We start from the raw sequence: 114,363 nt of genomic DNA, 5'->3' as shown, positions 1-114,363 counted from the left end.
GTCGTTCCCGGCGCCCCTGACCCCGCAGTGGCCGGTGTGGCCGCCGGCGGTACCGGGGCACCCGAGACGGGGACGGACGACGACGGCCACGGCCACGGCGGTGGCCGGCACGCCTGAGCTGCGCCGAGACCCGGCGGACGCCGGTACACGTGCCCCGGTCCCTCTCGTCGAGGGTTCCGGGGCACGTCGTCGTCCGGGCCGGGCAGCGGCTCAGTCCGCGTCCGCGTACGGGAGGTCGTCCGTCTCCTCGCCCTCGGCCGCGAGGGCGTCCCGGACGAGCTCGAACGCGAGGCCCGGCGGGTAGCCCTTGCGGGCCAGCGAGCCGACGGCCCGGCGGACGCGCACGTCGCGGTCCTTGCCACGGGTCCGGGCCACCAGCTTCTCCGCAAGGCGTGCCCCGGCCGCACGCTCGTCGTCCGGGTCGATCCGGTCGAGCGCCTCGGTGGCGGTCTCCTCGTCGATCCCCCGGCGCCGCAGCTCGGCCGAGATCGCGCGGCGGGCGAGCCCTCGCTCCTCCTGCCGGGTGCGGACGATCGTGCCCGCGTAGGAGGCGTCGTCCACGAGGCCGACCTCGTCGAAACGGTCCAGGAGGGGCGTCACCACCGACTCCGGGTACCCCTTGCGGGCCAGAGCCTGCTCCAGCTCGCGGCGAGACTTCTGGGAGGCCGTCAGGATGCGGAGCACGGTCTCGCGACCCGCGACCAGGGCTTCCTCGTGGGTGAGCTCGCCGTCCTCGAGGCGCTCCGAGACGGGCTTCCGTGGTGCCCGGCTCCGACGCTTCCCCACGCCGGAACCGGGCCTCTCACCACGGTACTGCACCGTCAGAACGGCGCCTTCGCGGCGGCGGCCTCGGCGGTCTTGGCAGTCTCGGCGGACTCTGCGCCGTCCGACGCCTTGGCCTTCGTGCTCCGGCTGCGCGTCGACCTGGCGGCCGTCGTCTTCGACCCGGACTTGGCGGCCGGCTTCGTGCCGGTCTTGGCCGTGGCCGTCGTGCCGCCCGGGGTGGACGCCGCGGCGACCGCCCCGGACTCGCTCACGCCGCCTGACGCGGCACCGCCCGGCGCGGCGTCGGCGCCCTCGGCGGGCGCGTCGGCCTTCGGGCCGATCCCGAGCTTTTCCTTGATTCGCCTCTCCAGCTCGGCCGCGAGGTCCGGGTTGTCGCGCAGGAACGTGCGCGCGTTCTCCTTGCCCTGGCCCAGCTGGTCGCCCTCGTAGGTGAACCACGAGCCGGACTTGCGCACGAACCCGTTGTCGACGCCCATGTCGATCAGCCCGCCCTCGCGGGAGATCCCGACGCCGTACAGGATGTCGAACTCGGCCTGCTTGAACGGCGGGGCCATCTTGTTCTTGACGACCTTCACGCGCGTGCGGTTGCCGACAGGTTCGGTGCCCTCCTTGAGGGTCTCGATCCGGCGGATGTCCAGGCGGACCGAGGCGTAGAACTTCAGCGCCTTGCCACCGGTGGTCGTCTCGGGCGAGCCGAAGAACACACCGATCTTCTCGCGGAGCTGGTTGATGAAGATCGCCGTCGTCCCCGACGAGTTGAGCGCGCCCGTGATCTTGCGCAGGGCCTGTGACATGAGGCGGGCCTGGAGGCCGACGTGGCTGTCGCCCATCTCGCCCTCGATCTCGGCCTTCGGGGTCAGCGCCGCGACGGAGTCCACGACGATGATGTCGAGCGCTCCGGAGCGGATCAGCATGTCCGTGATCTCCAGCGCCTGCTCGCCGGTGTCCGGCTGCGAGACGAGGAGTGCGTCCGTGTCGACGCCGAGCTTCTGCGCGTAGGCGGGGTCCAGGGCGTGCTCGGCGTCGACGAACGCCGCGATGCCCCCGGCCCGCTGCGCGTTGGCGACGGCGTGGAGCGCGACGGTCGTCTTGCCCGACGACTCCGGCCCGTACACCTCGACGACGCGGCCACGGGGCAGGCCGCCGATACCGAGCGCCACGTCCAGCGCCGTGGATCCGGTGGGAATGACTTCGACGGGCGCCCGGGTGTCTTCCCCGAGGCGCATGACCGAGCCCTTGCCGAAGCTGCGGTCGATCTGGGCGAGAGCTGCCTCCAGGGCCTTCTCGCGGTCTGCCGGTGCTGGCATCTGTCCACCTTCTGATCTCGGGGCGCCGTGTGCGCCGATCCGGATGGGTCCTCCGGGCTGTACCCGGGACGTCATGAGCGACGCTACGCGGACCCACTGACACGGACGCCTTCTCCGGCCCCCGCCTGTCGACAGAGTTCCGGAATCCGTGCCTGTGGTCAGAGTCTAGACGAACATCTGTTCGATGCAACGCGGACACACCGGGGCACGGCGGAAGGGATCACGAACGCTCACCGCGAGGGCGGAGCCTGCCGGTGCCGGTCGGTCCCCCAGCGCTCGGGCTCGGGCACGTCGAGCGCGTCGCACAGCGCGTGCCACACGTCACGCGGCTCGAACCCCTCGTCGAGCGCGTCCTCGCCCGTCCGGTTCCCCAGCTTCGGGAGCACCTGCTCCCGGACCAGGACACGCCCGTACGCCCGGCCGAAGACCTCGTCCACCAACCGCTGGAAATCACTGTGCCGCACCGGACCACCCTACGTTCTGCGCCGCCCCCGTCGTGAGTGTCAGTGTCCCGGCCCACAATGGCCGCATGACCGATCCACTCGCCGTGTTCGGGCCCGCCACCCGGGCATGGTTCGCCGGCGCCTTCGAGCAGCCCACCGCCGCCCAGGCGGGCGCGTGGGACGCCGTCGCGCGCGGGGAGCACGCGCTCGTCGTCGCGCCGACCGGGTCGGGCAAGACGCTCGCCGCGTTCCTCTGGGCGATCGACCGCCTCATGACGTCGGTCCCGCCCGGGGACCCGGCCCGCCGCTGCCGCGTCCTGTACGTCTCACCGCTCAAGGCACTCGCGGCGGACGTGCAGCGCAACCTGCGCTCGCCCCTCGCCGGCATCCGGCAGGCGGCGGTCCGCGAGCGCCTGGACGTGAACGACGTGGCGGTCGGGATGCGCACCGGGGACACCCCGCAGGCGGAGCGCCGGGCGTTCGCGACGCGCCCGCCCGACGTCCTGATCACGACGCCGGAGTCGTTGTTCCTGGTGCTCACGTCCCAGGCACGGGCGGGTCTCGCGGGGGTGGAGACGGTGATCGTGGACGAGATCCACGCGGTGGCGGGGACGAAGCGCGGGGCGCACCTCGCCCTGAGCCTGGAGCGGCTGGACGAGCTCCTGGAGCGGCCGGCGCAGCGGATCGGACTGTCGGCGACGGTGCGTCCGGTGGACTCGGTGGCCCGGTTCCTGGCGGGCGGACGGGACGACGACGGCGCCCGGAAGGTCAGCGTGGTGCAGCCCGTGGCGGTCAAGCGGTGGGACATCGACGTCGTGGTCCCGGTGCCGGACCTGGCCGACCTCGCCGAGGTCGGGACGCCGGACCTGGACGCCGCCCACGCCGCGGACGGGAGCGGTGGGTCCGGCACGACTCCGGACGACGGCGGTCCGCCGGGCGTGCCACCGGGACCGGGCGAGGGCGACGTCGATCTCACCGGGGCGGCCGTGCGGCCGCTGCGGCGGGCCTCGGTGTGGCCGCACGTGGAGGAACGGGTGGTGGACCTCGTCGCCGACCACACGTCGACCCTGGTGTTCACGAACTCGCGCCGGGGCGCCGAGCGCCTCACGGCACGCATGAACGAGGTCTGGGGGCAGCGCCAGGGGTTCGGTCTCGACGACCCGTCGGAGACCTGGGCCGCGCTCGTCCCGGGCCAGTCGGGGACGGCGGCGGGGGTGACGGGTCCTCCTGCGCGCGGGCACCTGGACGGGGCCGGGAGCGAGCACGCGCCCGGACGGGACGGGGTGCCGCGACGCGCCGTCGGGCCGCACGGGCCCGCCGAGCCGGACGGGAGCCCCCCGGGCCGGGGTATCCCCGAGGCCGCGCCGGGTGCGCCTGCCGGGTCGTCGGTGATCGCGCGGGCGCACCACGGTTCGATGAGCCGGAACGAGCGCACGCAGACGGAGTCGGAGCTGAAGGCGGGGCTGCTGCCCGCGGTGGTGGCGACGAGCTCGCTGGAGCTCGGCATCGACATGGGTGCGGTCGACCTGGTGGTGCAGGTCGGTTCGCCGCCGTCGGTGGCGAGCGGGCTGCAGCGGATCGGCCGGGCCGGTCACCAGGTCGGCGCCGTGTCCAAGGGCGTGATCTTCCCGATGTTCCGCGGCGACCTGGTGCCGTCCACGGTGATCGCGCAGCGCATGCGGGCGGGCGAGATCGAGCACCTCCACGTGCCGTCCACCCCGCTGGACGTGCTGGCGCAGCAGGTCGTGGCCATGCTCGCGGTGGACGAATGGTATGCCGAGGACCTGCTCGCCGTCGTACGCCGCGCCTCCCCGTACACGACGCTGGGTGACGCGACGTGGCGGGCCGTGCTCGACATGCTCGCGGGACGGTATCCGAGCGAGGACTTCGCCGAGCTGCGTGCCCGCATCACCTGGGACCGTGCGACCGGCCTGCTGCGGGGGCGGCCCGGCGCGCTGCGCCTCGCGGCGACCAGCGGCGGGACCATCCCGGACCGCGGCCACTACGGTGTCTTCCTCGCCACCGGCGACGGCGACGGCGCGGCCGACGGCGCACCGCGCGGCGGCAAGCGCGTGGGCGAGCTCGACGAGGAGATGGTGTACGAGTCGCGGGTCGGTGACACGTTCACACTCGGATCCAGCACGTGGCGCATCGAGGACATCACGCCGGACCGCGTGCTCGTGTCCCCCGCTCCCGGGCTGCCCGGCCGCCTCCCGTTCTGGAAGGGTGACGCCCCGGGCCGTCCGGCCGAGCTGGGCCGCGCGGTCGGTGCGTTCGTCCGCGGAGCCGATGCCGCGCTGGCCGCCGATCCCGCCGGTGGCCGCGCGCTCCTGCGGGACGCCGGGCTCGACCCGTGGGCCGCCGACAACCTCGCCACCTACCTGGTCCAGCAGCGCGACGCCACGGGCCGGGTGCCGGACGACCGGACGATCGTGATCGAGCGCTTCCGCGACGAGCTCGGCGACTGGCGGGTGGTGATCCACTCCCCGTTCGGCGCGCGGGTGCACGCCCCGTGGTCGCTCGTGGTCGCCGCGCGGCTGCGCGCCCGGTTCGGCGTCGACGTGGCGGCGATGCACTCCGACGACGGCATCGTGCTGCGCCTGCCGGACGACGGCAGCTCCTGGGAGGACTCCCTGGACGCCTCCGCACGGCACAGGCACGACGCGGGCGTGTCCCTCGAGGACCTGCTGATCGACCCCGACGAGGTGTTCGGCGCCGTGCGGGACCAGCTCGGCTCCTCGGTGATGTTCGCCGCCCGCTTCCGCGAGGCCGCGGCCCGCGCGCTGCTCCTCCCCCGGCGCCGGCCCGGCAAGCGGCAGCCGCTCTGGCAGCAGCGGCAGCGGTCGGCCCAGCTGCTCCAGGTCGCCTCGGAGTTCCCCGAGTTCCCGGTGGTGCTGGAGGCCGCGCGCGAGTGCCTGCAGGACGACTTCGACGTCGCCGCCCTGACCGACCTGATGCGCGACACCACCGGCGGGCGGATCCGCGTCGTGGAGACGGTCACCGAGTCGCCGTCGCCGTTCGCGCAGGCGCTGCTGGTCGGCTACACCGCCCAGTTCCTGTACGACGGCGACGCCCCGCTCGCCGAGCGTCGCGCCGCCGCCCTCTCGCTCGACCCGGACCTCCTCACCGAGCTGCTCGGCGACCGGTCCGCGGACCTCGCCGACCTGCTCGACCCCGACGCGGTCCGGCGGACCGAGGCCGAGCTGCAGGGCCTCGCCCCCGACCGGCGCGCGCGGGACGCCGAGGAGCTGTGGGACCTGCTGCGGCGCACGGGACCGCACCCGCTCGGCGCGTTGGCGGCGCGCACCACGGAGGACCAGCGCGACGACCTGCCGGGATGGCTGTCCGGCCTGGAGCGCGCACGCCGCGTGATCCGCGTCCGCCTCTCCGGCCGAGCCTCCCTCCCCGGCCCGTCCGACGGATCCGACGGGACCGACGGGACCGGCACGTCCGAAGCCGAGCAGTGGGCGGTCGTCGAGGACTCCGCCCGGCTGCGCGACGCGCTCGGTGTCGCGCTGCCGGTCGGTATCCCGGAGACGTTCACCGAACCGGTCGCCGACCCCCTCGGCGACCTGGTGCGGCGGCACGCACGCACCCACGGGCCGTTCACCGCCCTGGAGGTCGCCTCCCGTCTCGGCCTCGGGGCCGCCGTGGCGGCCGAGACGCTGGCGCGACTCGCAGCGGCGGGGCACGTGGTCCGGGGCAGGCTGCTGCCCGACACGCTCGGCGGCACCGGCGACGAGTGGTGCGACCCGGGCGTGCTCCGCGTGCTGCGCCGGCGGTCCCTCGCGGCCCTGCGCGCGGAGGTCGAGCCCGTGGTGCAGGAAGGGCTCGGCGTGTTCCTGCCCCGGTGGCAGGGTGTCGGCTCCGGGAACCTGCGCGGCACGGACGGGCTGCTGCAGGTGGTCGAGCAGCTCGCGGGCGCGGCGGTGCCGGCGTCGGCCCTCGAGACGCTCGTGCTGCCGTCCCGCGTCCAGGACTACAGCCCCGCGCTGCTCGACGAGCTCACCGCCGCCGGGGAGGTGCTGTGGTGCGGGCACGGCCGGCTGCCCGGTTCGGGCGGCGGGGACGGGCTCGTCTCCCTGCACCTGGCCGACGGCGCGCCGCTCACCCTCCCGGAAGCCGGACCCGTCGAGCCGGACGGGCCGCTCGACACGGACCTGCACCGCGTCGTGCTCGATCTCCTGACCGGATCCGGTGGCTACTTCCTGCCCCGGATCGCCGAGCTCGCCGACGCCGAGCCCGCCGCCGTCCTGGAGTCCCTCTGGGACCTGGCCTGGGCGGGCCTGGTGACGAACGACGGGCTCGGCGCCCTGCGCGAGCGCCTCGGCGGAGTCGGGGGCGCGCACCGGGCACCCCGCGGGCCGGGACGCGCCCGCCCGGTCCGCCGACCACGCTTCGCGCTGCCCGCCGCCGGGATCTCGCCGGGGCGCCCTGCCTCCGCGCTCGCCGCGGCGCGGGCGCCCCGCGGCGGCGGGGGCCGATGGGCGGCCCTCCCGCCGCGGGAGCAGGATCCGACGCTGCGCGCCCACGCCGTGGCGCAGGTCCTGCTGGACCGGCACGGCGTGCTGACCCGGCCCGCCGCGGCGGCCGAGGGGGTCACGGGGGGCTACCGGGACGTGTACCGGGTGCTGTCCGAGATGGAGGAGCGCGGTGCGACACGGCGGGGGTACTTCGTGGAGCATCTCGGCGGCTCGCAGTTCGCGCTCCCCGGCGCGGTGGACGGGCTGCGGCACGATGCCCAGGACCGTGCGCGCCGCGTCGAGAGGGCCGAGGCCGGGAACGCCCTCGTGCTCGCGGCGACCGACCCGGCCAACCCGTACGGCGCCGCGCTCGCGTGGCCACCCCCGCCGTCGGCGGACGAGGGTTCGCACCGGCCCGGCCGGAAGGCGGGCTCGCTGGTCGTGCTGGTGGACGGGGGCCTCGTGCTGTACGTCGAGCGGGGCGGGCGGAGCATGCTGTCGTTCGACCGGGAGCCCGGCCGTCTCGCCGCGGCGGCCGCCGCGCTCGCCCGGTCGGCGTCGTCGGGCACGCTGGGCAGGCTGGTGGTGCAACGGGTGGACGGTGCCGGCGCACTCCAGGCGGCGGCGTCGGAGAGTCGGGTGGCCGGGGCACTGACGGCCGCCGGGTTCGCGGTCACGCCGCGCGGGCTGCGGGTGGCACGTGCCCGAGGGTGATGTCCTGCGCCTGACCGCGGAACGCCTGGACGCCGCCCTGGCGGGTCAGGTCCTGGTCCGCGCCGAGCTGCGGTGGCCGAGCGTCGCCGCGGCGCGGCTGGTCGGTGCCACGGTGGTCGGCACGGGCACCTACGGCAAGCACCTGCTCACCCGGCTCGGCGACGGCCGCACGCTGCACACGCACCTGCGCATGGAGGGGCAGTGGCGCGTGGACCGCACCGGTTCCCGGGGAGCGGCCGCCCGCGGCCCGGCGGTCCGCGCCGTCCTGGCCACACGGCACTGGACGTGCACGGGGCTGCGGCTCGGCATGCTGGACCTGCTCGCCACGCGCGACGAGCCGCGTCTCCTGACCGGGCTCGGCCCGGACCTCCTCGCCGCGGACTTCGCGCCCGGCGTCGCCGGCTCGCGGCTGCCCGACGGCGTCGCCCGGCTCGCGCGCGACCCGGCCCGCCCCCTGTGCGACGTCCTGCTCGATCAGCGCACCGTCGCCGGGCTGGGAACGATCTGGATGGCGGAGTCCCTCTTCGCCCGGCGGCTGCACCCGTGGACCCCGGCTGGCGACCTCGACGAGCGGGACGCCGCGGCGCTCCTGCTGAGAGCCCGGGACCTCCTGTGGCGCAGCATCCGGATCGCGCGGGTCGACGGGCTGGGCGCCGTCGAGAGCTTCGTGCACGGCCGCGCGGGACGACCGTGCCGGCGGTGCCGCACTCCGATCGCCGTCGGCACCGCCAACGAGCAGCCGTTCGAGCGCCCGGTCTTCTGGTGCCCGGCCTGCCAACGATGACCGGCAGGGGTGACCGACGCGGGATGCGGGCACGACGACGGGCGCCCCACCCGGAGGAGGAGCGCCCGTCGTGAATCGTTGGTGACCGGGGCGGTCAGCCGACCGTTGCCAGGTCCTCGCGTGCGACGTCCCGCTTCGTTGCGGAACGGTCGCCTCGGGCCAGCAGCCCCTGCATGAAGTCCGCGGGGATGGTGTCGGGAATCTGGGGGAGGATTCCTTCTGCGACCGCCACGCGGTCGCTCACCTCACGCAGGATGCGGGACATCGGCACGTCCAGCGCATCGCAGATGGACGCGAGTAGCTCGGACGACGCCTCCTTCTGACCGCGTTCGACCTCGCTGAGGTAGCCGAGGGACACTCGTGCCGCAGAGGACACCTCTCGCAGGGTGCGCCCCTGGAGCTGACGCACATCTCTCAGCACGTCACCGATCTCTTGCCGCATTACTACCATCTCGCGCCCCCTTCCCGTGCCTGTCTCGTTCCCGGATGCGTCCGTCCCCGTGGCGCGGGAGACAAGCGCACGTGCCTTGCGCGACGGCTCGCCTCCTCCAGGGTTCGTCCTACGGTACCCCGTCCTCGGTGAGCCATGACGCCGGGTCCGGCCGGTCGGCTTGTTCGCGATCACGCCCGATCCAACGTCACTGATCCGACTCTTGTTCCCGAAGGCCGTCCCCGTCAAGTGTTTTGCAAGAATTGACCAAGAAGTTTCACCCTTAGGCAACGGGTCACGACAAGTCGGAGATGAGCACGAGGGCCAGCTCCAGTGCTCCGGAGACCGCTCCGGCGATCACGTCCGGCCGGGAACCGGCCAGGTCGAGGCGCCGCACCAGGTCGGCGCCGGACGCGCTCGCCGCCACGAAGACGACGCCGGGCGCGTGCCCGTCCTGCGGGTCCGGACCGGCCACCCCGGTCGTCGCGAGCCCGACGCCGGCGCCGGTCGCCCGACGCACTCCTCTGGCCATCTGCGACGCCACGTCGGGGTCGACCGCGCCCCGTGCGGCCAGCAGCTCGTCGTCGACCCCCAGGAGGCTGGACTTGAGGTCCGTCGCGTACGCGACGATCCCGCCACGCAGCACCGTGGAGGCCCCCGGCACCGAGACCAGCGTGGAGATCACGCCGCCGCCGGTGAGCGACTCGGCGACGCCGAGCGTGAGACCACGATCGCTCAGCGCCCCGAGGAGGATCGGAGCCAGGTCTGCGGCGCCCCGGACCGCGGCACCGCCGGGTCCGGCCGTCCCGCCCGGCGGCGGGCCCCCGTACGGGACGCTCACACCGGCGCGGAGGCCGGCCTGGCCGCCCGCCGGATCCTCCACCCCTGGTAGACGTAGTCGAGGCCGGTCACCACGGTGACGAGGATCGCGGCCACCATGACGATCCAGGCGATCACCGTGAGCCACGGCAGGTCGGCACGCGGCAGGAGGAACGCGGTGATCGCGACGGCCTGCAGCACGGTCTTGACCTTGCCGCCGCGGGAGGCGGGCATCACCGCGTACCTCAGCATCCCCATGCGCATCAGCGTGATGCCGAGCTCCCGCACCAGGATCACCATCGGGACCCACCACGGCAGCTCGTCCAGCGGCCACCACAGCAGGACCAGGGCTGCGCCGACGAGCAGCTTGTCGGCGATCGGGTCGAGGAGCTTGCCGAGGTCGGTGATCAGCCCGCGGGAGCGGGCCAGGTAGCCGTCCACCTTGTCCGACAGGGCGGCGACGACGAAGATGATCGTCGCCGCGATGCGCCAGGTGAAGGACTCGCCGTCGTCGACCAGCAGCGCCCCGGCGAAGACCGGGACCATCGCGATGCGGACCATCGTGACGTAGTTCGCCACGTTCCAGGGCGACGGTGCGTCGTTGACCATTGCTCCACCCTATCCGCCGGAGGAGCCACCCCACGACGCGTCCGGCTCAGCGGGCCTCGCCCTCGGCCATCGCCGATCCGGCATCCTCGCGCTCGGGCTCGGCACCGGCCGTGCCGTCGTCCGCGTCGGCCTCCTCCTGGTCGTAGAAGAGCCGCGAGGGCTCGCCGCGGATGAGCGCGAGCGCCGCGGGCAGGTCGTCGGCGGCGACGAGCACGTCGCGCGCCTTGGACCCCTCGGACGGTCCGACGATCTCCCGCGACTCCAGCAGGTCCATGAGACGGCCCGCCTTGGCGAAGCCGACGCGCAGCTTGCGCTGCAGCATCGACGTCGAGCCGAACTGCGTGGTCACCACGAGCTCGGCGGCCTGGAGCAGGAGGTCGAGGTCGTCGCCGATGTCCTCGTCGATCTGCTTCCTCGCCGCGGCCGGGGCGGCGACGTCCTCCCGGTAGATGGGCTTGAGCTGCGCCTTGACGTGCTCGGTGACGGCCTCCACCTCGGACTCGGTGACCCACGCACCTTGCACGCGCATCGGCTTGGCCGCACCCATGGGCAGGAAGAGCGCGTCCCCCTGCCCGATGAGCTTCTCGGCGCCGGGCTGGTCGAGCACGACGCGGGAGTCCGCGAGCGACGACGTCGCGAACGCCAGCCGGGACGGCACGTTCGCCTTGATCAGGCCGGTGACGACGTCGACCGACGGGCGCTGCGTGGCCAGCACCAGGTGGATGCCCGCGGCTCGCGCGAGCTGCGTGATCCGCTGGATGGAGGCCTCGACGTCGCGCGGGGCGACCATCATGAGGTCCGCCAGCTCGTCGACCACGACCAGCAGGTACGGGTACGGCGCGATCTTGCGCTCGGAACCCGGGAGCGGCTTGACCTTGCCGGACCGCACCGCGGCGTTGAAGTCGTCGATGTGCTTGTACCCGAACTCCGCGAGGTCGTCGTAACGGGTGTCCATCTCCCGGACCACCCACTCGAGGGCCTCCGCGGCCTTCTTCGGGCTGGTGATGATCGGCGTGATGAGGTGCGGGATGCCCTCGTAGACGGTCAGCTCCACGCGCTTCGGGTCGACGAGCACCATCCGCACCTGCTCGGGCGTGGCCCGCATGAGCACGGACGTGATCATCGAGTTGATGAAGCTCGACTTGCCCGCGCCCGTCGCGCCCGCGACGAGGATGTGCGGCATCTTCGCGAGGTTCGCCACGACGTAGCCGCCCTCGACGTCCTTGCCCACGCCCATCACCATCGCGTGCTCGGTGCGGCGCGCGGCCGTGGAACGCAGCACGTCGCCGAGCACAACCGTCTCGCGGTCGGCGTTCGGGATCTCGATGCCGATCGCGGACTTGCCCGGGATCGGCGACAGGATCCGCACGTCCGCGCTGGCCACGGCGTAGGCGATGTTGTTCGAGAGGGACGTGATCCGCTCGACCTTGGTCTTGGGCCCGACCTCGACCTCGTACCGGGTGACGGTCGGCCCGCGGGTGAAGCCCGTGACCTTCGCGTCGACGCCGAACTGGTCGAACACGCCGGTGAGCGACTCGACCACCCGGTCGTTCGCGGCCGACCGGGTCTTGTGCGGCGGGCCCTCCACGAGCAGGCCCTCCTCCGGCAGGAGGTAGACGGTGTCACCGTCGAACATGGGCTGCTCGCCCCGCGGCATCGGGGCGGGGGCCGCGGGCGGCTTCGGCGTCTTCTTCCGGGCCGGGGGGTCCGGCTCGCCGTCGAGCAGGCCCGGGCCGATCGCCGGCGCGCCAGGGGCGCCCTTGCGCTCGCCGGTCGGGATGCGCTGGGTGGTGAGCTTGCCGGACGCGGCCGACGCCTCGCCGTCGGCGGGCTCGAGGTAGGCCGCCTTCTCGAAGGCCTCGTCCCCCACGTAGCCCTTGGCGCCCTTGCGCCGGTGGCGCCTGCCGAACTGCGACCTCGTGCCCGGCGAGCCGTCGGCGCCGGTCTCGGTGCCGTCCGCGCCCTCGGGGCCACGCTCGCCCGTGAGACGGTCGTAGACGCCGAGCAGCCGGGCCGGGATGCGGTGCACCGGCGTGGCCGTGACGATCAGCAGCCCGAAGAAGGTGGCGAGCACGTAGAGGGGCACCGCGAACCACTGGGTCAGCCCGGTCACGACGGGCGCCGCGAACAGATACCCGAGCACGCCTCCGGCCTTCTGCACGGCCCCGAAGCCGTCGGCGGGCGACGGCACCCCCGCGGAGACGTGGACCAGGGCGCACACCGACACGACGATGAAGCTCAGGCCGATCGTCACGCGGCCGTTGGCCCGCGCCCGCCCGGGGTGCCGCATGAGCCGCAGCGCGATCCAGAGCAGCAGGACCGGCAGGGCGACGCCGGCGAGGCCGAACGTCCCCGCGACGACCGCGTGCACGCCGTCGCCGAACGAGCCCTCGATCCCCCACCACTCGCGGGCGGCGACCACGACCGCGAGCGCGAGCAGGAAGAAGCCGACGCCGTCGGCCCCGTGGTCGGGTTCCGGGTTCGCGTCCGCCTTCGCCGCCGTGTCCCGCGACGTCCCCTTCGCCGCCGTGCTCCTGGTCGCCTTGCCCACCTCGTCCTCTCCGTCGCCGGGCTCCGTGCCGCTGTCGCGCGGCCCGACCGCCCGCGTCGCGCCGCCGACGGCGTGCGCCACCCCCATCCAGGTGCCACGCGCGGCGCGGACCGGCCAGGACTGCGCGACGCCGGCCGACGCGGAGCCGCCGCGGGCCGAGCCCGCGCCCTTGGCCTTGCGGGGCGCGGCACTCCTGCGTGGAGCCGGCTTCCGGGACTTGCCGCTGCGGCCGCCGCCCTTGGTCGTTCGGGTCGCCATGATGCTGCCCACGGTAACGAGGCACACGGGTGTGCCCACGCACCCGCGCCGGTGTGTCCGGTTCCCGAGCGGTCAGGACGTGAGGAGTCCCACCGCGAGCGTGGCCACTCCCGCACCCAGGAAGGTCGCGCCGGCCGGGAACAGGATCTTGAAGCCGTTCGGCGCGGTGCGGCCCGCGCCCATGGCGCTGAAGAAGAACCCGCCCGGCAGGAGGATCGCCGCGACGAGCACGCCGGTGGCGCCGAGCCAGTGCCAGAAGCCGGGCAGCGTCGTCGCCTCGGCGAGCACGACGCACAGCAGGCCGAGAGTCACCAGCACCCCCGCGTGCGCGTGGCCGGCCCGGTAGAAGGCCTTCTGGAAGTCCGTGGCCGGTACACCTCCTCCGAGGACCTTGAGCAGGAAGAACCCGCCGGACTCGATCCCCACCACGGTCAGCAGGACGATCCCGGCGGTGATGCGCGCGCCGTCGGACAGGTCGAGCATGGCAGTTCCCCTCACGTGTGCGTCAGATGCGCCGACAGACCGTCCTCGATCGCCGGACCGTTTGGTAACACCGTTATAAAACACTGTTCGCCAACGCGCGTCAAGGGTTCTACACTCACGGGATGGCACGTCCCCGCACGCACGACGACGCCCTGCGCGGGCGCCTGCTGGAGGTCACCTCCCGGACGGTCTCCGAGCGCGGCGAGGCCGGGGTCACGGTGCGCTCGGTCGCCACCGACGCGGGCACGAGCCCGTCCGCCGTCTACGCGCTGTTCGGGTCGCGCGAGAAGCTCCTCGCCGCCGTGACCGCCGAGGGCTTCCGCCGCTTCGCCGAGCATCTCGCCGCCGTGCCGCACACCGGGGCCCCGGCCGAGGACCTGCGCGCCCTCGGCCTGGCCTACCGCACGTCGGCGCTGGAAGACCCGCACTTCTACCGAGTCATGTTCGACCGCGGCGTCGAGGCCGGGCACGACGGCGGGGACGCACCAGCGTCCGCCGACGTCGCCACCGGGAAGACGGGCGTCACGCCCGCCACGAGACGCGACACGTTCGGCGTCCTGCGCGACGCCGTCGCGCGCACCCTCCCTAGCGCCTCCGGCGAGCAGGTCGAGACCGTGGCGCTCGGCCTGTGGGGGCTCACCCACGGGCTCGTCTCCCTGGAGCTCGCGGGCCGGCTCGACGGCGACCCGGAGACCCGCGCCCGTCGCTACGCGGAGACGCTGGGCGCCCTGGGGCCGCTGCTCACCACGGGCTGATCGCCGGCGTGGCCGCCGCCGGGACGACCACGCCACGTGCTGCGCGCCGTCAGGCCGGAGCCGGCCGGCCGAGGTTCGGCTGCGTGGGAGCCGCCCAGGCGCGCTGCGCGGCGGTCAGCTCCCGCACGTACCGGATCCACGACCCGCCCGCCACGGTCGTCAGCAGGGCGGTCACCGTCTCGAGGACGGGCACGGCCGCGACGGCGGGCGTGAGTTCGCCGGTGCCCAGCAGCCCGCCGGTGAGCCCGTTGACGGCGTTGTCGATGAAGTTCGGGATCAGCCAGCAGGCCCACCACAGGCCCATGCCTCCGGTCATCGCGGCGCCGAGCGTCGCACGACGGACGTCCCGGACCACCTGGTAGGGAAACCAGAAGGTGACGATCGGTACCCACCAGCCCAGCCACACCCAGACGGCACTGCGTTCGTGCCTGACCTGCGGAGCGACCGCCAGGGAGAAGCGGCGGCCCTGCTGCAGCCAGAGACAGGCGACGACGTACGCCGCGACCGACACGGGTAGGTGGAGGACCACCATGCTGTCATAGAGCAGGTACGGCGTCTCGTTGTAGGTCAGCCCGAGCTCACCGGCGGTCTTCAGGTCGTCCGACGCGAGCCAGGCGGACGCCGCGGTGGCGACGCGCCCCGCGATGAGCGCCGCGGCCAGGATGATCACGGCCACGGCCAGCCCTGCGGGCACGGGTGGCAGCGGGCCGACGGGCGCCGCCGCCTGCGCGGAGGACACGTGCGGGGCGAAGAGGCCCGGCTCCGCGAACGACGGGCCGGGCGCGACGGGCCGCGCCCGCGGCAGCCCGGCGCGACCGGCCGCGGCCGGCTGCATCCCGGCGGGAGGTGCGAACTCCGGCTGAGCGCTCGGAGGGTGCGGCCCGGACGCATCGGGTGCGTGGTGGTCGGGCGGCAGGGCCTGTGACTCTGGCATGGCGGCTTTCGGTGCGATCTGGCAAGACCGCAGTACCGTAGCGACCAGGCGTGCCCGGAAATCACTGACTCCGGGTGAAATACGGTCACATTCCAGCCACGGACGACCGCGGACGGCCGGTCTGTCGGCGGGCCCGGCAGCAAAGGCTGTCGACACCGCCGGCAGACCGGCCGTCCGCGGTCGATCGCACGCTACGCGATCACGCCTCGACGACCACCGGAACGATCATCGGCTTGCGACGCAGGCGCGTGGACACGAAGCGGCCCACCGTGCGGCGGATGATCTGCTGCAGCTGGTGGGTGTCGGTCGCGCCCCCGGCGATCGCCGTCTCGAGCGCCTCGGTGATCTCCGGCAGGACCTTGTCGAACACGCCGAGGTCCTCCGCCATGCCGCGTGCCAGGATCTGGGGCCCGGCCAGCACCTTGCCGGTGGCCGTGTCCACCGCGGCGTACACGGAGACGAAGCCCTCCTCGCTGAGGATCCGGCGGTCCTTGAGCTCGGCGTCGCCGATCTCGCCGACCGAGGAGCCGTCCACGAACACGTACCCGCACGGCACCGCGCCCACGACGGACGCCTTGCCGTCCACGAGGTCGACGACGACGCCGTCCTCCGCGAGCACCACGCGGTCCGCCGGGACACCGGTCTTGACCGCGATGGAGCCGTTCGCCACGAGGTGCCGCACCTCACCGTGCACCGGCATGACGTTGCGCGGCCGCAGGATGTTGTAGCAGTACATGAGCTCGCCGGCGCTGGCGTGCCCGGACACGTGCACCTTGGCGTTCGCCGAGTGCACGACGCGGGCGCCGAGGCGGGTGAGTCCGTTGATGACGCGGAACACCGCGTTCTCGTTGCCCGGGATCAGGGACGACGCGAGGATCACCGTGTCGCCGTTCTCGACCTGGACGCGGTGATCGCCGTTCGCCATGCGGCTCAGGGCCGCCATCGGCTCGCCCTGCGAGCCCGTCGACATGTAGACGATCTTGTCGTCCGGCAGGCTGTCCGCCTTCTTCATGTCGATCAGCACGCCGGGCGGCACGTCGAGATAGCCGAGGTCCTCGGCGATGCCCATGTTGCGCACCATCGAGCGGCCCACGAACGCGACCCGGCGCTTGTGCGCGTGCGCAGCGTTCAGCACCTGCTGCACGCGGTGCACGTGCGAGGAGAACGACGCCACGATGATCCGCTTGTCCGCCCGGCCGAACACGCCGTCGAGCACGGGCCCGATCTCGACCTCGGGGGTGACGAAACCTGGTACCTCGGCGTTCGTGGAGTCGACCATGAACAGGTCGACGCCCTTCTCCCCCAGGCGCGCGAACGCGCGCAGGTCGGTGACGCGCCCGTCCAGCGGGATCTGGTCCATCTTGAAGTCGCCGGTGTGCAGCACCGTCCCGGCACCCGTGGTCACGGCGACCGCGAGCGCGTCCGGGATCGAGTGGTTCACCGCGACGAACTCGCAGCCGAAGACGCCCAGCTGCGCGACGTCGCCCTCCTTCACCTCACGGGTGACGGGCTTGATGCGGTGCTCCTTGAGCTTGGCCTCGATGAAACCGAGCGTCAGGCGCGATCCCACCAGGGGGATGTCGCGGCGCAGCCGCAGCAGGTAGGGCACGGCACCGATGTGGTCCTCGTGCCCGTGGGTCAGCACGATCGCCTCGATGTCGTCGAGCCGGTCGGCGATGTACTCGAAGTCCGGCAGGATCAGGTCCACGCCGGGCTGGTTGTCCTCGGGGAAGAGGACGCCGCAGTCGATGACGAGCAGGCGCCCGTCGTACTCGAGAACGGCCATGTTGCGGCCCACCTCTCCGAGCCCGCCGAGGGCGACGACACGAAGTCCGCCCTTCGGCAGCTCGGGGGGCATGGGCAGCTCAGGATGTGGGTGACTCAAAGGGCCTCCTGGCCTCGTTCTGACAGGTTCTGAAGTCTCAGTGGGGGACGACTATCGCGGGGTGCCCGACGATGGCCGTGGCCTCGTCCGGCAGCTCCGGCGGCGACATCGGGGTCGCGCTCTGCGGGAGCAGGCCCGCGGCGACGAGGACGGCGCGCAGCGTCGCGACCTCGTGGTCGCTCGCGGCGACGTTCGGCAGCCGCAGCGTGCGGTGCTCCAGGACGCCCTGGGCCTGCAGCGCGGCCTTGGCCATCACGGCCTGCGCACCCGCGCCGTTGAGCGCGTTGACGACTGTCAGGACGCCGCGGAAGGCGGTCAGCGCCCCGGCGTGGTCCCCGGCGTCCCACCGGCGCACCACCTCGGCGTACTGCGCGCTCACCACGTGCGCCGACACGGACACGATGCCCGCGCCGCCGATGCTGAGGAACGGCAGGAGCAGACCGTCGTCGCCCGAGTACCAGGCGAGGCCCGTGGCCTCGATCAGCTGTGCTGCCGACCAGACGTCACCGGTGGCGTCCTTGTTGGCGACGATGCGCGGGTGCCGGGCGATGCGCACGAACGTCTCGGGCGCGATGCGGACCCCCGCCCGCCCGGGGATGTCGTAGAGCATCACCGGCAGCTCCGTGGCGTCGGCCACAGCGGTGAAGTGCTGGAACAGGCCCTCCTGCGACGGGCGCGAGTAGTACGGCGAGACGATCAGCAGGCCGTCCGCCCCCGCGTCGGCGGCCTGCTCCGCCATCCGGATCGCGTGCGCCGTGTCGTTCGACCCGGCTCCGGCCAGGATCGCGGCACGGTCCCCGACCGCCTCCACGACGGCCGCCACGAGCTCCGCCTTCTCGGGGGCGTGCGTCACCGGCGACTCGCCGGTGGTGCCGGACAGGACCAGGCCGTCGCTGCCGTCGTCCACCAGTTTCTTCGCCAGCTTCGCCGCAGCCCTCAGGTCGATCGCGCCGTCCGGCGTCATCGGGGTGACCATCGCGGTGAGGAGGGCGCCGAACGGGCGCGCCTCGTTGCTGGGAAGAACCATGAGGACACCGTACCGTCCCAGGGGCTGGAAGTTCCCGCCGCGACGGCCCCTCGTCAGCGTTCCACGAGCACCCCGTCGGGGTCCGCCCACACGGTCGCGCCCGGCCGGAAGACGACGCCGCCGATCTCCACCGGCTCGTCCGTGACGCCGGCGCCCGTCTTGGCGGACTTGCGCGGGTTGGTACCGAGCGCCTTGACGCCCAGCCCCAGGCCGCCGATCGCCACGGAGTCCCGGATCGCGCCGTGGATGATCGCCCCCGCCCAGCCGTGCTCGACGGCCGACGCCGCGATGAGGTCCCCCATGAGGGCCGAGCGCAGCGAGCCGCCGCCGTCGACGACGAGGACCCCTCCCGCGCCGGGCGTCGCACACACGGCTTTGACCAGGGCGTTGTCCTCGAAGCACCGGACAGTGCGCACCGGTCCGGAGAACTCGGCGACGCCGCCGAGGTCCCGCAGCTGGATCCCGAGCGAGGCGAGGCCCTCGCCGCGCTCGTCGTACAGGTCTGCCGTCGCCACCATCGATCCTCCGTCTCACGATTCCGCCGCGCGACACGATACTCAGGCTCGCGAGCAGCGCGTGACATAGGGTTTCGGGCATGGCCCTGTTCCGCGACCTCGCCGACGTCTCCGTCCGGCCCGCCGTGCCGGGGGACGAGACGGCGGTGACCGCTGTCCAGCTCGGAGCCTGGCGGGCCACGCACGACGCCACCCTGGGTGACGGCGTGATGGACCGCCTCGACACCGGCGTCATGCAGGAGCGCTGGAAGGCCGCGATCGAGACGGCCCCCGGTCCCGGGTTCGCCGTCCTCGTCGCGCTCGACGGACCCGACCTCGTCGGGTTCGCGGCCGTCGCACCGGGGCAGGTCCTGTCGCTGGAGGTGGAGCCCGACCACCGCCGTGCCGGGCACGGCTCGCGCCTGCTCGCCGCCGCCGTGGACCGGCTGCGGACCGACGGCGCGCAGGAGGTCACCGCCTGGGTGCTCGAGGGCGACACCGCACGCGAGCAGTTCCTCGCGGACTGCGGGCTCGGCCCCGACGGGACCGAGCGCACCCTCGCTACCGGCCCCCGGACCGTCGTCGAACGCCGGTGGAGCGCCTCGATCTGAGCGTGCGCGCACCGCGAACCCGAAGGTTCACAGGTACGTGACACCCTCGTGACATCCGCTTGTCACCATCACGCACATGGGGATCGTGACGGAATACTTCGCCGCGGAGACCGACGAGGTCGCGGCCACGGCGCTGCTCTTCCGCGGCGGCCCGTCGGCCCCCGACGACGCGGACCTGCCGCACTTCGACGCCGTGGTGCTGCCGTCCGTCGAGCCGTTCATCATGCTCGCCGGGCTGGCGCAGGCGCTGTCGGGACGCCCCTACGGCGAGATCACCGCGCACCCGCGGCACGGCGCGCTGGTCGGCAGCAGCGGGGACGAGGGTCCGTGGATCGTGTCGGTCACGGACGACCTCGCGAAGGACCTCGCGTCCGCGTCGCCCGAGCGCCTCGCGCGCGTGACCCGGAAATGGGTGCGCGAGTCGGAGCCGCCGGTGCCCCCGCACCGGCTCACACCCGCGGTGCTGCTGCTCGCGGAGCTCGCCGCGCGCGCCGTCGCGGACGGCCGCGCGATCTACTGCTGGACCTCGCTGGGAACCACCGGCAGGCCATAGCCGGCCCTATCGCGGCGAGTAGAGGCTCGAGGCCTTGCGCAGGGCCTCCCGGGCACGACGACGGTCACCCGCGGCGTCGTAGGCGAAGGCCAGGTGATACCAGGCGCGCCAGTCCGCGGGCCGCGCCTCGACGCCGGCGCGGTGCTGGGCGAAGGCTCCGTCGGCCGCCTCGCGGTCGATCCGGCCGCCGGCCGAGCGCGGCAGGTCGTCCACGGGTAGCTCGCCGGCGGCGGCCAGCACGTCGGCCATCGCCTGCACGCGCGCGGCCAGCCAGAACTCCCGCACGATGAACCCGAGCACCAGCAGCGGAAGCACGAGGACCGCCAGGCCGATCCCGACGAGCACCGGCTCGGCGGTGCCGATCATCGCGATCCCGCGCCCGGCCACCGCCCACACGTACAGCGCGAACAGCGCGGTGACGGCGAGCGCACCGAACAGCCCGCGCGGCGGCCTGCGCCGGGGCGCCCCGGCGGGGCGTGGGCCGTCCGACGCCGCGCTCCGGCCGGTGCCGCTCACGACAGGTCCAGCACGTGCTCGAGGCCCACGGTCAGTCCGGGACGGTCCACCACGGCCCGCACGGCAACGAGCACGCCCGGCATGAACGACGACCGGTCGAACGAGTCCTGCCGCACGACCAGCTGTTCGCCGGGGTTCCCGAGCAGGATCTCCTCGTGCGCCACGAGGCCGCGCAGGCGCACGGCGTGCACGCGGACACCGTCGACGTCGGCGCCGCGCGCCTCCCAGCCGGTCTCGGTGGCGTCCGGGGACGGGGCCAGGCCCGCGTCGGCACGGGCCGCCGAGATCGCCGAGGCCGTGTGCCGCGCCGTACCCGACGGGGCGTCCACCTTGTCCGGGTGGTGCAGCTCGATGACCTCGGCCGACTCGAAGTAGCGGGCGGCCTTCGCGGCGAACGTCATGGCCAGCACTGCCGACAGCCCGAAGTTCGGGGCGATGAGGACACCCAGCCCCGCGTCGTCGGCCCGGTCGGCGTTGAGCCGGTCGAGGTGCTCGACGACGCGTCCGCGCGACACGTCGTCCCAGCCCGTCGTCCCGACGACGGCGTGCGCCCCGGCGTCGAGCACGGCGTGCACGTTCGCCTCGGCGGCGGCCGGCACCGTGAAGTCGACGACGACGTCGGCCCCGGCCAGCGCGCCGGTGGTGATCGCGTCGTCCTTGTCGAGCCGCGCGACGAGCGTCAGCCCGCCGGCCGCCTCGACGGCCGCGCAGGTCTGCGTGCCCATCCGCCCGGCCGCACCCAGCACGGCCACCTTGATCTCGGCCATCTCCTCGCCTTTCTCCTCAACGGTCGCCTCGTCCGAGCCCGACCACATCATCGTGCCTGGTGGGACGTGGCCACCAGGCACGACGACCCCGGTCGGCATCGGACGAGGCCGAGTCACGCGTCGAACGGTCCCACGCGGATCACCGAGCGCGGGCGGGACGCCAGCTCCTGGGCCAGGGTCCGGACGTTCTCGCGCGTGACCGCGCGGATCCGGTCCAGGCTCTCCTCCAGCGAGTACAGCTCCCCGTGCACCAGCTCGGCCCGCCCCAGCCGGCTCATCCGGGACCCGGAGTCCTCCAGCCCCAGCACGAGCGACCCGCGCAGCTGGCCCACCGACCGGGTCAGCTCCGCCTCGGTGATGCCACCGTCGGCCAGCCGCTCCAGCTCGGCGACCAGCAGCTCCTCCACCTGCTCGGCCTTCGCCGGGGCGCAGCCCGCGTACAGGCCGAACGTCCCGAGCCCGCCGTGCCCGGCGGCGAACGAGTACGTCGTGTAGGCGAGGCCGCGCTTCTCGCGGATCTCCTGGAACAGCCGCGACGACATGCCGCCGCCGAGGGTCGCGTTCAGCACCGAGAGCGCGAACCGGCGGTCGTCCGTCGCGGCGAGGCCGGTACCTCCCACGATGATGTTCGCCTGCTCCACGGACCGGTTGATCGTCCGCGACGCACCGCTGGTCGGGATGCCGACGGTCTGCGGGGTGGAGTCGCGCCTCGACCCCGGCGCGATCGCCTCCTCGAGCCGCCAGCCGCCCTCGGTCAGCGCGTGCACGACCAGGTCGCAGAGCTGGTCGTGGTCGACGCCACCCGCGGCGGCCACCACCAGCGTGGCGGGCTCGTAGTGGGTGCGGTAGTGGTTCCAGACCGCGTCGCGCGGCACCGCGCCGATCGTGTCGGCGGTACCGCCGATCGGCCGCCCGAGCGGGTGCGACCCGAGCACGGCCGCCGAGAACTCCTCGTGCACCACGTCCGCGGGGTCGTCCTCGGTCATGGCGAGCTCCTCGAGGATCACGCCACGCTCGGTCTCCAGCTCCTCGGCGTCGAGCCGGGCACTGGTCACCATGTCCCCGATGACCTCCACCGCCATCGGCAGGTCGGCGTCGAGCACCCGCGCGTAGTAGCAGGTGAACTCCTTGCCGGTGGCGGCGTTGGCCTCCCCGCCGACGGCGTCGAACGCCTCCGCGATGTCCAGCGCGCTGCGCCGGTCGGTCCCCTTGAACAGCAGGTGCTCCAGGAAGTGCGTCGACCCGAAGTGCCCGTCGGTCTCGTCCCGGGAGCCGACGCCGACCCACGCGCCCACCGTCACCGAGCGCAGGCCCGGCATGTGCTCGGTGATGACGCGAACGCCGCCGGGCAGGACGGTGCGACGAATGGTCGCGCCGTCCTGCCCGGCGATCAGGTCGGCACCGGGCTCACCCGCGGCTGCGAGTGGCAGGTGCCACGGCATCTCAGGCTTCCGCGCCGGCTGCTGCCGCCTCGGATGCCTCGGCGTCGCCCGACGCCTCGTCCTCCTCGGTCACGGCGACCAGCGACAGCTTGCCGCGCGGGTCGATCTCGCCGATCTCGACCTGGACCTTCTGGCCGATGGAGAGCACGTCGTCGACGTTCTCGATCCGCTTGCCACCCACGAGCTTGCGGATCTGGCTGATGTGCAGCAGACCGTCCTTGCCCGGCGACAGCGAGATGAACGCACCGAACGACGTCGTCTTGACCACCGTGCCGACGAACCGCTCGCCCACCTCGGGGACGTGCGGGTTGGCGATCGCGTTGATCGCCGCGCGGGCGGCCTCGGCCGAGGGGCCGTCGACCGCACCGATGTAGACGGTGCCGTCGTCCTCGATCGAGATGTCGGCGCCCGTCTCCTCCTGGATCTGGTTGATCATCTTGCCCTTGGGCCCGATGACCTCACCGATCTTGTCGACCGGGACCGTCACCGCGATGACGCGCGGCGCGTTCGGGGACATCTCGTCCGGCGTGTCGATGGCCTCGGCGATGACGTCGAGGATCGTGAAGCGGGCGTCGCGCGCCTGCCCCAGGGCCGCGGCGAGCACGGAGGCCGGGATGCCGTCCAGCTTGGTGTCGAGCTGGATGGCCGTGACGAACTCGCGCGTGCCGGCGACCTTGAAGTCCATGTCGCCGAACGCGTCCTCGGCACCCAGGATGTCGGTCATCGCCGCGTACCGGGTCTCGCCGTCGACCGTGTCGGACACGAGGCCCATCGCGATGCCGGCGACCGGCGCCTTCAGCGGGACACCGGCGTTGAGCAGCGAGAGCGTGCTCGCGCACACCGAGCCCATCGACGTCGAACCGTTGGACCCGAGCGCCTCGGAGACCTGGCGGATGGCGTACGGGAACTCCTCGCGGCTCGGCAGCACCGGCACGAGCGCACGCTCGGCGAGCGCGCCGTGGCCGATCTCGCGGCGCTTCGGGCTGCCCACGCGGCCGGTCTCACCGGTCGAGTACGGCGGGAAGTTGTAGTTGTGCATGTAACGCTTGCGCGTGACCGGACCGAGCGAGTCGATCTGCTGCTCCAGGCGGAGCATGTTCAGCGTGGTGACGCCCAGGATCTGGGTCTCGCCGCGCTCGAACAGGGCGGAGCCGTGCACGCGCGGCAGCACCTCGACCTCGGCCGACAGGGTACGGATGTCCGCGAGCCCGCGCCCGTCGATGCGGACGCCGTCGGTCAGCACGCGCTGGCGCACGAGCGCCTTCTGCAGCGACCGGTACGCGGCCGACAGCTCCTTGTCACGGCCCTCGAAGGCAGCGCCCTCGGCCGCGAGGTCGGCGACGGGGCCGGCCTTGAGCTCGTCGAGGCGGTTCTCGCGGTCCTGCTTGTCCCCGATGGTGAGCGCCTCGGCCAGCGGCCCGGCGACCGCGGCCTCGACGGCGGCGTACGCGTCGTCCTGGTAGTCCGGGAAGAGCGGGAACTCCCGCGTCTCCTTCGCGGACTGCGCGGCGAGCGCCGACTGCGCGTCGCACAGCGCCTTGATGAACGGCTTGGCCGCCTCGATGCCCTCGGCCACGACCTCTTCGGTCGGCACGGGGGCGCCCTCGTTCTTGATGAGCTTCCACGCGTCGTCGGTGGCCTCGGCCTCGATCATGGCGATCGCGACGTCGTCACCGACCGCGCGGCCGGCCACGACCATGTCGAAGACCGCGCGCTCCTTGTCGGAGTACTTGGGGAACGCGACCCACTGCCCGTCGATCAGCGAGACGCGCACCGCACCTGCCGGGCCGGAGAACGGCAGGCCGGACAGCTGCGTCGAGGCCGACGCCGCGTTCATGGCGAGCACGTCGTACGCGTCGTCCGGGTGCAGCGCCATGACGGTGATGACGATCTGCACCTCGTTGCGCAGCCCCTTGACGAACAGGGGGCGCAGCGGGCGGTCGGTGAGGCGGCAGGTCAGGATCGCCTCGGTCGACGGGCGGCCCTCCCGGCGGAAGAACGAGCCGGGGATACGGCCCGCGGCGTACATCCGCTCCTCGACGTCCACCGTCAGCGGGAAGAAGTCGAACTGGTCCTTGGGGTGCTTCCCGACCGCGGTGGTCGACAGGAGCATCGTCTCGTCGTCGAGGTACGCGGCGACGGATCCGGCGGCCTGCTTGGCCAGCCTGCCCGTCTCGAAGCGGATGGTGCGTGTGCCGAAGCGGCCGTTGTCGATGACGGCCTCGGCGAACTGGATCTCGGGACCCTCCACGGGTTCCCTCCCTTTCTCGAGGTGCGCCGCGTGCCCCCGACGGTCTTCGATCGAGGCCCACCGAATCGCATGTTCGGGGAGCCACTACCGAGGACCGGACGACGAGCCGTCGGCGCGTGTTCTGGTACTTACATCTCACCAGACCAGCCCGGCCCCTGCGAGAGGGACCGGGCTGGTCTCGGAAGCTGGTTCAGCGGCGCAGGCCGAGACGCTCGATGAGCGCCCGGTAGCGGTTCACGTCGATCCGCTGGAGGTAGCCCAGCAGGCGACGACGCTGGCCCACGAGGAGCAGCAGACCACGACGGCTGTGGTGGTCCTGCTTGTGGGACTTGAGGTGTTCGGTGAGGTCCTTGATGCGCTGCGTCAGCAGAGCGATCTGGACCTCCGGGGAGCCGGTGTCGGTCGGCGTCTTCCCGTACTCGGCGACGATCTGCTGCTTCGTGGCGGTGTCGAGCGGCATGGCTCTCCTTCGTGTCGTTGCGCGGTGCTCCCGGACTGATTCACGGGGCGCTCTGGATCCGCGGCCGATCAGACGGCCTTCCTACCTTACCTGCTCTCCGGCCACGGTCGTGGTGCCGTGGGCTGTGACGTTGCTCTTGGTCACCGGGCGGCCGGGCCTGGCGCGCGAGCGGCGCGTTCGGGCACGGAGCCGGCGACGGCGGACAGCACCGCGCGGACCGTCTCCCGCGGGAGCGACACGAGCGGACGGGCGAGCGTCTCGGCCCGGAACCCGCCGTCCGCCGCTGCAGCCCCGGCGATCTCCCGTGCCTCCACCTTGCCCAGCGCGCCCCCGGCCGCCCGGGCGGCCTTGACCAGGGCGTCGCGCCAGGCGTTCCCGAGCTGACGCGAGGCGCCGCCGAGCAGCACACGACGCGCGACGGCGACCGGGTCCGGGGCGTGCCGGCCGGGCTCCCCCGCCTCGTCCGCGACGAGGACCGCGTGCTGCGGGCCGGGCGTGCTGCGGCGGAACGTCAGCGTCCACTTCCCGGCGAGATCGTCGCGCAACGCGTCCTGCGCCGCCTGGCTGGTGATGTCCGGGTGGTTGTTCGGGAGCGCGACCGCGACCCGCCGGGCGTTGACGCCGAGCAGCACGCGGTAGAGCCAGGAGCCCGGGTCGTCCGAGAGGTCGGCCGCGAGCGCCGACGTCCTCGCGTTCGTGAGCGAGGCCTGGGCGGTCCCGTCGAGGAGCGACTCCAGCGACAGCTCGGTGACACTCCCGTGGGGTGCCTCGCCGCTGGACGCCTCGGCGCCGGGGGCGTCGCCGCGGCGGAGGTCGCCGTCGGGGCCGCCGCCGCACGGCAGGAGCGCCGTCGCGGCGACGGGGATCCCGTCCCTTCCGCGGGCGGCCGCCAGGACGGCGTCGTGCACGGGGCCGCTCCCCCGCCCCGTGCCCGCCTCGACGGACTGGGTGCCGTGGGTGTAGATGTTCACGGCGCTGCTGGTGACGCGGTCGAGCGACCTCCAGGTGCGGGCCGTGGGGCGGCACACGTACAGGTCGCTCGCGCTGCCCACGGCCTGCGCGCCGGTGTAGCGGTTGAAGTGCGGCAGGATCGCCTCGTACACGAGCGAGAGGTCGCCGATCGCCTGCTGCACAGTGAACCCGAGCCCGGGGTGGTGGGTGCCGTAGCCGTATGCCAGGAGCAGGCGCCCGTTCTCGCGGTCGCGGAGTCCTTGCAGGCCGCGGGCGAGGAACAGGCGGACGCCGTCGGGGGTGTAGGGCGGGTCGGTGAAGACGAGGTCGGCGGTGCCGCGGGCGGCGTCGGGGAGCCCGGCCCGGAAGTCGCCGTAGGCCGTCTCGATGTTCAGCCCGCGCTCCGCGGCCACCGTGCCGACGTAGGCGAGCAGATCCTCGTCGACGTCGACGACGACGGCGCGCGCGGCCGGGTTGCGCAGGCAGGTGACGATCGACGTGAGGTCGTGGTCGCCGGCGCACAGGAGGGTCGCGCCGGCCAGGTCGTAGGTCCCGTCCATCCAGAGGGCGCGGCGCACGGCGGTCTCCGGCGTCGCGGGCACGTGGTCGAGGGCCCTCCTCGGGCGGGGGGCGGCGGCGACGATCTGCTCCATGTCGCGCAGCAGCCCGGCCGCGGCCGGGAGCCGGTCGTCGCCCGGCAGCCCGAGACCGGTGGCCGCGAGCTGCGCGGTGCCGGCCAGCTCGCGGTAGTCCGCCGTGCTCTCCGGGCGGATCCGCAGGACGTCGTCCTCGGCGAGCAGGTCTGCCCCGAGGGCGGCGACGACCTGTTCCACGAGCCGTCGCGGCAGCGCGGTGACCCGCACGAGGTCGGCGAGGGTGGCACCGTCGACCAGCATCGCGAGCGCCTCCCGGTGCCCGCGCGCGTACGCCCCGAAGGTCTCCACGAGCTCCCGCACCCGGTCGATCGGGAACCGGTCCTCGACGGGTTCCCCGGGGCCGCCGGCAGGAGGGTGCGATGCCATACGCGCAACCTACGTCAGACGCGCACCGACCACCGACCACCGGCGGCCAGCTCTCGTGCGGTACGGGTTCGGCGTCACGCGCGGTCCGGCGGCGAGGCTCCACGACCAGGAGATCACCCACCGTGCAGTCGAGGGCGTCGCCCCCTCCCGGCAACCACACCCACACCTTCGGTCAGGGTTCAACAGGGAATCGAATCCATTCGAACCGCCCTGAAAGGTCCGCGAGCCCCTACTGAACCAAAATCAGCGGGCGGTGGCCCCGCGGAGCGGGGGCAGTGGGAGGAGGTCAGTGGGAGGAGGTCAGTGGGAGGAGGTCAGGGCTGCTCGGGCGATCTGGAGGGCTTCCTCCGGGGTCAGGCCCAGGGCGTGGGTCGTCTCCGCGTAGGTCTGCGCTGCCGCCCGGGCCGACTCCAGGCGGCGGTTGCCGCCCGGGCTGACGAACGTCCCCGCCCGGCCCCGGGTCTCCACGAGGCGCGCCGCCTCCAGCTCCCGATAGGCCCGGGCCACGGTGTTCACGGCGATCCCGAGGTCCGCGGCCAGCGCCCGGACCGTCGGCAACCGCGTGCCGACGGCCAGGGTTCCGTCGGCCATCTGCTGGGCGAGCTTCGTCCGCACCTGCTCGAACGGAGGCACGGAGGAATCGGCGTCGATGGTGATCACAGCCCCACGATGCCAGGCGAGCCCGGGACCATGACCCCGACTCGCGGGCGACGGCGCCGGGTGCGGTTCCGCACCCGGCGCCGTCGCCCGCCGGACCTGCCAGCAGCCGCCTACCGACCTCTGCAGCGACCCGCGCCAGCCGCCACCCGCCAACCCGGGGAGAGCCCCACGCCAACCGCCACCCGCGAATCCGAGGAGAGCCCTGGCATCAACCGTCACCCACCAGCCCCTGCGGCAGCCCCGGGTCAGCTCGCGCCGTCGTGCCCCGCCGCGCCGTGGCGGCGGAACTCCGGCTCGCCGTACTCCGAGACGCCCACCGGGTGAACGCCCGCGAACCGCAGGAGGTCGACGATCGTGGTGATCGGGCGGCCGTCGTCGAGACGCACCCCGGAGGCCGGGCTCCACGGGGCGCCTCCGTGGCGGCGGGTGTACGCGTCGTCGTCGACCTGGAGCAGGTACACGAACGTCTCCGCCAGGACGCGGCTGCCGACGTCGCCCAGGAAGTTGCCGTTGCCCTGGACGTCGGCCTCCTTGAGGACGTAGTACCACAGGGGCGTCGCACCGAGCTCGTCCAGCGCGGCGGCCACCTCGGGCGTGGCGCCCCGGCGCAGCTCGGCGTGCGTCAGGGGCGTGACGCCCAGCGCGGCGGCCGCGGCCTCGCCCGTCGGGACGGCGTGCTGGTATCCCCGCAGCAGGTTGCGTTGCGCGAGATGCTTGAGCAGGCCCCGGATCCTGTCCGGGAGGCCGTTGCCCTCGTTGCGGAGGTTCGCCAGCCCGTCGGCGACGAACGGGTCGAGCCGGCGCGACATGTGGTCCGGGTTCGGGTCCCCGTGGTCGGTGAGCCGGGTCCAGTCGACGGCGAACTGGGCCGGCAGCGCCGTGCCCGGAGCGGAAGGGTCGGCGGACAGACCGCCTCCGCCGGTCATCGTGAACAGCTGCCCGAGCGTCGCGGGGCCGCTCGGGGCGCCGGTGCTGAAGTTGACGTTCAGCTCGTTGGTCTCGCGCACCAGGGAGTGCCCGAACCGGAACGCCGCCGCCGCGAACTCCACGGGCATCGCCACGCGGCGCGCCGGGTGGAACAGCCGGGCGCCGTCGGCGAGCACGGCGTCGAGGACGCCGGGCTTGGTGAGGGTCCGCAGGAAGTCGTGCACGAGCAGCCACTGGTAGTGGTGCCGCACCAGCTCCCGCGCCTCGGTGAACAGGTCGCGCGGACGGCGGGCGAGGCGGGGGCGGTGCTCGGCCAGCCAGTCCACGACCGCGTTGTGGAACCGGATCATGGCGACGTGGAACTGCGCGACGAGCATGTTCTCGTCGTTCCGCGCGTCGGGGACGATCGCGTGGCCGTCCGCGTCGCGCGGCAGGTCGCGCTGCTGGTCCCCGGCGGGCGCCACCGGTGTGAAGCCCTCGCCGAGGTCGCCGAGCCGGCCGAGCCGCAGCTTGGCCGAGCCCGGGACGTAGGCCGCCTCGCTCCGGGTGCCGCCGTGGTCCTTCTCGCCGGGGAAGCGAGGGCCTGAGCCGTACAGGCTGTCGAGGTCGAGCAGCGGACGGCGGGCGTTGCGCAGGCGCCGGCGCACCTCGCCGGGCGAGAAGACCTCGAACGGGTCGTCGACGATGTCGCCGAGCGGCGGGGGACCGTCGTGACCGGCGCCGGGGTGCCTGCCGGGCCCGCGGTACGCCTCCTGCGGCTCGCCCGTCTCGGCCGCGCCGTCCGCGGCAGCCTCGTCCGCGGCAGCCTCCGCGCCGGCCAGGAACAGCGTGACGTCGTGGTCGACGAACTGGCCCCAGTACGTGTACACGACCGGGATCGTGGACTCCCGCGGGCCTGGGTCGGCCGACTCGACCATGCCCGCGCCGAGGCGCTGGAGCGCCTCCTTGGTGGCCTCCGGGTCGAGGGCCGGAAGGTGGGCCAGCGGGTAGTCGCGCGCCGTCGCGGCCAGCAGGTAGTCGAACGGCGTCGTCGCGTCGAACCTGCCGGTGCGCAGGTCCTGCCGCACCGCCTGCTCCGTGCGCGGCAGCAGCGTGGCACGGCTCGTGGCCGGATCGGCCTGGTCGGCGGGGCTGCCCGCGGGGAGGAACATGCCGCCGTGCCCGATCCTGCCTACCGTGCGGCCTCCGGGTGTCTCGGCCAGGTCCACCTGCTCGTGCGGGACGTGACCGGTCTCTCCCTGGCGGGGTGCCACGATGGTGCGTTCCATAGATCCTCCTCGGATGGGGTGCTCACCAAGGAAGACGCCGGGCAGGAGGGTTCTGGTACAGACCTGGCCGACACTTCGCCCAGGAGTGAAACGTCTCCGCTACGGCGCGAGGATCTTCCGCGCCCGGGCGGCGTCGTCGTGCATCTGCACGACGAGCGGCTGCATCCCCTCGAACCGGATCGTGGGCCGCAGGTGCTCGGTGAACTCCAGCACGACGCGCTCGTCGTACAGGTCCAGGTCGTCGCGGTCGAGCACGTAGGCCTCGACGCGCCGCTCCACGCCGTCGAACGTCGGGTTCGTCCCCACGGAGATCGCGGCCGGCAGGACGCGGTCCGGGTCCGACGGCGCCCGTTCGGCGAGCTCGGGCCGACGCAGCCAACCGGCGTAGACGCCGTCGGCCGGCACCGTCCCGACGATCTCGCCCAGGTTGGCGGTCGGGAATCCCAGCTCCCGGCCGCGCGCGTCGCCGTGCACCACGATCCCTCGCACGCGGTGCGCGCGCCCCAGGATCTCCGACGCCGCGACGACGTCGCCCTCGCTGAGCGCCGCCCGCACCGCCGTCGACGACCAGCGGTGATGATCGTCGCCGCCGACGTCCTCGATCGCCACCACCTCGAACCCGTGCTCGCCACCGAGCTCCACCATGGTCGCGAGCGTCCCGGCGTTCTGCTTGCCGAACCGCACGTCGTGCCCGACGACGACGGTCTGTGCCCCCAGCCCGTCCACGAGGTACTTCCCGACGAACTCCTGTGGCGTCTGCGCCGCGAAGTCCAGCGTGTAGGTGACCACCAGGACGCCGTCGAGGCCCGTCGCGGCCATCAGGTCCAGCCGGTCCTCGACGCTCGTGATCAGCTCGGGCGCGGTCTCGGGGCGGTGCACCGCCGCGGGGTGCGGGTCGAAGGTGACCGCCACCGCGCGGGCGTCGTCGGCCCGCGCCAGCGAGACGATCCGGCCGAGCACGGCCTGGTGGCCGCGGTGGACGCCGTCGAAGTTGCCGATCGTCACCACGGACGGGCCGAAACCCGCGGGAACCTGGTCCAGGTCGGTCCACACCTGCACGCGGAGTACTCCTTCAGCGCCGGAAGGGTCGCGCGGCCCCCTGGCCGCGACGTTCGCGGCGGAGATGCCGCGCTGGTCCAGCGTGCCACGCCACGCCCCGGAACGCGGAATCGGGCACGACGGGCGGCCGCCGCACGCCGACGCCTCGCACCGAGGGGCCGCGCGGCCTCCCGGGGCACCCTCGCCCGCGCGGCCTACGCCACCTTGGCCGGCTGCTTGACCGCGTAGACGAACCCCGTGAGGCGGTACTCGCCGAGGGACTGGCGGACGGTGAGGTCCAGGATGCGCAGGAAGTTGCCGAACTCGGTCTCGGTCATCGTGGAGCCGATGAGCTGGATGTGCCGGTCGCCGACCGGGCGCCACCCAACCTGGCCGGGGTCCACCGGTTCGACGACGTCGTCGGTGAGCACCGCCGGGTACCGGGTACGCACGACGATCCGCCCCTGGAGGGCCACCAGCGTCAGGTAGGTCTCCTGGAACGCTATCCCCAGCTCCGTGTTCTCCGGCCACCAGGGCAGCGCGGAGACGATGGCCTGCAACAGCTCGAGACTGCTCTCGGTCCCCTCCTTGTCGCCCTCCACGATGTCGACGCTGGCTTCCCGCCCGATGAAGGCGGGTAGCGCTGCGACCACCGCCCCGATGTCGTCACGCCCTGCTGTTATGCGTACCCCCACAACCCCCAAAGGTACCAATGCGACATGTCACACAGGAAGTCTGGAAGTGATTGACATCCGCACGGATTTGCTGCTCGGCATGCCTTGACAGATCCCCCGGGCCGCGCAGTCGGCTTCGAGGACCCGTGGGCCAACGCGGTCCGGCTCAGCGTGGCTCCGGCGCCGGGCGGCGTCTCGTGAGCGACCCTGGACCTCGGACCAGCACGACGCCCGACACCCGACCACCCAGGAGGACACCGCGATGAGCGACCAGGACCAGCCAGCCGTCACCGTGCGCCACAACCCGGGAAAGAGTCGCTTCGACGTGTTCGTCGACGACACCCACGCCGGGTTCTCCCAGTACCGGGATCTCGATGAGCAGCCGGCGCGGCAGCGCATCTTCCACCACACCGTGGTGTTCGACGCGTTCGAGGGCCACGGTGTGGCCGGCGCCCTCACTCGCACCGCGCTGCGCACCAGCATCCAGACGGGGCACCGCATCGTCGCCGTCTGCCCCTACGTCAAGACGTGGCTGTCCACGCACCACGACTTCGACGACGCCACCGACCCCGCCGGCCCGGAGCACCTCCGCACGCCGGGCTGAACCACGCGTGAGCGAGCGCCGGATCCCTTCACCCGGGAGTCCCCGCGGTGTCGATGAGGGTCTCGGCAGCGGCGCGCGCCTGGCGCGCGGCGTCGGGGGTGCCCGTGATGGCCGCGGTGGCCTGTGCGCCCTCGGCGAGGATCGCGAGCTGGGGCGCCAGCTCCCCCGGGGCCCCGAGCTCGTCGACGAGGCCCGCCACGTAGGCCTGGAACCCGGCCTTCTGCTCGCGCACGGCGCCGGCCACGGCGGCCGAGCTCGCACCCAGCTCACCGTGGGTGTTGATGAAGGCACACCCGCGGAAGTCCGGTTGCCGGAACCAGCCGTCGAGGAAGTCGAAGATCGCCAGGACGCGCTCGCGCGCCGTCGTGGCGCGCTCGGCGGCCGAGGCCAGGCCCGCGTCCCAGACCGCGGTGCGGTGCCGCAGCACGGCGACGACCAGCTCCTCCTTGGAGGCGAACAGCGCATAGATGCGCTTGAGCGACACCCCCGCCGCGGCCCGCACCGCGTCCATGCCCACAGCCTGCACACCGCGTGCGTAGAACAGCTCGTCCGCGGCCCGCACGACGCTCTCCCGTGCGGTCTTCTCGTCGATCATCATGCCCTCTCCTGTCGCTGGCCGAACGCTGCCAGCTCCGCCGACTTGCGCGGAGAACGTTCGTTCTCTACGATAGCAGCCAAGCAGAGAACGATCGTTCTCCGCGGATCAGGAACGTCGGAGGAACCGGATCATGGGACACATCAGCGTCGGCACCGAGAACAGCACCACCACGGAGATCTACTACGAGGACCACGGCTCGGGGCAGCCGGTCGTCCTCATCCACGGCTACCCGCTGGACGGCAACAGCTGGGAGCTGCAGTCACGCGAGCTGATCGCGGCCGGCTACCGGGTCATCACCTACGACCGGCGCGGCTTCGGCCAGTCGAGCAAGGTCGGCACCGGCTACGACTACGACACGTTCGCGGCCGACCTGAGCGTCCTGCTGGAGACCCTCGACCTGCACGACGTCATCCTGGTCGGCTTCTCCATGGGTACCGGCGAGCTGGCGCGCTACGTGAAGAACCACGGCCACGAGCGCGTCGCGAAGCTTGCCTTCCTCGCCTCCCTGGAGCCGTTCCTCCTGGCGACCGACGACAACCCGACCGGCGTGCCGCAGTCCGTCTTCGACGACATCGTGAAGGCCGCCCGCGACGACCGGTACGCCTGGTACACCCAGTTCTTCAGCAACTTCTACAACCTCGAGGAGACCCTCGGCTCGCGGATCAGCCAGGAGACGGTCACCGCCAGCTGGAACACCGCCACGCGCAGCGCGCCGGTGGCCGCCTACTCGGTGGTGCCCACCTGGATCGAGGACTTCCGGGACGACGTCGCCGCCGTGCGTGCCTCGGGCAAGCCCGCCCTGATCCTGCACGGGACCGCGGACAACATCCTGCCCATCGACGCCACCGGCCGCCCGTTCCACGCGGCGCTCCCCGAGGCGGACTACGTCGAGATCGACGGCGCCCCGCACGGCCTGCTGTGGACCCACGCCGCCGAGGTCAACGAAGCGCTCCTGGGCTTCGTCCAGGCCTGAGGCCGCGCTCGCCCCGCACGTCCCGCCGGACCCGCGAGGGCGGCCGGCGCGGGCAGCGGGCGAGGGCCCCGGCCGGGAGCGCCGGGGCCCTCGCCCGCGCCGGACCTACGGGTGCGTGTCCGCGATCCCGATGACCTCGTCGAGGCGGTGCAGGGCAGCCTGCAGGCCGTCGATCCTCGCCTGGATGCGATCGCGCTCGGTGCGCAGCATGGCGCGCTGCTCGGCGTCGGTGTGCCCGGAGTCCCAGCACGGAAGGAGCTCCGCGATCCTCCGGCTGGTCAGACCGGCGGCGTACATCTCCTGAAAGAAGCGCACCATCGTGACGGCGCCCTGCGGGTAGAGGCGCTGGCCGGACGGGCTGCGCTCCGCGGTGAGCAGCCCCTGCTGCTCGTAGTAGCGCACGGCGCGCACCGAGACCCCGGCACCCCGCGCCACCTCGCCGATGCGGATCAGGCCCTCGGCCGTGGTCTGCGGGACGGTCATGTGACTCCTCTCACCCCGGTGATGCCGACCAGCACTTGCCTCTGACGTCAGCGTCAGGTTTTAGCGTACCGGACATGGACATCAAGCACTCAGTCGCCCTCGTCACCGGAGCGAACCGCGGCCTGGGCCGCGCCTTCGCCCAGCGCCTCCTGGAGCGGGGAGCCCGCAAGGTCTACGCCACGGCCCGCCGTCCGGAGACGGTGGACCTGCCTGGCGTGGAGGTGCTGCCCCTGGACATCACCGACCCCGCCTCCGTACGCGCCGCCGCCGAGGCCGCGCCCGACGTCTCGCTGCTGGTCAACAACGCAGGGATCCAGACGGGCACCGACCTGGTGACCGGCTCGCTCGACAGCGTGCGCCACGAGCTGGAGACGAACGTGCTCGGCCACCTGGGCATGATCCGGGAGTACGCGCCGGCGCTCGCTACGAACGGCGGGGGCGCGATCATGAACATCCTCTCCGCGATGTCGTGGTTCGGAGTCCAGGGTGCCAGCACCTACCACCTGACCAAGGCCGCCGCCTGGGCCATGACCAACGGCGTGCGCCGGGAGCTCGCCGCGCAGGGCACGCTCGTCACGGCCGTCCACCTCGGCCTGGCCGACACCGACATGTCCGCGGGCTGGGCCGTGGACAAGATCGCGCCGTCGGACCTGGCCGACGCGGCGCTCGACGGCGTCGAGGCGGGCTCCGCCGAGGTGCTGGCCGACCAGTGGAGCCGGGACGTCAAGGCCCGGCTGACCCTCTCGCCGGAAGAGCTCGACGCCGCGACGGACCGCGCCCTGGCGGCGCTGGCCGCGGCCTGAGCAGCCCCTCGGAGGGCTCAGCCGCCCGCCGCGAGGACCAGGACAGGCCGGGCCAGGTCCTGGCCCTTGCGGCGCGCGTCCTCGACCAGCGCGACGAGGTTCCCGGCCGGATCGATCGCGGCCAGCACGCCGGACCGGCCGCTCGGCCCGATCCACTGCCCGTAGCCCAGGGCGCGCGTCTCGGCGTCGTCGACGTCGCGCACCGGCAGGACGCCGCGGGCGGCGTCGGAGAGCGGGAGCGTGGCGAGGGTGCCGTCGTCGTCGGCCTGGGCCTCCATCGCCTCCAGCGTGCGGGCGACGTCGAGGCCGTAGCCGCCGACACGGGTGCGGCGCAGCGCGCTCAGGTGTCCGCCGGTGCCGAGCGCCGCGCCGAGGTCTCGCGCCAGCGCACGCACGTAGGTCCCGGACGACACCGTGACCCGCACGTCCAGGTCGATCACCGGAATCTCGCCGGCGCCGGTCCCGGTGTCCGGGGCGCCGGCGGCGCCGGTGCGGGTGTCCAGCACGTCGAACCGCGACACGGTGACGGGGCGCGCCGCGAGCTCGACGTCCTCCCCCGCCCGGGCACGCGCGTACGCCCGCCTGCCGTCCACCTTGATCGCGGAGACTGTGGTCGGGACCTGCATGATGTCGCCGGTGAGCCGGGCGACGGCGGCGCGGAGGTCGCCGTCGGGCACGTCGGCGGCACCGTCGGCCGCGACGACCTCGCCCTCGGCGTCGTCGGTGTTCGTGGCGACGCCGAGCCGGATCGTGGCGTCGTAGTCCTTGTCGGCGCCGACGACGTAGGTCAGGAGCCGCGTCGCCTTCCCGACACCGAGCACGAGCACGCCGGTGGCCATGGGGTCGAGCGTGCCGGCGTGCCCGACCTTGCGGGTCCCGGCCAGGCCCCGCGTCCGCGCGACGACGTCGTGGCTGGTCCAGCCGGAGGGCTTGTCGACGACGACGAACCCGTCGGGCGCCGTGGGGCGACGCGGCGGGCGCTCACCCTGCCCGCCGCGCGCTCTCCAGCCAGGGGCACCCCGACCACCGGGGGCCTCGTCGTGAGGATCCGCGGTCACAGCTCGTCGTCGTCCTCGTCCGCCTCGCGTGCCTTCTTGTACGGGTCGGCGTCGCCGGCGGGCTGCGCCCCCGAGCGGAGCGCCGCGAGCTCGGCGTCCCGGCGCTGCGCCTCCAGCAGCGCGGCGTCGAGGTGCGCCGCCGTCTCCGGCACGGCGTCGAGATGGAACTCGACGGTCGGCGTGAGCCGTACTCCCGTCTGCTTGCCCACCTCGCTGCGGATCATCCCGGTGGCGCTCTCCAGCGCGGCCGCGGTCCCGGCGCGGTCCTCGTCCGACCCGTACACCGTGTAGAACACCGACGCGTTCTGCAGGTCACCGGTCACGCGCACGTCGGTGATCGTCACGAACCCGAGCCGCGGGTCCTTGATCCGCGACTCCACCATCCCTGCCACGATCTCCTTGATGCGGTCGGCAAGCCGCCGCGCCCGAGGGTTCTCGCCCATGGTCTCTTTTCCTTTCCCACGCACTCCGGCGTTGAGTGCACGGTGCCGGTGGGGTTCAGTCGCCCGAACCCCACCGACCCCGTGCGCTCAACGCCGGATGTCTGTCGACGTCTCGGTCAGGTGCGCGGGATCTCGCGCATCTCCCACGTCTCGATGAGGTCACCCTCGGTGATGTCGTTGAACGTTCCGAGCCCGATACCGCACTCGAAGCCCTCGCGGACCTCCGTGGCGTCGTCCTTGAACCGCTTGAGCGAGTCGACCGTGAGGTTGTCCCCCACGACCTTGCCGTCGCGCAGCACACGCGCCTTGGCGTTGCGGCGGATCTCGCCCGACCGGACGATCGAACCGGCGATGTTCCCGAACTTCGAGGAACGGAAGATCTCGCGGATCTCCGCCGAACCGAGCGTGTGCTCCTCGTACTCCGGCTTCAGCATGCCCTTGAGCGCTGCCTCGATGTCGTCGATCGCCTGGTAGATGACCGAGTAGAACTTGACGTCGACGCCTTCGCGCTCCGCCAGGTCCTCGACCCGCTCGCCGTACTTGACGTTGAAGCCGAGGATCACCGCGCTGTCCACGGTGGCGAGGTTGACGTCGTTCTGCGTGATGGCACCCACACCACGGTGGATGACACGCAGCTCGACCTCCTCGCCCACGTCGATCTTGAGCAGTGCATCCTCGAGCGCCTCGACGGCACCGGACACGTCACCCTTGAGGATGAGGTTGAGGCTCTCGACCTTGCCCTTCTTGAGCTCGGCGTCGAAGTCCTCGAGGCTGATCCGCTTGCGGCGCTTGGCCAGCAGCGCGGCACGCTCGGCGGCCTGCCGCTTCTCGGCGATCTGCCGTGCCGTGCGGTCGTCCGGAGCCACGAGGAACGTGTCACCGGCGCTCGGCACCGACGTCAGGCCGGTCACCTGGACCGGACGGGCCGGGGTGGCCACGTCGATCGCCTCGCCGTGCTCGTCGATCATGGCGCGCACGCGGCCGTGCGCGGTACCCGCCACGATCGCGTCGCCGACCTGGAGCGTGCCCGACTGGACCAGCACGGTGGCCACCGCACCGCGACCGCGGTCGAGGTTCGCCTCGATCGCGACGCCGCGCGCGTCCTTGTTCGGGTTGGCCCGCAGGTCGAGCGCAGCGTCCGCGGTCAGCAGGACGGCCTCGACGAGGCTGTCGATGCCGATGCCCGGCTTCGCCGCGACGTCGACGAACATCGTGTCGCCGCCGTACTCCTCGGCCACCAGGTTGTACTCGGTGAGCTGCTGGCGGACCTTGGCCGGGTTGGCCCCGTCGACGTCGATCTTGTTGACGGCCACCACGATCGGCACTCCTGCGGCCTGCGCGTGGTTCACCGCCTCGATCGTCTGCGGCATCACGCCGTCGTCCGCCGCGACCACGAGGATCGCGATGTCCGTCACGTCCGCACCACGCGCACGCATGGCGGTGAACGCCTCGTGACCCGGGGTGTCGAGGAACGTGATGGCGCGCTCGACGCCCTCGTGCTCGTGGTGGATCTGGTACGCACCGATGTGCTGCGTGATACCACCGTGCTCGCCCGCGACCACATCGGTCTTGCGGACGGCGTCGAGCAGCTTCGTCTTACCGTGGTCGACGTGACCCATGACGGTCACGACCGGCGGGCGCGGCAGCTGGTCCTCGGCGGACTCGCCGGCCTCCTCGGCCTCCAGGTCGATGTCGAAGGCCCCGAGCAGCTCGCGGTCCTCCTCCTCGGCGGAGACCATCTCGATCACGTAGCCGAGCTCGACCGCCAGCGTGCCGAACGTGTCCTCGTCCAGCGACTGCGTGGCGGTGGCCATCTCACCGAGGTGGAACAGCACCGTCACGAGCGCCGCGGGGTTCGCGTCGATCTTGTCGGCGAAGTCGTTCAGGGACGAGCCCTGACGCAGCCGCACGACGGTCTTGCCGTTGCCGCGCGGGACGGAGACGCCACCGAGCGACGGAGCCTGCATCGCCTCGAACTCTTGGCGCTTCTGCCGCTTCGACTTCCGGCCCCGGACGGGACGACCGCCGGCCCGCCCGAAGGCGCCCTGCGTCGCACCGCGACCGCCGCCGCCACGACCGCGGAAGCCGCCGCCGGGACGACCGCCGCCACCCGGACCACCCGGGCCGCCGGGACCGCCGCCGCGGCCACCGGGACCACCACGACCGCCACCGCCACCGGGCCCCGGACGCTGTCCGGGACGCGGCATCGACGTCTTGCCGGGCATCATGCCCGGGTTCGGGCGCGGACCGCCGCCAGGACGCGGCGAGTCGGGGCGCGGGCCGCTCGGACGGGGACCGCCTGGACGCGGACCGCCGCCACCCGGGCGACCGCCGCCGGCGGCAGCACCGGGACGCGGACCGCCGGAGCGCTCCGTCTTGTCGCCGCCACCGCGGCGCTCGCCCGGACGCGGCATGCCCTGGCTGGACGCGAACGGGTTGTTCCCCGGACGCGGCGAGCCGCCGGACCTGTCGCCCCGGTCTCCCCGGTCGCCACCTTCTCTGGTCCCGCCGCCGGAGCGGCCGCCACCGCGGCGGTCGCCCGGACGCGGCATGCCCTGGCTGGTCGCGAACGGGTTGTTGCCCGGACGCGGGCCACGCCCGCCGGGCTTCGGCGCCGCAGGGCCGGGCTTCGGCGCCGCGGGGCTCGGCTTCGGCACCGCGGTGTCCGGCGCTGCCTTGGCGGCAGGAGCCTCGCTCGCCGCCGGTGCCTCCGCGGCCTGCGCCTGAGCAGCAGGTGCCGGAGCGGCGGGGGCGGGTGCCTCGGCCGGTGTCTCCGGCGCGGGCTTCGGAGCCGGCTTCGGGGCGGACTGCGCCCCGGGCTTCGGGGCCGGCTTGCCGCCCGGCTTCGGGGCGGACTTCGGCGCCCTCGGGCCGGACTTGGCCGACGCCTTCGCGGCGCCGGCATCGTCGAACTTGTCGCGCATGCGCCGCGCGACGGGCGGTTCGAGCGTCGAGGACGCCGAACGGACGTACTCGCCGGCTGACTTCAGCTCTGCGAGCAGAGTCTTGCTTTCCACTCCGAGCTCTTTGGCGAGCTCGTAGACGCGGACCTTTGCCACAACTCTCCTGTCTCGGTCCGTCCCGAGGCAGGGGCGAACCGCACTAGTACGAGGTACTCATCGCTGGGGACTCATCGGGTGCCCATCGGCTTCTGACCCGCTTTCCTGTCGACGAATTTCTGGTGCGGCCGGACGTTTCCGCGTCCGGTCGTGACTTCTTGCGGTCTGCTTCCCTCACAGCCCGAGGTGCTCCCGGAGCTCCGCCAGATCGATCGGGCCACCCGCACGCAGTGCACGCGGTATCGCCCGACGACGCTCGGCGAGCCCCAGGCAGTCCGCTCCGGGATGGAGCCAGGCTCCTCGCCCCGGCAGGCAGGCCCGCACGTCGACGACGATCCGGGGCTGCGCCGCAGCGGGATCCAGCACCACACGCACGAGAGCAGACCGCTGGTCGCGTCCCCGGCATCCGACACACGTCCGCACCGGGCCGGTCGGTGCAGAACACGACGGTGCCGAAGCAGAGGAGGACGAAGGCCGGGCTCGCGGCCCAGACTCGGTCAGTCTACCTTGCCCGTTCAACTGCCGTTACCGGTTCGGTGACACGTGAGCCGCGCCACCGTCCTCGGCCGGTGCGCCGCCCCCGCCCTTCCCCGGCACGTCGGCGGCTCCTTCGTCAGAGCGGATGTCGATGCGCCAGCCCGTGAGCTTCGCGGCGAGGCGAGCGTTCTGCCCCTCCTTGCCGATCGCGAGGGAGAGCTGGTAGTCGGGAACGACGGCGCGCACCGCACGGGCCGCCTCGTCCACCACCGTCACCGACGAGATGCGGGCCGGCGACAGCGCGTTCGCGACGAAGGTCGCCGGGTCCTCGCTCCAGTCGACGATGTCGATCTTCTCGCCGTGCAGCTCGGTCATCACGGCCCGCACGCGCGCGCCCATCGGGCCGATGCACGCGCCCTTGGCGTTCAGGCCGGGGACCCGGGAGACGACGGCGACCTTGGTGCGGTGACCCGCCTCCCGGGCGACCGACATGACCTCGACGGACCCGTCGGCGATCTCCGGGACCTCGAGCTCGAAGAGCTTGCGCACGAGACCGGGGTGCGTGCGGCTCAACGTCACCTGCGCGCCCTTCATTCCCCGCGCGACCTCGACCACGTACGCGCGCAGCCGCTCGCCGTGCTCGTACACCTCGCTGGGCACCTGCTCGTGGGGCGGCAGCACGGCCTCCGTGTCGCCCACGTCCACGAGCACCATGCGCGGGTCGCGGCCCTGCTGGATGACGCCGGCGACGACCTCGCCCTCCTTGTCGCGGAACGCGCCGAGCACCTGGTCGTCCTCGGCGTCGCGCAGACGCTGCACGATCACCTGGCGCGCGGTCGCCGTGGCGATGCGGCCGAAGTCGTGCGGGGTGTCGTCGAACTCCGGGCCGAGCTCGACCGGGGCGGGCGCCTCCGGGTCCTCCGGGTCGGTGTACGCCTCGACCTCCTCGCGCGCCCACACGGTGACGTGACCGCTGCTGCGGTCCACCTCCACGCGGGCGTGGCGGTACGCGCTCGGCGTGCGGTGGTAGGCGGAGAGCAGGGCCTGCTCGATCGCCGAGACGAGCACGTCCAGGCTGAAGTCCTTCTCGCGCTCCAGCATCCGGAGCGCGCTCATGTCGATATCCATCTCAGCCCTCCTCGTTGCGGCCCGGGGCCCCGTCGCGGGACCCCCGGGTCACGTCATCGTCGTCAGCACCAGAACTCTCGCTCACCGCAGCCCGGTCGGCATCCCCAGCTCCGGAACCGGCAGACTCGTCCTCCGGGCCGGGCAGCTCGGCCGCCTCGGGCCGCTTGAGCTCGACGTCCACCGTGCCCTTGCGGACCTCCGACAGCGGCACCCGCCGCGAGTCGTCGAGCACGACGACGGCGTCGTCCCCCTCGCCGGTCACGTCGGTGAGCCGGCCCGCCGCCGAGCCGCCGTCGGCGAGGGTCAGCGTCACGAGCCGTGTCCGGGCGCGCCGGAAGTGGCGCGCGGTGGTCAGCGCCCGGGAGGTCCCGGGCGTGCTGATCTCCAGGGTGTACGCGCCGGCGACGACGTCGTCCACGTCGAGCGCGGCGGACACCGCACGCGACACGTCGCCGAGCGTGTCGGAGTCCAGGCTGCCGACCTGCGTCTCGGGCAGGTCGACGGTGATCCGCACCACCGACCTGCTCCCGGCACGTGTGACCCGCACCTGCTCCAGATACAGATCGGCGTCGTCGACCACCGGTCCGACGATCCGGCGGACATCGTCCTCGTGCCGGCTCGCGGGCTGCGCCATCGTGTTCCTCCCGTCGGATCCCAAGAATGGGGTACCGCTCGAGTCAGGGCCCGACCGGTGTGCTGTTGTCTACTGCGCTCAGCCTACGATGCCGTGCGCACCAGGCGCAGACGAACCGGCGTGACGTCCGACGCAACCCGGACATGCGCAGGTTCGTCCCGCGGACGTGGCATCATCAGGCTCGATGAACCCGCACGCCCCGACCCCGTCGTCCCGCCGCACCGTGCCCGCGCGCGTCCGGACGGCCGCCGTGCTCGCCTGCGCCCTGCTGCTGAGCGGGTGCGGCGTACGTTTCGACGGGCCGCCGCCGACCGAGCCGGTGCCGGACCCGGTCGAGATCGTCCGCCGCACCGCGGTCGACGACGCGCTCCACGTGGCCGAGCAGGCCGAGGCCGTCGCGGCACGGGAGACGACGAAGGCCGCGGTGTCGGAGACGCTCACGGGCATCGCCGGGATCTCGCGGCAGCACGCGGAGCAGCTCGGCGGCGAGTACGAGTCCGGGCTGGAGTCCGAGCGGCCGAGCCCGTCGCCGTCCGACTCCCCCGAGGCGCCGGAGAACGCCGGCGAGGTGCTCACCACCCTGACGGACGCGGCCGCCCGCAGCGCCACGGCCGCCGACGTGTGCGAGGACGGGCCCCTGGCCCGCCTGCTCTCGTCGGTCTCCGCGGCGCAGACGCTGGCGGTGCGGCAGCTGGCCGACGCGACGGGCCGGAAGGCACCCTCGTACGCCGTCCCGACGGTCCCCGGTGCGGACGCGGGCGAGACCGTGCCGTCCTCGACCACACCGAGCCCGGACGCGGCCGACGACGACGCGGCGACCGCGGTGACGGCGTCGGCCCGCCCCACGACCGCGCCGATCGGGCTCTCGGAGGCGGACCTCGGCGCCCTCGTGCTGGCCGAGGACTCCACGGCGTACGCGCTCGAGGTCGGCGCCGCGAAGGCCGACGACGAGAGCGTGCGCGAACGGCTCGAGGACCGGGCCACGACCCATCGCCGGCGCGCGGAGGCCTGGGCGCGGAGCTCCGGGGTCGACGCGACGGACAAGGACCCGCGCCGCGCCGCCTACGAGCTCCCCGACCCGGACGCGGCCGGGAGGGACGTGCTCCTGGAGGCCGAGGGCGAGCTCGCCGCCGACTACGCGAGCATCGTCGGCCTCGCCGAGGTGAACACGCGCGCCACGGCGGTCGCGCTCCTCACCGACTCGGCGATCGAGCAGCGCGCCTGGGGCGCCGCGATGCTCCCGTTCCCCGGCCTCCCGGAGCAGACACCGGAGGCCTGAGGGCCGGACCCGCCATCGCCTCGGCGAGCCCGGCCCCTGTCAGGCTCCGGCGGTGAGCAGCGCCTCGACGTCGCACGTCACGCGGGCGACGGCGTCGTCCACCGCGACCTGCTCCGCCTCGCCCGCGCGCGGACGCACCTCCACGACGCCGTCCTTGAGCCCACGGCCCACGACGACGAGCAGCGGCGCGCCGAGCAGCTCGGCGTCGGCGAACTTCACGCCTGGGGAGACCTTGGGCCTGTCGTCGTACAGCACCTCCACGCCCGCGGCCACGAGCCCCTCGGCGATCCGCTCGGCGGTCTCGAAGACCTCGCCGCCCTTGCCGGTCGCGACCAGGTGCACGTGCACGGGAGCGATCTGCGCCGGCCAGGCGAGGCCCTTGCCGTCGTGGTTCGCCTCGGCGAGCGCGGCCAGTGCGCGGGTCACGCCGACACCGTAGGAGCCCATGGTGACGACGGCCTGCTTGCCGTTCTCGTCGAGCACGGTCAGGCCGAGGGACTCCGCGTACTTGCGGCCGAGCTGGAAGATGTGGCCCATCTCGATGCCGCGCGCGAGCTCCAGCGGGCCGGAGCCGTCGGGCGACGGGTCGCCGGCGCGCACCTCAGCCGCCTCGATCGTGCCGTCGGCGGTGAAGTCGCGGCCCGCGACCAGGTCGAACACGTGCTTGCCGGGCTCGTTCGCACCCGTGATCCAGCGGGTCCCGGCCACGACGCGCGGGTCGAGCAGGTAGCGCACCGCCGACCGCTTCTCGCCGTCCTCCCCCACGACCTGGGCGCCCTGCGGGCCCAGTGCCCGTGGGCCGATGTAGCCCTTGACCAGCTCGGGGTGAGCCGTGAAGTCCTCCGCGGTGGCAGGCTCCGCCTCGGCCGGGGCCACCGCCGCCTCGAGGCGCTTCAGGTCCACCTCGCGGTCGCCGGGCAGCCCGACGACGAGCAGCTCGCGCTCCCCGTCCGGGTGGCGCAGCGCCAGGACGACGTTCTTCAGGGTGTCGGCCGCCGTCCAGGCGCGATCGGGTCGCGCGTGCTGCTCGTTCGCGCAGGCGACGAGCGTGTCGATGGTCGGCGTGTCCGGGGTGTCCTCGACGTGCGCGGCGGGGGCGTCGTCGTACGCGAGCGGCTCGGGCACCGGCGTCGCCACCGCCTCGACGTTGGCCGCGTAGCCACCGGGCGAGCGCACGAACGTGTCCTCGCCGATCGGCGACGGGCTGAGGAACTCCTCGGACTTCGAGCCGCCCATGGCACCGGACATCGCCGACACGATGACGTACTCGAGGCCGAGCCGCGTGAAGATGCGCTCGTAGGCGTCACGGTGCTTCGCGTAGGCGGCGTCCAGGCCCTCGTCCTGCACGTCGAACGAGTACGAGTCCTTCATGATGAACTCACGCCCGCGGATCAGCCCGGCGCGAGGACGCGCCTCGTCGCGGTACTTCGTCTGGATCTGGTAGGTGACCAGCGGCAGGTCCTTGTACGACGAGTACAGGTCCTTGACCAGGAGCGTGAACATCTCCTCGTGCGTGGGCGCGAGCAGGTAGTCCGCCTGCTTGCGGTCCTGGAGCCGGAACAGCCCGTCGCCGTACTCGGCCCAGCGTCCCGTGGCCTCGTAGGGCTCCTTCGGCAGCAGTGCCGGGAAGTGCACCTCCTGGCCGCCGATCGCGTTCATCTCCTCACGCACGATCGCCTCGATCTTGCCCAGCACGCGCAGGCCGAGCGGGAGCCAGGAGTAGATTCCCGGGGCGGCACGGCGGATGTAGCCGGCGCGGACCAGCAGCCGGTGGCTGGCGACCTCGGCATCGGCCGGGTCCTCGCGCAGCGTGCGGACGAAGAGGGACGACATGCGAAGCAGGTCGCCCGGGCGAAGTGCGGATGACATGGGGGCAACTGTACTGGCGGGGACCGACATCTCCCACGCGATTCCGTGGTCCCCGGGAGGTCCTGCCGGGCGCCTGCCCTTGCCGGGCTCCGGCGGGCAGGGCGAAGATGGTGCACATGCCGGAGCTCCCCGAGGTCGAGGCACTGGTGCGGTTCCTCGGCGAACGCACCGCCGGCCGCCAGGTGGCGGCCGTGGAGGTGGGCAGCATCGCCGCGCTCAAGACGGTCGACCCGCCGCTGACCGCCGTCGTCGGGGCTCCCGTCCAGGGCTGGGCACGGCACGGGAAGTGGCTCGACCTGTCCGTGTCCGACGCCGCCGCCGCGGGGCCGCAGGGCCGGGAACCCGCGTCGTTGCACCTGGTCTTCCACCTCTCCCGGGGCGGGTGGGTGCGCTGGTCCGACACGCTGCCCGCGACGCCGGTCAGGCCGCGGCTGGGCGGCTCGGGCAAGGGCGCGATCACCGCGCTGCGGGTCCGGTTCGACGACGGCTCGGGGTTCGACCTCACCGAGGCGGGGACCCGCAAACGGCTCGCGGTGCACGTGGTCCGGCGGCCCGAGGACGTGGAGAGGGTGGCCTCGCTCGGCATCGACCCGCTGGACCCCGCGTTCACGGCCGAGGCGCTGGGACGGCTGCTCGGCTCGAAGAACCAGCAGATCAAGGGCCTGCTGCGAGAGCAGTCGGCGATCGCGGGGATCGGGAACGCGTACTCGGACGAGATCCTGCACGCGGCGCGGTGCAGCCCGTACCAGCTGACCCGGTCGTTCGGCCCGGAGGAGACCGCACGGCTGCACGGCGCGGTCGGGCAGGTGCTCGCCGGTGCGATCGAGGCGGCGTCGGGCAAGCCCGCCAAGGAGCTCAAGGACGCCAAGCGGGCGGGGATGCGGGTGCACGGCCGCACCGGAGAGCCGTGCCCCGGCTGGGACGGCACGCCGTGCGGCGACACGGTCCACGAGGTGCGGTTCGCGGACCGTTCGCTCCAGTACTGCCCCACCTGCCAGACGAACGGCCAGGTCCTGGCGGACCGCCGGCTCTCCCGTCTGCTCAGGTAAGGGAGCGGGGCGGGAGGTCAGAACAGGACCGTGGCGTACGTGCCCACCTGCTCGAAGCCCACGCGACGGTAGGTAGCGATCGCGCGCTCGTTATAGTTGTTGACGTAGAGGGAGACCACCGGGGCGATGCTCTCCCGCACCGCGCCGACCACCGCCGCCATCCCCGGCACCGACCAGCCCCTGCCCCGGAACAGCGGGTCCACCCAGACGCCCTGGATCTGTGCCACGGTGCCCGCGACGGCGCCGACCTCCGCCTTGAACGCCACGGTCTCGCGGCCGCGCGGCGTGGCCTCGGTGCGGATGAACGACCGGCCGTCGGCGATCAGCGACCGCACCCGCTGCACGTAGGGGCCGCCCCCGCCGGCGACCGGCGAGTACCCGACCTCCTCGGTGAACATCCGCACGCAGGCGGGCAGCACCATGTCGAGCTCGGCGATGGTGGAGCGCCGCAGGGCGGGATCGGGATCGGCGTCAGGCCTGCGGGTGATCGCCATCGACGGCTGGTCGACGCGGATCTCGCGCGGCGCGGGCCAGTGCGGCGAGAGCGCGTCCCAGAGCCCGAGGGCCGCCCCGCGCTCCCCCACGATCGAGCTGGACCGCCGGCCCTGGGCGCGCGCCATCGTGGCGAACGCCGTGTCCGCCGCGGTCCGGCACACCGCGTCGAGGGGCTCGGGCACCACGGGGACCAGGTTCGCGCCGGCCCAGCAGACCGCCTCGAGCGGGCCCTCGGCCGGAAACCCCCAGGCCTGGCCGCCGGCGGCCGTGAACCCCGCCCGCGTCGCGATCTCCAGCCGCGAGGCCGCGAGCACCGACGCCACGGGCTGCGTGTAGCAGATGGCGAGGGCCTCGGGCAGGTCCGCCGTGCCGAGCACGCGGGCGTCGGCGTCGGTGTCGGCCGCAGGCGCACGCCGCCCGCCACCACGAAGGTGGAGCGGGGTGCGCGAGGCGGCCATGAGCTCGGTGACCTAGCCGACCGACACCACGGGGGCGCCGGCCCGGGCGTCGTTCTCGGGGGCGGGCATGTCTTCGGCGATACGCATCGCCTCTTCGATCAGCGTCTCCACGATCATCGACTCCGGCACGGTCTTGACGACCTCGCCCTTCACGAAGATCTGCCCCTTGCCGTTCCCGGAGGCCACGCCGAGATCCGCCTCGCGCGCCTCGCCGGGCCCGTTGACGACGCAGCCCATGACGGCGACACGGAGCGGGACCTCCATGCCCTCCAGCCCGGCGGTGACCTTCTCGGCGAGCGAGTAGACGTCGACCTGGGCACGGCCGCAGGACGGGCAGGACACGATCTCGAGCTTGCGGGGCCGCAGGTTGAGCGCCTGGAGGATCTGGTTGCCGACCTTGACCTCCTCGACGGGCGGGGCGGACAGCGAGACCCGGATGGTGTCACCGATCCCCTGGCTGAGCAGCGCGCCGAAGGCGGTGGCGGACTTGATGGTGCCCTGGAACGCCGGGCCGGCCTCGGTCACGCCGAGGTGCAGCGGCCAGTCGCCGGCCTGCGAGAGCAGCTCGTACGCGCGGACCATGACCACCGGGTCGTTGTGCTTGACGGAGATCTTGAAGTCGTGGAAGTCGTGCTCCTCGAAGAGGCTGGCCTCCCACACCGCGGACTCCACGAGGGCCTCGGCGCTCGGCTTGCCGTACTTCTCCAGGAGGCGCTTGTCGAGCGACCCGGCGTTGACGCCGATGCGCAGCGAGACCCCGGCGTCGCGCGCGGCCTTGGCGATCTCCTTGACCTGGTCGTCGAACTTGCGGATGTTGCCCGGGTTGACGCGGACCGCGGCACAGCCGGCATCGATCGCCGCGTAGACGTACTTCGGCTGGAAGTGGATGTCGGCGATCACCGGGATCTGCGACTTGCGCGCGATGGCGGGCAGCGCCTCGGCGTCGTCGGAGGTCGGCACGGCCACCCGCACGATGTCGCAGCCCGACGCCGTCAGCTCGGCGATCTGCTGGAGCGTGGCGTTGATGTCGGTCGTCGGGGTGGTCGTCATGGACTGCACGCTGATGGGCGCGTCACCACCGACCTCGACCTTGCCGACCCGGAGCTTGCGGGTCTTCCGGCGCGGGGCGAGGACAGGCGGAGGTGCTTCTGGCATGCCAAGACTGATCGCGGTCACGGTGTCCAGTATCCACGCTGCGGGCGGCTCCCCGGCAACCCCGTGGCAGGGATCACGTGATCCGCACCGGATCCACCAGATCCGCGATGATCAGCATGCCGCCCAGCCCGAGCAGCGCGAGAAACACCACGTAGGTGACCGGGGTGAGGCGGGCGACGTCGGCCGGGCCGGGCCGGGGCAGGCCGCGCACCTTGTGCAGGAACCGCTTGAGGCCCTCGTAGAGCGCGTTGACCACGTGGCCGCCGTCGAGCGGGAGCAACGGGATGAGGTTGAACGCGAACAGGGCGATGTTCAGGCTGCCGAGGATCCCGATCGCCCACGCGACCCGGTCCGTCGTCTCGTCGAAGACGGCGAAGCCGTCGCCGAGCATGACGCCGACGCCGACGACGCTCTGGACCGAGTCGACGGACCGCTCCTCGTCCGTGAAGGCCTGGCGTGCGGTGTCGGCGATCCGGACAGGAAGCGTCGCCACCATCTTCATGGTCATCCAGGTGCCCTCGCCGACCGTCGGCAGCACCTGGGACCACTCTCCGCGGACCCGTTCCTGCAGCGGGCTGAAGCCGATGAACCCGGACTCCTCCAGCACGGGCCGGCCCGCGGCGTCCTCGTCCACCTGCTTGTCGACCGTCGTGGGCGTGACGGTGAGCTCCTGGACCGAGCCGTCCCGCTCGACCTGTACGGGCACCGACCGCGTGCCGGTGGCGGCGATGAGCCCGGAGAGCTGCTCCCAGTCCGTCACCACCGTGCCGTCGTACCGGGTGATGACGTCCCCGGGCTGGAGGCCGGCCGCCGCGGCCGGCACCGCCGTGCCGGTGCACTCGGGATCGTCGACGCTGGCCACCGTGACGGCGGCCGGGACGCACTCGGACACCTCGGCGACGGTGGTGGTGACCCGTTCCTGGCCGAACCCGACGATCAGGATCGCGAACATCACCGTCGCGATCACCAGGTTCATCACCGGCCCGCCGAGCATCACCACGATCTTCTGCCACATCGGCAGGTTGTAGAACGCGCGGTGCTCCTCGCCCGGCTGGATCTCCTCCGTGGACTGGTCCCGCGCGTCGGCGATGAGCTGGCTGAACATGCCCGTACCGCGCTTCGAGCCCTCCGGCGCCGGGGGCATCATGCCGACCATGCGCACGTACCCGCCCAGCGGGATCGCCTTGACGCCGTACTCCGTCTCCCCCTTGACCCGCGACCAGAGCGTGGGCCCGAACCCCACCATGTACTGGCTCACGCGCACACCGAACTTCTTGGCCGGCACCATGTGCCCGATCTCGTGCAGCCCGATCGACAGCATGATGCCGACGAGCAGGACGAGGAATCCGACCACCCAGGGAAGAATGCTCACGCCGGGAGCCTACGACACCTGTCTGGCACTTCCCTGAAGCCCTCGTGAAGGATTCGCGAGCCCACGCGGCGCCCCGGGGACCGGATGGTCCATGCGTGGCATTTCGTTGACCTTGTGATGGCACGCTGAATACGCTCCCAGTATGGCGGACATGACGGAATCGACCCTGCGGCGGCATCGCGCCCACCTGCCCGACAACCTGCAGCAGATCGTCGAGTCCCTCTTCTCGAGCGAGGCCTGGCTCAGCGCCGACCACGCCTCCCCCCTCGCGAACCGCCTGGGCGCCATGGGCATCGACATCCCCCGGCTGTGGGCGGCGCCCCGCTGGAACATGGGCGAGCGACGCGCGTCGCGGCGCCGGCACGTCGACCCCACCGACCCGCGCATCGCGCGCGCTGAGGAGCTCCTCCTCACGGTGATCGACCGGCCGAGCGGCCCCGTGCTGCTCGGCCTCTACCTCTGGTCGATCACCCACGACGCGTCCCAGCAGTCCGGCCGCCACAGCCGCGTCATCGCCTCGATCACCGGGTTCGTGCAGGCCTGGGAGGAGCACGGCGACCTGGTCGGCTGCGAGCACTGCCGCACCGAGTCCGCTGCCGTCGTCGCCCTGTGCCGCGCCCTCCTCGCGCGGCTCGACGTGGCCGGCGCCCGCAACTCCGGCAGCGTGTCGCGGTTCATCGGCAAGATCGACGCCGCCATCGCCGCCGCCCGCGCCCTTCAGTCCGCCGCTGCCCGGATCACCGACGACGACGCCCTGCGCCGCGCCCTCACGAACCAGGCGCGCTGGCGCCTCCGCTACTTCACCGCGCTGACCGAGGCGGCGTCCGCCGCCAGGGCGACCCTGGCGGGCGACTCCGGCGCGCTCGCCCCGGCCATCGAGAAGCTGCGCGACGTCGAACGGACCGGCGGCCTCAACTACATCCTCGCCAGCGAGCTGCGCGCCCACCGCGCCCACCTGGAGGCGCTCTGCGCCAAGGCGGAGTCCGACTGGCTGGTCCTGGACCGCTGCCGCACCGTCTACGTCTACCCGTTCGGCCTGCCCCAGGTCGACGGGCAGGCCGCCACGTCGACGGTCCGCAAGCTCGTCCACCATCCCCTGCCCTACCTGGTCGGCGCGCACGCCGCCTCGGTCCGCACCGCGCTCAAGCTGGACGACGTCTGGGACACGGAGGACCCGTTCGGCTCGTTCAACGGGGCGACGCTGAACATGCCGGACGTGGAGATCCGCCAGAAGGACGGGACCCGGGTCGCCTACCTGGCCTGCGAGATCCGGTTCGGCGACCTCGGGAACCACTACGTCCGCTTCCGGCAGGCGGGCGGGACGCTGGGGCCGCAGGCGGTGCGCGACACCCGCTACCTCATGTCCAGCCTGCACGACGACCTGGACATGAACTGGGTGCTGCACCAGCCCGACGGCAGCACGCGCCTCGCCCCGATCGTCGACAACTCGGGCTATCACCCGGTGCACCTGTTCCACCTCGCCTACCGCATCCAGGAGGCGATCGCCGCGCACTTCCGGCGCTCGGTCGAGGAGTGGCACCACCAGGACGCCCCACCGATCCGCACGGAGCGCGAGCTGAAGCTGCACCTGGCGCGGGGCCGGTCGCACGTGCTCACGTTCGTCTACGAGGCGAGCGCCGGCCACGCCGGCGCGCCCCGCGACCAGCGCCGCACCGTGGCCAGCGCCGACGAGCTGCTCGCCACCTACGGGCACCAGCCCCTGCTGCAGCCTGTCCCGTTCAACACGACCTCGCTCGTCGACTGGACGCTCCCGCAGCGCCCGCCGCTCATGCTGGAGGGGGTGCGCAACGTCGGCGACCTGGTCGCGGTCACGCCGAACGCCACGACGGTCGCCCTGTTCGGCTCGGCACACTTCAAGATCGTGCAGTACGGCTCGCTGCTGGAGTTCGTCGCGAGCCTGAGCGGCATGCTCGGGGCGTGGAACACCCGGCTCGCGGAGTACGTGAACGACGTGGAGGTGATGCTCCGGCAGCAGGCCGAGCCCGACACCGCCCTGGAGACCCTCGCGGACAGCACCGAGCGCCTGCGCGACCAGCAGCTCCGTCTGCACCGGTTCAGCGGGCGCGCCCGGCGTGCCCTGTCCGTCGTGAACTCGCCCACCATGCTGGCCTCGGCCACCGAGTTCCAGCAGATGGCCGAGCTGATGCAGGCGTTCGACGTCACCCGTCAGGCGGAGGAGCTCAACCGCCGCATGCGCGAGCTGCTCGCGGAACCGATCGCGGCCCGGCTCACCACGGTCCGCCGGCAGTACGAGGAGCGGGAGGCCGTGGCGCAGCGCCAGGTCCTGGAAGGCCTCACCGTCGCGGTGTCCGCGTTCGCGTTCCTCACGGTGTTCCACACGATCCTGGAGATCAGCCTCGAGGCCACCTCCTGGCGGGGAGATCTCCCCGTCATCCTGGCGATCGGGGCGAGCCTCGTGACGGTGGTCGTCTCCGTCGCCCTGTTCTTCCTCTGGGTCGGCCGGACCCGCCGCACCCCCGGCTCCACGGTCGATCGCGCCCTGCGGCTGTTTCACATCTCGGGCGGGTCCACGATCCGCCGCTAGCCGGCGACGACGGCGCGCGCACGGCCGCGCGCCCAGGCGTCCGCCGCGAGGACACCGTCGACGGAGCCGGCGTCGCCCGGCTCCGCGGCGTGCGCGTCGACGACCTCGGCCACCGTGTCGACGATGTCCGTGAAGCGGAGCGCACCGTCGTGGAAGGCGTCCACGCACACCTCGTTCGCGGCGTTGTAGACGGCCGGGAAGGTGCCCGCCGCCTCACCCACCTGGCGGGCGAGGCGCACCGCGGGGAACGCGTCGTCGTCGAGCGGGCCGAACTCCCAGCTCGCGGCGCGGGTCCAGTCGATCGGCACGTCCACGTCGTCGAGCCGGTCCGGCCACGACAGGCCGAGCGCGATCGGGACGAGCATCCGCGGCGGGCCCGCCTGCGCGATCGTGGACCCGTCGACGAACTCGACCATCGAGTGGATCAGCTGCTGCGGGTGCACCACGACGTCGATCGCGGAGAACGGGACGTCGAACAGCAGGTGCGCCTCGATCACCTCGAGTCCCTTGTTGACGAGGGTCGCGGAGTTGGTGGTGATGACGCGCCCCATCGAGAAGTTGGGGTGCTCCAGGGCCTGCGCCGGGGTGACGTCGCGCAGCTCGGCGCGCGACCTGCCCCGGAACGGCCCGCCCGACGCGGTCACCACGAGCCGCCGCACCTCCGCCGCGCCGCCGGACCGCAGCGCCTGGGCGATCGCGGAGTGCTCGGAGTCGACCGGGACGATCTGGCCGGCCTGCCGCACGGCGGCCTTGACGAGCGCGCCGCCGACCACGAGCGACTCCTTGTTGGCGAGCGCCAGCGCGGACCCGGCGTCCAGGGCGGCCAGCGTGGGGCGCAGCCCGACGGAGCCGGTGATCCCGTTGAGGACGACGTCGGCCCCGCCAGCCGCGAGCTCGGTCGCGGCCGTGGGGCCGGCGAGCACCTCCGCACCGCCGGCCCCCGCGGCGGCGAGCGCCTCGCGCAGGTCGTCCGCGCGGGCGGCGTCGGCCACGCCGACGACCCGCACGCCGAGCTCGGCCGCCTGCTTCGCCAGGCCTGCCACGTCGCCGCCGGCGCTCAGCGCGTCGACGCGAAAGCGGTCGGGGTGCCGACGGACGACGTCGATCGCCTGCGTGCCGATGGAGCCGGTGGAACCGAGGATGGTGACGCTGCGCACCGGCCCATCTTCCCAGACCGGCGGGGTGGCGGTGCGCCGGGCGGCGGCTACCGGGACCCGCCGGCCGGCGCCGCGGCGGTCAGCGGGGCGCAGGCCTCGGCCAGCACGGTGAGAGACAGGTTCAGGTCGTCGCGGTACCGGTCGCCGTGCAGCACGACGAGGTCGCGCCGGATGGCCACGGCCTCGGTCGCGTGCTCCACGGCCGCCTCGGTCCGGCCGAGCGCCCGCTCGAGCGACGCGCACGTCGAGGAGGCCCGCGCGAGCTCCGGGCGGAAGCGGGCCGGGTAGCGCGCGGCCAGCGCGTGCAGCAGGTCCAGGGCCTCGCGGAGCAGCTCGGCGGCCTCGGCGGTCCGGCCGAGGTCCCCGTACGTCGCCCCCAGGTTGATGCAGGCGGTGGCGAGGTCGGCGCGGTACCGGGCCGGGTCCTCGCCGGCGAGGCGGCGCAGGATGAGGACCGCCTCCTGCGTCGGCTCCACGGCCCGGGCGGGCCGGCCGAGGTCGGAGTGGCGCACGCCGAGGTTCGACAGGGAGCGCGCCAGGTACTGCTCGTACCGTTCGGGCGCGCCGGACGCGAGGTCGCGGCGGATCGCGAGCGCCTCCTCCTCCAGCGGGAGCGCCTCGGCGTACCGGCCCAGGCGGGAGCAGGTGACGCCGAGGTTGGACAGGGACGAGGCCAGCATGGAGGTGAACGTCCGGGAGTTCTGGCGGGCGAGCCGGCGCCGGACGGCCAGCGCCTCGGTCTCCAGGGTGTAGGCGTGCTGGGTGCGTCCCAGTCCCGACAGGTGCGCGCCGAGCTGGGCGAGCGACATCGCGAGCTCCCCGTCGTAGCGCTCCGGCTCGGCGGCGGCCAGGTGGCGGCGCAGCTCCAGCGCCTCCGTCTCGGCCACGATGGCCTCTTTCAGGCTGCCGAGCTCGGCGAGCACGTAGCTGCGGGTCGACAGCGTGGAGGCGAGCTGCGGGTCGACGTCGACGGCGTGCCGCCGGGCGACCCGCCGCCAGAGCTCGAGCGCCTCCGTCGAGGCCTCCAGCGCCTCGATCGGGCGGCCGCGGTCGACGAGGGCGAGCCGGCCGAGCAGCGCCCACCCGAGCTGCGCCTCGAACTGGACCGGGTCGCGCTCCACGAGCCGGCGCAGCACCGCCACCTCCTCCAGCCCGGTCTCCTCGTGCTCCGCGTACCGGCCCAGGTCCTGGTTCGTGGCGGACAGGGACCGCAGCACCCCCGCCAGCTCCGGCTCGGTCCACTCGGAATCGCCGGGCAGCGCGCCGCGCAGGATCGTGAGGGCCTCGGTCAGCACGACGAGCGCGTCCGTGTACCGGCCGAGGCCGTGCCGCGCGGCACCGAGGCCGCTCAGCGCGCGGGCGAGGCAGCGGTCGTAGCGGGCGGGGTCCTCGGCGGCCACGGCGCGCCACGCGGCGACCGCCTCCCCGCCGACCTGGAGGGCTTCCCGGTGCCGGCCCAGGGCCGACAGCGCCCAGGTCCGGTGCGTGAGGGCGTCGGCCCACGACGACGGTGCGGTGTCCAGGTCGAGGATCCGCGCGGTGAGCGTCTCGGCCAGGCCGCCGGGCAGGGCCGGGAGCTGCGGGAGCAGGTGCAGGAGTCCGGCGAGCGCCTCGTGGTCGGCAGGGGTCTGGACGACGACGCGCCGCAGGACCGCGTCCACCGGCGGGTGCTCGGCCCCCGGCGGCGGGTCGACCTGGATGGCGCAGACGATCACCGCGACCCGGTGCGCCAGGGCGGCCGGGATCCGGTCGGTCCAGCGGTCGGCGGACCAGGGCGTGACCGTCAGGCGCCGCGCGACGTGCTGCTCGATCATGCGGTGCGGCATGGCCGCCCCGATGTCTCCCGCCGCACCGGACAGCCCGCGCAGCCAGGCGACGCCGTCGTCGGTGGCGAGCACGGGTGCGGTCCGGCGCAGGGCCTCCCGCGCGGCGGCGTCCGAGCCGGTGCCGAGCAGCATGCCGGCCGCGACGGCGTCGTCGACCGCGTCGGTGGGGAGGCCCGCGCGGGCCGCCGCGGCCGCCCATCGGGCGCGCTCCTGGTCGAGCAGGGCGCCGAGCGCGCGTGCCGGGTCCACCACGGGTGCGGCGGGTCCCGCGGCCGGAGCGGGCGGCGAGCCGTCGGCGCCCGCCGCGACGGCGACGAGCGCGGCGGCGTGCAGGTCGAGCGGGCAGGTGCGCTCCGCGGGCTGCCGCACGGTCAGCGACGGAGCCGGGACGCCCAGCCGGCGTGCGAACGCCCGTGCCGCGTGCTTCACGACGTCCTGCTCGTCCTGGTCGCCGGGCGGGGCCAGGTAGGTGTGGGAGGTGCGCACGTCGTCGCCGGCCCACAGCTCGCTGGCCCAGCGCAGCCGGTACCACCACTCGCGGCCGGTCCGGGCGAGCAGCAGCACCCGCAGCCTGCCGCCCGCCGTCCGGTGCAGACCGTCGAGGATCGCGGCGAGGTCGGTGCGCGAGGCGGCGTCGTCGACGATCACGAGTGCGCGTCGGGCGGCGGCGACCGCCGCCAGCGCGGTGGTCCGGTCGTCACCGGGCCGGACCCACGCGCAGCGCCAGCCGGACCGGGCCAGGCGGCGGGCGGTCTCGACCGCGAGGCGGGTCTTGCCGACGCCACCGAGGCCGGTGGTCAGCCGTACCTGGACGGGCTCCGGGTCCCGGCACCAGTCCAGCAGCTCGGCCAGCTCGGCGTCCCGGCCGGTGTACGGGACCACCCGCTGCCCCGGGTCGAGGAGAGCGACCAGCCTGCCGTCGTGCGGGCCCGCCGGCGGCGCACCGGGGCCGACGGCGCCGGAGATGCGCCGCCATGCCGTCCGCGCCCGCTCGAGACCCCGGAACTTCCCGTCGTCCGTGTCCACGCTCATGAAGCACAAGTGAACGCCCGTCGCGCCCCGGTATCCAACGCTGTGCGTGATGCGGTCGGGGCGCTCCTGCACAGATTTCAGATTCTTGCTCGTTATCTCACCATTCAGGCGACGAAACGGATCAAAGGATACCCTGCACTCCCAACGCTCACCTTGCGGTTGAACTTGAGGCGATCTAGCGTCTCGGGCATGAGCGTTGATACCCGCCCGAGACCGAGAAGGGCGGCAGCCTCGGCGATGAGCAGCACGCTCGTCGCGGTGACCGCCGTCGCCGCCGCGATCACGACCGCCGTCGTCCCGGTGAGCGTCGCGCCCGGCGCGGCCGCCCACCCGACGGGAGCCCGCGCCACCGCCCACGCGGCCGGCGCGCACACGAACGGCGCGCGGGCCGCGAGCGCCCTGGCCGCCGAGAAGGACGGCTCCGGCGCCCCGGTCCACCGTGTCTACGCGACCCGCGAGGGCCTCGTGGGCCACACGACCGCGAACGGCCACCGCATCCGCAAGAACGACCACTTCGTCGCGCTGCCGTCGGGGCGCTCGCTCTCCGCCGAGTGGCAGGGGACCCACTCCGTGCGCGTCTGCGTCGCGGGGACCACGCGCTGCGAGTACGCGCCCGTCTGGGACGTGGGCCCGTGGAACGTCGACGACGACTACTGGAGCATGCCCGCCACGCGCGAGCGCTTCCCGGACGTCGCCCAGGGCACCCCGCAGGCGGATGCCGCGTACCACCACGGCCACAACGGCGGCAAGGACGGCTTCGGGCGGGAGGTCAGGAACCCCGCCGGCATCGACCTCGCCGACGGCACCTTCACCCACGGGCTCGGCCTCACGGACAACGCCTGGGTCGACGTCACCTACCTCTGGCGCGGCGACGGCCCGACCGGCACCATCCGCACCGGCAAGGGGTCGCCGCTCAACGTCCGCTCCGGCCCCGGCACCAGCTACGCGAAGTCGGGCACGGCGGCCGCGGCGGCGCAGGTCACCATCCAGTGCACCGTGTGGGGCGAGTGGGTCGACGGGTACCTGGGCAGCACCCCGCTGTGGAACAAGATCGGCCCGGGGCACTTCGTCTCGGACGCGTACACGCGCACCGGCACCGGGAGCCCCGTCGCTCCCCCGTGCTGAAGCCCGTGCCGAGGCCTGTGCGAGCCGGACCATAGACGCTGTAAAGGCCCCGTAGCGGTAGCGAGCGACCCCATGGGCGATCACGCAACGGGTCTCGAAGCGGTAACGAAATGCTGCGCGGACCGCTCCGGCGGGACAGGCGGGCGCGATGCTGTCAGCGGACGATGTTTTCGCAGGTCAGATGCCATGAATGCGGGGTCCTCGACCGCGCGGGCGCGTGCGCGCGAGGCCACCGACACCCCGGATCGATAGTCGTTGAGAACCCGGACGGCATCGGCATAGGGTCAAACCAATTCCAGGCAAACCCGAATCGGCGCGTCAGCGCGGCGCGCCACGTGCAACCGAAAGGTCGTGGCCACATGGCCCTCCGACGCAAGAACACTCTGCTCGCCCTGTCCGCGATCGGCGCCCTCACGCTGGCCGGCTGCGGGGGCGGTAACGATACTGGTGAAGAGGGCGAGACCGGCGGCGACACCCTGACCATCGGGATCGCCAACGAGCAGCCTTACGGCTTCATGGGCGACGACGGCGAGGCCGCGGGCTTCGATCCGGAGATCGCACGCGAGGTGCTCGGCACCATGGGCTACGCCGAGGAGGACCTCGAGTTCAAGGTCGTCGAGTTCGGCCAGCTCATCGGCGGGCTCCAGGCTCAGCAGTTCGACCTCGTCGCGGCCGGCATGTACATCAATGCGGAGCGCAAGGAGCAGGTCCAGTTCTCCGACCCGGACTACTGCACCAAGGAATCGTTCGCCGTCGAGCAGGGCAACCCGGAGAACATCGTCGACTACCAGTCGTTCGCCGAGAACTCCGACCTGACCATGGCCGTGGCCAGCGGCACGGTCGAGGTCGGCTACGCCGAGGACGCCGAGGTCTCGGACGACCAGCTCAAGCCGTACTCCGGCATCGACCAGATGTACGACGCGCTCGCGGCCGGTGAGGTCGACGCGGTGAGCGGCACCGCCGCCACCGTCAACGGTCAGGTCAACAGCCGCGACAGCGTCGAGTCCGTCGAGTCCTTCATCCCCAAGGACGCCGCGGGCGAGGAGACGCTGCCGTGCGGCGGGTTCGCCTTCCGCCTCGACGACACCGAGTTCCGCGACGAGTTCAACACCGAGCTCAACGCGCTGCGCGAGGACGGCACGACGACGGACATCATCACCTCCTTCGAGGACTCCGACGGCAACCCGTACTTCACCCCCGAGGACGTCGAGCTGGCCAACGGACTCACGGTTGACGACTTCACGAAGTGACGAGCCTGACGTGACGCGGGCTCCGGGGGCTGCTCGACAGCTCCCGGAGCCCGCGCCGCACTATCGGAAAGGTCGAAATTCGTGGACTCATGGCTCCTGACAGGTAGCCAGTACCGTCTCCTGATCGACGCGTCGGGGACGACCGTGCAGATCCTCGTCTACTCGTTCGTGGTGGGGATCCTCCTGTCGCTCGTGGTGGGCATCGCCCGCCTCTCGCGGCACGCCTGGCTGCGCGGCATCGCGCTGGTGTTCGTCGAGCTCGCCCGTGGCATCTCCTCGATCATCCTGCTGTTCGTCGTGGCGATCGCGATCCCCATCCTGCTCGGGGCGGAGCAGGCGCCGCTGATCCTGCTCGCGACGATCGCGCTCGGCATCAACATGGGCGGCTACGGCGCGGAGATCATCCGCGGGGCCATCCAGTCCGTGCCGAAGGGGCAGACCGAGGCGTCGATCTCGCTGAACCTCAGCCCGGCACAGCAGCTCCGCCACGTCATCCTGCCGCAGGCGCTGACGCTCATCCTGCCCCCGATGGGCAACCTGACCATCGAGATCCTCAAGGGCACCGCGCTGGTCAGCCTCGTCGGGATGACCGACATCATGCAGATGGCGCGCAACATCCGGCAGCAGCAGCTGGCCGACGCGGCCGGGACGCAGCCGATCCTGTTCCTCAACGTGCTCGTTCTCTACTTCATCCTGGCGCAGGCGATCAACCTGCTCTTCAAGCTCGCCGAGGCATGGTCGGCCCGACGGTACGAGGGCGGTCCGGCGCTGACCGACGCCGAGCTGGAGGCGATCCGATGAGCACCGCGACCCACGAGGAGAGCACACCGGACATGGAGGAGTTCCACCCGCACCGGCGCTGGTACCGACGCCCGAGCGTCATCGTCCCGGTCGCCCTGGTGGTCATCGGCTACTCCCTGCTGGTCAGCCCTCTGATCCAGCAGCAGAACTTCTTCCGGCCCGACGTCGTCGCGGACGGCAGCGTCCCGTTCGACTGGAACTTCTTCATCCACCTGACGCCGCTGATGCTCCAGGGGCTCGTCGTGACGGTGAAGGCGACGCTGATCGGCTTCCTGCTCGCCGTCGTGCTGGGGTTCTTCCTCGCGCTGGGACGGCGCTCCCCTCGCCGCTGGCTGAGCTGGCCCGTCACGGCCGTGATCGAGTTCATCCGGTCCACGCCGCTCCTGGTCCAGCTGTTCTTCTGGCAGGCGCTGGTCCGGGCGAGCGACGGGATCAGCCTCCAGCCGATCACCATCCTCGCGCTGGGCCTCGGCATCCACTATGCCACCTACTGCTCGGAGGCCTACCGGGCAGGCATCAACAGCGTGGACAAGGGCCAGTGGGAGGCGTCCACCGCGCTGAACCTCGGCCCGGTGACGGCATGGAGCCGGGTCGTGATCCCGCAGGCCGTCCCCAACATCATGCCCGCGCTCGGCAACTACCTGGTGGCCGGCTTCAAGGACGCCCCGATGGGTGTCGCGGTCAACGTGCACGGCCTGCTGTTCTTCGCGGACCAGGTGCGCAACGACACCTTCCGCGCCACGGAGCCGTACCTGATCGCAGGTGTCGGCTTCCTCCTGGTGAGCCTCCCGGCCGCGTGGCTCGTCCGCCAACTCGAGAAGAAGGTGTCCTATGAGCGTGTCTGAGTCCGCGACAGCGAACGACGTCTCGGCCGACGGCGCAGCCGGCGTCCGGATGAAGAACGTGACGAAGGCGTTCGGTGAGAACGTCGTGCTCCGTGACCTGGACCTCGACGTGACCCCGGGGGAGAAGCTCGTCATCATCGGCCCGTCCGGCTCCGGGAAGACGACGATCCTGCGGACCGCGATGACGCTGGAGCGCATCGACTCCGGGACCATCGAGATCGGTGGTCGGCACCTCTACCACGAGCAGGTCGGGGGCACGCTGAAGCCCGCCCGCGAGAAGCACGTCCGGGACGTGCGGTCCGACGTCGGCATGGTGTTCCAGCACTTCAACCTCTTCCCGCACATGACGGCGCTGGAGAACATCATGCTGGCGCCCATGAAGGTGCACGGCAGGTCCCGCGAGACCGCGCGGGACCTGGGCCTGGGGCTGCTGGACAAGGTCGGGCTGGCCCACGCGGCCAACCAGACCCCGGGGCAGCTCTCGGGCGGCCAGAAGCAGCGTGTCGCCATCGCCCGCTCCCTGGCCTGCGAGCCGAAGGTGATGCTGTTCGACGAGGTCACCTCCGCGCTCGACCCGGAGCTCGTGGGTGAGGTCCTCAACGTGCTGCGCGACATCGCCGAGGAGGGCCGGACCACCATGATGCTGGTGACCCACGAGATGGGCTTCGCCCGTGAGATGGCCGACCGCGTCGTGATGTTCGACGGCGGTCAGATCATCGAGAGCGGAGCGCCCGCCGAGGTCCTGGGCTCCCCGCAGCACGAGCGCACGAAGGCCTTCCTGGGCGCGGTCAAGGCCCACTGACCCGGGAGCCTTCGCCGGCCACCCGCCGAGGCAGCACGGTGCACCGCCGCCGTGCTGCCTCGGCGTCCCGCGGGCGTGCGGGACGACGTCCGTCTACCTGGGCTGCATGCGGATCGCGCCGTCCAGACGGATCACCTCGCCGTTGAGCAGAGGGTTCGCGACGATCTGGCGGACCAGGGACGCGTACTCCGCCGGCGAGCCCATGCGGGACGGGTGCGGGATCTGAGCCTCCAGGCTCTCCCGCACGTCGTCGGACATCCCGCCCATCATCGGGGTCCGCATGATGCCGGGAGCCACGGTCACGACGCGCACCAGCAGCTTGGACAGGTCACGAGCGATCGGCAGCGTCATCGCCGCCACGCCGCCCTTCGACGCCGCGTAGGCCGCCTGGCCCACCTGCCCGTCGTACGCGGCCACCGAGGCGGTCGACACGACCACGCCCCGCTCGGGCGTCTCGGGCCCGCCCGGGACCTGCCCCACACCGGGTTCGTTCCCGGCCATCGCGGCGGCCGCCAGGCGGGTCACGTTGAACGTCCCGACGAGGTTCACGCGGACGGTGCGCTCGAAGACGTCGAGCGCCGCCGGGCCCTCGCGGCCCACGGTCCGGCCGGCCGTCACGATCCCCGCGCAGTTCACCGTCACGCGCAACGGACCGGCCTCCTGCGCGGCCTCGACCGCGGCCCGCACCTGCTCCTCGCTGGTGACGTCGGCGGGCACGAAGCGTGCGTCCTTGCCGATCTCCCCGGCAGCGTCCTGCCCGCGCGACGACGGCAGGTCCACCAGGATCACCGTGGCTCCGTCGTCCGCCAGCGCCCGTGCCGTCGCGAACCCGAGGCCCGACGCCCCGCCCGTGACGATCGCCGATGCTCCGTCCAGCTTCATGAATACCTCCTCGACGAGGTTCCGCGGCCCGGGATCGCCGCGCCGCCTGACGAGGCCAACCCTAAGCGCCGACGGGCAGGGCGGGACGGCTGCGCCGGGAGGGCGTCACTCGACGCCGAGCAGGACCTCGACCGCACGGGAGAAGAACGCGTCCACCGATGCCTCCTCGTAGGCCTCCGGACCGCGGGCGCGGCCGAAGGTCGCCGAGCGCACCTCGGACGCCGACAGCGGCTCCTGGCGGTCGAAGTAGCCGACGAGCCGGTCGCACAGGTCGTCGACGTCGTCCATGTTGTAGCCCTGCTGGCCACGCTCGGCGGGGGAGAACTTGTCGCCGTCGGGCCGCCCCAGGCGCCCGTAGAGGGTCCGGGCGCGCTCGGCGAGGGCGTTCATCCAGGCCTGCTGCCCGTTCGCGGACACGTACTCGGCGCGCTGCCGCGCGATGAAGGCCGCCTCCAGGCGGTCGAGCGCGGCGTCCACCTCATGGGTGTTGTACCCGCCACGGACCAGATCGAACGTCGACGCCTGGATGTCAGCGCTGGTCACCCGCTCGGCGGTACGGCCCTCGTACGCCTGCCGGGCGTGCTCGAAGAACTCGTCCACCTCGTCCCTGTCGTAGCCGGTGCGGTACGGGGGAACGTTGTTGAACATGCCACCACTCACTCGTCGTCCTCCTCAGCGGCCAGCTGTCCGCAGGCGCCGTCGATGTCGCTACCGCGTGTGTCCCGGATCGTCGTGGGAATCCCGTGACCGCGCAATCGTGCCACAAACTCGTCCTCGACCTCGCGATCACTGGCCGTCCAGATCGAACCCGGCGTGGGGTTCAGCGGGATCGGGTTGATGTGCACCCAGCCCTTGCCCCGGGCGTTGAGCTTCTTCGCGAGCAGGTCGGCACGCCAGCCGTGGTCGTTCATGTCCTTGATGAGGGCGTACTCGATGGACACCCGCCGGCCCGTGACCTCGTAGTAGTGGCGGGCGGCGTCGATGGTCTCATCGACGCTCCAGCGGGTGTTGATCGGCACGAGCTCGCTGCGCAGGTCGTCGTCGGGCGCGTGCAGGCTCAGGGCCAGGGTGACCGGGATGCCCTCGTCGGCGAGCTTGCGCATGGCCGGGACGAGGCCCACCGTCGACACGGTGATGTTGCGGGCGCTCATGCCCAGCCCGTCGGGCTGCTCGGCGACCAGCGTGCGGACGGTCTCCATGATGGCCTTGTAGTTCGCCAGGGGCTCTCCCATGCCCATGAAGACCAGGTTGTTGAGCCGCGCCCGGCCGCCGGGGACCTCGCCCCGGTCCAGCGTGCGGAACGCCGCGCGGACCTGCTCCAGGATCTCCGCCGTGGAGAGGTTCCGCGTCAGCCCCAGCTGGCCGGTGGCGCAGAACGGGCAGGCCATGCCGCAGCCCGCCTGGCTCGACACGCACAGCGTGGTGCGGTGCGGGTAACGCATCAGCACCGACTCGACCTTGGCGTCGTCGAACAGGTGCCAGAGGGTCTTGACCGTCGTGCCGCCGTCGGCCTCCATCACCTTGGTGGGCCGGATGAGCTGCGGGAACATCGTCTCCGCCAGCGCCGCGCGGCTCTTGGCCGGGAGGTCGGTCATCTCGTCGGGGTCGGACGTGAAGTGCGTGAAGTAGTGCGTGGCGAGCTGCTTGGCCCGGAACGGCTTCTCCCCCGCCTCCACCACGGAGGCGACGCGCTCCTGCGCCGTGAGGTCCGCGAAGTGGCGCGGCGGCTTGCCGCGCCGGCGCGGCGCCATCTGCAGCGGGATGGGCTTGGTCTCGTCACCGGGACGGACCTGGGAGGAAGGGAGAGGAACAGACATCAGGCGACCACCGAGAGAACGAGATAGACGAAGGGCGCGGTCAGCAGGAGCGAGTCCAGCCGGTCGAGCACGCCCCCGTGTCCCGGGAGCAGCGAGCCCATGTCCTTCAATTCTAGGTCTCGCTTGAGGAGCGACTCGGCCAGATCCCCGATCGTGGCTGTGACGGCGGTCAGCACGCCGAGCACGACGCCGACCAGAGGATCGACGCCCAGCGCGTAGACGGCGCCCAGGACGCCCACCGCCGATGCCAGCGCCACCGAGCCCGCCAGCCCTTCCCAGGACTTCTTCGGGCTGACCGTCGGCGCCAGCGGGTGCCGGCCCAGCATGACGCCGGCGATGTAGCCGCCGGTGTCGTTCGCGACGGCCAGCAGCACGAACAGCGCCACCCGGAGCTCGCCGTCGGCCTGCGCGAGCATGAGCGCCACGAACCCGCCGAGGAACGGCACGTAGGCCGCGCCGAAGGTGGCCGCGGCCACGTCGCGGACCGCCGACGTCCCCGAGCCGTCCAGCGCGCGCCACACCACGCAGGCGCCCACCGTCAGCACGAACGCGACGAGCAACGCCTCGGCGCCGCCGTAGTAGGCCGAGACCAGCATCCCCACCGTGCCCGCGAACAGCGGAGTCATCGGCAGCCGCAGGTCGCGGCGCGCGAAGGCGTTCCGCAGCTCCCACAGGCCCGCCCACATGAGCAGGACCTCGAACACGAGGAACGGCTCCGGCCGCCAGTACAGCGACGCGGCCACGGCAGCGAGCAGGAGGAGTCCGACGGCGATCGCGGCGGGCAGGTTGCGTCCGGCGCGCGATGTCCGGCCTGCGGCCGGCTCCGGCGACCGTGGCATCGGAACCTCGCTCGGGAAGGGGTCGGGGTGGACGGTGCGGGGCGGGGCGGGGCTGGGCATCAGACCTCGAGCAGCTCGCTCTCCTTGCCCGAGAGCAGCGCGTCCACGAGCTCCACGTGGCGCTTGGTCAGGGCCTCGAGGTCCTTCTCCGCGCGCGCTACCTCGTCCTCGCCGGCCTCGCCGTCCTTCACGATGCGGTCGAGCGTGTCCTTGGCCTTGCGCCGCACGTTACGCACGACGACGCGCGCGTCCTCCGCCTTCGCCTTGGCGAGCTTCACGTAGTCGCGGCGGCGCTCCTCGGTCAGGGTCGGCATGATCACGCGGATCGCGTTGCCGTCGTTCGACGGGTTCACGCCGAGGTCGGACTCCCGCAGGGCCTTCTCGATCGTGGTCATCGAGCTCTTGTCGAACGGGGCGATCAGCACCGTGCGGCCATCCGGGATGTTGAACGACGCGAGCTGCTGCAGCGGCGTCGGAGCCCCGTAGTACTCGACGGTGATCTTGTTGAACATGCCGGCGTTCGCGCGCCCGGTCCGGATGCCCGCGAAGTCCTCCTTGGCGACCTCGATCGCCTTCTCCATCTTCTCCTCGGCCTCGAGGAGGGTTTCGTCGATCACCGGTACTCCCGTCTCTTGCTGCTGGTCCGTCGATGCACTGCTAGGTCACTCTAGTCCGAGGCAGGGACGCGAGCTGGCACCTGCTACCGCGCGGTCACGAGCGTGCCGAGCGGGTCCCCCTGCAGGGCACGCGACACGTTACCGTCCCCCTCCATGCCGAACACGCGCATCTGGACGTCGTTGTCGCGGCACATGCTCAGCGCGGTGGCGTCCATGACCGCCAGCCCCTTGACGAGCGCCTCGGTGTACGTGACATGGTCCAGCTTCCGCGCGTCCGGGACCTTGCGAGGATCGGCGTCATACACGCCGTCGACCCCGTTCTTGCCCATCAGCACCTGCTCGCAGTGCGTCTCCAGCGCGCGCTGGACGGAGACCGTGTCCGTCGAGAAGTACGGCATCCCCGCGCCGGCACCGAAGACGACGACCCGCCCCTTCTCCAGGTGCCGGATGGCGCGCAGCGGGATGTACGGCTCGGCGACCTGCCCCATCGCGATCGCCGTCTGGACCCGGGTGGTCACCCTGGCCTGCTCCAGGAAGTCCTGCAGCGCGAGGCAGTTCATCACCGTGCCGAGCATGCCCATGTAGTCGGCCCGGGCCCGGTCCATGCCCGCCTGGCTCAGCTCGGCGCCGCGGAAGAAGTTCCCGCCGCCGACGACGATCGCCACCTGGACCCCGTTCCGCACCGCGACACCCACCTCGGACGCGATCCGGCGCACCACCCCGGCGTCGAGCCCTACGCTGCCGCCGCCGAACGCCTCGCCCGAGAGCTTCAGCAGCACGCGGCGCGCAGGATTGCCCTCGGAGTCGACGGCCCTGCCCGTCGTCGCGTGCGGTGTCATCGCGGCCGCCGTGGGCAGCAGCTGCTGCCCCTGACCGCTCGGATCGTCCTGATCGCTCACGTGCCTCGCCCTTCGTTCGAGTGTGCCCCGAGGAAATCGTGCCCCATCCGCGCTTCGCTCGCGCATCGCCTCGGGTTCCGATACACAGCGGCCCGGCCCGCGCGTGCGCGCGGGCCGGGCCACCTGGGTCGCGTCAGGAACCGACGCGGAAACGGACGAACGCCTGCAGCGTGCCGTTCGCAGCGGCGACGTGCTTGCCGACCGTCGTCTTCTGGTCCATCGCCAGCGGCTGGTCCACCAGCACGACCTCCTTGAAGAAGCCGCCCAGGCGCCCCTCGACGATCTTCGGGAGAGCGGCCTCCGGCTTGCCCTCGGCGATCGAGCGCTCGCGAGCGATCTCGCGCTCCTTGTCGACGACCTCCGCCGGGACCTCGTCCCGGGTCAGGTACTTCGGCGCCAGGGCGGCCACGTGCTGGGCCACGTCCTTGGCGACGGCCGCACCGGCCTCGTCGGTCACCACGACGACGCCCACGCTCGGCGGCAGGTCCTTCGCCGTCTTGTGCAGGTACGTCGTGACCTTCGGGCCCTCGACGCGCGCGGCGCGGCGCAGCACGACCTTCTCGCCCAGGGTCGCACCCTCGGCGGCGATCAGGTCGGCGACCGTGCCGTCACCGGCGGGCGCGGCCGCGGCCGAGACCTCGTCGGTGGCACCCGCCGCGGCGGCTGCCGCGAGGACGGCGTCGGCCAGCGCGAGGAACTTCTCGTTCTTCACGACGAAGTCCGTCTCGGCGTTCAGCTCGATCAGCGTGGCCGCCTGACCGGCTGCGGTGTCCTCGACGCTGACCGCGACGAGGCCCTCCGACGTGGCGTTGCCCTCGCGCTTGGCGGCGCGGGCCAGGCCCTTCTTGCGGATGACCTCGACGGCCTTCTCGGCGTTGCCGTCGGCCTCGTCGAGCGCCTTCTTGACGTCCAGCATGCCCGCGCCGGTCTTCTCGCGCAGAGCCTTGATGTCAGCGGCGGTGTAGTTCGCCATTGTCCTTCGTCCTCCGTGCAGGTAGGTCGGCGGTCACTTCTCGGTGGGCTCGGCGGCGGGAGCCGCAGCGGCCTCCGCCTCCGCGGGCGCCTCGGCCGGAGCGGTCTCGGGGGCCGGGGTGTCCTCGGCCGCCGGGGCCTCCTCGGCAGCCGGGGTCTCCTCGACAGCCGGGGACTCCTCGACAGCCGGGGACTCCTCGGCCACCGGCTCCGCGGCGGCGGGCGTCTCCACGGCTGCCTCGGCGGCCGGAGCGGCGGCGGTCCCGGCCTTCGCGGCGTCGCCGTCCTTGCCCTCGCCCGCCAGGAGCTCGCGCTCCCACTCGGCCAGCGGCTCGGCCGCGGCGGTGGGCTCCTCCTCCGCACCGGTCTTGCCGGAGTGGCGCTTCATGAGGCCCTCGGCGGCGGCATCGGCGATCACGCGCGTCAGCAGGGCGACGGAGCGGATGGCGTCGTCGTTGCCCGGGATCGCGTAGTCGACCATGTCGGGGTCGCAGTTGGTGTCGAGGATCGCGACGATGGGGATGCCCAGCTTGCGGGCCTCGTCCACCGCGAGGTGCTCCTTGTTCGTGTCGACGATCCACACGGCGGAGGGGACCTTCGCCATGTCGCGGATGCCGCCGAGCGTGCGCGCGAGCTTGTCCTTCTCCCGGCGCAGGACGAGGAGCTCCTTCTTCGTGAGGCCGGAGCCGGCCACGTCGTCGAAGTCGATCTCCTCGAGCTCCTTGAGGCGCTGCAGGCGCTTGTGCACGGTGGAGAAGTTGGTGAGCATGCCGCCCAGCCAGCGGTGGTTCACGTACGGCATGCCGACACGAGCGGCCTGCTCGGCGACCGCCTCCTGCGCCTGCTTCTTGGTGCCGACGAACAGGATGGTGCCGCCGTGGGCGACGGTCTCCTTGACGAACTCGTAGGCACCGTCGATGTACGACAACGACTGCTGGAGGTCGACGATGTAGATGCCGTTGCGCTCCGTGAAGATGAACCTCTTCATCTTCGGGTTCCAACGGCGGGTCTGGTGCCCGAAGTGGACACCGCTCTCGAGGAGCTGGCGCATGGACACGACGGCCATGACACGTCCTTCCGGTGCACCCGCGGGCCGTGCCCGTCCCGATGCACACGATCAGGCGGCGGTCGCTCTCGCTCCCGCCGCGGTTTCCGGTTGCGTGACGGCCGTCGGCTGACGGCCGTCCCTGGCGCCACCCCGCCCGGCGCCGCCGTCGGCCAGGAGCCTCGGGCGGACCGCTGCCGTGACGGGAACACGTGACGCGCGATGTCGATCGGGGAGAACGGGCAGAAACTCGCTCGGCACACCGATCGCGGCTCGAAGTCTACCGGACGACGACGGTGCCCGGCGGGGTCCCCCGTGTGATCCTCGCGGCCTCACGAGGGCGGCCCGTCCTAGGGTCCGATCAGCGCCGTCGCCAGGCCTTCCATCCCCGGCTCCACGCCCTCCGCCCGCCCAGGCGTCAGCGGTGCCGGACGTGCCCGACCACGGTCACCGCGATGCTCAAGAGCCCCGCGACCAGCATGCCCAGTCCGACGCCGGCTCCGCCGGCGAGGGCGAGCAGCAGGGCGCCGAACGCCGCCCCGGCGAGGATGAGCACGACCGCGAGGAGCCGGCGCGCCCAGTTCTCGCCGCTGCCCTGCGCGAGGCGCGAGTCCGCCGCCAGCCCGGTGAGCGTGGAGGTGACCACCACGGTGGTGACGTCCTTGACCGCGATCCGCCGGGCCGCAGCGGCCTGCAGGCCCATCGCGACGGCGAGCACACCGGTCACGGTGAAGCCCCAGGGCGTCTCCTCGACCGGTGGCACGACCATGGCCGCCACTCCGAGCCCGGTCGCGATCGTGCCGGTCACGGCGAAGGCGACGGTCGACGCCCGGGCCCAGTCGCGCGGGGCGGAGTTGGTCAGGCGCCCACCGACCAGAGCACCGACGAAGAACGCGCCGAGCGCGAGGAGCGGCCCGGCGACCGGCAGGTCGTCGCCGCCCGCGAGCGCCATGCCGAGGATGACGACGTTGCCCGTCATGTTCGCGATGAACACGCGGTCGAGACCGAGATAGCCGACCGCGTCGATGATCCCGGTGGTGAACGTCAGCACGAGCAGCAGCACGAGCTGGGAGGGGATCCGCGGACCGGAGGGTGGAGTGCTCACGCGGTCATGGTGCCACGGGCGACGGGCTCCCAAGAGCGCGGCCCCGCGCGCGGAACGGGGCCCTCCTGCCGGCACCGTGCCCTCGTACCGGAACGGTGCCGTCGGACGCCGACCCGGCCCTGTGGATCGCCGGAGTCGTGCACAGGGTCGTCCGGGCGGCGGCGCGCGACGGCGGTCCGCGCGCCAGGCTCGGGGCATGAACGTTGCCGCAGCCGTGCTCCTGACCCTCGTCCTCGTCGTCGTGCCGGCGAGCCCCGCGTCCGGGGGTGCCGGGCCGCCCGCCGGCCAGGCACGGACGGACCGGCCGGCGGCGGCGGCGAGCGGCGGGCCGGGGCCGGGGGCCCGGTTCGTGCTGCCCGTGGACGGCGCGCCGCCGCCGGTGGGGGTGGTGCGGGGGTTCGAGCCGCCCGCGAGCCGGTGGGGTGCCGGGCATCGCGGGGTGGATCTCGCCACGGCGCACGGCGCGGAGGTCCGTTCCCCCGGTCCCGGGACGGTGACGTTCACGGGTGACGTGGCGGGGCGGGGCGTCGTCGTGGTGACGCACGGGGACGGGCTGCGTTCCAGCCTCGAACCGGTGACGTCCGCCGTCCCGGTCGGGGCGCGGGTGGCTGCCGGGGAGTCCGTGGGCACCGTCGGGCCCGCGGGGTCGGGCCACTGCGCCCCCGAGGCCTGCGTGCACTGGGGTGTGCGGCGCGGCGAGCGCTATCTCGATCCGCTCTCGCTGTCGCGGCCGGACCGCCCGGTCGTCGTGCTGCTCCCGGACGGCTGAACCGTCAGGCCCGGGGAAAGGCCTGGGCGTAGACGGTGCGCAGGCGTTCGGCGTCGACGTGGGTGTACCGCTGTGTCGTCGCCAGGCTGGCGTGCCCCAGGACCTCCTGGACGGAGCGCAGGTCGGACCCGCCCTGCAGGAGGTGTGTCGCCGCGGAGTGGCGCAGGGCGTGGGGTGCGACGTCCTGCACCCCGGCGAGCGCGGCGAGCCTGTGGACCGCCTCGCGCACCTGCCGCTGCCCCCACCGGCCGCCGCGCTCCCCCACCAGGAACGCGTCCCCCGTGGTGGCGGTGGCGAGCTCCGCGCGCCCCTCCGTGAGCCACTCCCGCACGGCACGCGCGGCCGGGACGCCGAAGGGCACGACGCGCTCCTTGCCGCCCTTGCCGAGCACCCGCACGAGGCGTTCGCTCTCGTCCACCTGGCTGACGTCGACCGAGACGAGCTCCCCCACCCGGATGCCCGCGCCGTAGAGCAGCTCGGCGGCGACCCAGGCCCGCAGTGCGGACGGTCGGGTCAGCCCTTCGGCCTCGTGGGCGGACTCGCGCGCGGCGTCGAGCAGCCGGGCGGCGTCGTCGACGTCGAGCACGGTCGGCAGGGTGCGCGGCACCTTGGGGCTCGAGAGGCGCGCCGAGACGTCCTCGTCGACGAGGCCGGTGCTCGCGGCCCAGCGCAGGAACGCGCGGGCCGAGGCACCTCGGCGAGCGAGCGTGGACCGCGCCAGGCCGCGGTCGGACTGTGCGGCGAGCCAGCCGCGCAGCGTTCCGAGGTCGAGTGCGGCGAGCGAGCCGCGGCCGTGCCGCGCGGCGAACCGCAGCAGGTCGGTCACGTCTGCCACGTAGGCGCGCCGCGTGTGGGCGGAATGACCGCGCTGGGTGTCGAGGTGCGTGGCGAACCGGCTGACCGCCTGAGCGAGATCCTCAGGAAGCCTCGGCAAGCCGGACAGGTCGGTAAGGTCCACGCATTCCAGTCTGCGGCCGTCCTCCCGTTTCCTGCCGCACGTGCGGCGGCGTGTCACCCGGGCGCGCGGCGCCAGCTCGCGCCCTGCTTCTCGGCGAGCCCGGCCAGCAGCAGCCGGCCGAGCTTCGCCCGGGTCTCGTCCGCGCCGAGGCCCGCCACCCGCCCGACGGACTCCACCGGGACGGGCCGGCGCACCGGCAGGGCGTCCAGCACTCTCCGGGCGACCGGGTCGAGACCGTCCCCGGGACGGCGCTCCCCGCGCCGGGCCGGTGGCGCGTCACCGGTCAGCGGCCCCGCCAGCTCGGCCGCCTCGGCCGCGTCCGTCACGCACACCGCCGCACCGGACCGGAGCAGCTCGTGGCAGCCCACCGACGCCATCGACGTCACCGGACCCGGTACCGCGCCGACCGGCCGGACGAGCCGTGCCGCATGGTTCGCCGTCGACAGCGCCCCCGAACGCATCGCGGCCTCGACCACCACCGTCGCGGAGCCGAGCGCGGCGATGATCCGGTTGCGGGCCAGGAACCGCTGCCTGAACGGCGTGGACCCGGGCGGCACCTCCGAGACGACGGCGCCTGCGGAGGTCGCCGCCTCCATCAGGCGTGCGTTGCCCGACGGGTACAGCCGGTCCACTCCGGAGGCGAGCAGCACCAGGGTGCACCCGTCGGCGGCGAGCGCCGCGCGATGAGCCTCGGCATCGATGCCGTGCGCGCCGCCCGAGACCACGGTGAACCCGCGGGAGACGACTCCCGCCGCGAGGTCGCGCGCGACGCGCTCCCCGTAGCTGGTCGATGCGCGGGACCCGACCAGCGAGACCGCGCGGCGCGACATCACGCCCAGGTCCGTCCGGCCCCGTACCCACAGGGCGTGCGGCGCGGCGGGCCCGAGGGCGTCGAGCCCGACGGGCCACCGCGGGTCGCCCGGGACCAGGAGGGCACCGGCGACCCGTTCGAGCGCGTCGAGGTCACGGTGCGGAGCCAGGGTCCCGAGCCGGGAGGACCAGCGCCGGACGCCCGCCAGGAGCGCGGCGGCCGGGGACCTCGGCCCGTCGCCGTCTCCGTCGCCCCTGAGCACGCGCGCCATGTGTGCACCCGGTTCCAGCCGTGCCAGCTCCGCGGCCGCTCGTCCGGGCCGTTCGACCGCCCCGGCCACCCACTCGAGAGCTTCTCCGGCGCCCAGTGCCGCCACGAGCGCTCCGGCCACCACGTCGCCCGGCTCGGCCAGGCGCGACCACGCGGCCCGGGCCGTGAGCGGGTCGGTCGTTCCGAGCCCGCACCGGGACGGTGGGTCGAACAGCGCGTCACCCATGGTGGCCTCCCCGGCGCAGGCCGAGGGCGTCGCCGACGTCGTCCAGCGTCGGTGCGGCCCGCCCGGCAAGGTCGGCGACGGTCCATGCGACGCGCAGCACCCGGTCGGCACCGCGCAGGCTCAGCAGCCCGTCGGCGAGCGCCCGGTCCACCAGGTCGCGGACGTCCGGGCGCGGCCGGAGCGTCTCGCGCAGCCACGCCCCGGACACCTCGGCGTTCGTCGTCCATCCGGTGCCCCGCAGCCGTTCGCGTGCTGCCTCCCGCGCCGCGGCCACCCGCTGCGCCACGACCGACGTCGGCTCGCCCGGGCCCTCGGCCCGCTCGAGGTGCTCCACCGGCAGGACCTCGACCTGCAGGTCGACGCGGTCCAGCAGCGGCCCGGACAGCCGGCCGAGGTACTTGCGCCGCACCGTGGGGGTGCACGTGCACTCGAGCCCCTTGCCGATCGACATGCCGCACGGGCACGGGTTGGCCGCGAGCACCATCTGGAACCGTGCGGGGTAGCGGGCCGCTCCGGCCGTCCGGTGGATGGTCAGCTCGCCCCGCTCCAGCGGCTGCCGGAGCGTGTCCAGCACGCTCGGGCGGAACTCGGCTGCCTCGTCGAGGAGCAGCACGCCGCGGTGCGCCCGGGTGGCCGCGCCCGGTCGCGGGACGCCGGACCCGCCTCCCACGACGGCGGCCGTGGTCGCCGTGTGGTGCGGGTCCTCGAACGGAGGCCGGCGGATCAGCCCGTCCGCCGGGTCGAAGGTGCCGGCGACCGAGTGCACGGCCGTCACCTCGACGGCCTCCCGCTCGGTCAGGTCCGGCAGGATGCCGGGGAGCCGGGACGCGAGCATCGTCTTGCCGGAGCCCGGCGGCCCGACGAAGAACAGGTGGTGGCCACCGGCCGCCGCCACCTCGAGCGCCCGGCGCGCGTCCGCCTGCCCGACGACGTCCGCCAGGTCACCGGGCGTGAACGTGTAGCCGCCGGTCCGGGGCCGCCCCACGGGCTCGACGTCTCGCACCAGCGCGGCGTCACCGCCGTGCAGGGCCACCACCTCGGCGAGGCTGGCCGCGCCGGTCACCCGGGCCCCCGGGACGAGGCGCGCCTCGTCCGCGTCGCTCGCCGCGACGACCACGCGCTCGTACCCGGCGTCCACGGCGGCCGCCACGGCCGGCAGCACGCCGGGCACGGGCCGGACCCGTCCGTCCAGGCCGAGCTCGCCGAGGTGCACCACCGAGTCCAGCCCGCCGGCGGGGATCTCGCCGGAGCCTGCCAGCACGGCCACGGCGATCGCCAGGTCGTACCCGCTGCCGTGCTTGCGCAGCGCGGCCGGCGACAGGTTCACCGTGATCTTCCGCACCGGCCAGGCCAGCCCGGTCGACGAGACCGCCGCACGGACACGGTCCCGCGACTCGTGGAGCGCGGCGTCCGGCAGCCCCACCACGGCAAATCCCGGGACGGTCGCGCTCAGGTGCGCCTGCACCTGCACCATGTGCCCGTCGAGCCCGACGAGCGACACCGCCGTCGTCGTCGCGACGCTCATCGGGCCACCGCCTCGAGGTGCTCGAGCACGGGTGCCGCGCCGGCGGGCAGCGTGACGGCGACGACGTCGATCCGCACCGCGGACCAGCGGCGGGGCAGGTCGACGCCGTCCCGCTCGCACGCCTGGTCGACCGCCTCGCGGTGCACGGCGCCCCACCGCCCGGCCAGCCGGCGCAACCGCGCCAGCTTCTTGTCCGTCACTCCCTCGCTGGGATGCCCGAACCCGGTCCCGGACCGGGTCTTGACCTCGACCACGACGAGCACGTCGCCGTCGAGCGCGACGATGTCGAGCTCCCCCTCGCGTCCGCACCGCCAGTTCGTGGCCAGCACGGTCCACCCGCGCCCGACCACATGCGCGAGCGCGATCTCCTCACCCCGCCGGCCGACATCGTCCTTGGTTCGCATCCGGACCACCTCCGCGACCATCCTGCGCCCCCGGAAGCCCCCAAGACGCAGAAAAAGCCGCCCCCTGTGCACAACCAGGGATACCCCCAGGCTGCGGTCGGCGTCGATCCCGCAGGGCTCCGCCGACCGGGGCCGCCCCGCCTCGGCGAGACGGCCCCGGGCACCGGCTCAGAGCGTCAGCTCGGCCTTGGCCAGCTCCTCGACGTTGACGTCCTTGAACGTCACCACCCGCACGGATTTCACGAACCGCGCCGACCGGTACACGTCCCACACCCACGCGTCCGCCAGCTCCAGCTCGAAGTACACCTCGCCCGCGGCCGACCTCACCTGCAGGTCCACCTGGTTGGCGAGATAGAACCGCCGCTCGGTCTCCACCACGTACGAGAAGAGGCTCACGACGTCCCGGTACTCGCGATAGAGCGCGAGCTCCATGTCCGTCTCGTAGTTCTCGAGGTCTTCGGCACTCACCCGGCCATCATCGCACCCGGCAGGTTCCACGACCGTCGGTGCAACACGCTGGGGCCGTGATGCGCCAGCGCATCGAGGTGCGCTGGTGCGCTGTAGCCCTTGTTGCTGTCCCACCCGTAGTGCGGATGTTCCTCGGCGAGCGCGGTGAGGATCCCGTCCCGCTCCACCTTCGCCAGGACGCTCGCCCCGGCGACGGACGAGCAGCGCATGTCGGCCTTGATCATCGTGACCACGTCGGGCACGCCGTGGCCCGCGGGCTCGCCCGGGCCGTCGTCGGCCTCGGGGACGTCCCCGAGGGCGTCGAGCCCCCCGGCCCCGAACAGGTCCGGTCCGGGGTCGGTGAGCCAGTCGTGCCGGCCGTCGAGGAGGACCACGTCGACGGCGCCCACCTCCGAGACCACCTCCCGCAACGCCCGCTGCCCGGCGAGCCGGAGCGCGACGATGATGCCGTGCGCGTCGATCTCGGCGGCGGACGCGTGACCCACCGCGGAGGCGAGCGCCCAGCGGCGCACCCTCGGCACCAGGTCCTCGCGCGCGGCGGCGGTGAGCAGCTTCGAGTCGGCGAGGCCCTGCGGCGCCGTCCGGGTGCGGGCGTCGACGACGGTGACACCCACGCTCACCGGGCCGGCGAGCGCGCCGCGCCCCACCTCGTCCATGCCGGCCACGAGCTGCGGGCCGGACGCGAGCAGCGCCCGTTCGGTGCGCAGCGTCGGTCTGGCCCGCACCGTCGCCCGTCCCGTCACCACCCGCGCACGCCTCCCGGTCACTTCGACGACCCGGACGGCGCCGGAACCCCGGCGAAGACGCCGTCCGGGGTCGAGTGCCACGTCATGCGGTGGAACGGCCAGGCCGTCGCGAAGGCGGTGCCCACCACGTTGTCCATCGGCACGAACCCGTCACCCGGCTTGTCGGTGTTGAAGCGGGAGTCGGCCGAACCCTGCCGGTTGTCGCCCATCACGAACAGCATGCCGTCCGGCACGCGCACGTCGAACGGCTCGCCGCCGCTCGGCGTGGCACCCAGCTTCAGGTACGGCGACTCGTCGACCGCCGCACCGTTGACCCGCAGCGGTCCACCGTTGTCCGCGCAGGAGTCGTCGCAGACCACGTGGTCGCCAGGCATGCCGATCACGCGCTTGATGAGGTGCTCGCCCGTGTCCGACGGGAGCAGGCCCAACGTCGTCAGGCCCGCCGTGATCGCGTTCCCGAGCGGCCCGCGGTCGGCCGCCCGGTACGGATCCAGCCAGCCACCCGGGTCCACGAAGACCGCGATGTCCCCGCGCTCCAGGTCGATCCGCCCCGGCGTGAGCCGGGAGACCATCACCCGGTCGCCCGTGACCAGCGTGTCCTCCATGGACGCGCTCGGGATGAAGAAGGACTGCACCAGGAACGTCTTGATCAGGAACGACAGCACCAGGGCGCTGACGACGATGATCGCGGTCTCCTTGAGCACCGCGAGCCCACCGGGCTGCTTCTTCCTCGTGGTGCTGCTCGGCGGGCGGACCTGCCGCTCCGCTCTGTGTGTGGTCACGGGCCTCACTTCGTCATGTCGGTCGGATCAAGACGGTCACGCGGACGGCTGCGGAGCAGGCTCCGTCGGCCCCGGGACGCCGAGGTAGACACCGGACGGGGTCGAGTGCCACGTCATCCGGTCGAAGGGCCACACCGTGGCGAAGGTCCTCCCCACCACGTTGTCCACCGGCACGAACCCGCCGCCCGGCTTGCTCGTGTTGTAACGGGAGTCTGCCGAGTTCTGCCGGTGATCGCCCATCACGAACAGCATGCCGTCCGGCACGACCACGTCGAACGCCTTGCCGCCGCTGGGTGTGTTGCCCGGCTTCAGGTACTGCGACTCGTCGATCGCCACGTCGTTGATCTGCACCGGACCGCCGTCCTCCGCGCAGGCGTCGTCGCAGACCACATGGTCTCCGGACATCCCGATCACGCGTTTGATGAGGTGCTCCCCCGTGTCCGACGGCAGCAGCCCCACGGTGGTCAGCCCGGCCGTGATCGCGTTGCCGATGGGCCCGCGGTCGGGGGCCGTGTACGGCTGCAGCCAGCCGCCCGGGTCCACGAAGACGACGATGTCCCCGCGCTCCAGGTCGATCAGGGTGGGAGTGAGACGCGAGACCATCACCCGGTCCCCGGTGATGAGCGTGTCCTCCATGGACGCGCTCGGGATGTAGAACGACTGCACCAGGAACGTCTTGATCAGGAACGACAGGACCAGGGCGCTGATCACGATGATCGCGATCTCCTTGAGCACCGCGAGCCCTCCGGTCTGCTCCTTGTCGGATCGCCTCGGAGGGCGGGCGTGCTGCGCCACACGGTACGTCGTCACGGATCTCACTCTGTCGTCTCGGTCGGATCAAGGCTCGAGAGCCTTCAGGACTGTAATGCACACCTTCCGTGAAGGTTCGTACCACACACCGCTGGACTTCCGCCGAGAACGAACACTGCCGGGCCGGCAGCGCCGACCTGGACCGGCACCCCAAGTATGCGGTACCCGTCCCGGTGCAGCGTGCCGACCCGGCAGCTCTTGCGACTGACGATCAGGAAGCAGGCGTCTCGCGCTTCTCCTTGATCTTGGCCTTCTTGCCGCGCAGGTTGCGGAGGTAGTACAGCTTCGCGCGGCGGACGTCACCGCGGGTCACGACCTCGATCGTGTCGATGGTCGGCGCGTGCAGCGGGAAGGTGCGCTCCACGCCGACGCCGAAGCTGATCTTGCGGACGGTGAACGTCTCGCCCACGCCGCCACCGTGGCGGCGGATGACGACGCCCTGGAACGCCTGGACACGGGAGCGGGTGCCCTCGATGACCTTGACGTTGACCTTCAGGGTGTCACCGGCACGGAAGTCCGGGATGTCGTCGCGCAGCGAGGCGGCGTCGACGGTGTCAAGCTTCTGCATCGTTCTTCTCCGGGCCTGCCACAGGTCAGGCGCGAATCTCGCGGCCGTGCGAGAACACGGCCGACTCGGCTGATGAGATGGTGGCGAGCCGTGTCCACGATCGTGCCGGACCGGTGACCGGTCCGGCGGCCGTCCCCTGTGGCAGAGACCTGACCGTCGGTGCGCCGAGGATCCATTCTGCCACAACGGTGCCGCGCCGGTCGCACGAGCAGGTGCGACGCACGTGTGACGTCAGCCCGCCGGGTCGTCGGCGCGGGACGGCGCCGGCGCCACCCGGCCGTCGTCGTCCAACGTCCAGCCGAGCTCCGCGAGCAGCGCGACGTCGTGCTTGTCCAGGTCCGCGCCGTCGAGGGCGGCGAGCATGTCCGGCCGCCGCCGCGCCGTGCGGTGCAGCGCCTCGTCCCGGCGCCACCGGTCGATCCGCGCGTGGTGCCCGGACAGCAGCACCTCCGGGATGCCGAGCTCCCGCCACTCCGGAGGCTTCGTGTAGACGGGGTACTCGAGCAGCCCTGCGGCGCCGTGCGACTCCTCCACCAGCGACTCCGGGTTCCCCACCATCCCCGGCACGAGCCGCCCGACCGCCTCGATCATCACCAGCGCCGCGACCTCGCCGCCGTTGAGCACGTAGTCACCGATCGACAGCTCCCGCACGTCGACCCCCGCGGTGCGGTAGTGCTCGGCGACGCGCGCGTCGATCCCCTCGTAGCGCCCGCAGGCGAAGACGAGATGCCCGGCGGTCGCCAGCTCCTCGGCATGCCGCTGCGTGAAGACCTCGCCCGACGGCGTCGGCAGGACGAGGATCCTGCCCGCGGCGGAGGCACCGGCTGGCTCGGCAGGCGGGACCGGGTCGGGGCCCAGCGCGTCGTCGACCGCGCGGCCCCACACGTCGGGGCGCATGACCATGCCCGCTCCCCCGCCGAACGGGGTGTCGTCCACGGTGCGGTGGCGGTCCTCGGTCCAGTCCCGCAGGTCGTGCACGCGCAGGTCCAGCAGGCCGCGCCGGCGGGCCTTGCCGACGAGCGACAGGTCGAGGGCGGCGAGGTAGTCCGGGAAGATCGTGACGACGTCGATCCGCACGTCAGTCGTTCCCGTCGGCGTCGTCCGCGCGCTCGGACCGCGTCGCGCCCCGGTCCGCGACCACGATCCGCGCCGCGTCCCGCGCCAGGAGACCGCCCGGGGGGTCGAGCACGACGCGGCCGCCGGCGATGTCGACCACCGGCACGATCTCCTTCACGAAGGGCACGAGCGTGCGCACCGCGCCCGCGGGCAGCGGCTCGGACACGACCAGGGCGTCGTGGGCCGGCAGGTGCTCGAGCCCGGCGACCTCGCCGACCACGGTGCCGTCGGCGAGCTCCGCGCGCAGTCCGCGCAGCTCGTGCGGGTACCACGCGTCCTCCTCGTCGGAGGCGCCGGCGTCGACCACGAGCTCGACCCCCCGCAGGCCTTCCACGGCAGTGCGGTCCGCCACCTCGGCGAACGTGACCAGCCAGCGGTCCTGGTGCACCCGGGTACCCGTCACCGTCAGCGGCCCGGCCCCGGACGGCACGGTCCGCAGGACCTGGCCGATCCCGAGACGCGTCTCGGGATCGTCGGTCCGCAGCTCGAGGGCGACCTCGCCCTTCAGTCCGTGCGCGCGCCCGATCCGGGCGACGGTCAGCTCCATCGGTTCCACCCTCCCCCTGATCGCTGAGTGCACAGTATCTGCGGGCTGCTCGCCCGTCGGCCCGACCCGCACCGCGCACTCGACGGTCGGAGCGGGAAAGAACCGGGGCCCGGTCCTCGGACCGGGCCCCGTATGACGTGTCGCAGCGGTCAGCGGCGGTCGACGTCCACGACGTCGACCCGGACCGAGCCGTCGGCGGCCAGCGCGCCGACGACCGAACGCAGCGCACGAGCCGTCCGGCCGCCCCGGCCGATGACACGGCCGAGGTCGTCCGGGTGCACGCGGACCTCGAGCAGGTCTCCCCGGCGCAGCGTCTTCGCGGACACGCGGACGTCGTCCGGGTTGTCGACGATGCCGCGCACCAGGTGCTCGAGGGCCTCGGCGAGCATCAGGCCTCGGTCTCGGCGTCCTCGGCGGGCTTCGCGGCCGCCTTGGCGGCCGCGTCGGCCTTGGCCTTCTCCGCCTCGGCGTTGACCGCCTGGATCGCGGAGGAGGCGTCGGACTTGTCGCCCTTGACCTTCAGCGTGCCCTCGGCGCCCGGCAGGCCCTTGAACTTCTGCCAGTCGCCCGTGATCTTCAGGAGGGCCGCGACCTGCTCGGTCGGCTGCGCACCGACGCCGAGCCAGTACTGCGCGCGCTCGGAGTCGATCTCGATGAGCGACGGCTCCTCGGTCGGGTGGTACTTGCCGATCTCCTCGATCGCGCGACCGTCGCGCTTGGTCCGCGAGTCCATGATGACGACGCGGTAGTACGGCGCCCGGATCTTGCCGAAGCGCTTCAGACGAATCTTGGTGGCCACGAAGTGGTCTCTCCTGGTTCTCAGAATGGGTGACCCGTCCCGCCGGTCCGTGGGGTTGGTCCGGTGAGCGAGGTCGGGACCGGGCATGCGCGGGTGAGAGGGGCCCAGGCACGCCGAGTACCGGGCTATTCTGCCAGACGACGGGGAGCCCCACCAACTGCCCGCCCATCGCGCGCCCGGGGGCCACGACCCCTCGGGACGACACCGCTCAGCAGATCTCGCCGCGCAGCACGATCGCCGTCGGGTACCGCAGGACGTCGATGTTCTCGCGCGGGTCGTCCGGGTAGACCACGAGGTCGGCGCTCGATCCCTCGACGACGGACCCCAGCCCCAGGTAGGACCGCGCCCGCCAGGAGGCCGCCGCCACGACCTCGGCGGGCGGGATGCCCGCGGCGACCAGCTCGGCGCACTCGTCGGCGATCCGCCCGTGCCCGATGGTGCCGCCCGCGTCCGTCCCGACGAGCAGCTGCACGCCGGCGTCGTACAGGTCGCGCACCTGCTCGTAGCGGCGTGCGTACATGCCCCGCATCCGCTTCGCGTACACCGGGAACTTCTCCTGCGCCCGCTCCGCGATCGCCTCGAAGTGGCCCACCTGCAGCAGCGTCGGCGTCACCGGCACGCCGGCCGCCGCCGCCCGCGCCATCTGGTCGTGCGTCATGCCCGTGCCGTGCTCGATGCCGTCCACGCCGGCGTCGAGCAGGTCGTCGATCGTCTCGGTCGCGAACGCGTGCACGGTGACCCGCGCCGCCTCGGCGTGCGCCTCGGCCACGGCACGCTCCAGCACGCCACCGGGCCAGAGAGGGGTCAGGTCCGCACGCGCCCCCAGCGACCGGTCGATCCAGTCGCCGACCAGCTTGACCCAGCCGTCGCCACGCAGCGCCTGCTCGCGGACGGCCGCGGGCAGCTCGGACGGGTCGTCGAGCTCACGCGCGAAGTTCCGCAGGTAGCGCCTGGCGAGCGCCAGGTGCGTCCCGGAGCGCACGAGCCGGGGCAGGTCCCTGCGCGCCTGGACCCATCTCGTGTCCGACGGCGAGCCGGCGTCCCGCACCACGAGCACGCCCGAGTCCCGGTCGGCCAGCGCCTGCTGCTCCGCGACGGCGTGGGCGACGGCACCCTCCGCGGCCAGACCGATGTGGCAGTGCACGTCGACGAGCCCCGGCAGCACCCATCCCTCGAGCACCCGCATGCCGGCGCCCTGCGCCGACGGCCGGGTCAGGCTGACGCACCCGCCGCGCACCCAGAGATCGCCCACCTCGCGGTCGTCGCCGAGGAGGACATTCCCGCGGATCTGCACGGTGGGGACGTCCGACGTGGTCACGTTCACTTGCCCAGGAACTTGCCGAGCTGCTGCTCGAGAGCCTCCACGTCCGGCGCGGGCTGGTCGCCACCGGCCTTGCCGAACGCCGCGCCGGCGGGCGCGGACGGCTGCGGGCGTCCCCCGCCGAGCGCACGCTGCATCGCCTCGCGCTCCTGCTGCGCCCGCTTCGCGGGGTTGCCGGACTTCCCCTTCTTACCCTTCTTCGGGGGCTGCGTCTTGCCGCGCGCCTTCTTGCCCATCCCCATCCCGGGGCCGCCCGGCATGGCCGGCATTCCGCCGGGCCCGGACATCCCGCCTCCCCGCGACATCTGCTTCATCATCTTCTGAGCGCCGGCGAACCGGTCGAGGAGCTGGTTGACGGCGGTCGCCGTCGTCCCCGAGCCGCGGGCGATGCGCGCACGGCGGGAGCCGTTGATGATCTTGGGGTTGTCCCGCTCGGCCGGCGTCATCGAGTGGATGATCGCCTCGATGCGGTCCACCTCGCGCTCGTCGAACTGGTCGAGCTGCTCCCGCATCTGCCCCATGCCCGGCATCATGCCGAGCATCTTCTTCATCGAGCCCATGTTCTTCAGCTGCTGCATCTGCACCAGGAAGTCCGCGAGCGTGAAGCCCTCACCGGAAGCCAGCTTCCCGGCCATCTTCTCGGCCTGGTCGGCGTCGAACGCCTTCTCGGCCTGCTCGATGAGAGTGAGGACGTCACCCATGTCGAGGATGCGAGAAGCCATCCGGTCGGGGTGGAAGACCTCGAAGTCGGTCAGCTTCTCACCCGTGGAGGCGAACATGATCGGCCGGCCGGTCACCTTCGCGACCGACAGCGCCGCGCCGCCGCGGGCGTCACCGTCCAGCTTGGACAGCACCACGCCGGTGAAGTCGACGCCGTCCGCGAAGGCCTTCGCGGTGTTCACGGCGTCCTGGCCGATCATCGCGTCGATGACGAACAGGACCTCGTCCGGAGTGATCGCGTCGCGGATGTCCGAGGCCTGCTTCATCAGCACCTCGTCGATGCCGAGGCGGCCGGCGGTGTCCACGACGACGACGTCGTGCAGCTTGGTGCGCGCCTCCGCGACGCCGTCGCGCGCGACGGCGACCGGGTCGCCGACCAGCGGCGCGTCGGCCGCCGGGTCGTCGGCCGACGACGTGTTCCCCGGGTGCGGCGCGAACACCGGCACGCCGGCGCGCTCGGCGACCACGGACAGCTGGTTGACGGCGTTCGGGCGCTGGAGGTCGGCCGCGACCAGCAGCGGGGTGTGTCCCTGCTCCTTGAGCGCGACGGCGAGCTTGCCGGCGAGCGTCGTCTTGCCGGCGCCCTGCAGGCCCGCGAGCATGATGACCGTGGGCGGCGTCTTGGCCAGGTGCAGCGGCCGCGTCTGGCCGCCGAGGATCGTGACCAGCTCGTCGTTGACGATCTTGACGACCTGCTGGGCCGGGTTGAGCGCACCCGACACCTCCGCCGACAGCGCCCGCTCCCGCACCGCGGCGGTGAACTCGCGCACCACGGGCACGGCGACGTCCGCGTCGAGCAGCGCGCGCCGGATCTCGCGCACGGTGCCGTCGATGTCCGCCTCGGAGAGGCGGCCCCGCGAACGCAGGTTCTTGAACGTCTGGGTCAGCCGGTCGGACAGGGAATTGAACACGGAGACCAGAGTACTTGAGCAACCGCACCCGGCCGCTCCCCGATCCTGGCTCGGCGAGAGCGGGGCGTCAGCCGTTCAGGACGGTACGGGCCCTGGCGGTGAGGCCGTCGACCAGGCTCGCACGCCACGGGGTCCAGGACTTCGGGCCGAGCGAGGTGGTGTCCGCCTCGGTGAGCAGCCGCAGCACGTCCAGCAGCTCGGGGCGGTGGTCGACGGCGTCGAGCAGCCTGGCCATGGTGGCCGGGTCGTCGTGGTCGCCGCTCACCGCCAGCTCGGACAGCACCAGGTGGTACCGGACCATCCGGGTGACGTCGTCGACCACGGCACGGCCGAAGCCCATGCGGCGCAGGATCGCCGGGACGCGGCGCGCGCCCTCGACCGAGTGGTCGGGCGCAGCACGCACCTTGCCGATGTCGTGCAGCAGCGCGGACAGCAGGAGGACGTCGCCGCCGTTGCCGCCGACCGGGATGCGGCCCTCCGCTGCCTCGTCGTCGCCGAAGGTCGCGCCGCGCCGCAGCCGCGCGGCCAGCCGGGCCGTCTCCACGAGGTGCCGGTCCACGGTGTGCCGGTGGATCGCGGCGCGCTGAGGGCGGTTGCGCACCTCCGCCCACTCGGGGATCCACCGGGTCACGACGCCGGCCAGGTCGAGCGCCTCCCACACGGGTACCTGCGCGCTGCCCGCGGCCAGCAGGGTCAGGAGGTCGGCCCGCGCGGCCGGGGGCCAGGGCTCGGGCAGCGGCGGGCAGTCCCGCAGGGAGGAAATGGTCACGGGCGAGAGGTGCAGGCCGGTGCGCGCCGCAGTGGCAGCCGCCCGCAAGGAGAGCAGCGGGTCCGACGCCGGCTGCGCGCCGACGCCCAGCACCAGCTCGCCGTCGTGCTCCACCAGGCCGTCGGCGACCCGCCGCAGGCGCGGCGGCTTGCGGCGGCCCCGGATGATCACCGGCTTGCCGATCGGTCGCTGCATCAGCGCCTTGCGGGCGCGGCGCACCGTGGAGTCCAGCGCGTAGGACACCTCGCGGCCGGCCGCGGCGAGGCTCGCGAGGAGGTCGTCACCGTCGTCGTACCCGCAGCGGTCCGCGACCTCCTCGAGGTCCGCGAGCAGCAGCCGCGTGGTGCGGCGCCGGGCCGTGACCTGGAGCGCGTCGCGCACGTCGAGCAGGTGGGTGTAGGCATCGTCGACCGTCCCGTGCGGGCGGTCGGTGAGCCAGGTCGCGGCGAGCGCGGACAGCACGACGGCGTCGCGGATGCCGCCGCGCGACTCCTTGAGGTCCGGCTCGATGAGGTAGGCCAGCTCGCCGGAGCGTTCCGCGCGCTCGCGCACGGTCCCGAGGAGCTCGGGGAGCCGGCGGCGTGCCGCGTCGCGCCAGTCGGTCAGGACGCCGGTCGCCGCGCGGTGCACCAGGGAGGTGTCCCCCGCCATCGCGTGCACGTCGAGCCACGACACGGCGGCGGGCAGGTCCTTGGACGCGACCTTGCGGCACTGCGCCAGGGAGCGGACCGAGTGGTCGAGGTCGAGGCCCGAGTCCCACAAGGGGTACCAGAGGCGCTCGGCCACCTGGCCGAGCTGCTGGTCGGAATGGGTGCGGCCGTCGTGCACGAGCACGAGGTCGAGGTCACTCATCGGCCCCATGTCGCCACGGCCGAGGCTGCCGACGGCGGCCAGCGCGATCCCGGTGCTCGGGACCTCCTCGACCGCGTAGTCCCAGAGTGCGGTGAGCCGTTCGGTGGCGTGCCCGACGAGCATGGCCCGGCGGGCGGTGCCGGAAGCGTCCGGCCGTGTCGTGCTCGCGGCGATCTCGAGCAGCTCGTCGCGGAGGCCCCGCACCCCGTGGGCGGGGTGCGGGGCCTCCCGGTTCCCGTTCAGCGCGACCGGCAGATCAGAGCGCGGCGTCGCCGTGCTCGCCGGTGCGGACGCGGGCCACGTCCTCGACGGCCACGACCCACACCTTCCCGTCACCGATCTTGCCGGTCTGGGCAGCCCCGACGACCGCGTCGGTCGCCGGCGTGACGTCCGCGTCGGACACCAGGACCTCGATGCGCACCTTCGGCACGAGGTCGACGGTGTACTCCGCACCCCGGTAGACCTCGGTGTGACCCTTCTGACGGCCGTAGCCGCTTGCCTCGGAGACGGTCATGCCTCGGATACCTGCCGCCTCGAGCGCCGACTTCACGTCGTCGAGCCGGTGCGGCTGGATGATTGCCGTGACAAGCTTCATGCGCAAACCTCCCTAGTCCTGACGGATCGCTGGCTCGGCGGGGCCGAGTCAGCGCACCTCGGTAATGGTGGAACCGACCGTCTCGTATGCCGTCTCGCCGTGCTCGGAGACGTCGATCCCGTCGGCCTCCTCCTGCTCGGCGACACGCCAGCCCATGGTCACCTTGAGCAGACCACCGACCACGAGGGTGACGACGACCGAGAACACGACCGCAATGATGGCGATGATCGCCTGGATCCCGAGCTGCGCCACGCCGCCACCGTAGAAGAGACCTGTCTCCGAGGCGAGGAAGCCGAGCGACAGGGTGCCCCACAGGCCCGCGACCAGGTGGATGCCGACGACGTCGAGCGAGTCGTCGAAGCCGAGCTTGAACTTCAGGCCGACGGCGAACGCGCAGATGATGCCAGCGATCGCACCGACGGCGATGGAGCCCACCGGCGTCACGTTGCCGGCCGCCGGGGTGATGGCGACGAGGCCCGCGACGATGCCGGACGCGGCACCCAGCGAGGTGGGCGCGCCGTCACGGATCTTCTCGACGAGCAGCCAGCCGAGGATGGCGGCGCAGGTGGCGGTCGTGGTGTTGACCCACGCGAGGCCCGCGTCGTCGCCGCTGGTGTAGGCGGAGCCGGCGTTGAAGCCGAACCAGCCGAACCACAGGAGGGCGGCACCCAGCATGACGAAGGGCAGGTTGTGCGGGCGCATCGGCTCCTTGCCGAAGCCCTTGCGCTTGCCGACGAGGAGTGCGAGCACGAGCGCCGCGGCACCCGCGTTGATGTGCACCACCGTGCCACCGGCGAAGTCGATCGGCGACGCGCCGCCGAAGTTGAACGGGCCCTCGTCGGAGAGCAGGCCGCCGGACCACACCATGTGGGACATCGGGAAGTAGGCCAGCGTGACCCAGATGGCCGAGAACACGATCCAGGTGCTGAACTTGACGCGGTCGGCGATGGCACCCGAGATCAGGGCCACCGTGATGATCGCGAAGGTCGCCTGGAAGCCGACGTCGACCAGCGTCGGGAAGTACGTCCCCGCCTCCTCGTCGAGGATGGAGATCGGGTCGAAGCTCCCTCCGAGCCCGAACTGGTCGAACGGGTTGCCGAAGATCCCGCCGATCGTCGCGCCGTACGACATCGACCAGCCCCACAGCACGTAGATGACTCCGACGACGGCGATCGCCGAGAAGGACATCATCATCATGTTCAGCACGGACTTACCACGCACCATGCCGCCGTAGAAGAGCGCCAGGCCGGGGGTCATGAGGAGCACCAGGGACGCCGACACCAGCATCCACGCGGAGACTCCGGAATCCAGAACGGGTTCCATAAGCTTGTTCCTCCCTTGCCAGCCCGGAGTGGCTGGTCGCGGCTCACATTCCCCAAGTGTCGTTACATCCGACCGGCACTGGTGTTACGGATGCGTGACACAGGGCAGGAGGGTGTAAAAACTTGGTTTCGTGCCCGCCGTGGGCGAAATGTCCACCCACTTCGTGACCGGACCGTGATTCCACCGCGATCCCGCTGTGACTTCACGGGTGAATCAGGAATTTCTCACCATCTGGACACATTTGCCTCCCGGGGCAATCATTACTGCCCCTTGACATATGCCGTCAGCCCAGGATGCCGTCCACGAACTCCTCCGCGGTGAACGGCGCCAGGTCGTCCGGGCCCTCGCCGAGACCGACGAGCTTGACCGGGACACCGAGCTCCCGCTGCACCTGGACGACGATCCCGCCCTTGGCCGTCCCGTCCAGCTTCGTCAGGACGATGCCGGTCACCCCGGCGACCTCCGCGAACACGCGGGCCTGCGTGAGACCGTTCTGACCGGTGGTCGCGTCGAGGACGAGCAGCACCTCGCTGGGCGCCGCGACCTTGGACGCCACCCGCACGATCTTGCCGAGCTCGTCCATGAGCCCCGCCTTGTTCTGGAGCCGCCCGGCCGTGTCGACGAGCACGACGTCGGTCTTCTCGTCACGGCCCCGCGACACGGCGTCGAACGCCACCGACGCCGGGTCCGCACCCTCCTTGTCCGAGCGCACCGTCTCGACGCCGACCCGCGCGCCCCACGTGGTCAGCTGGTCCGCCGCCGCCGCGCGGAACGTGTCCGCGGCACCGAGCACCACGGACTTGTCCTCCGCCACGAGCACGCGCGCCAGCTTTCCGACGGTGGTCGTCTTGCCCGTCCCGTTGACGCCGACGACGAGCACCACGGCGGGCAGCCGTGTGCCGTCCTCGTCGGTGACCGGGTCGGCGTGCAGCGACCGGTCCGTGTCCGGCCCCACGAGGGCCACCAGCTCCTCCCGCAGCAGCGCGCGCACCGCGGCGGGCTCACGCACGCCGAGCACCCGCACGCGGGTGCGCAGCGCGTCCAGCAGCTCGGTGGTGGGGCCGGCGCCGATGTCGGCGAGCAGCAGCTCCTCCTCGAGCTCGTCCCAGTCGTCCTCGGTGAGCGAGTCGCGGGAGAGCACCGAGAGCAGGCGCGCGCCGAGCGGCGAGCCCGACGAGGCGAGCCGGTCCCGCAGGCGCACGAGGCGCCCAGCGACCGGAGCAGGTGTCTCGACACCGGGTGCGGGCGCCGCAGCGTCGGCGGGCTCCTCGGTGACCGTTCCCGCGTCACCCGGCTCGCTGATCACCACCGTGCCCGACGCGGACCCGCCGGCCTCCCCGGTCCGGGGCGCGGCCTCGTCGGCCCCGCCGCCGGGCCCGTCGAGGGTGTCGGTGCCGCCCGACCGCCTTCCGCGGGCCCGCAGCCAGCCGATCAGGCCGCCGCCGGAGGCGACGACGACGAGCCCGGCAATGATCTCGATCCAGGGAACTTCAGTCACGCCGAAGATTCTCCCAGACGCGGGCGGGGAGCGTCAGACGCGCTCGTCCCCGTGGCGCTCGCTCGCGCCGGGGCGCAGGTTCCGGGGGACGAAGTTCTGGAGCGACCGCGGGTCGCTCAGGACCGGCCGGACCGTCTGGATCGGCACGTTCACGGCCTTGGTCGCCTGGTCGCGTGCCTTGCCGAGGAGCTCCTGGATCTCCTCGGCGTCCATGTAGCCGGGCTTGTCCTCCACCGTCGCCTCGAAGAACTCCGACATCTCCATGTCGACGGGCGAGGCCTCGCCCCGGACGCGCTCCTGGCCCGGCTTGCCGACCCACACCGACGGCGCCCCCACGGCGTGCGCCGCCACCGCGGACGCGCCCTTGACCCGCCCGGTCTGCCGGGGCCAGCCTCCGCCGGCCACCCGGTGCCAGCCGGCACGGAACCGGCGGTTGAAGGACTCGGTGCGCCGGTTCCCGTCTGCCGCGTCCATGACGTTGGCCACGAGGAACACCCCGGCAGCCAGCAAGAGACACACGACCAGAAGGAGGATCGACCACCACATGGGGCCCATTATCTCCCGAAACCTTGTCGCATGCTCCAGTGACGCGCCGAACGACAGTTGGAAAGACCACAACAACCGGTTTCTGACCGCCGGAACCGTCGCGAGGACCGAGAACACGGCGCGGGAGCGCCCGCGGACCGAGCCCGGCGGTTCAGGAGAGCACCGTCTCCCGGTCCCCCATCCGCTGGCTGATCACGGTCGTCACGCCGTCGCCGCGCATGGTCACGCCGTACAGCGCGTCCGCAACCTCCATCGTGCGCTTCTGGTGCGTGATCACGATGAGCTGGCTGTCGTGCTGCAGCTCCCGGAAGATGTCGATGAGCCGGCCGAGGTTCACGTCGTCGAGCGCCGCCTCCACCTCGTCCATGATGTAGAACGGGCTCGGGCGTGCCTTGAAGATCGACACGAGGAACGCCACGGCCGCCAGCGACCGCTCGCCGCCCGACAGCAGCGACAGCCGCTTGACCTTCTTCCCCGCCGGCCGCGCCTCCACCTCGATGCCGGTCGACAGCAGGTCGGACGGGTCGGTCAGCTTGAGCTTGCCCTCCCCGCCGGGGAAGAGCCGAGGGAAGATCTCCAGGAACTTGTCCGCGGTGTCCTGGAACGCCTCGGCGAACACCTGCTGCACGCGGTCGTCGATGTCGGAGACGATCTGCAGCAGGTCCTCGCGCGACTTCTTCAGGTCCGCGAGCTGGGTCTCCAGGAACTGGTGCCGCTCCTCGAGGGCGGCGAACTCCTCCAGGGCCAGCGGGTTCACCGCGCCGAGCCGCGAGAGCGCGCGCTCGGCCTTCTTCAGGCGGTTCTCCTGCTCCTCACGCACGTACGGGACCGTCCGGTCCGGCTCCGGCGGCCCGACGGCGGGCGCGGGCTCGGCCACCGGCTCGTCGTCCCCGTCGCCGTCCGCCTTCTCCTCGCTCTGCGGCTCGACGCCCGCGACCTCCTGGACCACCTTCGCGGCCTCCGGGTCGGCCGGGTCGAGGCCGAACTCGCGCAGGGCCGAGGCGCGCAGCGCGAGGGCCTCCTCGCGGGCGGCGGCGCCGCGCGGGAGCCTCGGGTCGCCCTCGTAGCGGACCGGGCTGCCCTCCTCGTCCCGCTCCACGACCGCACGGCGCGTGCGACGGCGGACCGGGGCGTCACCGTCGTACACGGGGATCGGCTGGTGAGGGCCGAACTCCTCGACGAGCTTGTCCGGGTCGGTGCCCAGCTCGTCGATGGCGCGGGCCTGGAGCTGCTCCAGGCGGAGGCGCTGCTGGGTACGGGCGACCTCGTCCTTGTGCGCGACGTCGGTCAGCTCGCGCAGCTCCGCGGTCAGCGACTCGACGGTGCTCCGCACGGTGCCCAGGCGGGCGTTCCCCGCGGACCGCGCCTCCTCGGCGGCGGCCTTCTCCTCCTGCGCACGAGCGAGGGACCGTCCGATCCGTTCCAGCGCCACGGCCGCGCCCTGGCGCACCACCACCGCGCGCGCCGCGTCCCGCTGCCGGGCGGCCGCCCGCTCGGCCGCCGCCGCCCGGGCCTCGCGCTCCTGCTGCGCGGCGTGGGCCAGGGCCTGCGCGCGGCCGGAGACCGCGCGCTCCCGCTCCTCGGCCGTCCGCAGCGCGAGCCGGACCTCGGTCTCGCGCGCGCGGGCCTCGATGGCGCCGGCGGCGGCCCGGTCGCGCTCGGACTGGGCCAGGTCCAGGGACTCCGCGGCCTGCTCGGGCTCCTCCTCGGCCGCCTCGAGACGCTCGACGAGCGCCGCGAGCTCCATCTCGTCCTCCTCTCGGCGGGCCATCGCCTGCTCGAGGGCGGCACGGTGACGGTCCGCCTCGTCGCGCGCCGACCGGGCCGAGGCACCGAGCGAGCCGAGCTGCTCGGCGACCGCGGCCAGGGCGGCGTCGGACTCGTTGAGCCGGGCCAGGGTGTCGTCGTGGTGCGTGGTCGCCGCGTCGAGGTCCTCCCGCGCCGTGGCGAGCCGGGTCTCGGCGCTCTCCTGGCGGGCGGCGGCGTCGTCGCGCATGGCCTTGGCCTCGTCGAGAGCGGCCTGCAGGTGCAGGACGCTCGGCGCGGCGGCCGAGCCGCCCCAGGCGCGCGCGCCGCCCAGCAGGTCGCCGGCGCGGGTCGCGGCCACGAGCTCGGGGGCGTCACGCACGAAGGCGCGGGCGCGGGCGAGGTCGTCCACGACGACGACGTCCCGCAGGATCGTGCGCAGCCCGGCCTCGGCGGGCCCGGCGGCGTGCACGACGTCGGCCGCCCAGCGCACGCCGTCGGGCAGCGTCACGTCCGGGTGGGCCGGCTGCCCGGCCCCCGAGGCGCCGACCACCAGGCTCGCGCGGCCCGCGTCCTCGTCGCGCAGCAGCCGCAGGGCGTCGACGGCGGCGTCCAGGCCGGACACGGCCACGGCGTCGGCGAGCGGGCCGAGCGCGGCGGCGACCGCGTCCTCGAACCCCGGCTCGACACCCAGGAGAGCCGCGACCGAGCCGAGCACGCCCGGCTGGTCCGCGGCGAGCAGCGTGCCCGCGCCGTCCTTGCGGTCCAGGCTGAGCTGCAGCGCCTCCACGCGCGCGCCCGAGGCGGTGCGCTCCTTCTCGGCCGCGGACCGCTCCTCGGACAGCCGCTCGACGACGCCCTTGGCGAGCTCCAGCGCCTGGGCCGCCGCCTCGTGCGCCGCGTCCAGGCCTTCCTCGCCCTCCTCCACGCCCGACACCTCGGACTCCAGCGCGGCGAACTCGCGCCCCGCCTCCTCGGCACGGTGCTCGGCGTCGAACACGGCCTCCCGCAGCCGGGACAGCTCGGCCTCGGCGGCCTCGACCCGGCTGCGCCGCGCCGCGACCTGGCCGGCCAGCCGCGCCACACCCTCGCGACGGTCGGCCGCCGCGCGCATCAAGGAACCGTGGGCCCGCTCCGCCTCCTGGACGACGGACTCCGCCTCCGTGCGCGCCTCGATCGCGGACTCCACGGCCTCGCGGGCGATCTCGACCTCGGACGCCAGCTCCTCCTCGCTGGACCGGGCGCGGGCCGCCTGCGCCTCCAGGTCGTCGGGGTCCTGGCCCTGGTGCTGGGCGTGGTCCGTGGTGCCGAGCAGACGGGCGCGCTCGTCCGCCAGGGACTGGAGCGCACGCAGGCGCTCCCGGGTCTGGGACAGGGCGAAGAGCGTGTCGCCGGCGCGGCTCACCTCGGTGGACGTCGCCGACGCCGACTGCTCCAGCCGGGACAGCTCGGACCGCGCCTCGGCGAGGCCCGCCTCGGCCTGGGCCTGGCGTTCCTTCAGCGCGCTCTCGTCGGCGAGGTCGGCCTCGATCTGGGCCTGGAGCTGGGCGAGGTCGTCCGCGAGCAGACGGGCGCGGGCGTCGCGCAGGTCGCGCTGCACGGTCTGCGCCTTGCGGGCCGCCTCGGCCTGCCTGCCCAGCGGGCCGAGCTGGCGGCGCAGCTCGGCGGTGAGGTCCGCGAGCCGGGCCAGGTTGCCCTGCATCTGGTCGAGCTTCCGCAGCGCCTTCTCCTTGCGCTTGCGGTGCTTGAGGACGCCGGCCGCCTCCTCGATGAAGCCGCGCCGCTCCTCGGGGGTGGCGCGCAGGACGGCGTCCAGCTGGCCCTGTCCGACCACGACGTGCATCTCACGCCCGATGCCGGAGTCACTCAGCAGCTCCTGGATGTCCAGGAGGCGGCAGGACGAGCCGTTGATCGCGTACTCGGACCCGCCAGTGCGGAACAGGGTCCGGCTGATCGTGACCTCGGTGTAGTCGATCGGCAGGGCGCCGTCGGTGTTGTCGATGGTCAGGCTGACCTCGGCGCGGCCGAGCGGGGCGCGGCCGGAGGTGCCGGCGAAGATGACGTCGTCCATCTTGCCGCCGCGCAGCGACTTGGCCCCCTGCTCGCCCATCACCCAGGACAGCGCGTCGACGACGTTCGACTTGCCCGAGCCGTTGGGACCCACCACACAGGTGATGCCGGGCTCGAGGTTCAGCGTGGTCGCCGACGCGAAGGACTTGAAACCCCGCAGCGTGAGCGTCTTGAGGTGCACCCGGAGAGCGTAGCGGCAACACGCCGGTCCGCAGGGCACGCCGACCGGCGAGGCCGCGATCCGACAGGGCCGGGGCGGTCCGTCACCGGGGTGACGGACCGCCCCGGCAGGGAGGGGACGGTCAGAGTCCCGGGAACCAGAGGCCGATCTCGCGGGCGGCCGACTCCTCCGAGTCGCTGCCGTGGACCAGGTTCTGGACCACCTTGAGGCCCCAGTCGCGGCCGAGGTCACCGCGGATCGTGCCGGGGGCGGCCGCGGTGGGGTTCGTGGCGCCGGCCAGCGAGCGGAAGCCGGGGATGACGCCCTCGCCCTCGGCGACGACGGCCAGCACCGGGCCCGACATCATGAACTCCACCAGCGGCTCGAAGAAGGGCTTGCCCTCGTGCTCGGCATAGTGCTGGTGCAGCACGTCGGTGGTGGCGTCGAGCAGCTGCACGGCGCGCAGCGCGTACCCCTTGGCCTCGATGCGGCGAAGGATCTCGCCGGACAGGCCGCGGCGCACGCCGTCGGGCTTCACCAGCACGAGCGTGCGCTCGGCCACGGGCACCTCGGCGGTCTCGGGAGGCAGGGTCTCGGTAGCGACGTCGGTCATGAGGACCAGGGTAGTGGGGCTGACCGACGCCGGTCGCCGGGCTCCGTCAGAGGTTGGGTGCGGTCTCCGGGTGCGCGGCGTCGTACGCGGCACGCTCCCGGTCGACGCGCGAGCCGAGCCGCAGCGCGACCACCCACAGCACCACGAAGACCAGGTTCACCACGGTCGCGAGCGGCACGGCGAGACCCGTGGCCAGCACCAGCACCTGCCCGAGAGTCCCGGCGACGATCCCCGCAGGGCGGGCGGTGAACCGGGAGAGCACCAGGAGCAGCAGCGTGAGGCCGCCGCCCACGCCCCACACGAGGGCGGCCGAGTCGGACTGCAGCGGGCCGCGCTCGTAGGCGAGGTCGCGGAGCCCGAACGCGACCAGCGTCACGAACAGCACCAGGACCGCCTCGCAGGCCAGCACGGTGGAGGTGAACTGCACCAGTGCGGACGGCCTGGCCTTGATGCGGTCCCCGGGGACGGGTCGGTCCTTGCTCACCCCGTCACGATATCCGCCCGGGCACGGTGCGACGCACCACGTCCGTGCCGCACGGTCAGCCGGCCCCGCACGGCCGGTCCGTGCCGCCGGTGAAGATCTCGCCCAGCTCCGCGGTCGCGTCCCGCAGGTGGGTGCTGATCGTGGCACCACCCCCCGAGCGGACCCAGGCCAGCGTGGTCGCCTGCGCGATCGCGCCGGTGGCCGCCAGGAGCGTCTCCGGCTCGGGCATGCCGGACACGGCCGCCTCCCGCGCACCGAAGAGCGTCAGCAGCTCGGTCCGATGGCGTTCGACGCCGTCCTGGTGCTGCTGCAGCAGCCGCGGCTCACGGCGGACAAGCTCCACGGCGGTCATCACCCGGTCCGGGTCGTCACCGATCTTGTCCAGCAGGCTCCCGATGAGCGCCTGCAGGTCGGTGAGCAGGTGACCGGTGGGGCCACCGTCGGCGAACGCCCGCGAGGCCTCCGGGTCGAGGCCGATGTCGGTCGGGATCCCCACGACCGCCTTGTCCTTCGAGTCGAAGTAGTTGAAGAAGGTCCGCGGCGAGACCCCGGCCTCGGCGGCGATGCGGTCGGTGGTCACGGCGTCGTACCCGTGCTCCCGGACGAGGCGCTGGGCGGCGTCGATGATGGCGCCGCGCCGTGCGAGCCGGTTGCGCTCGCGCAGACCGGGTTCGTGCTCGCTCATACTTCGCCGAAGCCCGAGGCGATCATCTCCGCCAGGACCTCGGCGGTACCGGCCGCGTCCTGTCCGCTCACGGTGATCGTCAGCTCGTGCCCCTGGGTCGCCCCGAGCGCCATGAGCTGGAGCACGCTCGACGCGTCCACGCCGTCGACCAGCACCGACGCGCCGAGCTCGGCCACCTTCCGCGAGACCAGGGCGGCGGGGCGCGCGTGCAGCCCGAGGGGGTTGCGCAGCGTCGCCCTGGTCGTGACGCTCCCCGCGTCGTCGCGGTCCGCGGCGGCACCGTCGCCTGCGGCGTCCGGCGGGGTCGACTCGGAGGCCTGCGCGAACGTCCTGCCTGCCGCACGGACCGCGGCGACCACGCCGTCGGCGTCGGACCCGCCGTGCGCGGCGACGGCCGCGGCGACCGCGCCCTCGACGAACGGACCGGGCGCGAGGAACGTCCTGGTGGCCAGCGACTCGTCGACCTCCAGGGCCGACTCCACGGTCAGCCCGGAGGAGCCCAGGTCAGCGAGGACGACGACGTCCTGGGCGGCCTCGGCCGCCGTGCGCAGCGCCTCGGTCACGTCGTCGAGCGCGCTGCCCAGGCCGCCGTCGGGCAGACCGCCGGCGGGCAGGATCGTGACGTCCGGCGCCATCTGCCCGGCGAGCTCGGCCAGGCCCCGCGCCATCCCGGCCGAGTGCGACACGAGGACGATCGAGACCGTCATGCCCGCTCCTCCGCGAGCGCCCGGACGGCGGCAGCGAGGAGGAGCGCGGTCGAGCGCGCTCCGGGGTCCTCGTGCCCGGCGCTGCGTTCACCCAGGTAGGAGGCGCGGCCCTTCGTGGCGACGAGCGGGATGGTCGCCGTCGCCCCGGTGTCGGCGGCCGCGGCGGCGGCCCGCAGCACGTCGGCCTCCTCACCCTCGCCGGCGGCGCTCTCGGCGGCGTCGACGGCGGCCGACCAGGCGTCGACCATGGTCTTCTCGCCCGGTTCGGCCTTGCCCCGGGCGGTGATGCCCTCCAGGGCGGACTCGAGCATCGCGACGACGGCGCGCGTGTCGAGGGTCTCGTGGCCGGTCACCTTCGCGGCGCGGAGGAACGCCGTGCCGTAGAGCGGGCCGGCCGCGCCGCCCACCGTGGACATGAGGGTGGTCGCGGTGAGCTTGAGGATGTCTCCGACGAGCCGGGGCTCCCCGGGCGTGGTCTCGCGGGCGTCCAGCTTGGCGACGACCGTCCGGAATCCGCGGACGAGGTTCTCGCCGTGGTCGCCGTCGCCGATCTGCCGGTCCAGCTCGGTCAGCTCGTCGCGGTTGTCGGTGACCGCGTCGGCGGTGTACCGGATCCAGCGTTCCGCCCAGTCAGCATCCAGCGTCACCGCAGCATCACCTACGCCTTCCCGTCAGTCCGTCCGCAAATGTACTTTCACCCCGCGCCGCGTGCACGTAGCGGTTCACCAGCGCAGCGCCGCCGTGTGCACGGGGGCGTCCCACAACGCCTCGAGCTCGCCGTCCAGCCGCAGCACGGTGACCGACGCGCCCTGCATCTCGAGGGACGTGACGTAGCTCCCCACGAGCGAGCGGGACACGGTCACGCCCCGCTGTTCGAGCAGGCGCCGCGCTCGACCATAGACCACGTAGAGCTCGGAAGCCGGTGTTCCGCCCATACCGTTGACGAACAGCAACACACGCTCGCCCGGCGCCAGCCCGAGGTCGTCCGCGACGGGGTCGAGCAGCATCCGGGTCACCTCGTCGGCCGGTGCCGCCTTGATGCGGTGCCGGCCCGGTTCGCCGTGGATGCCGATGCCGATCTCCACCTCGTCGGCGGGCAGGTCGAAGCTCGGCACGCCGACGTGCGGCACCGTGCAGGCGGTGAGGGCGACCCCCATGGACCGCACGTTGTCCACCACCTGCTGCGCGATGCGGGTGACGGTGTCCAGGTCGGCACCCCGGCGCGCGGCCGCGCCGGCGATCTTCTCCACGCAGAGGGTGCCCGCGACGCCCCGGCGGCCCGCGGTGTAGGTCGAGTCCTCGACGGCGACGTCGTCGTTCACGAGGACCGAGGAGACGTCCACGCCCTCGGCCTGGGCGAGCTCGACGGCGAGGTCGAAGTTGAGCACGTCGCCCGTGTAGTTCTTGACGATGGCGAGCACGCCGGCGCCGCCGTCGGCCGCCTGGACGGCGGGCAGGATGTCGTCGGGCGTGGGCGAGGTGAAGACGGCGCCCGGGACGGCGGCGTCGAGCATCCCGTCGCCGACGAAGCCGCTGTGCAGCGGCTCGTGCCCGGAGCCGCCACCGCTGACGATCCCCACCTTGCCGGTGGTGGCGCCGCCGGTGCGGGTCACGTAGGTGGGGTCGTGGTGCACCTGCACCAGGTCGGAGTGCGCGACGGCGAATCCCGCCAGCGACTCGGCGACGGCGTTCTCGGGATCGTTGAGCAGCTTCTTCACGGCTGGTCCCTTTCTCGTCGGCCCGGGCAGACCCATCTTCTCACCGGCGCAGGAGGGCGCGGGCCTCGGCGACGGTGACCACCGAGCCGGTGACGAGGACCGCCGTGCCCGTGCCCACGCCGACGGTGTCCCCGGCCTCCACCAGGTTCGTGGCCGTCTGGATCGCCTCGGCGATGTCCGGCTCGACGTGCACCCGGTCCTCGCCGAAGACGTCGTTCGCGACCTCCGCCAGCTCCTCCGGGTCCATCGCGCGCTCGCTGGCGTTGCGGGTGACCACGACCTCCGCGAGCGCCGGCTCCAGGACGGAGAGCAGTCCCTCGGCGTCCTTGTCGGCCATGATGCCGACGACGCCGACGACGCGCTCCAGGTCGAACGCCTCTCCCAGCGTTTCGACCATGGCGTCGGCCCCGGCGGGGTTGTGCGCGACGTCGACGATCGTGAGCGGGCTCGAGCGCACCACCTCGAGCCGTCCGGGGCTGGTGACCTGCGCGAACCCCGCCTCGACCACCGCACCGGAGAGCGCCTTGCCGCCGCCGATCAGCACCTCGGTGGCGGCCAGCGCGAGGAGGGCGTTGTGCGCCTGGTGCGCGCCGTGCAGCGGCACGAACACGTCCGTGTAGAGGCCGGCGGGAGTGCGCAGCGCGACCAGCTGACCGCCGACGGCGAGCTGCCGGCCCGCGACCTCCAGGTCGATGCCCTCGCGCACAAGGTGTGCGCCGACCTGGCCGGCGCGGGTCCTGATCTCGGTGTCGGCGTCGTCGCGCTGGGCGGCCACGACCGCCGTCGCGCCGTCCTTGATGATCCCGGCCTTCTCCGCGGCGATCTCGGCGAGGGTGTGGCCGAGCCACTTCTCGTGGTCCATCGCGACGGGCGTGAGGACGGCGATCTGCGCGTCGACCACGTTCGTGGAGTCCCAGCCGCCGCCGAGGCCGACCTCGATGACCGCGACGTCCACGGGCGCGTCGGCGAACGCGGCGATGGCCATGACGGTCAGCACCTCGAAGAAGCTCAGCGGAGGACCGCCGTCGGCCTCGGACTCGCGGTCGACGACGCCGAGGTACGGGGCGACGTCCTCGAAGACCTCGACGAAGCGGTCCTCGTCGAGGGGCTCACCGTCGATCTGGATGCGCTCGGTGACGCTGGACAGGTGCGGGCTGGTGAACAGGCCGGTGCGCAGGCCGTGCTCACGGACCAGGGACTCGACCATGCGGGCCGTCGAGGACTTGCCGTTCGTGCCGGTCAGGTGGACCGTCCGGAAGGCGCGGTGCGGGTCGCCCAGCAGCTCCATCACCCGCTCGACCCGCTCCAGGGTGGGGTCCATCTTGTGCTCGGGCATCCGGGAGAAGATCTCGCGGGTCACGGTCTTGAAGGCGTCGCTCACGTGACGAGGATAGGCACGCGAAGGCCGCGAAGGGCGACGAGTCCGCAGGTGCGTTCGGGCTCTGACCATCGTGCCGAGCGTCTCCACCAGTCGCTCACCCTCATGGCCGTGCCACCCGGGAAATCCGGACGGACCTGGAACCGCAGCGACCGGACTGACTACGCTCGTCAGGTGCCCGACGACGCTGCGACCAGCCGGTATGTCACCTTCGACGGAGTCGCCGAAGTGTCACGAGTCCCGTCGTCGATACCGATGCTCGTCGTCCCCGACAACGTCCTGCGCTTCACCGAGGGCCCTGTTCCGGTCACTCTTGAGCACGACGGGCGGGAAGTGGGGGCTTGGGCATGGGCAGAGCGTGCGTGGAGCGGCGCGGACCGGCCGACGGTCCGGTCCGTCTCAGCAGCAGCGCCGACCTTCGCCCTCAGCAGGATCTTGTCGTCGCGGCTCGGCATCGCCGGCCGCACCCGGGATGAGCTCTGTGCCGTCTCGGTCCATGTACCGGTGCCCGTCACGCTCTCGCCGGTGATGCCGCTCGTCGACGACCTGCCCAGGAGCAACGAGGTCCAGGTGCCTGCCGGCCTCCCGGGGCCCGAGGGCGCGGCCGTGATGATCCGGAACGGAGTGGCGGCGTCGGTGGTCATCGTGGTCCGGGACCACGTGCGATCAGGAACGGCCCGGATCTCCAACCACCTACGCGTCATCACCGAGCCGGCGGCCGCGGCCGGACCGGGTAGCCCGAGCGTCGTTCTTCTTCACCTGCATCGCGGGAGGCTCACGAATATCCCCCAGATGATCAGTGGCGACCGGAGACCGCGCTGGATCGCCACCGTCAGCCGCGTTCTTCAGGCGACCGCAGAAGGTGGCCTTCGGTGGTTCTTCCGGGCCGAGGAGCAGGCGATGCGGGTCGTCTTCGCTCATCCGTACGACGAGCACCAGCACGTCGTCAGCCTGACGGACGGTGCGCTGTCGCGACTTGGCGTGCGCTCCGGGGACAAGGCCGTGCTCAACTGGCTGGGAAACGAGACCGAGATCACCGTCCTGCAGGACCATGCACCGGAAGGCACCACCCCTGAGGACGGTTCGGCCGGGGTCAGGTCTCCAGGTCGGTCGCACGACCCGACCAAGCCCGGGCCCGCCATGGGCATGTCACCGCACCTCGCGATCCGTGTCCCCACCGCCCTGCGCCACCTCATGCATCTGCCTGCCGCGTCAATCGTGACCGTTCGGCGCAGCACTCGCTCCGTCCTGGCAAGGAACCTGAACAACCTCATCATTCCCGTCGCATCACTCGCCCTCGCCGGAGCCGCCCTGAACGACCCCAACTGGCTCGTCCTCACCGTGGGTGCGATCGCCACAGCCCTGTTGGGCCTCAGCCGCCTCCGCATGGGCAATAGGCGCGCCACTCCATTGGGGCGGAAACACTGACGGTCACGTGGCATCGGTCAGGTTGGCGTTCCCCTCGGCCGATCGGCGCGGGCGGTCGGCAGGGTCAGACGAGCCACCCCTGTTCGCGGGCCGTGGAGACCGCGGCCGTGCGGTCCTGGACGTCGAGCTTGGTGAAGATACGGATCAGGTGCGTCTTCACGGTGGCCTCCGAGATGAACAGGCGGGCGCCGACCTGCGCGTTGGAGTCGCCGTTCGCCACCAAGGACAGCACCTCGACCTCGCGCGGGCTGAGCCGGTCGGTGCGCACCGAGGACACCAGGCGGGTCGCCACGCTCGGCGCCAGCACCGTCTCGCCCCGGGCCGCGGCGCGGACCCCGGCGACCAGGTCCGCGCGCGGCGTGTCCTTGAGCAGGTAGCCCGTGGCACCGGCCTCGACCGCACGCAGGATGTCGGCATCGGTGTCATAGGTGGTCAGGACGACGACGCGCGGCGAGGCGTCCGCTGCCCGGATCCGGGACGTCGCCCCGACGCCGTCGAGCACCGGCATCCGCAGGTCCATGAGCACGACGTCGGGCATCAGCGCACCGGCCAGCTCGACGGCCTCGGCACCGTCGCCCGCCTCACCGACCACCTCGAGATCGGGTTCGACGGTCAACATGCCGATCAGGCCGGAACGCACCACTGGATGGTCGTCCACCACCAGCACCCGGATCATCTGCTCCACCCTTCTGTCGTGCCCGTTGCTCCCTCGGCACACGTCAGCGGCAGCCACGCCGCCAGCCGCGTACCGCCCTCCGCGCCGGGGCCGATCGACAGCCCGCCACCCGCCGTCGCGACACGTTCCCGCATCCCCGTCAGGCCGAACCCCTCGCCGGCGCCCAGGCCGAAGCTCGCGGGCAGCCCGCGGCCGTCGTCGGACACCTCGAGCCGGACGGCATCGTCCGCGCACACGAGACGGACCTCGACCGCGCTGGCGTCCGCGTGCCGCCGCACGTTGGCGAGCGCCTCCTGCGCCACCCGCAGCAGCACGACCTCGGCCGACGGCGGCAGGCCCAGCACGCCGTCCAGGATCAGCCACGCCTCCGTCCCCGTCTCGTCACCGAACCGGGTCACGAGCCGGCCGAGCGCCTCCGCCAGGGACTTCTCCTTGAGGGCTGCCGGCGCGAACGCCGCGACCAGCGCCCGGGCCTCGGCGAGGTTGTCGCGGGCCGTCTCCTCGATCAGGTGGAGACGATCCTGCGCCGCCTCGGGGCCGTCGGCGTCCAGCAGCGCTGACGCGGCCTGTGCCTGCATGACGACGCTCGTGAAACCCTGTGCGAGCGTGTCGTGGATCTCCCGGGCGATCCGTGCCCGCTCGGCCTCGACACCGGCCGCATGATGAGATCCGGCCAGGGCGTCCTGCGCGGCCTGCAGCTTGGTGACCAGGCGCGCGTGCTCCTCAGCCCGCCGCATCGTCCACGCCGTCCACATCCCCAGCCCGACGGCGAACACGAGGACCACCGCCATCTGGGCCGGGACGCCCGTCAGGGCCTCCCGGTCGAGACCCACGCGGAACAGCGTCCCCGCGGTCGCCGACACCGCCAGCGCCACGCTGGCCAGCAACGACCAGAGACGGCGGTCGAGCAGCATCCAGCAGTGCGCGAACGCCACGAACAGCAGGAAGGAGGCCTCACCGGTGACGGCGAGCGCCACCCCGACGCCGATCACGACGACCACCAGATGCAGGCCCGCCCGCACCTGGTCCCGGGTGCGGGCGGCACGGGCACCCCACCCGGCGTACGCCACGCCGATCGCGCCGACGGCCCCGCAGGCCACCAGCAGGTCCACGCCGCGTGCGCCCTGCAGGACGATCTGCAGCACGGTCAGGGCGAGCACCACCCAGAAGGCGACGTCCCACCACACGACGATCCGCCCCCAGGAGTCGTACGGACCGCCGGGGGCCGGTGGCAGGTCGTCGGTCTGGACGTCCGCCGTCCGGACGGCCGCCTGCGGCCGGCCTCCACCGGCGCCCGCCTCGTCACCCGTCATCGCGCCTCCGCCAGCGGAACGTCCGTACTCCGATCACGAGTCCCAGGATCAACCAGAATCCCAGCGCCGTCGCGACCGAGAGGTGCTGCCAGGTGCCGGACGGCTCGATCACGGCGAACTCGTCCGGCAGGAACACGGACCGCATGCCCTGCGCCAGCCACTTGAGGGGGAAGAGCTGCGCGATCTGCTGCATCCAGCCGGGCAGGGACGGGTAGGCGAAGAAGACTCCGGAGATGAACTGCAGCACCAGCACCACCGGCGTCACGACCGCCGACGCAGAACGTCCCGACCGCGGAACCGTCGAGAACGCCACTCCGCACACCGCCCCCGTGGCCGTGCCCAGGGCAAACACCCAGGCGAACGTGACCCACCGGTTGCTGTCGGGCATCGGCACGTCGAAGACCGTCGCGGCGAGAACGAGCAGGGCCCCCACCTGCACGACCGAGACGAGGAGCACCTGCCCCACCTTGCCGAGGAAGTACGAGACCGCAGGCAGCGGCGTGGCGCGCAGGCGCTTGAGCGTGCCGTCGTCGCGCTCGACCGCGATCGAGATCGCCATGGTCTGGAAGCTCGACAGCATGATGCCGGTGGCGATCATGCCGGGCAGGAAGTACTGGGCGAAGCCGATCTCCAGATCTCCCGTGCCGACGTCGAACACCTGCGCGTCGTCGCTGAGCACCGAGGCGAAGATCGCCATCATGATCAGCGGGTACGCGAAGATGAAGATCATCGCGTCGCGCTCCCGGACGAACCCGAGCAGCTCGACGCGAGCACGGACCAGACCCAACGCGAGCGGGCCCGGCAGCCGTGCTGGTCGTGCCGGCCGGGCACGGCCGACGGTGGCGGTGGTGGCGGTCATCGCGGGTCCTCCTCGGCCGGGTGCTCCGGCTCGTCCCGGCCGGCCTGGGCACCGCTGCCGATCAGGTCGAGATACACGTCCTCGAGGGTCGGGCGGGTCACGGTGAGACCTGGGACCTCGCCCTCCGGGCCACCGAGCTCGGCGGCGAGCCGCGCCACCGCCTCGGTGGGGCGGTCCGTGCGGAGCGTGCGGTGCTCGCGGTCGTGCAGCCAGCTGATCACCGGGGTACGGGCCTCGGCGCCGCCGAGGCTGTCCGGCGCCCCGGTCGCCACGACGCGTCCGTGGTCCACGACGGCGGCACGGTCCGCCAGGTAGGCGGCCTCGTCCAGGTAGTGGGTGGTCAGCACGATGGTGGTGCCGTCGTCGCGCAGGCCGGTGAGCAGGTCCCAGAAGGCACGGCGGGCCTGCGGGTCGAAGCCGGTCGTGGGCTCGTCGAGGAAGAGGAGCTCGGGCTGCCCGACGATGCCGAGCGCGACGTCCAGCCGACGGCGCTGGCCGCCGGACAGGGCCCGGACGCGCTTGCGGGCGTGCTCGGTGAGGCCGACCGCCTCGATGACGCCCGCGGGGTCGCGCGGCGCCGGGTAGTACCGCGCCGTCGCGCCGACCATCTCGGCGACCGTCAGCTCCCCCAGGTCTCGCGAGTCCTGCTGCACGACGCCGATCCTGGCGCGCCACGACCGTCCGGCGCGAGCCGGATCTTCGCCGAGCACCGAGACCTCCCCGGCATCGCGCTCCCGGAAACCTTCCAGGATCTCGACCGTGGTCGTCTTCCCGGCGCCGTTCGGCCCCAGGACGGCGAAGATCTCGCCGCGCCCGACGTCCAGGTCGAGACCGTCGACCGCCGCCGTGCGCGGCCCGCGCGCTCCACCACGGGGGCGATACGTCTTGCGCAGCCCGCGCACGCGCAGCGTCGCCCCGTCCCGTGCCGGTCCCGATGCCGATATCGCCACCGGTGCTCTGTCCGTCCGCATGCCGATCATGCTTCCGCGTGGCGCCCGGTGCGCGCCAGCACCGTTCGGACGGACCTGGATTCAACCGATCGGTTGACCCGCGAGTTCAGCCGGCCGTCCCGGAGGCCGGACCGGCCGCCCGCGGAGTCAGCCGTAGATCTTCGCCGCGTACGCCGGGCCGTAGTACTCGTCGAGCTCGGCGAGCGAATCGCCCTGACGCTCCAGCGCCTGGGAGATGACGGCGCGGCGCGGGACAGCCTCGGGCTCCCACGACTCGGGGTCCCAGGTGCGCGAGCGGAGAAACGCCTTCGGGCAGTGGTAGAAGACCTCGGCGATCTCGACCTCGAGCCCGAGGACCGGGACGTGGGTGCGCACCTGGAGGTCCCCGAACCACGGCGCGTCCCGCACGATGCGCGCGGTCCCGTTGACCCGGAGGGTGTCGCCCCGCCCGGGAACGATGAACTCGAGACCCACCCGCGGGTCGGCCAGCAGGTTGTGGAACCCGTCCGCGCGGCGGTTGCCCGGGCGCTCCGGGATGCCGAGAGTGCGGTCGTCGAGCACGACGACGAGCGAGCCGGCCGGGTCACCCTTCGGCGAGACGTCGAGCTGGCCCTCGGGGTCGCCGGTCGCCACGAAGCACAGGGAGGATGCCGCGAGGAACTGCCGGTCGAGCTCGTGGAGCGCGGCCCGGGTCTTGTCCCGCGCCGTCGCCTGAGGATGTCCGACGACGTCCTCCAGCTCCGCGGCGGACGTGACCGGGGTCCCGAGTCGGGAGGTCGCTTCGCTCGTCATGATCCCCAACGTAGACCACGGTTCCGTGGCCCCACCGCCACCACGTCGCGCCTCATGACCCGACCACCTCAGCCTCAGCCTCGGCCTCCGTCCGCTCGCGCAGCCGCCACGCCGCGACCACCACCCCTGCCTGCAGCGCGATCGCCCACATCGCCACCACGCCGTGGTCGCCCGGCGTCACCAGGGTCTGCGACAGGTGACCCCCGAGCGTCATCAGCGGCTCCAGCGGGTACTCCCGCAGGTATCCGGAGCCGAGGTGCAGCTGCTGCAACGTCGCGTCCATGGCGAGCACCAGCGACTGCGCCACCCAGACGAGCACGAGTGCGGGAATCCACATCAGCCAGGTCCACGGCCGGCCGTGCGCGACGCTGACCCCGAGCGCCAACCCCACGAGCACGGCGACGAACCAGTGCCCGTCGATGCCCAGCACCGGGATCGGCGGCAGGACGGCGTCCAGCGCGTCCTGCCCGAAGATGATCGGCAGCGCCAGCGCGCACGCGCGCCACCACACGGGCCCGGTCGTGGCGAGCAGCCCCAGGCCGAGCCCGACGGCGGTGGCGGTCAGGACGACGACGGCGATCCCCGTGCGGACGGCCGGGCCCTCCGGCCCGTCGCCGCCCCACAGGAGCGTCGCGGCCGCGGCCCCGAGCACGCCGACGAGGGCGGCCGCACCCACGAACCCGTGCCCTGACCGCTCGCCGCCGGCACGGGCCCGCGCACGACGCCGGACCAGCCCGGCCAGGCACCCGGCCGCCGCGCCACCCGCCACCGCTCCCGCGATCACCGCCCCGTGCCCGGGCGGCTCGGCCGAGATCGCCTCCGCCAGGCGCGCGGGGACGACGGCGAACGCCGACCACACCACCGCCGCCGTGACCAGCACACTCGTCGTCAACCACACACTCCGGCGGGCCTGGCCGGGATCGCCCGCGCGCTTCTCACCGCTCACGCGGGCGATCCTGGCAACATATCTCCATTGTGGTCAACTATGCGGACTTTTGCACCGACACCGCGCGGTCCGGCCCGGCCGCGGTCGTCACGTCCACCCGGTCCGCGAGCGTCTCCGCCGCCACGAGCGACTGGTGCGCCCGCACCGCCTCGACCCGCTCGGCCGGCACGTCGAGCGCGAGCACGATCCGGTCCGTGACGTGCAGGCCGGCGGCCTTGCGTGCCTCCTGCACGTCGCGGATCACGTCCCGCGCGTAGCCCTCGGCACGCAGCTCGTCGTCGAGCGCCAGGTCGAGCACGACGAACCCGCCGCCGGTCAGGACGGCGGCCGCGACGTCGGTCCCGGCGTCCTCGCCCACCACGGTGACCAGCTCGTACTCGCTCTCCAGCAGCTCGACGTCGCCGTCGTCGGTCCGCACGACGACGGCGCCCGTCGCGGACTTGGCCCACGCCCCGGCCTTCGACGCCTTGATGACCGCCTGCACGCCCTTCCCGAGGCGCGGGCCCGCGGCCCGCGCGTTGACGGCGAGCCGCTCGGTGATCCCGTACGACGACGCCGCCTCGGGCGAGAACGCCAGCAGCTCGACCGACTTCAGGTTCAGCTCACCGGCGAGCAGAGCCGCGAACGGCTCGACACCGTCCGGGTCCGGCACCGCCACGACCAGCGACCGGAGCGGCTGACGCACCCGCAGCCCGTTCGCCTTGCGCAGCGCGAGGGTCTGCGACACGACGGTCCGCGCCGACTCCACGGCGGCCACCAGCGCGTCGTCGGACACCAGGATCGCGTCCTGCGCCGAGGGCCAGTCCGCCAGGTGCACCGACCGGCCGCCGGTCAGGCCGCGCCAGACCTCCTCAGTGGTGAGCGGCGCGAGCGGCGCCATGACCCGGCACAGCATCTCGAGGGCGGTGCAGAGGGTGTCGAACGCGTCGGCGTCCTCGACCCAGAACCGGTCCCGCTGCGTGCGGACGTACCAGTTGGTCAGCGCGTCCAGGTACTGGCGCACCGACTCGCAGGCGCCCGCGATGTCGTACTCGTCGAGCCGGGCGGTCACGTCCTCCACCAGGGAGCGGGTCCGCGCGAGCAGGTAGCGGTCCATCGCCCCCAGCCCGGGCACGCGCTCGGGCGAGAGGGGCTGCGCCACCCGGCCCCGCTCCCCGGACCCGTCGTCGCCGGCCCCCTGCACGCTGTTGGCGTAGAGCGTGAAGAAGTAGTACGTGCTCCACAGCGGCAGCAGGACCTGGCGCACCGCGTCGCGGATGCCGTCCTCGGTCACGACGAGGTTGCCGCCGCGCAGGATGGGCGAGGACATGAGGAACCAGCGCATCGCGTCGGAGCCGTCCCGGTCGAAGACCTCGTTGACGTCCGGGTAGTTGCGCAGGGACTTGGACATCTTGCGGCCGTCGGACCCGAGGACGATGCCGTGCGACAGGGCCGTGCTGAACGCCGGGCGGTCGAACAGGGAGGTCGCCAGGACGTGCAGCGTGTAGAACCAGCCGCGGGTCTGCCCGATGTACTCCACGATGAAGTCGCCCGGGTAGTGGTTCTCGAACCAGTCCGCGTTCTCGAACGGGTAGTGCACCTGCGCGTACGGCATGGAACCGGAGTCGAACCAGACGTCGAGCACGTCCTCGACGCGCCGCATCGTGGACCGGCCGGTCGGGTCGTCCGGGTTGGGCCGCGTCAGGTCGTCGACGAACGGGCGGTGCAGGTCCGGGTTGCCGTCCTTGTCGCGCGGCAGCCGGCCGAAGTCCCTCTCCAGCTCCTCGAACGACCCGTACACGTCGAGGCGCGGGTACTCCGGGTCGTCGCTCTTCCACACCGGCACCGGGGAGCCCCAGAACCGGTTGCGGGTGATCGACCAGTCGCGGGCGTTCTCCAGCCACCGGCCGAACTGCCCCTCCTGGATGTGGTCGGGCACCCAGGTGATGTCCTCGTTCAGCTCCCCCATCCGGTCCTTGAACTTCGTCACCTCGACGAACCACGAGGACACGCCCATGTACATGAGCGGCTGACGGCAGCGCCAGCAGTGCGGGTAGGAGTGGTCGTAGGACTCACGGCGCAGCAGGACCGTGCCGGCGGTGACCGAGCCGGTCTCGTCGTCGCCCCCGCCCCGCGTGCGCGCCTTGAGGTGGTCGATGATCGGCGAGTTCGCGTCGAAGACCTGCAGCCCCGCGTACTCGTCGACGGGGTGGGTGAAGCGGCCGTCCGCCCCGACCGGCATGACGGACTCGACGCCCTCGCGGTCGCAGACGATCTTGTCGTCCTCGCCGAACGCGCCGGCGCTGTGCACCAGCCCCGTGCCGTCGGTGGTGGTGACGAAGTCCGCCTCGACGACGCGGTGCGCCCGCGCGCGGCCCTCGTAGTAGCGGAACGGCGGCGTGTAGGCGACGTCGAGCAGGTCCCGGCCCGTCAGGCGGCCGACGACCCGGGTCTCCTCGTCGTCCGCGAGCTCGCGCGCGTAGGCGCCGAGCCGCGCCTCGGCGATCACGTAGCGGCCGTCCGTGCCGCCGAACCCGGACTCGACCACGACGTAGTCGATGTCCGGTCCCACCATGACCAGGAGGTTCGAGGGGAGCGTCCAGGGCGTCGTCGTCCAGACCAGCAGCTTGTCGCCGGGCCGCAGCACCGCCGACGCCGCGCCGTCCGGCACCGTGTGCACGTCGAAACCCACCGTCACCGCCGGGTCCTGACGGTTCTGGTAGACGTCGTCGTCCATGCGCAGCTCGTGGTTGCTCAGCGGCGTCTGGTCGTTCCAGCAGTACGGCAGGACGCGGAAGTCCTCGTAGATCAGGCCCTTGTCGAACAACGACTTGAACGCCCAGATCACCGACTCCATGAAGGTGGGGTCGAGGGTCTTGTAGTCGCCCGCGAAGTCGACCCAGCGGGCCTGGCGCGTGACGTAGGTGCGCCACTCGTCCGTGTACTTCATGACGGAGCTGCGGCAGGCCTCGTTGAACCTGTCGATGCCGAGCTCGACGATCTCGTCCTTGGTCTTGATGCCGAGCTGGTTCATCGCCTCCAGCTCGGCCGGCAGGCCGTGCGTGTCCCAGCCGAAGCGGCGCTCGACGCGCCGGCCGCGCATGGTCTGATAGCGGGGGACGACGTCCTTCGCGTAGCCGGTCAGCAGGTGGCCGTAGTGGGGCAGGCCGTTGGCGAAGGGCGGGCCGTCGTAGAAGACGAACTCGTTCTTCCCGTCCTCGCCCGCGTCACGCTGGTCGATGGAGGCCTGGAAGGTCCCGTCGACCTCCCAGTAGTCGAGGACCTCGCGCTCCAGCGCGGGCAGGTCCGGCGACGGGACGACGGCGTTCTCACCGTCGACGCTGTCGCGGTGCAAGGGATAACGGGCGGGTTCTGCCATGGGTCTCGTGGCTCCTGCGGTGGTGGTCGGTCCGGCAGACTGCTACGAGGACGACAACAGACTGCGTGCCGCGGTACCACCCCGCTTGCCGCTCGCTGACGCGAGCGACCGCTCGTCGACGGCTGTGACGGGCCTGCCCCGTCCGGTTCTACTGAGGCAGCCCGTGGCTGCCCGTTCTTCCGGAGGCTCACCGGTGATCGCCGGATCGATGCCTGTGGACTCATCCTATCGCCAGACCGCCGGCGGACTTCCGACAGGGGGCGACCACGCCGTCCCGCGCGGTGGGACCATGTCCGTGCCGGACGCGACGAACCGCGCTATCCCACCGTGATCGCGACCGAGTGATGGCCCGTCGCGCCGTCCGGGGCAGGCGGCGCCTCCGCGTCCGTCTGCGTCTCGCCGTCGGAGTTCGTGGCGCGGACCGAGACCGTGTGGTCGCCCGCGTCGAGGTCGAGCACGGCCCGCCACTGGCGCCAGGTGTCCGGCCCGGTCACCTCGGCGAGCTCGGCCGGCATCCAGTCGCCGTCGTCGGCCCGGACCTCGACCTCCTCGACGCCGACGGTCTGCGACCACGCGACCCCGGCCACGACCACCTCTCCCGCGTCGACGTTCGCGAAGCCCCGCGGCACGTCGATGCGCGACTGCACCTTGATCGGACCCAGCGCGGACCAGCCGCGCGGTGTCCAGTAGCCCTCGTCCTGCTCGAACGTGGTCACCTTGAGCTCCGACACCCACTTCGTCGCCGACACGTAGCCGTACAGTCCCGGCACCACCAGGCGCGCCGGGAAGCCGTGGCTGGTCGGCAGCGGCTCGCCGTTCATCCCGATGGCCAGGAGCGACATGCGGTCCGGGTCCGTCAGCACGTCGAGCGGCGTCCCGGCGGTGAACCCGTCCACGGACCGCGAGAGCACCATGTCGGCGCCGTCCTGGACGCCCGCCCGCTCCAGCAGCTGCCGGATCGGGTACCCGAGCCAGAGTGCGTTCCCGATGAGGTCGCCGCCCACGGCGTTCGACACGCAGGCGAGCGTCACGTAGTGCTCGGTCATCGGTAGCGCGACAAGTTCGTCCCAGCCGATCTCGAACGGCTCGTCCACCATGCCCGTCACGCGCAGCGACCAGTCCGCCGGGTCGACCTCCGGGACGCGAAGAGCGGTGTCGATGCGGTAGAACGCGTCGTTCGGCGTGACGTAGGGCGCCAGGTCGTCGACCCCCAGGTCGGCTCCGTCCGGGACGGGATCCGCGCGGTGGGCGGCGCCCGGGAGGCGGAACTTCTCGCGCACCGCCTCGACGGCCCGGCCGCCGGCACCGACCGCCTGCGAGGCGACGAGCGCGACGAGCGCACCGGCCGCGGCGATCCCGGTGATCTGGAGGAACCGGCGGCGATCCGGCTCCGGCAGCGCGGTGGGCCCGGGCGGCTCCGTGCCGTCGGGACGGGGACCGAGCGCCCTGATCGCGGCGCGCAGCACCGGGACCGCGACGCCGATGCCGATGAGGCTCGGCAGCGCCCACAGGGGCGTCGCGCCCGGCCGGACGACGGCGAGCACCGCACCCGCGACACCGACCAGCGCGAGGAGGGTGACGCCGATCCCGGACCGGCGGCGCTCCAGCCACCCGGCGAGGGCCGCGCCCACCGCCAGCACGACGCCCATCGAGCCCAGCAGCACCGCCTTGTCGGCGGTCCCGAACCACTCGACGGCGAAGTCCTTGAGCCCCGGCGGGACGGCGTCGACCACCGCCGCACCCCCCGCGAAGATCGTGCTCGCGCCGGGCGCGATCACGGCCGCCAGCAGCTCGGAGACCGCGAGCCCGAGACCACCTGCGACGAGCCCGGCCGCAGCCGCCCACATACCCCGCTTCTTGCCTACGTCCATGGTGTCAGGTTGTCATCCTGCCGGCTCGACGGCAGGATCTGCGGGCTTCCGTCATGACCCTGTAAGAACCGCGGGTCACGCTCCCGTGCTGCGGACGATCTTGCTGTTGTGGGCCTGGGCGCGGGGACGGAGGGTGACCAGGTCGATGTTCACGTGGTCCGGGCGGGAGACCGCCCAGACGATCGTCTCGGCCACGTCCTCGGCGCTCAGCGGCGTGAAGCCCTCGTACACGCGGGCCGCCTTCTCGGCGTCCCCCTCGAACCTGACCAGGGAGAACTCCTCGGTGGCGACCGCTCCGGGCGCGATCTCGATGACCCGCACCGGCTCGCCCGCGATCTCCCAGCGCAGCGTCTGGGACAGCATGTGCTCGCCGTGCTTGGCCGCCGTGTACCCGGCGCCGCCCTCGTACGCGCCGAGCGCCGCCGTGGACGTGAGGGTCACGACGTCCGCGACGCCGCGCGCGGCGCCCGCCTCGCGCAGCAGCGGCAGCACGGCCTTCGTGACCCGCAGCGTACCGAGCACGTTCACCTCGTACATCCAGCGCCAGCCGGCGACGTCGCCGTCCTCGACCCTGTCGAGGCCGAGGGCGCCGCCCGCGTTGTTGACCACCGCGTCGAGCCCGCCGGTCGCCGTCAGGTGCCGGGCGAGCCCGGCCACGGCGTCGTCGTCGGTCACGTCGACGGCGTACGGCTCCGCGCCCGTCTCGGCCGCGAGCGCCTCCAGCCGCTCCCGGCGGCGGGCCGCGGCGACGACGTCCCACCCGTCGGCCATGAGGCGACGGACCGTCGCCGCGCCGATACCCGAGGACGCTCCGGTGACCAGTGCTCTTCTCTCCGTCGTGCTCATGCGGCAGACACTACGCGGGACGTTCTCGCGCCGCGGCACGGACCACGTGGGATCATTTCGGACATGAGCGATCTGCACCTGCTGGCGCCGGGCCTGCCGGAGGAGCCGCGGTCGCGAGCTGGCCGGTCGGTGGCCCTCGCCGTCGCGCTCGTGCTGGTGACCGCGGCCGTGGTCTGGCTGCTCATGAACCTGCTGCAGGAGACGCGGGCGGAGGCCCGGACCGAGGCCGCCCTCGGGCGGAGCGCCCATGCCGCGGGCGACTGCGACGCGGCGGACCGGCACCTGAAGTCCGCGCTGGACTCCGGCACCACCGCGTTCCTCGACCCGCCGGTCGACCGTGCGGACCTGCGCGCGGAGATCACCGCCTGCGAGGACCTGGAGCGTGCACGGCACCTCGTCGGCCGTGAGGAGTACGGCAAGGCCATCGGCTGGTTCGGCGACTATCTCGGGTCGGGGTCGGCGCTGTACGCGAACGCCCTCGAGGAGCAGGCCGACGCGCGGATCGCGCTCGGGCAGGACCTGGAGGCCCGGCAGGCGGAGCTGCGCGCGGTGCGCCAGTACGCCACGGTCATGACCGACGCACCCGGGACGAGCCAGGAGCAGCAGGCGGAGAAGCGCATCTGGGCGCTGTACGCGAAGGACGTCGAGGCCCGCAAGCAGCAGAGCCCGTGCCGGCGGACCAGGCCCGCGCGCGTCTGGACGGGACTGGGGGGCGAGCCGTTGCAGCAGGTCCGGCAGGAGGCGCACCACACGCTGTCCTGGTCGCTGCTGCGCTGCGGCGAGGAGCGGATCGCCCGCGGCCAGCGGGCCGCGCGCGACGCCCGCTACGCGCCGAAGACGTTCGTGGCGGCGAGGTCGCCCCTGACCGAGGCGTCGAAGAAGTATCCGGACACCAAGCCGGGCCGGCTCGCGGCCGAGCACCTCGAGACGCTCCCGGCCGTCAAGGCGCGGGCCTCCGCGAAGGCGACGGAGGTCGCCGAGGAACGGCGCCGGGTCGCCAAGCTCCGGAACCAGGTCAAGCGGGCCCTGGACGGCGGCGGCCACCTGGACCGGCCGCGGCGGACCGGTGACGGCGGCGCCGGCACGCTGCGCCTGACCGTCCGCAACGCCACCGGTCACGGGCTGTACGCCGTGTGGTCCGGGAAGGAGACGGAGTCGACCACGATCCCGGGCGGCGGCAAGAAGTGCCGCACGGCGCGGGCGACGACGCTCACGCTGCCCGCGGGCGGCTACTCGTTCGCCGTCCGTGCCAAGGACGGCTGGGCTGCCGCGACGTGGTCGTTCGACAGCAAGAGCTTCACCACCTGCATCAGGTGAAGGGCGGTGCGCCGGATGCCTCCCGGCGCGTCGTATGCTGTGGACCGGATCGCGGGGCCGTGCACCTGCCCCGTCGGTGCGGCCCGGGCTGTGGGTCGCTCGTCCGCCGGCGCGAGATCGCGCGTCGCCCCAGGCCCGCCGCCGCACGGCGCGGGCAACTCAGCGACCTTGCACAGGAGTCCTCGTGCGCACCCCCACCTCAGTCCTCCGCCCGGCCGTGACCGCGCTCGCGCTGCTCGCCGTCGCCGGCTGCTCGTCCACCGCGTCGAGCGTGCGGGACGACGGCGACCCGGCGTCGTCGTCAGGCCCTTTCCCGGTCCGGCTCGACAACTGCGGCTTCGACGCCGAGATCTTCGCGCCGCCCGAGCGTGTCGTGACGATCAAGTCGTCCACCACCGAGATGCTGCTCGCGCTCGGTCTGGGCAAGCGGATCGTCGGCACCGCGTTCCTCGACGGGCCGGTACCCGAGGCACTGGCTGACGCCGCCGCCGACGTGCCGGCGGTCGCCGAGCCCATGGCCGACGAGGCGCCCGGCGCCGAGGCGGTGCTCGACCTGGAGCCGGATCTCGTCTATGCCGGCTGGGAGTCGAACGTGACCGCGGAGACGGCGGGTGATCGCGACACGCTCGCCAACCTCGGCGTCGCCACGTACGTCTCCCCCGCGGCCTGCAAGGACCCCGCGTACATGCCTGACCCCCTCACGTTCGACGACGTGTTCGCCGAGATCGAGGAGACCGGCGCGATCTTCGAGGCCGACGACGCCGCCGCGGAGCTCGTCGCCGAGCAGCGGTCCGCGCTGGAGGAGATCGAGGCCGACGACCGGGGGCTGACCGCCCTCTGGTACTCCTCGGGCGACGACGTGCCGTACGTCGGCGCAGGCATCGGCGCGCCGCAGATGATCATGGACGCGGCCGGGCTGGAGAACGTCGCGGGCGACGTGGACGACACCTGGACCTCGTTCGCGTGGGAGGAGGTCGTCGACGCCGACCCCGACGTCATCGTGCTGGTCGACGCCGCCTGGAACAGCGCCGAGCAGAAGATGGAGCAGCTCGCCGAGAACGCGGCGACGGCGGAGCTGAGCGCCGTGCGGGACGAGAGCTACGTCGTCGTACCGTTCCCCGCGACAGAGGCGGGCGTGCGGAACGTGGACGCGGTGGCCGACGTCGTCGACCAGCTCGGAGACCTCGACCCGTGAGGCCCGAGGCGCCGGGGCGGACCCGCGGTGCCCTGACGGCCGGGCTGCTGCTCGCCGGCGTGCTCGTCGTATCGCTCCTGTCCGCGGTGCTGATCGGGCCCGCCGACCTGTCCGCCGCGGAGGTGGGCCGCTCCCTGGCGGTCCACCTCCGGCTGGACCTGCTCCTGGAGCCGCTCGGCCTGGGCGCCGAACCGCTGTCGCCGATCCGCGACGGGATGGTGTGGCAGCTGCGCGCGCCGCGCGCGCTGACGGCGGCGGCCGTGGGCGCGGGGCTCGCCGTGTGCGGCGTGGTGATGCAGTCCCTGACCCGGAACCCGCTGGCCGACCCCTACCTGCTCGGGCTGAGCTCGGGGGCGTCGCTCGGCGCGGTGCTCGTGCTGGTGGCGGGCGGCGGCGCCGCGCTCGCGCTGCTGCCGGTCGCGGCGTTCGGCGGTGCGGTGCTCGCGCTGGCGGCGGCGCTCGGCCTGGCCGGGGCGCTCGGGCAGGTGACGCCGACCCGCACCGTGCTCGCCGGCCTC

The 114,363-nt window shown here is 73.0% G+C and carries 104 protein-coding genes (2 of these 104 cut by a window edge); 22 read left to right on the top strand and 82 right to left on the bottom strand.

Annotated features, from left to right (window positions below; all coding sequences use genetic code 11):
• Positions 1–117: the end of an amino acid ABC transporter permease gene (locus tag ACYU96_RS08230; protein ID WP_460751450.1), read on the top strand. Its footprint begins 819 nt before the window's first position; the window shows 117 of its 936 coding nt (coding positions 820–936); its start codon lies beyond the left edge, outside the window; its stop codon occupies positions 115–117.
• A 93-nt stretch (positions 118–210) separates the two neighbouring features.
• Here the strand turns inward: ACYU96_RS08230 and ACYU96_RS08225 are convergent, their stop codons facing one another.
• From ACYU96_RS08225 to ACYU96_RS08215, 3 genes are all read right to left on the bottom strand, one after another.
• A complete protein-coding gene (locus ACYU96_RS08225; protein WP_460751447.1) occupies positions 211–786 on the bottom strand; it encodes a regulatory protein RecX in 576 nt (191 codons plus the stop codon).
• Positions 787–821: 35 nt separating this feature from the next.
• Positions 822–2,093, bottom strand: a complete 1,272-nt coding sequence (gene recA / locus ACYU96_RS08220; protein ID WP_460751445.1) for a recombinase RecA — start codon at positions 2,091–2,093, stop codon at positions 822–824.
• Between the two features lie 230 nt (positions 2,094–2,323).
• Positions 2,324–2,557: a DUF3046 domain-containing protein gene (locus tag ACYU96_RS08215; protein ID WP_460751442.1), complete on the bottom strand. Its 234-nt coding sequence runs from the start codon at positions 2,555–2,557 to the stop codon at positions 2,324–2,326.
• A 65-nt stretch (positions 2,558–2,622) separates the two neighbouring features.
• Between ACYU96_RS08215 and ACYU96_RS08210 the strand changes: the two genes are divergently transcribed.
• Together ACYU96_RS08210 and ACYU96_RS08205 are read left to right on the top strand one after the other, a co-directional pair.
• Positions 2,623–7,713, top strand: coding sequence for an Lhr family helicase (locus ACYU96_RS08210; RefSeq protein WP_460751439.1), 5,091 nt, complete (start codon positions 2,623–2,625; stop codon positions 7,711–7,713).
• Positions 7,700–8,497 carry a DNA-formamidopyrimidine glycosylase family protein gene (locus ACYU96_RS08205; RefSeq protein ID WP_460751436.1) on the top strand — a complete coding sequence of 266 codons (798 nt, stop codon included), beginning with the start codon at positions 7,700–7,702 and terminating at the stop codon, positions 8,495–8,497. The genes ACYU96_RS08210 and ACYU96_RS08205 overlap by 14 nt, the downstream gene beginning before the upstream one ends.
• Positions 8,498–8,591: 94 nt before the next feature.
• Here the strand turns inward: ACYU96_RS08205 and ACYU96_RS08200 are convergent, their stop codons facing one another.
• The 5 genes from ACYU96_RS08200 to ACYU96_RS08180 all read right to left on the bottom strand — a co-directional run bounded on the left by ACYU96_RS08200 (position 8,592) and on the right by ACYU96_RS08180 (position 13,647).
• On the bottom strand, positions 8,592–8,948 hold the full coding sequence (locus ACYU96_RS08200) for a helix-turn-helix domain-containing protein (protein ID WP_460751433.1): 357 nt from the start codon (positions 8,946–8,948) through the stop codon (positions 8,592–8,594).
• Between the two features lie 274 nt (positions 8,949–9,222).
• The gene (locus tag ACYU96_RS08195; protein WP_460751964.1) at positions 9,223–9,690 is read right to left on the bottom strand and encodes a CinA family protein; all 468 of its coding nucleotides are present in this window, start codon (positions 9,688–9,690) and stop codon (positions 9,223–9,225) included.
• 74 nt (positions 9,691–9,764) lie between these two features.
• Positions 9,765–10,355: a CDP-diacylglycerol--glycerol-3-phosphate 3-phosphatidyltransferase gene (gene pgsA / locus ACYU96_RS08190; protein ID WP_460751430.1), complete on the bottom strand. Its 591-nt coding sequence runs from the start codon at positions 10,353–10,355 to the stop codon at positions 9,765–9,767.
• A gap of 46 nt (positions 10,356–10,401) precedes the next feature.
• Positions 10,402–13,164 carry an FtsK/SpoIIIE family DNA translocase gene (locus ACYU96_RS08185; protein WP_460751427.1) on the bottom strand — a complete coding sequence of 921 codons (2,763 nt, stop codon included), beginning with the start codon at positions 13,162–13,164 and terminating at the stop codon, positions 10,402–10,404.
• 72 nt (positions 13,165–13,236) lie between these two features.
• Entirely contained in the window at positions 13,237–13,647 is a 411-nt protein-coding gene (locus ACYU96_RS08180; RefSeq protein WP_460751425.1) for a hypothetical protein, read from the bottom strand.
• Positions 13,648–13,769: 122 nt separating this feature from the next.
• Here ACYU96_RS08180 and ACYU96_RS08175 point away from each other — a divergent pair, with 122 nt between their 5' ends.
• Entirely contained in the window at positions 13,770–14,402 is a 633-nt protein-coding gene (locus ACYU96_RS08175) for a TetR/AcrR family transcriptional regulator (RefSeq protein WP_460751422.1), read from the top strand.
• Positions 14,403–14,451: 49 nt separating this feature from the next.
• On the opposite strand, the gene ACYU96_RS08170 is transcribed toward ACYU96_RS08175, so the two are convergent.
• From ACYU96_RS08170 to rraA, 4 genes are all read right to left on the bottom strand, one after another.
• Complete coding sequence (locus ACYU96_RS08170) at positions 14,452–15,336, bottom strand: DUF4328 domain-containing protein (RefSeq protein WP_460751420.1); 885 nt, start codon at positions 15,334–15,336, stop codon at positions 14,452–14,454.
• A 199-nt stretch (positions 15,337–15,535) separates the two neighbouring features.
• Positions 15,536–17,221, bottom strand: a complete 1,686-nt coding sequence (locus ACYU96_RS08165; RefSeq protein ID WP_460751417.1) for a ribonuclease J — start codon at positions 17,219–17,221, stop codon at positions 15,536–15,538.
• A 37-nt stretch (positions 17,222–17,258) separates the two neighbouring features.
• Complete coding sequence (dapA, locus tag ACYU96_RS08160) at positions 17,259–18,248, bottom strand: 4-hydroxy-tetrahydrodipicolinate synthase (protein ID WP_460751414.1); 990 nt, start codon at positions 18,246–18,248, stop codon at positions 17,259–17,261.
• 53 nt (positions 18,249–18,301) lie between these two features.
• Positions 18,302–18,766 carry a ribonuclease E activity regulator RraA gene (rraA, locus tag ACYU96_RS08155; protein ID WP_460751411.1) on the bottom strand — a complete coding sequence of 155 codons (465 nt, stop codon included), beginning with the start codon at positions 18,764–18,766 and terminating at the stop codon, positions 18,302–18,304.
• A gap of 77 nt (positions 18,767–18,843) precedes the next feature.
• Here rraA and ACYU96_RS08150 point away from each other — a divergent pair, with 77 nt between their 5' ends.
• Positions 18,844–19,353, top strand: a complete 510-nt coding sequence (locus ACYU96_RS08150) for a GNAT family N-acetyltransferase (protein ID WP_460751409.1) — start codon at positions 18,844–18,846, stop codon at positions 19,351–19,353.
• A 76-nt stretch (positions 19,354–19,429) separates the two neighbouring features.
• Entirely contained in the window at positions 19,430–19,906 is a 477-nt protein-coding gene (locus ACYU96_RS08145) for a hypothetical protein (RefSeq protein WP_460751406.1), read from the top strand.
• A 6-nt stretch (positions 19,907–19,912) separates the two neighbouring features.
• Here ACYU96_RS08145 and ACYU96_RS08140 read toward each other — a convergent pair whose 3' ends face one another.
• From ACYU96_RS08140 to ACYU96_RS08095, 10 genes are all read right to left on the bottom strand, one after another.
• Positions 19,913–20,422, bottom strand: a complete 510-nt coding sequence (locus tag ACYU96_RS08140) for a hypothetical protein (protein WP_460751403.1) — start codon at positions 20,420–20,422, stop codon at positions 19,913–19,915.
• Positions 20,419–21,189 carry a 4-hydroxy-tetrahydrodipicolinate reductase gene (gene dapB, locus ACYU96_RS08135; protein WP_460751961.1) on the bottom strand — a complete coding sequence of 257 codons (771 nt, stop codon included), beginning with the start codon at positions 21,187–21,189 and terminating at the stop codon, positions 20,419–20,421. The genes ACYU96_RS08140 and dapB overlap by 4 nt, the downstream gene beginning before the upstream one ends.
• 113 nt (positions 21,190–21,302) lie before the next feature.
• Positions 21,303–22,631, bottom strand: coding sequence for a M16 family metallopeptidase (locus ACYU96_RS08130; RefSeq protein WP_460751400.1), 1,329 nt, complete (start codon positions 22,629–22,631; stop codon positions 21,303–21,305).
• Position 22,632: 1 nt separating this feature from the next.
• Entirely contained in the window at positions 22,633–24,882 is a 2,250-nt protein-coding gene (locus ACYU96_RS08125; RefSeq protein ID WP_460751397.1) for a polyribonucleotide nucleotidyltransferase, read from the bottom strand.
• A 190-nt stretch (positions 24,883–25,072) separates the two neighbouring features.
• Positions 25,073–25,342: a 30S ribosomal protein S15 gene (rpsO, locus tag ACYU96_RS08120; protein ID WP_460751394.1), complete on the bottom strand. Its 270-nt coding sequence runs from the start codon at positions 25,340–25,342 to the stop codon at positions 25,073–25,075.
• Positions 25,343–25,482: 140 nt separating this feature from the next.
• Positions 25,483–27,315: a bis-aminopropyl spermidine synthase family protein gene (locus ACYU96_RS08115; protein ID WP_460751392.1), complete on the bottom strand. Its 1,833-nt coding sequence runs from the start codon at positions 27,313–27,315 to the stop codon at positions 25,483–25,485.
• A gap of 300 nt (positions 27,316–27,615) precedes the next feature.
• Entirely contained in the window at positions 27,616–27,975 is a 360-nt protein-coding gene (locus tag ACYU96_RS08110) for a GntR family transcriptional regulator (protein WP_460751389.1), read from the bottom strand.
• Between the two features lie 245 nt (positions 27,976–28,220).
• Complete coding sequence (locus ACYU96_RS08105; RefSeq protein ID WP_460751387.1) at positions 28,221–30,170, bottom strand: peroxidase family protein; 1,950 nt, start codon at positions 30,168–30,170, stop codon at positions 28,221–28,223.
• A gap of 99 nt (positions 30,171–30,269) precedes the next feature.
• A complete protein-coding gene (locus ACYU96_RS08100) occupies positions 30,270–31,229 on the bottom strand; it encodes a bifunctional riboflavin kinase/FAD synthetase (RefSeq protein ID WP_460751384.1) in 960 nt (319 codons plus the stop codon).
• A gap of 194 nt (positions 31,230–31,423) precedes the next feature.
• On the bottom strand, positions 31,424–31,861 hold the full coding sequence (locus tag ACYU96_RS08095; protein WP_460751381.1) for a hypothetical protein: 438 nt from the start codon (positions 31,859–31,861) through the stop codon (positions 31,424–31,426).
• A 283-nt stretch (positions 31,862–32,144) separates the two neighbouring features.
• Here ACYU96_RS08095 and ACYU96_RS08090 point away from each other — a divergent pair, with 283 nt between their 5' ends.
• A complete protein-coding gene (locus ACYU96_RS08090; RefSeq protein ID WP_460751379.1) occupies positions 32,145–32,486 on the top strand; it encodes a GNAT family N-acetyltransferase in 342 nt (113 codons plus the stop codon).
• A gap of 28 nt (positions 32,487–32,514) precedes the next feature.
• Here ACYU96_RS08090 and ACYU96_RS08085 read toward each other — a convergent pair whose 3' ends face one another.
• Positions 32,515–33,081 (bottom strand): TetR/AcrR family transcriptional regulator, encoded by a 567-nt coding sequence (locus tag ACYU96_RS08085; protein WP_460751958.1) that lies wholly within the window; start codon positions 33,079–33,081, stop codon positions 32,515–32,517.
• Between the two features lie 133 nt (positions 33,082–33,214).
• Between ACYU96_RS08085 and ACYU96_RS08080 the strand changes: the two genes are divergently transcribed.
• A complete protein-coding gene (locus ACYU96_RS08080; RefSeq protein ID WP_460751376.1) occupies positions 33,215–34,057 on the top strand; it encodes an alpha/beta fold hydrolase in 843 nt (280 codons plus the stop codon).
• A gap of 105 nt (positions 34,058–34,162) precedes the next feature.
• Here ACYU96_RS08080 and ACYU96_RS08075 read toward each other — a convergent pair whose 3' ends face one another.
• Positions 34,163–34,540, bottom strand: a complete 378-nt coding sequence (locus tag ACYU96_RS08075; RefSeq protein ID WP_460751373.1) for a MerR family DNA-binding transcriptional regulator — start codon at positions 34,538–34,540, stop codon at positions 34,163–34,165.
• Between the two features lie 74 nt (positions 34,541–34,614).
• Between ACYU96_RS08075 and ACYU96_RS08070 the strand changes: the two genes are divergently transcribed.
• On the top strand, positions 34,615–35,343 hold the full coding sequence (locus ACYU96_RS08070) for an SDR family oxidoreductase (RefSeq protein WP_460751370.1): 729 nt from the start codon (positions 34,615–34,617) through the stop codon (positions 35,341–35,343).
• A gap of 17 nt (positions 35,344–35,360) precedes the next feature.
• Here the strand turns inward: ACYU96_RS08070 and truB are convergent, their stop codons facing one another.
• The 6 genes from truB to ACYU96_RS08040 form a co-directional block, all read right to left on the bottom strand.
• A complete protein-coding gene (gene truB, locus ACYU96_RS08065; RefSeq protein ID WP_460751368.1) occupies positions 35,361–36,401 on the bottom strand; it encodes a tRNA pseudouridine(55) synthase TruB in 1,041 nt (346 codons plus the stop codon).
• On the bottom strand, positions 36,398–36,844 hold the full coding sequence (rbfA, locus tag ACYU96_RS08060; protein WP_460751365.1) for a 30S ribosome-binding factor RbfA: 447 nt from the start codon (positions 36,842–36,844) through the stop codon (positions 36,398–36,400). The genes truB and rbfA overlap by 4 nt, the downstream gene beginning before the upstream one ends.
• 116 nt (positions 36,845–36,960) lie before the next feature.
• Positions 36,961–39,903 (bottom strand): translation initiation factor IF-2, encoded by a 2,943-nt coding sequence (infB, locus tag ACYU96_RS08055; protein ID WP_460751361.1) that lies wholly within the window; start codon positions 39,901–39,903, stop codon positions 36,961–36,963.
• A gap of 174 nt (positions 39,904–40,077) precedes the next feature.
• Entirely contained in the window at positions 40,078–40,326 is a 249-nt protein-coding gene (locus ACYU96_RS08050; protein ID WP_460751358.1) for a YlxR family protein, read from the bottom strand.
• A 102-nt stretch (positions 40,327–40,428) separates the two neighbouring features.
• Positions 40,429–41,508: a transcription termination factor NusA gene (gene nusA / locus ACYU96_RS08045; protein ID WP_460751355.1), complete on the bottom strand. Its 1,080-nt coding sequence runs from the start codon at positions 41,506–41,508 to the stop codon at positions 40,429–40,431.
• Position 41,509: 1 nt separating this feature from the next.
• Positions 41,510–42,142 carry a ribosome maturation factor RimP gene (locus tag ACYU96_RS08040; RefSeq protein ID WP_460751353.1) on the bottom strand — a complete coding sequence of 211 codons (633 nt, stop codon included), beginning with the start codon at positions 42,140–42,142 and terminating at the stop codon, positions 41,510–41,512.
• Between the two features lie 184 nt (positions 42,143–42,326).
• Between ACYU96_RS08040 and ACYU96_RS08035 the strand changes: the two genes are divergently transcribed.
• A complete protein-coding gene (locus ACYU96_RS08035) occupies positions 42,327–43,421 on the top strand; it encodes a DUF4439 domain-containing protein (RefSeq protein WP_460751350.1) in 1,095 nt (364 codons plus the stop codon).
• A gap of 39 nt (positions 43,422–43,460) precedes the next feature.
• On the opposite strand, the gene ACYU96_RS08030 is transcribed toward ACYU96_RS08035, so the two are convergent.
• Positions 43,461–45,290, bottom strand: a complete 1,830-nt coding sequence (locus ACYU96_RS08030) for a proline--tRNA ligase (protein ID WP_460751347.1) — start codon at positions 45,288–45,290, stop codon at positions 43,461–43,463.
• A 116-nt stretch (positions 45,291–45,406) separates the two neighbouring features.
• On the opposite strand from ACYU96_RS08030, the gene ACYU96_RS08025 reads away from it, so the two are divergent.
• Positions 45,407–46,339, top strand: coding sequence for a DNA-formamidopyrimidine glycosylase family protein (locus tag ACYU96_RS08025; protein ID WP_460751345.1), 933 nt, complete (start codon positions 45,407–45,409; stop codon positions 46,337–46,339).
• A 17-nt stretch (positions 46,340–46,356) separates the two neighbouring features.
• Here ACYU96_RS08025 and ACYU96_RS08020 read toward each other — a convergent pair whose 3' ends face one another.
• From ACYU96_RS08020 to ACYU96_RS08010, 3 genes are all read right to left on the bottom strand, one after another.
• Positions 46,357–47,292 (bottom strand): GNAT family N-acetyltransferase, encoded by a 936-nt coding sequence (locus ACYU96_RS08020; RefSeq protein ID WP_460751342.1) that lies wholly within the window; start codon positions 47,290–47,292, stop codon positions 46,357–46,359.
• Positions 47,293–47,304: 12 nt separating this feature from the next.
• Positions 47,305–48,447, bottom strand: a complete 1,143-nt coding sequence (gene ispG / locus ACYU96_RS08015) for a flavodoxin-dependent (E)-4-hydroxy-3-methylbut-2-enyl-diphosphate synthase (protein WP_460751339.1) — start codon at positions 48,445–48,447, stop codon at positions 47,305–47,307.
• A gap of 73 nt (positions 48,448–48,520) precedes the next feature.
• Positions 48,521–49,819: a M50 family metallopeptidase gene (locus ACYU96_RS08010; protein WP_460751337.1), complete on the bottom strand. Its 1,299-nt coding sequence runs from the start codon at positions 49,817–49,819 to the stop codon at positions 48,521–48,523.
• A 151-nt stretch (positions 49,820–49,970) separates the two neighbouring features.
• Between ACYU96_RS08010 and ACYU96_RS08005 the strand changes: the two genes are divergently transcribed.
• Positions 49,971–52,385, top strand: coding sequence for a hypothetical protein (locus tag ACYU96_RS08005; protein WP_460751334.1), 2,415 nt, complete (start codon positions 49,971–49,973; stop codon positions 52,383–52,385).
• On the opposite strand, the gene dxr is transcribed toward ACYU96_RS08005, so the two are convergent.
• Together dxr and ACYU96_RS07995 are read right to left on the bottom strand one after the other, a co-directional pair.
• Positions 52,382–53,542 (bottom strand): 1-deoxy-D-xylulose-5-phosphate reductoisomerase, encoded by a 1,161-nt coding sequence (gene dxr / locus ACYU96_RS08000; RefSeq protein WP_460751331.1) that lies wholly within the window; start codon positions 53,540–53,542, stop codon positions 52,382–52,384. The two genes, ACYU96_RS08005 and dxr, sit on opposite strands and share 4 nt — an antisense overlap.
• A gap of 47 nt (positions 53,543–53,589) precedes the next feature.
• Entirely contained in the window at positions 53,590–56,400 is a 2,811-nt protein-coding gene (locus tag ACYU96_RS07995) for a tetratricopeptide repeat protein (RefSeq protein ID WP_460751328.1), read from the bottom strand.
• A 237-nt stretch (positions 56,401–56,637) separates the two neighbouring features.
• Here ACYU96_RS07995 and ACYU96_RS07990 point away from each other — a divergent pair, with 237 nt between their 5' ends.
• From ACYU96_RS07990 to ehuA, 5 genes are all read left to right on the top strand, one after another.
• Positions 56,638–57,525: a hypothetical protein gene (locus tag ACYU96_RS07990; protein ID WP_460751325.1), complete on the top strand. Its 888-nt coding sequence runs from the start codon at positions 56,638–56,640 to the stop codon at positions 57,523–57,525.
• 359 nt (positions 57,526–57,884) lie between these two features.
• A complete protein-coding gene (locus ACYU96_RS07985; RefSeq protein WP_460751322.1) occupies positions 57,885–58,775 on the top strand; it encodes a transporter substrate-binding domain-containing protein in 891 nt (296 codons plus the stop codon).
• Between the two features lie 81 nt (positions 58,776–58,856).
• On the top strand, positions 58,857–59,576 hold the full coding sequence (locus ACYU96_RS07980) for an amino acid ABC transporter permease (protein WP_460751319.1): 720 nt from the start codon (positions 58,857–58,859) through the stop codon (positions 59,574–59,576).
• Positions 59,573–60,421, top strand: coding sequence for an ectoine/hydroxyectoine ABC transporter permease subunit EhuD (ehuD, locus tag ACYU96_RS07975; protein WP_460751317.1), 849 nt, complete (start codon positions 59,573–59,575; stop codon positions 60,419–60,421). Before ACYU96_RS07980 ends, ehuD begins: the two co-directional genes overlap by 4 nt.
• Complete coding sequence (ehuA, locus tag ACYU96_RS07970) at positions 60,408–61,223, top strand: ectoine/hydroxyectoine ABC transporter ATP-binding protein EhuA (protein WP_460751314.1); 816 nt, start codon at positions 60,408–60,410, stop codon at positions 61,221–61,223. The genes ehuD and ehuA overlap by 14 nt, the downstream gene beginning before the upstream one ends.
• Positions 61,224–61,316: 93 nt before the next feature.
• On the opposite strand, the gene ACYU96_RS07965 is transcribed toward ehuA, so the two are convergent.
• From ACYU96_RS07965 to ACYU96_RS07925, 9 genes are all read right to left on the bottom strand, one after another.
• Positions 61,317–62,105 carry an SDR family NAD(P)-dependent oxidoreductase gene (locus tag ACYU96_RS07965; protein ID WP_460751311.1) on the bottom strand — a complete coding sequence of 263 codons (789 nt, stop codon included), beginning with the start codon at positions 62,103–62,105 and terminating at the stop codon, positions 61,317–61,319.
• Positions 62,106–62,210: 105 nt separating this feature from the next.
• Positions 62,211–62,753, bottom strand: a complete 543-nt coding sequence (locus tag ACYU96_RS07960) for a DivIVA domain-containing protein (RefSeq protein WP_460751955.1) — start codon at positions 62,751–62,753, stop codon at positions 62,211–62,213.
• A gap of 8 nt (positions 62,754–62,761) precedes the next feature.
• Entirely contained in the window at positions 62,762–63,922 is a 1,161-nt protein-coding gene (rlmN, locus tag ACYU96_RS07955; protein ID WP_460751308.1) for a dual-specificity RNA methyltransferase RlmN, read from the bottom strand.
• A complete protein-coding gene (locus ACYU96_RS07950) occupies positions 63,922–64,761 on the bottom strand; it encodes a phosphatidate cytidylyltransferase (RefSeq protein ID WP_460751952.1) in 840 nt (279 codons plus the stop codon). Before ACYU96_RS07950 ends, rlmN begins: the two co-directional genes overlap by 1 nt.
• A gap of 59 nt (positions 64,762–64,820) precedes the next feature.
• On the bottom strand, positions 64,821–65,378 hold the full coding sequence (gene frr, locus ACYU96_RS07945) for a ribosome recycling factor (RefSeq protein ID WP_460751305.1): 558 nt from the start codon (positions 65,376–65,378) through the stop codon (positions 64,821–64,823).
• An 83-nt stretch (positions 65,379–65,461) separates the two neighbouring features.
• The gene (pyrH, locus tag ACYU96_RS07940; protein ID WP_460751949.1) at positions 65,462–66,217 is read right to left on the bottom strand and encodes a UMP kinase; all 756 of its coding nucleotides are present in this window, start codon (positions 66,215–66,217) and stop codon (positions 65,462–65,464) included.
• A gap of 193 nt (positions 66,218–66,410) precedes the next feature.
• Positions 66,411–67,250, bottom strand: coding sequence for a translation elongation factor Ts (gene tsf, locus ACYU96_RS07935; protein WP_460751302.1), 840 nt, complete (start codon positions 67,248–67,250; stop codon positions 66,411–66,413).
• 33 nt (positions 67,251–67,283) lie between these two features.
• Entirely contained in the window at positions 67,284–68,315 is a 1,032-nt protein-coding gene (rpsB, locus tag ACYU96_RS07930; RefSeq protein ID WP_460751300.1) for a 30S ribosomal protein S2, read from the bottom strand.
• Positions 68,316–68,712: 397 nt separating this feature from the next.
• The gene (locus ACYU96_RS07925) at positions 68,713–69,399 is read right to left on the bottom strand and encodes a YoaK family protein (protein WP_460751298.1); all 687 of its coding nucleotides are present in this window, start codon (positions 69,397–69,399) and stop codon (positions 68,713–68,715) included.
• Between the two features lie 196 nt (positions 69,400–69,595).
• Here ACYU96_RS07925 and ACYU96_RS07920 point away from each other — a divergent pair, with 196 nt between their 5' ends.
• Positions 69,596–70,168, top strand: a complete 573-nt coding sequence (locus ACYU96_RS07920) for a murein hydrolase activator EnvC family protein (protein WP_460751295.1) — start codon at positions 69,596–69,598, stop codon at positions 70,166–70,168.
• 4 nt (positions 70,169–70,172) lie between these two features.
• Here ACYU96_RS07920 and ACYU96_RS07915 read toward each other — a convergent pair whose 3' ends face one another.
• The 28 genes from ACYU96_RS07915 to ACYU96_RS07780 form a co-directional block, all read right to left on the bottom strand.
• A complete protein-coding gene (locus tag ACYU96_RS07915; RefSeq protein WP_460751292.1) occupies positions 70,173–71,126 on the bottom strand; it encodes a tyrosine recombinase XerC in 954 nt (317 codons plus the stop codon).
• Positions 71,127–71,179: 53 nt separating this feature from the next.
• Positions 71,180–72,433 carry a DNA-processing protein DprA gene (gene dprA, locus ACYU96_RS07910; RefSeq protein ID WP_460751290.1) on the bottom strand — a complete coding sequence of 418 codons (1,254 nt, stop codon included), beginning with the start codon at positions 72,431–72,433 and terminating at the stop codon, positions 71,180–71,182.
• Positions 72,426–73,958, bottom strand: a complete 1,533-nt coding sequence (locus ACYU96_RS07905; protein ID WP_460751287.1) for a YifB family Mg chelatase-like AAA ATPase — start codon at positions 73,956–73,958, stop codon at positions 72,426–72,428. Before ACYU96_RS07905 ends, dprA begins: the two co-directional genes overlap by 8 nt.
• Positions 73,955–74,362 (bottom strand): YraN family protein, encoded by a 408-nt coding sequence (locus tag ACYU96_RS07900; RefSeq protein ID WP_460751284.1) that lies wholly within the window; start codon positions 74,360–74,362, stop codon positions 73,955–73,957. Before ACYU96_RS07900 ends, ACYU96_RS07905 begins: the two co-directional genes overlap by 4 nt.
• 168 nt (positions 74,363–74,530) lie before the next feature.
• Positions 74,531–74,830 carry a DUF2469 domain-containing protein gene (locus ACYU96_RS07895; protein ID WP_460751282.1) on the bottom strand — a complete coding sequence of 100 codons (300 nt, stop codon included), beginning with the start codon at positions 74,828–74,830 and terminating at the stop codon, positions 74,531–74,533.
• Complete coding sequence (locus tag ACYU96_RS07890; RefSeq protein WP_460751279.1) at positions 74,827–75,576, bottom strand: ribonuclease HII; 750 nt, start codon at positions 75,574–75,576, stop codon at positions 74,827–74,829. Before ACYU96_RS07890 ends, ACYU96_RS07895 begins: the two co-directional genes overlap by 4 nt.
• 17 nt (positions 75,577–75,593) lie before the next feature.
• Positions 75,594–76,358 (bottom strand): signal peptidase I, encoded by a 765-nt coding sequence (lepB, locus tag ACYU96_RS07885; protein WP_460751276.1) that lies wholly within the window; start codon positions 76,356–76,358, stop codon positions 75,594–75,596.
• A 36-nt stretch (positions 76,359–76,394) separates the two neighbouring features.
• Positions 76,395–77,168 (bottom strand): signal peptidase I, encoded by a 774-nt coding sequence (gene lepB, locus ACYU96_RS07880; RefSeq protein WP_460751273.1) that lies wholly within the window; start codon positions 77,166–77,168, stop codon positions 76,395–76,397.
• 211 nt (positions 77,169–77,379) lie between these two features.
• Entirely contained in the window at positions 77,380–77,736 is a 357-nt protein-coding gene (rplS, locus tag ACYU96_RS07875; protein WP_460751270.1) for a 50S ribosomal protein L19, read from the bottom strand.
• A gap of 231 nt (positions 77,737–77,967) precedes the next feature.
• Positions 77,968–78,813: a tRNA (guanosine(37)-N1)-methyltransferase TrmD gene (gene trmD / locus ACYU96_RS07870; protein WP_460751268.1), complete on the bottom strand. Its 846-nt coding sequence runs from the start codon at positions 78,811–78,813 to the stop codon at positions 77,968–77,970.
• Between the two features lies 1 nt (position 78,814).
• Positions 78,815–79,399 (bottom strand): ribosome maturation factor RimM, encoded by a 585-nt coding sequence (gene rimM, locus ACYU96_RS07865; RefSeq protein WP_460751265.1) that lies wholly within the window; start codon positions 79,397–79,399, stop codon positions 78,815–78,817.
• Between the two features lie 149 nt (positions 79,400–79,548).
• Positions 79,549–79,788, bottom strand: coding sequence for an RNA-binding protein (locus tag ACYU96_RS07860; protein WP_192862802.1), 240 nt, complete (start codon positions 79,786–79,788; stop codon positions 79,549–79,551).
• Positions 79,788–80,198 carry a 30S ribosomal protein S16 gene (gene rpsP / locus ACYU96_RS07855; protein ID WP_460751262.1) on the bottom strand — a complete coding sequence of 137 codons (411 nt, stop codon included), beginning with the start codon at positions 80,196–80,198 and terminating at the stop codon, positions 79,788–79,790. Before rpsP ends, ACYU96_RS07860 begins: the two co-directional genes overlap by 1 nt.
• A gap of 208 nt (positions 80,199–80,406) precedes the next feature.
• Complete coding sequence (locus ACYU96_RS07850; protein ID WP_460751259.1) at positions 80,407–81,522, bottom strand: amidohydrolase family protein; 1,116 nt, start codon at positions 81,520–81,522, stop codon at positions 80,407–80,409.
• Positions 81,519–83,150: a signal recognition particle protein gene (ffh, locus tag ACYU96_RS07845; RefSeq protein ID WP_460751256.1), complete on the bottom strand. Its 1,632-nt coding sequence runs from the start codon at positions 83,148–83,150 to the stop codon at positions 81,519–81,521. Before ffh ends, ACYU96_RS07850 begins: the two co-directional genes overlap by 4 nt.
• A 67-nt stretch (positions 83,151–83,217) precedes the next feature.
• Positions 83,218–84,975, bottom strand: a complete 1,758-nt coding sequence (locus tag ACYU96_RS07840) for a [protein-PII] uridylyltransferase family protein (RefSeq protein ID WP_460751253.1) — start codon at positions 84,973–84,975, stop codon at positions 83,218–83,220.
• Positions 84,976–85,027: 52 nt separating this feature from the next.
• Complete coding sequence (locus tag ACYU96_RS07835; RefSeq protein WP_460751251.1) at positions 85,028–85,366, bottom strand: P-II family nitrogen regulator; 339 nt, start codon at positions 85,364–85,366, stop codon at positions 85,028–85,030.
• Positions 85,367–85,414: 48 nt separating this feature from the next.
• On the bottom strand, positions 85,415–86,689 hold the full coding sequence (locus ACYU96_RS07830) for an ammonium transporter (RefSeq protein ID WP_460751246.1): 1,275 nt from the start codon (positions 86,687–86,689) through the stop codon (positions 85,415–85,417).
• Positions 86,690–86,972: 283 nt separating this feature from the next.
• Entirely contained in the window at positions 86,973–88,187 is a 1,215-nt protein-coding gene (gene ftsY, locus ACYU96_RS07825; protein WP_460751243.1) for a signal recognition particle-docking protein FtsY, read from the bottom strand.
• Positions 88,188–88,220: 33 nt separating this feature from the next.
• On the bottom strand, positions 88,221–88,733 hold the full coding sequence (locus ACYU96_RS07820; protein ID WP_460751240.1) for a hypothetical protein: 513 nt from the start codon (positions 88,731–88,733) through the stop codon (positions 88,221–88,223).
• 151 nt (positions 88,734–88,884) lie between these two features.
• Positions 88,885–92,730, bottom strand: coding sequence for a chromosome segregation protein SMC (gene smc / locus ACYU96_RS07815; protein WP_460751237.1), 3,846 nt, complete (start codon positions 92,728–92,730; stop codon positions 88,885–88,887).
• A 121-nt stretch (positions 92,731–92,851) separates the two neighbouring features.
• Entirely contained in the window at positions 92,852–93,322 is a 471-nt protein-coding gene (ndk, locus tag ACYU96_RS07810; RefSeq protein ID WP_460751234.1) for a nucleoside-diphosphate kinase, read from the bottom strand.
• A gap of 46 nt (positions 93,323–93,368) precedes the next feature.
• Positions 93,369–93,806 (bottom strand): DUF4233 domain-containing protein, encoded by a 438-nt coding sequence (locus ACYU96_RS07805; RefSeq protein WP_460751231.1) that lies wholly within the window; start codon positions 93,804–93,806, stop codon positions 93,369–93,371.
• A 55-nt stretch (positions 93,807–93,861) separates the two neighbouring features.
• Positions 93,862–94,491 carry a TetR/AcrR family transcriptional regulator gene (locus tag ACYU96_RS07800; RefSeq protein ID WP_460751228.1) on the bottom strand — a complete coding sequence of 210 codons (630 nt, stop codon included), beginning with the start codon at positions 94,489–94,491 and terminating at the stop codon, positions 93,862–93,864.
• Positions 94,488–95,198 carry a dihydroxyacetone kinase phosphoryl donor subunit DhaM gene (dhaM, locus tag ACYU96_RS07795; RefSeq protein WP_460751225.1) on the bottom strand — a complete coding sequence of 237 codons (711 nt, stop codon included), beginning with the start codon at positions 95,196–95,198 and terminating at the stop codon, positions 94,488–94,490. The genes ACYU96_RS07800 and dhaM overlap by 4 nt, the downstream gene beginning before the upstream one ends.
• Positions 95,195–95,845, bottom strand: a complete 651-nt coding sequence (dhaL, locus tag ACYU96_RS07790; RefSeq protein WP_460751222.1) for a dihydroxyacetone kinase subunit DhaL — start codon at positions 95,843–95,845, stop codon at positions 95,195–95,197. Before dhaL ends, dhaM begins: the two co-directional genes overlap by 4 nt.
• A 75-nt stretch (positions 95,846–95,920) precedes the next feature.
• Positions 95,921–96,916 carry a dihydroxyacetone kinase subunit DhaK gene (gene dhaK / locus ACYU96_RS07785; protein ID WP_460751219.1) on the bottom strand — a complete coding sequence of 332 codons (996 nt, stop codon included), beginning with the start codon at positions 96,914–96,916 and terminating at the stop codon, positions 95,921–95,923.
• 40 nt (positions 96,917–96,956) lie between these two features.
• Positions 96,957–98,252, bottom strand: a complete 1,296-nt coding sequence (locus tag ACYU96_RS07780) for a bifunctional folylpolyglutamate synthase/dihydrofolate synthase (RefSeq protein WP_460751946.1) — start codon at positions 98,250–98,252, stop codon at positions 96,957–96,959.
• A 147-nt stretch (positions 98,253–98,399) separates the two neighbouring features.
• Between ACYU96_RS07780 and ACYU96_RS07775 the strand changes: the two genes are divergently transcribed.
• Positions 98,400–99,722: a hypothetical protein gene (locus ACYU96_RS07775; protein ID WP_460751217.1), complete on the top strand. Its 1,323-nt coding sequence runs from the start codon at positions 98,400–98,402 to the stop codon at positions 99,720–99,722.
• 64 nt (positions 99,723–99,786) lie between these two features.
• On the opposite strand, the gene ACYU96_RS07770 is transcribed toward ACYU96_RS07775, so the two are convergent.
• The 9 genes from ACYU96_RS07770 to ACYU96_RS07730 form a co-directional block, all read right to left on the bottom strand.
• Positions 99,787–100,398, bottom strand: a complete 612-nt coding sequence (locus ACYU96_RS07770) for a response regulator (RefSeq protein WP_460751944.1) — start codon at positions 100,396–100,398, stop codon at positions 99,787–99,789.
• Positions 100,395–101,711: a sensor histidine kinase gene (locus ACYU96_RS07765; RefSeq protein WP_460751214.1), complete on the bottom strand. Its 1,317-nt coding sequence runs from the start codon at positions 101,709–101,711 to the stop codon at positions 100,395–100,397. Before ACYU96_RS07765 ends, ACYU96_RS07770 begins: the two co-directional genes overlap by 4 nt.
• A complete protein-coding gene (locus ACYU96_RS07760) occupies positions 101,701–102,570 on the bottom strand; it encodes an ABC transporter permease (RefSeq protein ID WP_460751211.1) in 870 nt (289 codons plus the stop codon). Before ACYU96_RS07760 ends, ACYU96_RS07765 begins: the two co-directional genes overlap by 11 nt.
• Positions 102,567–103,541 carry an ABC transporter ATP-binding protein gene (locus ACYU96_RS07755; protein ID WP_460751208.1) on the bottom strand — a complete coding sequence of 325 codons (975 nt, stop codon included), beginning with the start codon at positions 103,539–103,541 and terminating at the stop codon, positions 102,567–102,569. The genes ACYU96_RS07760 and ACYU96_RS07755 overlap by 4 nt, the downstream gene beginning before the upstream one ends.
• Before the next feature lie 126 nt (positions 103,542–103,667).
• Positions 103,668–104,312 (bottom strand): MSMEG_1061 family FMN-dependent PPOX-type flavoprotein, encoded by a 645-nt coding sequence (locus ACYU96_RS07750; protein WP_460751205.1) that lies wholly within the window; start codon positions 104,310–104,312, stop codon positions 103,668–103,670.
• Positions 104,313–104,364: 52 nt separating this feature from the next.
• Entirely contained in the window at positions 104,365–105,258 is an 894-nt protein-coding gene (locus ACYU96_RS07745; RefSeq protein WP_460751202.1) for a hypothetical protein, read from the bottom strand.
• Between the two features lie 37 nt (positions 105,259–105,295).
• Entirely contained in the window at positions 105,296–108,616 is a 3,321-nt protein-coding gene (gene ileS, locus ACYU96_RS07740) for an isoleucine--tRNA ligase (RefSeq protein WP_460751199.1), read from the bottom strand.
• 317 nt (positions 108,617–108,933) lie between these two features.
• Positions 108,934–110,487, bottom strand: a complete 1,554-nt coding sequence (locus ACYU96_RS07735; protein WP_460751196.1) for a molybdopterin-dependent oxidoreductase — start codon at positions 110,485–110,487, stop codon at positions 108,934–108,936.
• A gap of 75 nt (positions 110,488–110,562) precedes the next feature.
• Complete coding sequence (locus tag ACYU96_RS07730; RefSeq protein WP_460751193.1) at positions 110,563–111,333, bottom strand: SDR family oxidoreductase; 771 nt, start codon at positions 111,331–111,333, stop codon at positions 110,563–110,565.
• Positions 111,334–111,396: 63 nt separating this feature from the next.
• Between ACYU96_RS07730 and ACYU96_RS07725 the strand changes: the two genes are divergently transcribed.
• The 3 genes from ACYU96_RS07725 to ACYU96_RS07715 all read left to right on the top strand — a co-directional run.
• Positions 111,397–112,650, top strand: a complete 1,254-nt coding sequence (locus ACYU96_RS07725; protein ID WP_460751190.1) for a hypothetical protein — start codon at positions 111,397–111,399, stop codon at positions 112,648–112,650.
• Between the two features lie 184 nt (positions 112,651–112,834).
• Positions 112,835–113,845, top strand: coding sequence for a putative F420-0 ABC transporter substrate-binding protein (locus tag ACYU96_RS07720; RefSeq protein ID WP_460751187.1), 1,011 nt, complete (start codon positions 112,835–112,837; stop codon positions 113,843–113,845).
• Positions 113,842–114,363, top strand: the start of a protein-coding gene (locus ACYU96_RS07715) for a putative F420-0 ABC transporter permease subunit (RefSeq protein WP_460751185.1). 543 nt of this gene lie beyond the right edge of the window; only the first 522 of its 1,065 coding nucleotides appear in the window; it begins with the start codon at positions 113,842–113,844; the stop codon falls past the right edge of the window. Before ACYU96_RS07720 ends, ACYU96_RS07715 begins: the two co-directional genes overlap by 4 nt.

The sequence above is a fragment of the Myceligenerans cantabricum genome (genome assembly GCF_054777735.1).
The sequence above is the reverse complement of the archived record's forward strand: the minus strand, read 5'-3'. Positions and strand labels throughout refer to the sequence as shown.

What these genes read in the sequence shown, in the direction of transcription:
- recA (WP_460751445.1), bottom strand. Translation starts at nt 2,093, where the DNA reads ATGCCAGCACCGGCAGACCGCGAGAAGGCCCTGGAGGCAGCTCTCGCC.
- ACYU96_RS08210 (WP_460751439.1), top strand. Translation starts at nt 2,623, where the DNA reads ATGACCGATCCACTCGCCGTGTTCGGGCCCGCCACCCGGGCATGGTTC.
- ACYU96_RS08200 (WP_460751433.1), bottom strand. Translation starts at nt 8,948, where the DNA reads ATGGTAGTAATGCGGCAAGAGATCGGTGACGTGCTGAGAGATGTGCGT.
- pgsA (WP_460751430.1), bottom strand. Translation starts at nt 10,355, where the DNA reads ATGGTCAACGACGCACCGTCGCCCTGGAACGTGGCGAACTACGTCACG.
- ACYU96_RS08185 (WP_460751427.1), bottom strand. Translation starts at nt 13,164, where the DNA reads ATGGCGACCCGAACGACCAAGGGCGGCGGCCGCAGCGGCAAGTCCCGG.
- ACYU96_RS08180 (WP_460751425.1), bottom strand. Translation starts at nt 13,647, where the DNA reads ATGCTCGACCTGTCCGACGGCGCGCGCATCACCGCCGGGATCGTCCTG.
- ACYU96_RS08175 (WP_460751422.1), top strand. Translation starts at nt 13,770, where the DNA reads ATGGCACGTCCCCGCACGCACGACGACGCCCTGCGCGGGCGCCTGCTG.
- ACYU96_RS08170 (WP_460751420.1), bottom strand. Translation starts at nt 15,336, where the DNA reads ATGCCAGAGTCACAGGCCCTGCCGCCCGACCACCACGCACCCGATGCG.
- dapA (WP_460751414.1), bottom strand. Translation starts at nt 18,248, where the DNA reads ATGGTTCTTCCCAGCAACGAGGCGCGCCCGTTCGGCGCCCTCCTCACC.
- rraA (WP_460751411.1), bottom strand. Translation starts at nt 18,766, where the DNA reads ATGGTGGCGACGGCAGACCTGTACGACGAGCGCGGCGAGGGCCTCGCC.
- ACYU96_RS08150 (WP_460751409.1), top strand. Translation starts at nt 18,844, where the DNA reads ATGGCCCTGTTCCGCGACCTCGCCGACGTCTCCGTCCGGCCCGCCGTG.
- ACYU96_RS08145 (WP_460751406.1), top strand. Translation starts at nt 19,430, where the DNA reads ATGGGGATCGTGACGGAATACTTCGCCGCGGAGACCGACGAGGTCGCG.
- dapB (WP_460751961.1), bottom strand. Translation starts at nt 21,189, where the DNA reads ATGGCCGAGATCAAGGTGGCCGTGCTGGGTGCGGCCGGGCGGATGGGC.
- ACYU96_RS08130 (WP_460751400.1), bottom strand. Translation starts at nt 22,631, where the DNA reads ATGCCGTGGCACCTGCCACTCGCAGCCGCGGGTGAGCCCGGTGCCGAC.
- rpsO (WP_460751394.1), bottom strand. Translation starts at nt 25,342, where the DNA reads ATGCCGCTCGACACCGCCACGAAGCAGCAGATCGTCGCCGAGTACGGG.
- ACYU96_RS08115 (WP_460751392.1), bottom strand. Translation starts at nt 27,315, where the DNA reads ATGGCATCGCACCCTCCTGCCGGCGGCCCCGGGGAACCCGTCGAGGAC.
- ACYU96_RS08105 (WP_460751387.1), bottom strand. Translation starts at nt 30,170, where the DNA reads ATGGAACGCACCATCGTGGCACCCCGCCAGGGAGAGACCGGTCACGTC.
- ACYU96_RS08090 (WP_460751379.1), top strand. Translation starts at nt 32,145, where the DNA reads ATGAGCGACCAGGACCAGCCAGCCGTCACCGTGCGCCACAACCCGGGA.
- ACYU96_RS08085 (WP_460751958.1), bottom strand. Translation starts at nt 33,081, where the DNA reads ATGATCGACGAGAAGACCGCACGGGAGAGCGTCGTGCGGGCCGCGGAC.
- ACYU96_RS08080 (WP_460751376.1), top strand. Translation starts at nt 33,215, where the DNA reads ATGGGACACATCAGCGTCGGCACCGAGAACAGCACCACCACGGAGATC.
- ACYU96_RS08075 (WP_460751373.1), bottom strand. Translation starts at nt 34,540, where the DNA reads ATGACCGTCCCGCAGACCACGGCCGAGGGCCTGATCCGCATCGGCGAG.
- ACYU96_RS08070 (WP_460751370.1), top strand. Translation starts at nt 34,615, where the DNA reads ATGGACATCAAGCACTCAGTCGCCCTCGTCACCGGAGCGAACCGCGGC.
- rbfA (WP_460751365.1), bottom strand. Translation starts at nt 36,844, where the DNA reads ATGGGCGAGAACCCTCGGGCGCGGCGGCTTGCCGACCGCATCAAGGAG.
- nusA (WP_460751355.1), bottom strand. Translation starts at nt 41,508, where the DNA reads ATGGATATCGACATGAGCGCGCTCCGGATGCTGGAGCGCGAGAAGGAC.
- ACYU96_RS08040 (WP_460751353.1), bottom strand. Translation starts at nt 42,142, where the DNA reads ATGGCGCAGCCCGCGAGCCGGCACGAGGACGATGTCCGCCGGATCGTC.
- ACYU96_RS08035 (WP_460751350.1), top strand. Translation starts at nt 42,327, where the DNA reads ATGAACCCGCACGCCCCGACCCCGTCGTCCCGCCGCACCGTGCCCGCG.
- ACYU96_RS08030 (WP_460751347.1), bottom strand. Translation starts at nt 45,290, where the DNA reads ATGTCATCCGCACTTCGCCCGGGCGACCTGCTTCGCATGTCGTCCCTC.
- ACYU96_RS08025 (WP_460751345.1), top strand. Translation starts at nt 45,407, where the DNA reads ATGCCGGAGCTCCCCGAGGTCGAGGCACTGGTGCGGTTCCTCGGCGAA.
- ACYU96_RS08020 (WP_460751342.1), bottom strand. Translation starts at nt 47,292, where the DNA reads ATGGCCGCCTCGCGCACCCCGCTCCACCTTCGTGGTGGCGGGCGGCGT.
- ispG (WP_460751339.1), bottom strand. Translation starts at nt 48,447, where the DNA reads ATGCCAGAAGCACCTCCGCCTGTCCTCGCCCCGCGCCGGAAGACCCGC.
- ACYU96_RS08005 (WP_460751334.1), top strand. Translation starts at nt 49,971, where the DNA reads ATGACGGAATCGACCCTGCGGCGGCATCGCGCCCACCTGCCCGACAAC.
- ACYU96_RS07995 (WP_460751328.1), bottom strand. Translation starts at nt 56,400, where the DNA reads ATGAGCGTGGACACGGACGACGGGAAGTTCCGGGGTCTCGAGCGGGCG.
- ACYU96_RS07990 (WP_460751325.1), top strand. Translation starts at nt 56,638, where the DNA reads ATGAGCAGCACGCTCGTCGCGGTGACCGCCGTCGCCGCCGCGATCACG.
- ACYU96_RS07985 (WP_460751322.1), top strand. Translation starts at nt 57,885, where the DNA reads ATGGCCCTCCGACGCAAGAACACTCTGCTCGCCCTGTCCGCGATCGGC.
- ehuD (WP_460751317.1), top strand. Translation starts at nt 59,573, where the DNA reads ATGAGCACCGCGACCCACGAGGAGAGCACACCGGACATGGAGGAGTTC.
- ehuA (WP_460751314.1), top strand. Translation starts at nt 60,408, where the DNA reads ATGAGCGTGTCTGAGTCCGCGACAGCGAACGACGTCTCGGCCGACGGC.
- ACYU96_RS07965 (WP_460751311.1), bottom strand. Translation starts at nt 62,105, where the DNA reads ATGAAGCTGGACGGAGCATCGGCGATCGTCACGGGCGGGGCGTCGGGC.
- ACYU96_RS07960 (WP_460751955.1), bottom strand. Translation starts at nt 62,753, where the DNA reads ATGTTCAACAACGTTCCCCCGTACCGCACCGGCTACGACAGGGACGAG.
- rlmN (WP_460751308.1), bottom strand. Translation starts at nt 63,922, where the DNA reads ATGTCTGTTCCTCTCCCTTCCTCCCAGGTCCGTCCCGGTGACGAGACC.
- ACYU96_RS07950 (WP_460751952.1), bottom strand. Translation starts at nt 64,761, where the DNA reads ATGCCACGGTCGCCGGAGCCGGCCGCAGGCCGGACATCGCGCGCCGGA.
- pyrH (WP_460751949.1), bottom strand. Translation starts at nt 66,217, where the DNA reads ATGACACCGCACGCGACGACGGGCAGGGCCGTCGACTCCGAGGGCAAT.
- tsf (WP_460751302.1), bottom strand. Translation starts at nt 67,250, where the DNA reads ATGGCGAACTACACCGCCGCTGACATCAAGGCTCTGCGCGAGAAGACC.
- rpsB (WP_460751300.1), bottom strand. Translation starts at nt 68,315, where the DNA reads ATGGCCGTCGTGTCCATGCGCCAGCTCCTCGAGAGCGGTGTCCACTTC.
- ACYU96_RS07920 (WP_460751295.1), top strand. Translation starts at nt 69,596, where the DNA reads ATGAACGTTGCCGCAGCCGTGCTCCTGACCCTCGTCCTCGTCGTCGTG.
- dprA (WP_460751290.1), bottom strand. Translation starts at nt 72,433, where the DNA reads ATGGGTGACGCGCTGTTCGACCCACCGTCCCGGTGCGGGCTCGGAACG.
- ACYU96_RS07905 (WP_460751287.1), bottom strand. Translation starts at nt 73,958, where the DNA reads ATGAGCGTCGCGACGACGACGGCGGTGTCGCTCGTCGGGCTCGACGGG.
- ACYU96_RS07900 (WP_460751284.1), bottom strand. Translation starts at nt 74,362, where the DNA reads ATGCGAACCAAGGACGATGTCGGCCGGCGGGGTGAGGAGATCGCGCTC.
- rplS (WP_460751270.1), bottom strand. Translation starts at nt 77,736, where the DNA reads ATGCAGAAGCTTGACACCGTCGACGCCGCCTCGCTGCGCGACGACATC.
- rimM (WP_460751265.1), bottom strand. Translation starts at nt 79,399, where the DNA reads ATGGAGCTGACCGTCGCCCGGATCGGGCGCGCGCACGGACTGAAGGGC.
- ACYU96_RS07860 (WP_192862802.1), bottom strand. Translation starts at nt 79,788, where the DNA reads ATGCTCGCCGAGGCCCTCGAGCACCTGGTGCGCGGCATCGTCGACAAC.
- ACYU96_RS07835 (WP_460751251.1), bottom strand. Translation starts at nt 85,366, where the DNA reads ATGAAGCTTGTCACGGCAATCATCCAGCCGCACCGGCTCGACGACGTG.
- ACYU96_RS07830 (WP_460751246.1), bottom strand. Translation starts at nt 86,689, where the DNA reads ATGGAACCCGTTCTGGATTCCGGAGTCTCCGCGTGGATGCTGGTGTCG.
- ACYU96_RS07820 (WP_460751240.1), bottom strand. Translation starts at nt 88,733, where the DNA reads ATGTGGTGGTCGATCCTCCTTCTGGTCGTGTGTCTCTTGCTGGCTGCC.
- ndk (WP_460751234.1), bottom strand. Translation starts at nt 93,322, where the DNA reads ATGACCGACGTCGCTACCGAGACCCTGCCTCCCGAGACCGCCGAGGTG.
- ACYU96_RS07800 (WP_460751228.1), bottom strand. Translation starts at nt 94,491, where the DNA reads ATGAGCGAGCACGAACCCGGTCTGCGCGAGCGCAACCGGCTCGCACGG.
- dhaM (WP_460751225.1), bottom strand. Translation starts at nt 95,198, where the DNA reads ATGACGGTCTCGATCGTCCTCGTGTCGCACTCGGCCGGGATGGCGCGG.
- ACYU96_RS07780 (WP_460751946.1), bottom strand. Translation starts at nt 98,252, where the DNA reads ATGCCCGAGCACAAGATGGACCCCACCCTGGAGCGGGTCGAGCGGGTG.
- ACYU96_RS07775 (WP_460751217.1), top strand. Translation starts at nt 98,400, where the DNA reads ATGGCCGTGCCACCCGGGAAATCCGGACGGACCTGGAACCGCAGCGAC.
- ACYU96_RS07770 (WP_460751944.1), bottom strand. Translation starts at nt 100,398, where the DNA reads ATGATCCGGGTGCTGGTGGTGGACGACCATCCAGTGGTGCGTTCCGGC.
- ACYU96_RS07765 (WP_460751214.1), bottom strand. Translation starts at nt 101,711, where the DNA reads ATGACGGGTGACGAGGCGGGCGCCGGTGGAGGCCGGCCGCAGGCGGCC.
- ACYU96_RS07760 (WP_460751211.1), bottom strand. Translation starts at nt 102,570, where the DNA reads ATGACCGCCACCACCGCCACCGTCGGCCGTGCCCGGCCGGCACGACCA.
- ACYU96_RS07755 (WP_460751208.1), bottom strand. Translation starts at nt 103,541, where the DNA reads ATGCGGACGGACAGAGCACCGGTGGCGATATCGGCATCGGGACCGGCA.
- ACYU96_RS07750 (WP_460751205.1), bottom strand. Translation starts at nt 104,312, where the DNA reads ATGACGAGCGAAGCGACCTCCCGACTCGGGACCCCGGTCACGTCCGCC.
- ileS (WP_460751199.1), bottom strand. Translation starts at nt 108,616, where the DNA reads ATGGCAGAACCCGCCCGTTATCCCTTGCACCGCGACAGCGTCGACGGT.
- ACYU96_RS07735 (WP_460751196.1), bottom strand. Translation starts at nt 110,487, where the DNA reads ATGGACGTAGGCAAGAAGCGGGGTATGTGGGCGGCTGCGGCCGGGCTC.
- ACYU96_RS07730 (WP_460751193.1), bottom strand. Translation starts at nt 111,333, where the DNA reads ATGAGCACGACGGAGAGAAGAGCACTGGTCACCGGAGCGTCCTCGGGT.
- ACYU96_RS07725 (WP_460751190.1), top strand. Translation starts at nt 111,397, where the DNA reads ATGAGCGATCTGCACCTGCTGGCGCCGGGCCTGCCGGAGGAGCCGCGG.